General features: G+C 60.8%; 110 protein-coding genes (1 of these 110 only partly in view). 53 read left to right on the top strand and 57 right to left on the bottom strand.

All coding sequences use genetic code 11. From position 1 onward, the window contains the following. The 7 genes from Q1A89_RS14310 to mnhG form a co-directional block, all read left to right on the top strand. Positions 1–363 carry the 3' end of a metallophosphoesterase family protein gene (locus tag Q1A89_RS14310; protein ID WP_299729527.1) on the top strand. Its footprint begins 393 nt before the window's first position, so the window shows 363 of its 756 coding nt (coding positions 394–756); its start codon lies beyond the left edge, outside the window; its stop codon occupies positions 361–363. A 243-nt stretch (positions 364–606) separates the two neighbouring features. Continuing rightward, positions 607–3,468 (top strand): monovalent cation/H+ antiporter subunit A, encoded by a 2,862-nt coding sequence (locus tag Q1A89_RS14305; protein ID WP_299729524.1) that lies wholly within the window; start codon positions 607–609, stop codon positions 3,466–3,468. A gap of 1 nt (position 3,469) precedes the next feature. Beyond that, complete coding sequence (locus tag Q1A89_RS14300) at positions 3,470–3,808, top strand: Na+/H+ antiporter subunit C (RefSeq protein ID WP_299729521.1); 339 nt, start codon at positions 3,470–3,472, stop codon at positions 3,806–3,808. Next, complete coding sequence (locus Q1A89_RS14295) at positions 3,805–5,352, top strand: monovalent cation/H+ antiporter subunit D (RefSeq protein ID WP_299729518.1); 1,548 nt, start codon at positions 3,805–3,807, stop codon at positions 5,350–5,352. Before Q1A89_RS14300 ends, Q1A89_RS14295 begins: the two co-directional genes overlap by 4 nt. Position 5,353: 1 nt before the next feature. After that, positions 5,354–5,857 (top strand): Na+/H+ antiporter subunit E, encoded by a 504-nt coding sequence (locus tag Q1A89_RS14290; protein WP_299729515.1) that lies wholly within the window; start codon positions 5,354–5,356, stop codon positions 5,855–5,857. After that, entirely contained in the window at positions 5,854–6,141 is a 288-nt protein-coding gene (locus tag Q1A89_RS14285) for a K+/H+ antiporter subunit F (protein ID WP_299729512.1), read from the top strand. Before Q1A89_RS14290 ends, Q1A89_RS14285 begins: the two co-directional genes overlap by 4 nt. Continuing rightward, positions 6,138–6,548: a monovalent cation/H(+) antiporter subunit G gene (mnhG, locus tag Q1A89_RS14280; RefSeq protein WP_299729509.1), complete on the top strand. Its 411-nt coding sequence runs from the start codon at positions 6,138–6,140 to the stop codon at positions 6,546–6,548. The genes Q1A89_RS14285 and mnhG overlap by 4 nt, the downstream gene beginning before the upstream one ends. A 42-nt stretch (positions 6,549–6,590) precedes the next feature. Here the strand turns inward: mnhG and uxuA are convergent, their stop codons facing one another. The 3 genes from uxuA to uxaC form a co-directional block, all read right to left on the bottom strand. Next, positions 6,591–7,763, bottom strand: coding sequence for a mannonate dehydratase (gene uxuA, locus Q1A89_RS14275; protein WP_299729506.1), 1,173 nt, complete (start codon positions 7,761–7,763; stop codon positions 6,591–6,593). Then, the gene (locus tag Q1A89_RS14270) at positions 7,760–9,169 is read right to left on the bottom strand and encodes a mannitol dehydrogenase family protein (protein WP_299729503.1); all 1,410 of its coding nucleotides are present in this window, start codon (positions 9,167–9,169) and stop codon (positions 7,760–7,762) included. The genes uxuA and Q1A89_RS14270 overlap by 4 nt, the downstream gene beginning before the upstream one ends. 95 nt (positions 9,170–9,264) lie before the next feature. Next, on the bottom strand, positions 9,265–10,671 hold the full coding sequence (gene uxaC, locus Q1A89_RS14265) for a glucuronate isomerase (protein ID WP_299729500.1): 1,407 nt from the start codon (positions 10,669–10,671) through the stop codon (positions 9,265–9,267). A gap of 165 nt (positions 10,672–10,836) precedes the next feature. Between uxaC and Q1A89_RS14260 the strand changes: the two genes are divergently transcribed. The 3 genes from Q1A89_RS14260 (at position 10,837) to Q1A89_RS14250 (ending at position 13,632) form a co-directional block, all read left to right on the top strand. Next, entirely contained in the window at positions 10,837–11,841 is a 1,005-nt protein-coding gene (locus Q1A89_RS14260) for a serine hydrolase (RefSeq protein WP_299730550.1), read from the top strand. A 92-nt stretch (positions 11,842–11,933) separates the two neighbouring features. Then, the gene (locus Q1A89_RS14255) at positions 11,934–12,650 is read left to right on the top strand and encodes a DUF1194 domain-containing protein (protein WP_299729497.1); all 717 of its coding nucleotides are present in this window, start codon (positions 11,934–11,936) and stop codon (positions 12,648–12,650) included. 61 nt (positions 12,651–12,711) lie between these two features. Further along, complete coding sequence (locus Q1A89_RS14250; RefSeq protein WP_299729494.1) at positions 12,712–13,632, top strand: LysR family transcriptional regulator; 921 nt, start codon at positions 12,712–12,714, stop codon at positions 13,630–13,632. Here the strand turns inward: Q1A89_RS14250 and Q1A89_RS14245 are convergent. The 11 genes from Q1A89_RS14245 to Q1A89_RS14195 all read right to left on the bottom strand — a co-directional run bounded on the left by Q1A89_RS14245 (position 13,629) and on the right by Q1A89_RS14195 (position 25,529). Further along, positions 13,629–14,669 (bottom strand): glutathione S-transferase C-terminal domain-containing protein, encoded by a 1,041-nt coding sequence (locus tag Q1A89_RS14245; RefSeq protein WP_299729491.1) that lies wholly within the window; start codon positions 14,667–14,669, stop codon positions 13,629–13,631. The two genes, Q1A89_RS14250 and Q1A89_RS14245, sit on opposite strands and share 4 nt — an antisense overlap. Before the next feature lie 37 nt (positions 14,670–14,706). Further along, positions 14,707–16,038, bottom strand: a complete 1,332-nt coding sequence (locus Q1A89_RS14240) for an FAD-binding oxidoreductase (RefSeq protein ID WP_299729488.1) — start codon at positions 16,036–16,038, stop codon at positions 14,707–14,709. 1 nt (position 16,039) lies between these two features. Further along, positions 16,040–17,590: a trimethylamine methyltransferase family protein gene (locus tag Q1A89_RS14235; RefSeq protein WP_299729485.1), complete on the bottom strand. Its 1,551-nt coding sequence runs from the start codon at positions 17,588–17,590 to the stop codon at positions 16,040–16,042. Continuing rightward, positions 17,587–19,059: an aldehyde dehydrogenase gene (locus Q1A89_RS14230; protein ID WP_299729482.1), complete on the bottom strand. Its 1,473-nt coding sequence runs from the start codon at positions 19,057–19,059 to the stop codon at positions 17,587–17,589. The genes Q1A89_RS14235 and Q1A89_RS14230 overlap by 4 nt, the downstream gene beginning before the upstream one ends. Beyond that, positions 19,056–19,964: a dihydrodipicolinate synthase family protein gene (locus Q1A89_RS14225; protein WP_299729479.1), complete on the bottom strand. Its 909-nt coding sequence runs from the start codon at positions 19,962–19,964 to the stop codon at positions 19,056–19,058. Before Q1A89_RS14225 ends, Q1A89_RS14230 begins: the two co-directional genes overlap by 4 nt. Further along, positions 19,954–20,661: a GntR family transcriptional regulator gene (locus tag Q1A89_RS14220; protein WP_299729476.1), complete on the bottom strand. Its 708-nt coding sequence runs from the start codon at positions 20,659–20,661 to the stop codon at positions 19,954–19,956. Before Q1A89_RS14220 ends, Q1A89_RS14225 begins: the two co-directional genes overlap by 11 nt. A gap of 70 nt (positions 20,662–20,731) precedes the next feature. After that, a complete protein-coding gene (locus tag Q1A89_RS14215) occupies positions 20,732–22,210 on the bottom strand; it encodes an aldehyde dehydrogenase (protein ID WP_299729473.1) in 1,479 nt (492 codons plus the stop codon). Positions 22,211–22,220: 10 nt separating this feature from the next. Next, complete coding sequence (locus Q1A89_RS14210) at positions 22,221–23,255, bottom strand: LLM class flavin-dependent oxidoreductase (protein WP_299729470.1); 1,035 nt, start codon at positions 23,253–23,255, stop codon at positions 22,221–22,223. Between the two features lie 3 nt (positions 23,256–23,258). Next, on the bottom strand, positions 23,259–24,182 hold the full coding sequence (locus Q1A89_RS14205; RefSeq protein WP_299729467.1) for a flavin reductase family protein: 924 nt from the start codon (positions 24,180–24,182) through the stop codon (positions 23,259–23,261). Further along, a complete protein-coding gene (locus tag Q1A89_RS14200; RefSeq protein WP_299729464.1) occupies positions 24,179–24,958 on the bottom strand; it encodes an alpha/beta hydrolase in 780 nt (259 codons plus the stop codon). The genes Q1A89_RS14205 and Q1A89_RS14200 overlap by 4 nt, the downstream gene beginning before the upstream one ends. Next, the gene (locus Q1A89_RS14195) at positions 24,930–25,529 is read right to left on the bottom strand and encodes an amino acid synthesis family protein (RefSeq protein WP_299730547.1); all 600 of its coding nucleotides are present in this window, start codon (positions 25,527–25,529) and stop codon (positions 24,930–24,932) included. Before Q1A89_RS14195 ends, Q1A89_RS14200 begins: the two co-directional genes overlap by 29 nt. A gap of 109 nt (positions 25,530–25,638) precedes the next feature. Between Q1A89_RS14195 and Q1A89_RS14190 the strand changes: the two genes are divergently transcribed. The 3 genes from Q1A89_RS14190 (at position 25,639) to Q1A89_RS14180 (ending at position 28,913) form a co-directional block, all read left to right on the top strand. Continuing rightward, the gene (locus tag Q1A89_RS14190; protein ID WP_299729461.1) at positions 25,639–26,517 is read left to right on the top strand and encodes a LysR family transcriptional regulator; all 879 of its coding nucleotides are present in this window, start codon (positions 25,639–25,641) and stop codon (positions 26,515–26,517) included. A gap of 218 nt (positions 26,518–26,735) precedes the next feature. Then, on the top strand, positions 26,736–28,034 hold the full coding sequence (locus Q1A89_RS14185) for an ATP-binding protein (RefSeq protein WP_299729458.1): 1,299 nt from the start codon (positions 26,736–26,738) through the stop codon (positions 28,032–28,034). Positions 28,035–28,136: 102 nt separating this feature from the next. After that, positions 28,137–28,913, top strand: coding sequence for an MBL fold metallo-hydrolase (locus Q1A89_RS14180; RefSeq protein WP_299729455.1), 777 nt, complete (start codon positions 28,137–28,139; stop codon positions 28,911–28,913). Between the two features lie 20 nt (positions 28,914–28,933). Here the strand turns inward: Q1A89_RS14180 and Q1A89_RS14175 are convergent, their stop codons facing one another. Together Q1A89_RS14175 and Q1A89_RS14170 are read right to left on the bottom strand one after the other, a co-directional pair. Further along, a complete protein-coding gene (locus Q1A89_RS14175) occupies positions 28,934–29,383 on the bottom strand; it encodes a nucleoside deaminase (protein WP_299729452.1) in 450 nt (149 codons plus the stop codon). Positions 29,384–29,464: 81 nt separating this feature from the next. Next, complete coding sequence (locus tag Q1A89_RS14170; RefSeq protein ID WP_299729449.1) at positions 29,465–30,217, bottom strand: helix-turn-helix domain-containing protein; 753 nt, start codon at positions 30,215–30,217, stop codon at positions 29,465–29,467. Positions 30,218–30,320: 103 nt separating this feature from the next. On the opposite strand from Q1A89_RS14170, the gene Q1A89_RS14165 reads away from it, so the two are divergent. Both Q1A89_RS14165 and Q1A89_RS14160 read left to right on the top strand, forming a co-directional pair. After that, entirely contained in the window at positions 30,321–30,767 is a 447-nt protein-coding gene (locus tag Q1A89_RS14165) for a hypothetical protein (RefSeq protein ID WP_299729446.1), read from the top strand. Then, entirely contained in the window at positions 30,767–31,120 is a 354-nt protein-coding gene (locus tag Q1A89_RS14160; protein ID WP_299729443.1) for a hypothetical protein, read from the top strand. Before Q1A89_RS14165 ends, Q1A89_RS14160 begins: the two co-directional genes overlap by 1 nt. 48 nt (positions 31,121–31,168) lie before the next feature. Here Q1A89_RS14160 and Q1A89_RS14155 read toward each other — a convergent pair whose 3' ends face one another. Next, on the bottom strand, positions 31,169–31,603 hold the full coding sequence (locus Q1A89_RS14155; protein WP_299729440.1) for a MarR family transcriptional regulator: 435 nt from the start codon (positions 31,601–31,603) through the stop codon (positions 31,169–31,171). Positions 31,604–31,679: 76 nt separating this feature from the next. Here Q1A89_RS14155 and hmgA point away from each other — a divergent pair, with 76 nt between their 5' ends. From hmgA to Q1A89_RS14130, 5 genes are all read left to right on the top strand, one after another. Continuing rightward, on the top strand, positions 31,680–33,041 hold the full coding sequence (hmgA, locus tag Q1A89_RS14150) for a homogentisate 1,2-dioxygenase (RefSeq protein WP_299729437.1): 1,362 nt from the start codon (positions 31,680–31,682) through the stop codon (positions 33,039–33,041). A gap of 3 nt (positions 33,042–33,044) precedes the next feature. Beyond that, the gene (gene maiA, locus Q1A89_RS14145) at positions 33,045–33,671 is read left to right on the top strand and encodes a maleylacetoacetate isomerase (protein ID WP_299729434.1); all 627 of its coding nucleotides are present in this window, start codon (positions 33,045–33,047) and stop codon (positions 33,669–33,671) included. Between the two features lie 63 nt (positions 33,672–33,734). Further along, positions 33,735–34,685, top strand: coding sequence for an MBL fold metallo-hydrolase (locus Q1A89_RS14140; RefSeq protein WP_299729431.1), 951 nt, complete (start codon positions 33,735–33,737; stop codon positions 34,683–34,685). Between the two features lie 24 nt (positions 34,686–34,709). Then, on the top strand, positions 34,710–36,341 hold the full coding sequence (locus Q1A89_RS14135) for an FAD-dependent oxidoreductase (protein ID WP_299729428.1): 1,632 nt from the start codon (positions 34,710–34,712) through the stop codon (positions 36,339–36,341). Then, the gene (locus tag Q1A89_RS14130; protein WP_299729425.1) at positions 36,338–36,520 is read left to right on the top strand and encodes a DUF2783 domain-containing protein; all 183 of its coding nucleotides are present in this window, start codon (positions 36,338–36,340) and stop codon (positions 36,518–36,520) included. The genes Q1A89_RS14135 and Q1A89_RS14130 overlap by 4 nt, the downstream gene beginning before the upstream one ends. Before the next feature lie 55 nt (positions 36,521–36,575). On the opposite strand, the gene Q1A89_RS14125 is transcribed toward Q1A89_RS14130, so the two are convergent. The 6 genes from Q1A89_RS14125 to Q1A89_RS14100 all read right to left on the bottom strand — a co-directional run bounded on the left by Q1A89_RS14125 (position 36,576) and on the right by Q1A89_RS14100 (position 44,477). Continuing rightward, entirely contained in the window at positions 36,576–39,785 is a 3,210-nt protein-coding gene (locus Q1A89_RS14125; RefSeq protein ID WP_299729422.1) for a reductive dehalogenase domain-containing protein, read from the bottom strand. A gap of 134 nt (positions 39,786–39,919) precedes the next feature. Continuing rightward, positions 39,920–40,720, bottom strand: coding sequence for a 2-oxo-hept-4-ene-1,7-dioate hydratase (hpaH, locus tag Q1A89_RS14120; protein ID WP_299729419.1), 801 nt, complete (start codon positions 40,718–40,720; stop codon positions 39,920–39,922). Then, positions 40,717–41,571 (bottom strand): fumarylacetoacetate hydrolase family protein, encoded by an 855-nt coding sequence (locus Q1A89_RS14115; RefSeq protein WP_299730544.1) that lies wholly within the window; start codon positions 41,569–41,571, stop codon positions 40,717–40,719. The genes hpaH and Q1A89_RS14115 overlap by 4 nt, the downstream gene beginning before the upstream one ends. Before the next feature lie 26 nt (positions 41,572–41,597). Then, complete coding sequence (gene hpaD, locus Q1A89_RS14110; protein WP_299729416.1) at positions 41,598–42,581, bottom strand: 3,4-dihydroxyphenylacetate 2,3-dioxygenase; 984 nt, start codon at positions 42,579–42,581, stop codon at positions 41,598–41,600. Then, a complete protein-coding gene (gene hpaE / locus Q1A89_RS14105) occupies positions 42,581–44,092 on the bottom strand; it encodes a 5-carboxymethyl-2-hydroxymuconate semialdehyde dehydrogenase (RefSeq protein WP_299729413.1) in 1,512 nt (503 codons plus the stop codon). The genes hpaD and hpaE overlap by 1 nt, the downstream gene beginning before the upstream one ends. 1 nt (position 44,093) lies before the next feature. Then, the gene (locus Q1A89_RS14100; protein ID WP_299729410.1) at positions 44,094–44,477 is read right to left on the bottom strand and encodes a 5-carboxymethyl-2-hydroxymuconate Delta-isomerase; all 384 of its coding nucleotides are present in this window, start codon (positions 44,475–44,477) and stop codon (positions 44,094–44,096) included. A 73-nt stretch (positions 44,478–44,550) separates the two neighbouring features. On the opposite strand from Q1A89_RS14100, the gene hpaR reads away from it, so the two are divergent. Beyond that, complete coding sequence (hpaR, locus tag Q1A89_RS14095; protein WP_299729408.1) at positions 44,551–45,048, top strand: homoprotocatechuate degradation operon regulator HpaR; 498 nt, start codon at positions 44,551–44,553, stop codon at positions 45,046–45,048. A gap of 33 nt (positions 45,049–45,081) precedes the next feature. Here the strand turns inward: hpaR and Q1A89_RS14090 are convergent, their stop codons facing one another. Together Q1A89_RS14090 and Q1A89_RS14085 are read right to left on the bottom strand one after the other, a co-directional pair. Further along, the gene (locus tag Q1A89_RS14090; RefSeq protein ID WP_299729405.1) at positions 45,082–46,131 is read right to left on the bottom strand and encodes an NAD(P)-dependent alcohol dehydrogenase; all 1,050 of its coding nucleotides are present in this window, start codon (positions 46,129–46,131) and stop codon (positions 45,082–45,084) included. Between the two features lie 127 nt (positions 46,132–46,258). Continuing rightward, entirely contained in the window at positions 46,259–46,705 is a 447-nt protein-coding gene (locus Q1A89_RS14085) for a MarR family transcriptional regulator (RefSeq protein WP_299729402.1), read from the bottom strand. A gap of 90 nt (positions 46,706–46,795) precedes the next feature. Between Q1A89_RS14085 and Q1A89_RS14080 the strand changes: the two genes are divergently transcribed. Beyond that, positions 46,796–47,233: an ABA4-like family protein gene (locus Q1A89_RS14080; RefSeq protein WP_299729399.1), complete on the top strand. Its 438-nt coding sequence runs from the start codon at positions 46,796–46,798 to the stop codon at positions 47,231–47,233. Between the two features lie 6 nt (positions 47,234–47,239). On the opposite strand, the gene Q1A89_RS14075 is transcribed toward Q1A89_RS14080, so the two are convergent. Together Q1A89_RS14075 and Q1A89_RS14070 are read right to left on the bottom strand one after the other, a co-directional pair. Beyond that, complete coding sequence (locus Q1A89_RS14075; protein WP_299729396.1) at positions 47,240–48,265, bottom strand: alpha/beta hydrolase; 1,026 nt, start codon at positions 48,263–48,265, stop codon at positions 47,240–47,242. Further along, entirely contained in the window at positions 48,266–49,189 is a 924-nt protein-coding gene (locus Q1A89_RS14070; RefSeq protein ID WP_299729394.1) for a sterol desaturase family protein, read from the bottom strand. Positions 49,190–49,354: 165 nt separating this feature from the next. Here Q1A89_RS14070 and Q1A89_RS14065 point away from each other — a divergent pair, with 165 nt between their 5' ends. After that, the gene (locus tag Q1A89_RS14065) at positions 49,355–49,966 is read left to right on the top strand and encodes a TetR/AcrR family transcriptional regulator (RefSeq protein ID WP_299729391.1); all 612 of its coding nucleotides are present in this window, start codon (positions 49,355–49,357) and stop codon (positions 49,964–49,966) included. Positions 49,967–50,011: 45 nt separating this feature from the next. On the opposite strand, the gene Q1A89_RS14060 is transcribed toward Q1A89_RS14065, so the two are convergent. From Q1A89_RS14060 to Q1A89_RS14030, 7 genes are all read right to left on the bottom strand, one after another. Then, entirely contained in the window at positions 50,012–50,257 is a 246-nt protein-coding gene (locus tag Q1A89_RS14060; protein WP_299729388.1) for a MoaD/ThiS family protein, read from the bottom strand. Further along, a complete protein-coding gene (locus Q1A89_RS14055) occupies positions 50,250–52,508 on the bottom strand; it encodes a xanthine dehydrogenase family protein molybdopterin-binding subunit (protein ID WP_299729385.1) in 2,259 nt (752 codons plus the stop codon). The genes Q1A89_RS14060 and Q1A89_RS14055 overlap by 8 nt, the downstream gene beginning before the upstream one ends. Beyond that, the gene (locus Q1A89_RS14050; protein WP_299729382.1) at positions 52,505–52,987 is read right to left on the bottom strand and encodes a (2Fe-2S)-binding protein; all 483 of its coding nucleotides are present in this window, start codon (positions 52,985–52,987) and stop codon (positions 52,505–52,507) included. Before Q1A89_RS14050 ends, Q1A89_RS14055 begins: the two co-directional genes overlap by 4 nt. Continuing rightward, the gene (locus Q1A89_RS14045; RefSeq protein ID WP_299729380.1) at positions 52,987–53,847 is read right to left on the bottom strand and encodes a xanthine dehydrogenase family protein subunit M; all 861 of its coding nucleotides are present in this window, start codon (positions 53,845–53,847) and stop codon (positions 52,987–52,989) included. Before Q1A89_RS14045 ends, Q1A89_RS14050 begins: the two co-directional genes overlap by 1 nt. A gap of 131 nt (positions 53,848–53,978) precedes the next feature. Continuing rightward, positions 53,979–54,419 (bottom strand): glycosyltransferase, encoded by a 441-nt coding sequence (locus tag Q1A89_RS14040; RefSeq protein ID WP_299729377.1) that lies wholly within the window; start codon positions 54,417–54,419, stop codon positions 53,979–53,981. Positions 54,420–54,459: 40 nt separating this feature from the next. After that, positions 54,460–56,643 carry a serine/threonine-protein kinase gene (locus tag Q1A89_RS14035; protein ID WP_299729374.1) on the bottom strand — a complete coding sequence of 728 codons (2,184 nt, stop codon included), beginning with the start codon at positions 56,641–56,643 and terminating at the stop codon, positions 54,460–54,462. A 53-nt stretch (positions 56,644–56,696) separates the two neighbouring features. Further along, entirely contained in the window at positions 56,697–57,254 is a 558-nt protein-coding gene (locus Q1A89_RS14030; protein ID WP_299729372.1) for an OmpA family protein, read from the bottom strand. A 232-nt stretch (positions 57,255–57,486) separates the two neighbouring features. Here Q1A89_RS14030 and Q1A89_RS14025 point away from each other — a divergent pair, with 232 nt between their 5' ends. The 4 genes from Q1A89_RS14025 (at position 57,487) to Q1A89_RS14010 (ending at position 60,861) form a co-directional block, all read left to right on the top strand. Next, entirely contained in the window at positions 57,487–59,031 is a 1,545-nt protein-coding gene (locus tag Q1A89_RS14025; RefSeq protein ID WP_299729369.1) for a caspase family protein, read from the top strand. After that, positions 59,001–59,705, top strand: a complete 705-nt coding sequence (locus Q1A89_RS14020; RefSeq protein ID WP_299729366.1) for a hypothetical protein — start codon at positions 59,001–59,003, stop codon at positions 59,703–59,705. The genes Q1A89_RS14025 and Q1A89_RS14020 overlap by 31 nt, the downstream gene beginning before the upstream one ends. A 16-nt stretch (positions 59,706–59,721) precedes the next feature. Then, a complete protein-coding gene (locus Q1A89_RS14015) occupies positions 59,722–60,129 on the top strand; it encodes a hypothetical protein (protein WP_299729363.1) in 408 nt (135 codons plus the stop codon). A gap of 132 nt (positions 60,130–60,261) precedes the next feature. Continuing rightward, entirely contained in the window at positions 60,262–60,861 is a 600-nt protein-coding gene (locus tag Q1A89_RS14010; protein ID WP_299729360.1) for a DJ-1/PfpI family protein, read from the top strand. Between the two features lie 444 nt (positions 60,862–61,305). Here the strand turns inward: Q1A89_RS14010 and Q1A89_RS14005 are convergent, their stop codons facing one another. The 8 genes from Q1A89_RS14005 to Q1A89_RS13970 all read right to left on the bottom strand — a co-directional run bounded on the left by Q1A89_RS14005 (position 61,306) and on the right by Q1A89_RS13970 (position 69,556). Beyond that, a complete protein-coding gene (locus tag Q1A89_RS14005) occupies positions 61,306–61,587 on the bottom strand; it encodes a hypothetical protein (protein ID WP_299729357.1) in 282 nt (93 codons plus the stop codon). Between the two features lie 94 nt (positions 61,588–61,681). Further along, positions 61,682–61,873 carry a hypothetical protein gene (locus Q1A89_RS14000; RefSeq protein ID WP_299729354.1) on the bottom strand — a complete coding sequence of 64 codons (192 nt, stop codon included), beginning with the start codon at positions 61,871–61,873 and terminating at the stop codon, positions 61,682–61,684. A gap of 49 nt (positions 61,874–61,922) precedes the next feature. Then, positions 61,923–63,044 (bottom strand): alanine/ornithine racemase family PLP-dependent enzyme, encoded by a 1,122-nt coding sequence (locus tag Q1A89_RS13995; RefSeq protein ID WP_299729351.1) that lies wholly within the window; start codon positions 63,042–63,044, stop codon positions 61,923–61,925. Next, positions 63,041–64,240 (bottom strand): DUF1611 domain-containing protein, encoded by a 1,200-nt coding sequence (locus Q1A89_RS13990; protein WP_299729348.1) that lies wholly within the window; start codon positions 64,238–64,240, stop codon positions 63,041–63,043. The genes Q1A89_RS13995 and Q1A89_RS13990 overlap by 4 nt, the downstream gene beginning before the upstream one ends. 70 nt (positions 64,241–64,310) lie before the next feature. Continuing rightward, positions 64,311–65,138: a hypothetical protein gene (locus tag Q1A89_RS13985; RefSeq protein ID WP_299729345.1), complete on the bottom strand. Its 828-nt coding sequence runs from the start codon at positions 65,136–65,138 to the stop codon at positions 64,311–64,313. Then, positions 65,128–65,481 (bottom strand): hypothetical protein, encoded by a 354-nt coding sequence (locus Q1A89_RS13980; RefSeq protein ID WP_299729342.1) that lies wholly within the window; start codon positions 65,479–65,481, stop codon positions 65,128–65,130. The genes Q1A89_RS13985 and Q1A89_RS13980 overlap by 11 nt, the downstream gene beginning before the upstream one ends. 968 nt (positions 65,482–66,449) lie before the next feature. Then, positions 66,450–66,998, bottom strand: a complete 549-nt coding sequence (locus Q1A89_RS13975) for a biliverdin-producing heme oxygenase (protein ID WP_299729339.1) — start codon at positions 66,996–66,998, stop codon at positions 66,450–66,452. Positions 66,999–67,024: 26 nt separating this feature from the next. After that, entirely contained in the window at positions 67,025–69,556 is a 2,532-nt protein-coding gene (locus Q1A89_RS13970) for an HWE histidine kinase domain-containing protein (RefSeq protein ID WP_299729337.1), read from the bottom strand. A gap of 651 nt (positions 69,557–70,207) precedes the next feature. Between Q1A89_RS13970 and dusA the strand changes: the two genes are divergently transcribed. The 6 genes from dusA (at position 70,208) to Q1A89_RS13940 (ending at position 76,420) form a co-directional block, all read left to right on the top strand. Next, positions 70,208–71,218, top strand: coding sequence for a tRNA dihydrouridine(20/20a) synthase DusA (gene dusA, locus Q1A89_RS13965; RefSeq protein WP_299729335.1), 1,011 nt, complete (start codon positions 70,208–70,210; stop codon positions 71,216–71,218). Between the two features lie 31 nt (positions 71,219–71,249). Further along, positions 71,250–72,071 (top strand): sulfite exporter TauE/SafE family protein, encoded by an 822-nt coding sequence (locus tag Q1A89_RS13960; protein ID WP_299729332.1) that lies wholly within the window; start codon positions 71,250–71,252, stop codon positions 72,069–72,071. Further along, the gene (locus tag Q1A89_RS13955; RefSeq protein ID WP_299729329.1) at positions 72,068–72,805 is read left to right on the top strand and encodes a hypothetical protein; all 738 of its coding nucleotides are present in this window, start codon (positions 72,068–72,070) and stop codon (positions 72,803–72,805) included. Before Q1A89_RS13960 ends, Q1A89_RS13955 begins: the two co-directional genes overlap by 4 nt. Positions 72,806–72,880: 75 nt before the next feature. Continuing rightward, positions 72,881–74,104 (top strand): hypothetical protein, encoded by a 1,224-nt coding sequence (locus Q1A89_RS13950; protein WP_299729326.1) that lies wholly within the window; start codon positions 72,881–72,883, stop codon positions 74,102–74,104. Beyond that, complete coding sequence (locus Q1A89_RS13945; protein ID WP_299729324.1) at positions 74,101–75,447, top strand: cytochrome P450; 1,347 nt, start codon at positions 74,101–74,103, stop codon at positions 75,445–75,447. Before Q1A89_RS13950 ends, Q1A89_RS13945 begins: the two co-directional genes overlap by 4 nt. A 79-nt stretch (positions 75,448–75,526) precedes the next feature. Continuing rightward, complete coding sequence (locus Q1A89_RS13940) at positions 75,527–76,420, top strand: fructose bisphosphate aldolase (RefSeq protein WP_299729322.1); 894 nt, start codon at positions 75,527–75,529, stop codon at positions 76,418–76,420. An 82-nt stretch (positions 76,421–76,502) separates the two neighbouring features. On the opposite strand, the gene Q1A89_RS13935 is transcribed toward Q1A89_RS13940, so the two are convergent. From Q1A89_RS13935 to ccmI, 3 genes are read right to left on the bottom strand one after another with little or no spacing between them, the layout of a single operon-like run. Continuing rightward, positions 76,503–76,766 carry a DUF1289 domain-containing protein gene (locus Q1A89_RS13935; RefSeq protein ID WP_299729320.1) on the bottom strand — a complete coding sequence of 88 codons (264 nt, stop codon included), beginning with the start codon at positions 76,764–76,766 and terminating at the stop codon, positions 76,503–76,505. Then, positions 76,763–77,239, bottom strand: coding sequence for a Holliday junction resolvase RuvX (gene ruvX / locus Q1A89_RS13930; RefSeq protein WP_299729317.1), 477 nt, complete (start codon positions 77,237–77,239; stop codon positions 76,763–76,765). The genes Q1A89_RS13935 and ruvX overlap by 4 nt, the downstream gene beginning before the upstream one ends. Continuing rightward, the gene (gene ccmI / locus Q1A89_RS13925; RefSeq protein WP_299729314.1) at positions 77,236–78,453 is read right to left on the bottom strand and encodes a c-type cytochrome biogenesis protein CcmI; all 1,218 of its coding nucleotides are present in this window, start codon (positions 78,451–78,453) and stop codon (positions 77,236–77,238) included. Before ccmI ends, ruvX begins: the two co-directional genes overlap by 4 nt. 230 nt (positions 78,454–78,683) lie before the next feature. Here ccmI and Q1A89_RS13920 point away from each other — a divergent pair, with 230 nt between their 5' ends. Next, complete coding sequence (locus Q1A89_RS13920) at positions 78,684–79,928, top strand: sarcosine oxidase subunit beta family protein (RefSeq protein ID WP_299729310.1); 1,245 nt, start codon at positions 78,684–78,686, stop codon at positions 79,926–79,928. 149 nt (positions 79,929–80,077) lie between these two features. Here the strand turns inward: Q1A89_RS13920 and Q1A89_RS13915 are convergent, their stop codons facing one another. After that, complete coding sequence (locus Q1A89_RS13915) at positions 80,078–80,263, bottom strand: hypothetical protein (protein WP_299729307.1); 186 nt, start codon at positions 80,261–80,263, stop codon at positions 80,078–80,080. A gap of 131 nt (positions 80,264–80,394) precedes the next feature. Here Q1A89_RS13915 and Q1A89_RS13910 point away from each other — a divergent pair, with 131 nt between their 5' ends. The 8 genes from Q1A89_RS13910 (at position 80,395) to Q1A89_RS13875 (ending at position 87,110) form a co-directional block, all read left to right on the top strand. Further along, positions 80,395–80,592, top strand: coding sequence for a hypothetical protein (locus Q1A89_RS13910; protein WP_299729304.1), 198 nt, complete (start codon positions 80,395–80,397; stop codon positions 80,590–80,592). Positions 80,593–80,745: 153 nt separating this feature from the next. Continuing rightward, positions 80,746–80,970 (top strand): hypothetical protein, encoded by a 225-nt coding sequence (locus tag Q1A89_RS13905; protein WP_299729301.1) that lies wholly within the window; start codon positions 80,746–80,748, stop codon positions 80,968–80,970. An 87-nt stretch (positions 80,971–81,057) separates the two neighbouring features. Next, positions 81,058–81,387 carry a sarcosine oxidase subunit delta gene (locus Q1A89_RS13900; RefSeq protein ID WP_299729298.1) on the top strand — a complete coding sequence of 110 codons (330 nt, stop codon included), beginning with the start codon at positions 81,058–81,060 and terminating at the stop codon, positions 81,385–81,387. 67 nt (positions 81,388–81,454) lie between these two features. After that, positions 81,455–84,469 carry a sarcosine oxidase subunit alpha family protein gene (locus tag Q1A89_RS13895; protein ID WP_299729295.1) on the top strand — a complete coding sequence of 1,005 codons (3,015 nt, stop codon included), beginning with the start codon at positions 81,455–81,457 and terminating at the stop codon, positions 84,467–84,469. Then, positions 84,462–85,031: a sarcosine oxidase subunit gamma family protein gene (locus Q1A89_RS13890; RefSeq protein WP_299729292.1), complete on the top strand. Its 570-nt coding sequence runs from the start codon at positions 84,462–84,464 to the stop codon at positions 85,029–85,031. Before Q1A89_RS13895 ends, Q1A89_RS13890 begins: the two co-directional genes overlap by 8 nt. 77 nt (positions 85,032–85,108) lie before the next feature. After that, positions 85,109–85,510, top strand: a complete 402-nt coding sequence (locus Q1A89_RS13885) for a hypothetical protein (RefSeq protein WP_299729289.1) — start codon at positions 85,109–85,111, stop codon at positions 85,508–85,510. A gap of 108 nt (positions 85,511–85,618) precedes the next feature. Next, positions 85,619–86,218 (top strand): superoxide dismutase, encoded by a 600-nt coding sequence (locus tag Q1A89_RS13880; RefSeq protein ID WP_299729286.1) that lies wholly within the window; start codon positions 85,619–85,621, stop codon positions 86,216–86,218. Between the two features lie 16 nt (positions 86,219–86,234). Then, the gene (locus Q1A89_RS13875; RefSeq protein ID WP_299729283.1) at positions 86,235–87,110 is read left to right on the top strand and encodes a metallophosphoesterase; all 876 of its coding nucleotides are present in this window, start codon (positions 86,235–86,237) and stop codon (positions 87,108–87,110) included. On the opposite strand, the gene Q1A89_RS13870 is transcribed toward Q1A89_RS13875, so the two are convergent. Further along, a complete protein-coding gene (locus Q1A89_RS13870; RefSeq protein ID WP_299729280.1) occupies positions 87,088–87,642 on the bottom strand; it encodes a TIGR00730 family Rossman fold protein in 555 nt (184 codons plus the stop codon). The two genes, Q1A89_RS13875 and Q1A89_RS13870, sit on opposite strands and share 23 nt — an antisense overlap. A 126-nt stretch (positions 87,643–87,768) precedes the next feature. On the opposite strand from Q1A89_RS13870, the gene Q1A89_RS13865 reads away from it, so the two are divergent. Both Q1A89_RS13865 and Q1A89_RS13860 read left to right on the top strand, forming a co-directional pair. Beyond that, the gene (locus Q1A89_RS13865) at positions 87,769–89,277 is read left to right on the top strand and encodes a LysM peptidoglycan-binding domain-containing protein (protein ID WP_299729277.1); all 1,509 of its coding nucleotides are present in this window, start codon (positions 87,769–87,771) and stop codon (positions 89,275–89,277) included. Positions 89,278–89,348: 71 nt separating this feature from the next. Continuing rightward, the gene (locus Q1A89_RS13860; RefSeq protein ID WP_299729274.1) at positions 89,349–91,205 is read left to right on the top strand and encodes an ABC transporter ATP-binding protein/permease; all 1,857 of its coding nucleotides are present in this window, start codon (positions 89,349–89,351) and stop codon (positions 91,203–91,205) included. Positions 91,206–91,793: 588 nt separating this feature from the next. Here the strand turns inward: Q1A89_RS13860 and Q1A89_RS13855 are convergent. After that, positions 91,794–92,504 (bottom strand): GntR family transcriptional regulator, encoded by a 711-nt coding sequence (locus tag Q1A89_RS13855; protein WP_299729271.1) that lies wholly within the window; start codon positions 92,502–92,504, stop codon positions 91,794–91,796. 233 nt (positions 92,505–92,737) lie between these two features. On the opposite strand from Q1A89_RS13855, the gene Q1A89_RS13850 reads away from it, so the two are divergent. From Q1A89_RS13850 to Q1A89_RS13830, 5 genes are all read left to right on the top strand, one after another. Further along, on the top strand, positions 92,738–93,718 hold the full coding sequence (locus Q1A89_RS13850; RefSeq protein ID WP_299729268.1) for an ABC transporter ATP-binding protein: 981 nt from the start codon (positions 92,738–92,740) through the stop codon (positions 93,716–93,718). Positions 93,719–93,770: 52 nt separating this feature from the next. Beyond that, entirely contained in the window at positions 93,771–95,057 is a 1,287-nt protein-coding gene (locus Q1A89_RS13845) for an extracellular solute-binding protein (RefSeq protein ID WP_299729265.1), read from the top strand. Between the two features lie 61 nt (positions 95,058–95,118). Then, positions 95,119–95,979, top strand: coding sequence for an ABC transporter permease (locus Q1A89_RS13840; RefSeq protein WP_299730541.1), 861 nt, complete (start codon positions 95,119–95,121; stop codon positions 95,977–95,979). 3 nt (positions 95,980–95,982) lie between these two features. After that, positions 95,983–96,822: an ABC transporter permease gene (locus Q1A89_RS13835; protein WP_299729262.1), complete on the top strand. Its 840-nt coding sequence runs from the start codon at positions 95,983–95,985 to the stop codon at positions 96,820–96,822. Next, positions 96,819–97,451, top strand: a complete 633-nt coding sequence (locus Q1A89_RS13830) for an aspartate/glutamate racemase family protein (protein WP_299729260.1) — start codon at positions 96,819–96,821, stop codon at positions 97,449–97,451. The genes Q1A89_RS13835 and Q1A89_RS13830 overlap by 4 nt, the downstream gene beginning before the upstream one ends. 72 nt (positions 97,452–97,523) lie before the next feature. Here Q1A89_RS13830 and cynS read toward each other — a convergent pair whose 3' ends face one another. The 5 genes from cynS to Q1A89_RS13805 are packed head-to-tail and all read right to left on the bottom strand — an operon-like array spanning position 97,524 to position 101,604. Then, complete coding sequence (gene cynS / locus Q1A89_RS13825; protein WP_299729257.1) at positions 97,524–97,973, bottom strand: cyanase; 450 nt, start codon at positions 97,971–97,973, stop codon at positions 97,524–97,526. Positions 97,974–97,991: 18 nt separating this feature from the next. Next, positions 97,992–98,471, bottom strand: a complete 480-nt coding sequence (locus Q1A89_RS13820; protein WP_299729254.1) for a nuclear transport factor 2 family protein — start codon at positions 98,469–98,471, stop codon at positions 97,992–97,994. Next, positions 98,468–99,367 (bottom strand): ABC transporter ATP-binding protein, encoded by a 900-nt coding sequence (locus Q1A89_RS13815; protein WP_299729251.1) that lies wholly within the window; start codon positions 99,365–99,367, stop codon positions 98,468–98,470. The genes Q1A89_RS13820 and Q1A89_RS13815 overlap by 4 nt, the downstream gene beginning before the upstream one ends. Before the next feature lie 9 nt (positions 99,368–99,376). Next, positions 99,377–100,213 (bottom strand): nitrate ABC transporter permease, encoded by an 837-nt coding sequence (gene ntrB / locus Q1A89_RS13810; protein WP_299729246.1) that lies wholly within the window; start codon positions 100,211–100,213, stop codon positions 99,377–99,379. After that, positions 100,213–101,604: a CmpA/NrtA family ABC transporter substrate-binding protein gene (locus tag Q1A89_RS13805; protein WP_299729243.1), complete on the bottom strand. Its 1,392-nt coding sequence runs from the start codon at positions 101,602–101,604 to the stop codon at positions 100,213–100,215. The genes ntrB and Q1A89_RS13805 overlap by 1 nt, the downstream gene beginning before the upstream one ends. Before the next feature lie 191 nt (positions 101,605–101,795). Here Q1A89_RS13805 and Q1A89_RS13800 point away from each other — a divergent pair, with 191 nt between their 5' ends. Both Q1A89_RS13800 and Q1A89_RS13795 read left to right on the top strand, forming a co-directional pair. Beyond that, positions 101,796–103,637 (top strand): sigma 54-interacting transcriptional regulator, encoded by a 1,842-nt coding sequence (locus Q1A89_RS13800; protein WP_299729240.1) that lies wholly within the window; start codon positions 101,796–101,798, stop codon positions 103,635–103,637. A gap of 564 nt (positions 103,638–104,201) precedes the next feature. Beyond that, positions 104,202–105,329 carry a hypothetical protein gene (locus Q1A89_RS13795; protein ID WP_299729237.1) on the top strand — a complete coding sequence of 376 codons (1,128 nt, stop codon included), beginning with the start codon at positions 104,202–104,204 and terminating at the stop codon, positions 105,327–105,329. Between the two features lie 550 nt (positions 105,330–105,879). Here the strand turns inward: Q1A89_RS13795 and Q1A89_RS13790 are convergent. The 4 genes from Q1A89_RS13790 to Q1A89_RS13775 are packed head-to-tail and all read right to left on the bottom strand — an operon-like array spanning position 105,880 to position 108,127. Beyond that, complete coding sequence (locus Q1A89_RS13790; RefSeq protein WP_366524493.1) at positions 105,880–106,374, bottom strand: GNAT family N-acetyltransferase; 495 nt, start codon at positions 106,372–106,374, stop codon at positions 105,880–105,882. Then, on the bottom strand, positions 106,374–106,739 hold the full coding sequence (locus Q1A89_RS13785) for a VOC family protein (protein ID WP_299730538.1): 366 nt from the start codon (positions 106,737–106,739) through the stop codon (positions 106,374–106,376). Before Q1A89_RS13785 ends, Q1A89_RS13790 begins: the two co-directional genes overlap by 1 nt. Positions 106,740–106,757: 18 nt before the next feature. After that, on the bottom strand, positions 106,758–107,447 hold the full coding sequence (locus Q1A89_RS13780) for a DUF2306 domain-containing protein (RefSeq protein WP_299729231.1): 690 nt from the start codon (positions 107,445–107,447) through the stop codon (positions 106,758–106,760). Next, entirely contained in the window at positions 107,444–108,127 is a 684-nt protein-coding gene (locus Q1A89_RS13775; RefSeq protein ID WP_299729228.1) for a class I SAM-dependent methyltransferase, read from the bottom strand. The genes Q1A89_RS13780 and Q1A89_RS13775 overlap by 4 nt, the downstream gene beginning before the upstream one ends. Before the next feature lie 230 nt (positions 108,128–108,357). Here Q1A89_RS13775 and Q1A89_RS13770 point away from each other — a divergent pair, with 230 nt between their 5' ends. After that, on the top strand, positions 108,358–109,290 hold the full coding sequence (locus Q1A89_RS13770) for a LysR family transcriptional regulator (RefSeq protein WP_299729223.1): 933 nt from the start codon (positions 108,358–108,360) through the stop codon (positions 109,288–109,290). An 802-nt stretch (positions 109,291–110,092) separates the two neighbouring features. After that, positions 110,093–112,108, top strand: a complete 2,016-nt coding sequence (locus Q1A89_RS13765) for a toll/interleukin-1 receptor domain-containing protein (protein WP_299729221.1) — start codon at positions 110,093–110,095, stop codon at positions 112,106–112,108. Positions 112,109–112,623 lie beyond the last annotated feature (515 nt).

Here is a 112,623-nt window from a genome sequence, read left to right as displayed (position 1 = left end):
CTGCCTGACGGCACGGTGGCGCCCAACACATATGCGGCCATCGCCGCTGCGGCGGACGGGATCGACTGCCCGCTGATCCTGTGCGGGCACACCCATCTGGCGCGTGTGGTGCATCTGGAGGACGGGCGCATGATCGTCAATCCGGGCAGCGTCGGTCTGCCTGCCTATGATGACGACCAACCTGTCCCGCATGTGGTGGCCTCCGGTTCGCCATTCGCGCGCTTCGCGGTTGTGCAAAGACATGCGAGGCACTGGCGGGCGCGTTTTCACGCCGTTCCCTATGACACGGCCCGCATGACGGCGATGGCGCAAAAAGGCGACCGCCCGAACTGGGCGCGCGCGGTTTCGACGGGTTGGTTGTGACGGCCTGCCGAGCCTGCCGGATTCAGGATTGTCTTGCAGGCACATCGCCTTGACGCTGCCGCGCCAATCGGCAACTGTTTGGAACAAAGCGCGGGGACAGCACGTCACAGGGCATCGGTGTCTGAAATTCATCAGCGGCCGAAGAGGGTATCAACATTACTCGACAAAATCTGTCGATTATGTTTGATCTGCGCGAAATGCGGCCCATCTAAGGGCTGTTGAAACTGTCGGGCAGGGGGTCTCGTGTCACTTTTCTTTATCGTCGCACTCCCCTTCCTTGGTGCCCTGCTCCCCGGACTGATGAACGCGGCGGGCCGTGCGGCCACCGCCGGGGTGACCTTTACCGTCTCGCTTGCGGCATTTGTCGGCTTGCTGACCAATCTGCCTTCGGTTCTGGCGGGCGAGGTTGTGATGGCCCGCGTTGACTGGATGCCGGTGCTGGGGCTGAACTTTACCCTGATGCTGGACGGGCTTGGGTTCTTCTTTGCGCTGTTGATCCTCGGCATTGGCCTTTTGATCATCGCCTATGCGCGCCACTACCTCAGCCGCGATGACAATATGGGGCAGTTTTTCACCTATCTGCTGCTGTTTCAGGGCGCGATGGTTGGGATTGTTCTGTCCGATAACATCCTGCTTTTGCTCATTTTCTGGGAACTCACCTCACTCTCTTCTTTCTTGCTGATCGGCTATTGGAAACACCTGCCCGAAGGACGGCAAGGCGCGCGCATGGCGCTGACCGTGACCGGCATGGGGGGGCTTGCGATGATCGGGGGGATGCTGATCCTAGGCCAGATCGTGGGCAGCTATGATCTGTCCGTCATCCTGCAGAACCGCGACCTCATCCAGGCCGACCCGATGTATGTCCCGGCGCTCATCCTGATCCTCTTGGGCTGTTTTACCAAATCCGCGCAGTTCCCGTTCCACTTCTGGCTGCCGCACGCGATGGCCGCGCCCACGCCGGTCTCGGCCTACCTGCACTCGGCCACCATGGTGAAGGCAGGGATTTTCCTGATGGCGCGCATGTGGCCGGTCCTGTCGGGCACGCCGGAGTGGTTTGTGATCGTCACCACCGCAGGCCTTGTGACCATGTGTCTGGGCGCGGTGATTGCGCTGTTCAAACATGACCTCAAAGCGCTGCTCGCCTTTTCCACGGTCAGCCATCTGGGCCTGATCACCATGCTTTTGGGGACCGGCACCGCCTTTGGCGCGATGGCCGCGATGTTCCACATCCTCAACCACGCGACGTTCAAGGCGGCTCTCTTCATGTCCGCCGGGATCATCGATCACGAGGCCCACACCCGCGACATCCGCCGCCTTGGCGGATTGCGCACGCTGATGCCGGTGACCTTTGTGATCGCAACACTTGCGGCCCTGTCTATGGCCGGGATTCCGCTGCTGAACGGGTTCCTGTCCAAAGAGATGATGCTGGAAGAGGCCAACCACACGGTCCTCTTCAACATCCCCTGGCTGGTGCCTGCGCTTGCCACGTTCGGGTCGCTCTTTTCGGCGGCCTATTGTTTCCGCCTGATCGGGCACACCTTCTTTGGCCCGGTGCGCGACGACTACCCGGCCAAGCCGCATGATCCACCTGCGGGCCTGTGGTTGCCGCCGGCCTTCCTCGTGGTGCTGGTTGTGGTGATCGGTGTGGCCCCGTTCCTTGCCGAGCCCTTCGTCAAGCTGGTCACCGCCTCGGTGCTGGGCGAGGCGGCCGACGTGCCCAAGGCCTATTTCAAGATCTGGCACGGTCTGGTGCCTGCGCTGTTCATGTCCATGGCCGCCGTTGTGGGTGGCCTGATCATGCTGGCGCTGTTCAACCCCGCCCTGCGCGCCTGGGACGCGGCCCCACGCCCAGAGGCCAAGGAGATATTCGAAGGCATCGTCGAGACCGCCGCAGGCCTTGCGCAAAAGCTGATCCAGCCGCTGCACAATGGCGCGTTCTCGCGCTATGCCGCCATCGGGTCCGTTGCGATCATCGGTGCAGGGTTCCACGCCTGGAGTACGGGCAGCGTCGGCCCAGCCACGCGCGAGATGCAAGCCGCAGACCCCGTCGCCATCGCAGGCTGGGGCATGCTGGTGGCCGCCACCTGCGGCCTCGTCTTCCTGCACCGCAACCGCCTGTTGTCGCTGATCCTGATCGGGATTGCGGGCCTAATGGTCTCGATCGGCTTCGTCTTTTTCAGCGCGCCGGATCTGGCGATGACGCAGTTCACGGTCGAGGTGGTGACGATCATCCTGCTGCTGCTGGCCCTCAACTTCCTGCCCAAGCACACGCCGGTCGAAAGCTCGGTCCTGCGGCGCGTGCGTGACGGGGCAGTGGCCCTGGCAGGCGGCATCGCAACCTTTGCGCTGTCCTACCATTTCCTGCTGCGCGATGCGGTGGCCACGCCGATTTCTGAATTCCATCTGGCCAATTCCTATAAGGGCGGCGGGGGCACGAACGTGGTCAACGTGATCCTCGTGGATTTCCGGGGCTTTGACACCTATGGCGAGATCATCGTGCTGGGGATCGCGGCCCTGCTGATCTATGCGCTGACCCAGACCCTGCTGGGCGGGCCGGTGCGCGCACGGCTGCTGAACCGCAAACCCGATCAGGCGCGCGCGGGGGACATGCATCCGATGATGATGGTGGTGCTGACGAGGGTGATCATGCCTGTCGTGATGATGGTCGGGTTCTACATCTTCCTGCGCGGCCACAACGAGCCGGGCGGTGGCTTCATCGCAGGTCTTGTCGTGTCGATTGGCGTGGTGATGCAGTACATGGCATCCGGTTTCTCCTGGGCGTCAGCACGCCTCAAGTACCCTTATCATGGGGTGATCGGGGCAGGGGTGCTGGTGGCGGGTCTGACCGGCATCGGGTCGTGGTTTGTGGGCAAACCCTTCCTGACGTCGGATTTCACCTATGTGCGCATCCCGCCGTTTGAAAAGTTCGAGCTGGCCACGGCGGCGCTGTTCGATGTGGGCGTGTTCCTCGCCGTTGTGGGGGCGGTGATGCTGTCGCTGGAAAGCTTCTCGCGCCTCGCACGTCGCGCGCACGAGCCCGAGACGGAACATGCGATGGATATCGACCCCTCACGGGATCCCGACAATGCAAAGGGGGCCGTGTAACATGGAACTTCTCGTCGCCTCCGCCATTGGCATCATGACTGCTGCGGGCCTCTATCTCGTGCTGCGTCTGCGCACCTTTCCGGTGATCCTTGGCATATCGCTGCTGACTTACGCGGTGAACGTGTTCCTGTTTGCCTCGGGCCGCCTGACTGTCGGGGCTTCGCCGGTGCTGCGCGATGACGTGACCGTCTATACCGACCCGCTGCCGCAGGCGCTGGTGCTGACGGCCATCGTGATCTCGTTCGGGATGACAGCTGTTGTGGTGATGATCGGCCTTGGCGCCTTTCTGGGCAGCAACGATGATCACGTCGATGATCAACCCGAAGAGGGCAAGCCATGACCCACTGGTTGATTGCCCCCGTTGTACTGCCGGCGCTGCTGGCCCCGTTCATCGTGCTGGCCGCGCGCTATCACATCGGCATCCAGCGCGCGTTTTCCGTGGCCGGGGTGCTGGCGCTGATCGTAATCGCTGCTGGCCTCGCCTGGCAGGCCTCGGACGGGTCGGTTGCGATCTATCAGCTTGGGGACTGGGCCGCGCCCTTCGGGATCATCCTTGTGGGTGACAGCCTGTCGACGTTGATGGTGCTGCTGACGGCTGTGCTGGCGCTCTGTGTTTTGCTTTACGCCATCGGGTCCGGCTGGGACGACCGGGGGCGGCATTTCCACGCGCTGTTCCAGTTCCAGTTGATGGGGATCATGGGGGCCTTCCTGACCGGCGACCTCTTTAACCTCTTTGTGTTTTTCGAAGTGCTGCTGATCGCCTCTTATGGCCTCATGATCCATGCAGGGGGCACCGCGCGGCTGCAGGCGGGCGTGCAATATGTGCTGTTCAACCTGATCGGCTCGACCCTGTTCCTGTTTGCGCTCGGTTCGATCTATGCCGAGACGGGGACGCTGAACATGGCCGATTTGGCGGCGCGCGTGGCCCTGATCGATCCGGCAGAGACGGTGGGCATTCGCGTCGCATCGGTCCTTTTGCTTCTCGTCTTTGCGATTAAGGCCGCCGTTGTGCCGCTGCACTTCTGGCTGCCCTCCAGCTATGCCGAAGCGCCCGCACCTGTCGCGGCCCTCTTTGCGATCATGACCAAGGTCGGCGCCTATGCGATCATCCGTGTCTACACGCTTGTCTTCCCGCCAGAGGTCGAGGTGACGGCAGGCCTGCACGATCTGTGGCTGCTGCCTGCTGCACTGGTGTCGCTGGCCATCGGGATGATCGGCGTGCTTGCAGCCAAGAAACTCGACCGTCTGGTCGCCTTTTCGGTGATCGGGTCGATGGCAATGATCATGGTGTCGATCTCGCTCTTTACGCCGACCAGCATTGCGGCCGCACTTTACTATGTCGTGCATTCGACGCTGGCAGGGGCGGCGTTGTTCCTGATCTCAGACCTCGTGCGCACAGGCCGGGGCAATGTGGATCTGACCACGCAGGCGCCCGCTGCCGGGGCCGCACTCACTGCGGCGCTGTTCTTTTCCGGGGCCATAGCGATGGCGGGCCTGCCACCGCTCTCGGGTTTTCTTGGCAAGCTCCTGGTGCTCGATGCCGCCTACGGGACGGACAAGATGGTGTGGGTCTGGGTGATCGTGTTGTCCTCCAGCCTGATCAGCATCCTTGGCTTTGCCCGCGCGGGCAGCATCCTGTTCTGGAAATCGCATAGCGTCGAACATGGCGAGGACGAGTTGGTGATGCCGCGCCCGGCCAACCTGTCCTATGTTGCGGTCGGCGGGCTGATTGGCCTCTTGGCGCTGCACACCATCTTTGCCGGGCAGGTGCATGGCTACACGACGCGGATCGCCGCGAACCTGTTTGCGCCGACCGCGTATATGGAGGCCGTGCTGGACACGCCCGGCAAGCTCAGCAAACCCAAGACAGAGGAGGCCCACTGACATGGTTCGCCGCGCCTTTTACTGGCTGCTGCCGCACCCGTTCCTGACCCTGCTGCTGGCGGTGGTCTGGGTCCTGCTGCAAAACGAGTTTTCCGCCGGGATGGCTGTCTTTGGCCTGATCCTCGGCATCATCATTCCGTGGGGGACCTCAATCTGGTGGCCGGATCAGCCCAAGGGCTTTCATCTGGGCCGCATGTTCACCTATGCGCTGATGGTGATCTACGACATCATCAAGGCCAATATCGAGGTCGCATGGATCGTGATTTCGGTGCCCAATGCCAAGCTGAAACCGGCCTGGATCGTCATCCCGCTTGATCTGGTGCAGCCCGAGGCGATCACGGTTCTGGCAGGCACTATCACGCTGACGCCGGGCACCGTGTCGGCGGACCTCTCGAACGAGGGGCACAGCCTGCTGGTGCATGTGCTGCACACGGACGACCCGGACGGCGTGCGCGACGAGATCAAGACCCGCTACGAGGCCCGCCTCAAGGAGATTTTCATATGAGTTCTGCGACGAGCCTTCTGGATATCGCGCTGCTGATCACATTTGCAGCCCTTGCCATTGGCCAGATCCTGTCGATGGTCCGCCTTGTGCTGGGTCCCAGCTATGGCGACCGCATTCTGGCGCTCGATACCATGGTGATCAACGCGTTGGGTCTGGTGGTGGTGCTGGGTATCCATCAGGGCGTGCAGATTTACTTCGAAGTGACCCTGCTGATCGCCATGCTGGGTTTCGTGTCGACCGTCGCGCTGGCGCGGTTCCTGCTGCGGGGGGACATCATCGAATGAGCGGTCAGATCCTCGCCACCTATGCCTCGGCCCTCAGCCTGCTGATCGGGTCTGGCTTTATCACCGTGGGCGTCATTGGCCTGCTCAAGTTCAACGATCCGATGACGCGCCTGCATGCGCCGACCAAGGTTGGCACCATCGGCATCGGCATGTTGCTCTTGGCCTCGATGCTGCACTCCTTTGCGATCGGCTCATCCTCGATGCACGAGCTACTGATCATGTCGTTCCTGTTCGTGACAGCGCCCGTATCCGCAAATTTCATCGCCAAGGTGAACATCCACCGCCGCACCTGCGAGACGCCACCCGCGCCGCCCCGCGATGACACGTGGTCGACGCTGAACTCGCCCGAGGCAGAGATCACGCCCGCCCCCCTCGACCCGGTCAAAGAGCCACAGACCAACGTCTGAGCGCGCTGATGGCGCGCGGCCACCTGAAGAGGGCTTGCGCCACTATCCGTGCGACAGCGCGCTGATCACACCGCGCAACTCTGCCAGTCCGCGCAAGCGCCCGATCAACGGGTAACCGGGGATCAGATCGCGGTCGAGGTCGGACAGCATGTGGTGGCCGTGATCGGGTCGGAACGGGATCGCGTGGTCACTGCGCCCCGCGTCGCGCCGCCTTGCTTCCTCCTTCAGCAACACGCGGGTGAGGGCGACCATATCGGTGTCACCTTCCAGATGGGCCGCTTCCTCGAACGAGCCGTCCGGGTCCTTGGCCACGTTGCGCAGATGGGCGAAATGGATGCGCTCCGCCACGCGCGCGGCGATGGCAGGCACATCGTTGATCGGGTTGGCCCCAAGCGAGCCGGAGCACAGCGTGATACCGTTGGCCTCGCTGTCATATGCGCCGAGAACCCAGTCGAGGTCATCGCCGTTGGACACGATCCGCGGTAGGCCGAGAATGTCGCGCGGCGGGTCATCGGGATGGACGCACAGGCGCATGCCCAGCTCTTCTGCGGTGGGTACCACCTCGTCCAGAAAGCGTTGGTAGTTGCCGCGCAATACGTCCCGGTCAATGCCTGAATACGCTTCAAGGGCGCTACGCAACCCTTTGATATCATATCGATCAAAAGCCCCCGGCATACCGGCCATGATCGAGGCCAACAGTGCTTCACGGTCTGCCTCGCTCGCCTGCTGGAACCATGCGGCGGCCTTGGCCAGCACCTCGGGTGGATAGTCATCCTCGGCCGCCTGCCGCCCCAGCATGTGCACCTCGAAAGCGGCCATGCGCACCGCCTCGAACCGCAGACAGGTCGCCCCGCCCGGTACAGGAGCGGTCAGGTCCGTGCGGGTCCAGTCGAGCAGCGGCATGAAGTTGTAGCAGATCGTGTGTACCCCATTCGCGGCCAGATTGGCCATCGACTGGCGGTAGTTGGCAAACAGGCCCGTCAGATCGCCGGTACCGCGTTTGATATGTTCGTGCACGGGCAGACTTTCGACCACGACCCAGTCGAACCCGGCCTCGTTAATACGCGCCTTGCGCGCCGCAATTGTGTCGCTGGGCCAGACCTCTCCGTAGGGGATTTCGTGCAAGGCGGTGACGATGCCGCGCGCGCCGGTTTGGGCGATTTCGGACAGGGTGATGGGGTCAAGATCGCCGTACCAGCGCCAGCTTTCGATCATTGGTGATCCTCCGTGACTGCGGCGCGCGCGCCTTTGCTCCACAGGCGGAGCGCTGCTTTGGTGAGCGGGGGGCGCAGCCGCTCGGCCAAGTCAGCGGGAAAGACCTCGCGGACACCCAGTAAAGCCGCCACCGTGTCTTCGGGGCCGTCGCAAGCCGCTGAAATCTCGGCCAAACCCTCGGCCAGCGGGTCGCGCACATCAATCGACGCCCCGGCCTCGTCCACTCCGCCGACATAGCGCATCCACGCCGCCACGGCTAGGCAGAGCGCCTCCACCGACCGCCCCGCATCGAGATTGGCATCGATTGTGCCCAAGAGGCGTTGCGGCAGTTTCTGACTGCCATCCATGGCAATCTGCCAGGTGCGGTGCTGGATCGCGGGATTGGCATAACGGTCAAACAGGGCTTCGGCGTAGGCGCGAAGATCAACGCCATCGGGCGGCGTGACGGCAGGCATGATCTCGCCCCAGAGTCGGCGGACATAGGCGGCAAAAACCGGATCCGCCACCGTGGCGGCGATGGTCTGATGTCCGGCCAGATAGCCCGTGTAGGCCAGCGCGGAATGGGTGCCGTTGAGCATGCACAGCTTCATCTGTTCATGGGCGCTGACATCGCTCACCATTTCGGCCCCGGCGGCGGCGAAATCTGGGCGGGCGCCATCGACAAACACGTCATCGATGGCCCACTGCGAAAAGGGTTCGTGCATCACCGGTGCGCCGCCCGCGCGCCCAGTCAGGGCCGCGATGCGCGCAACATCCTCGGGCGTGGTGGCAGGCGTGATTCGGTCCACCATGCAGGAGGGAAACGCGCCCTTCGCCGCGATCCAGCCGGCCAGTTCCGGGTCGATCCGGTGCGCCAGATCCAGCACCACGCCGCGCACCAGCTTGCCGTTGTCGGGCAGGTTGTCACAGCTGAGGACGGTGAACGGCGCGTGCCCCGCCGCGCGCCGCATTTGCAGGGCGCGCACCAGATAGCCGGCGGCGGAGGCGGGCAGCGGATTTGCCAGATCGGCCTGGATATCGGGGTGATCGGGGTTCAGCGCGCCCGTGGCCGGATTGTGGCAATAGCCCTTTTCCGTGACGGTCAGGGTGACGATACGCACGCCCGGATCGGCCATGGCGTTCAATACGGCTGCGGGATCTTCAGGCGCGACAAGAACGTCATTCAACACGCTGATATCCCGAATGTTCTCACCTTCAGGCGCAAGCGACACCGAAGCGTAAGACCACCCGTGCGGGCGCAGTGCGTCGCGCGTGGACGGGCTGCGCAGCGACACGCCGACAATGCCCCAGTCACCGCCGGAGGCTGCCATGGCATCGGCGACATAAACGCAGCCAAATGCGCGGAAAAATGCGCCGAGGCCGAGATGGACGATACCCGTGGCCGGGCGCTTGGGATCAGTGGGCATGTGGGGAACCTTTGATGTCATTTGGTCTTGACTTAATCATCTGATGGGACATCAGGAAAGACGTGTATTTCATTGAACTGAAACAATTCTCTTCCTCACAGCTTGTACGCCGTCTTGGCCAGTCGATAGGTCAGATCATGGGCGACCTCGACGGCCTCGTCCTGTTCCAGCCGCCCGGTCTGCACCAGGCCGGCCAAAAAGGAACAGTCCACGCGGCGTGCCACGTCATGGCGCGCGGGGATCGAGCAAAAGGCACGGGTGTCGTCGTTAAAGCCGACAGTGTTGTAGAACCCGGCCGTCTCCGTCGCCATCTCGCGAAACCGCAGCATCCCCTCATAGCTGTCGTGGAACCACCAGGGCGGGCCCAGTTTCAGCGCGGGATAGACCCCGGCCAAGGGCGCGAGTTCGCGGGCATAGGCGCTTTCATCGAGCGTAAAGACGATGATCGTCAGATCGCGCCGCCCCCCCACCGCATTCAAGAGCGGTTGCAGGGCGGAAACGTAGTCCGTGCGCGTCGGAATATCATATCCCTTGTCCCGCCCGAAGCGGGCAAGGATGTCGCCCGAATGATTGCGCGCCGAACCGGGGTGAATTTGCAAAACCAGCCCGTCCTCAAGGCTCATTCGCGCCATCTCGGTCAGCATATGGCCGCGAAAGCGGTCGGCCTCGTCTGCGCTGCATCTGCCTTGCAAGGCCTTGTCAAAAAGCGCCGCCGCCTCGGCCTCAGGCAAATCCTCGGTCCGGGCGGTGGCATGGCCATGATCGCTGGCCGTTGCGCCGTGGTCCTTGAAGAACGCGCGCCGGGTGCGATGGGCGGTGAGGTAGCCGGTCCACGTGGTCGCATCCTCGCCCGTCAACTCCCCCAACCGCGCGACATTGTCGGCAAAGCCGTCAAATTCCGGGTCCACCACCGCATCCGGGCGATAGGTGGTGATCACGCGGCCCGTCCAGTCGCTGTCGCGGATCATCTTGTGCCAGCGCAGGTCGTCCAGTGCACTTTCGGTGGTCGACAGCGCCTCGATATAGAACTGCTTGAACAGGGCGCGGGGGCGAAACGCGGCCTCGCTCAGTTGCGCGTTGATCTGGTCATAGATCGCATCGGCATTGTGCTCGGCCAGCCGTTCTGTCACGCCAAACACCTCCTGAAAGGCGTGATCGATCCACATCCGCGACGGGGTCGCGCGAAACAGGTGGTAGTGCTTGGCAAAGAGCCGCCAGACTTTGCGCGGATCACTCTCGACAGCGCCGCCATCGGCCCGGGGCACGCCAAGGTCCTCAAGCGCGATGCCTTGCGAATGCAGCATGCGGAACACGTAGTGATCCGGCGTCACGAACAGTTCGGCCGGGTTGGCAAAGGGTTGGTTTTCGGCAAACCAGCGCGGGTCGGTGTGACCATGCGGGCTGATAATCGGCAGGTGTCTGATCTGTGCATAAAGGTCGCGGGCGATGCTGCGTGTGGCTGGATCAGGCGGAAACAGCCGGTCTTCGTTCAACAATGCCATGTGTCCCCCGTTTGGTCGTGCGTCCGCTTTGAGCGGTTGCGGCGAAGGTGACAGGGAGTGGGGCGGCGCACAAGATGCACATCGGCGTGGCGGTGGTCACGAGAACCTGACTGGCCGCGCGGGAGAGGTCGCCTATGGTGCATCGCAAGGAGTTCGAGACGCGTGATGTTCACCCGCCGCCAGTTTGCCGCAAGTGCTGCCGCCATTGTCGCCACCCGTGCGCGCGGGCAGGTGCAGTCTTGGGATGGGGTCGTGGCCCGCGCAAATGCCATGGAGCAGTGTCATGCCATCGGGGTGCATCATAACGGTGTGGCGGTCGTCTCACAGCGCTTTCGCGGGCCAGCACTTGGGGCATTTGTTCCGATCAAATCCGTGTCCAAGACCATCGTTGCCGCCCTGACCGGCGCGGCGCTGGACCGCGGTGAAATTCCGTCGCTGCAGGCCACTTTGGGCGAGATCGCCCCGCGCCTCATCCCGCGCGGTGCCGATCCGCGCGTTGCGGCAATCACGGTTGAGAATCTGATCACCATGCAGGCGGGCTTGGAGCGGACTTCGGGGCCCAACTATGGTGGGTGGGTCAGCAGCAGCAACTGGGTGGCAAATGCGCTTTCGCGCCCCTTTGTGGCGGAACCGGGCGCCCGCATGCTCTATTCCACCGGCTCGTTTCACGTGCTGGGTGCAGTGTTGGCCGAGGTTTCTGGTGACAGCTTGCTGAGCCTTGCCCGCACCCGTCTGGGCCGCCCCCTTGGCATCGAGGTGCCCGCATGGACCCGCGATCCGCAAGGGCGCTATCTGGGGGGCAATGAAATGGCGCTGAGCCTGCCTGCCATGGTCCGCTTTGGCGAGATGTACCGGCAGGGTGGGATGTGGAACGGGCAGCGGGTGCTGAGTGCGGCCTGGGTCGCTGCGTCACAGCGCGCGGTGACACGCTCGCCCTTTTCGGGGCTGGCCTATGGCTATGGATGGTTTCTGGGCCGCGCGGGCGGGACGGATTACGCACTGGCGCGGGGCTATGGCGGGCAGGTGATCTGCATCGCGCCTGACCTTGGGCTGACGGTCGCCATAACGTCTGATCCCACACGACCTGCGCGCAGTGGCGGGTATTTCGGCGATCTGATGGGGTTGATCGAGGATGCGATTCTGCCCGTCGCGCGGCAAGAGCGGAGCTGAGCGTGCTTGAGGATTAGACGATGCGTCCCTTGATGTGGCGCTATGCCGTCCAAACTCTTGCGCGACAGGTCCATCCCTCACAAACTGATGCGATGATCCTGCGCCTTCTTCTCTGCCTTGCCCTCGCCACGCCCCTTGCCGCGCAAAATCAGCGCGAGGCCGGGTTGGAGCTGGTGCTGCTGGCCGATGCCTCCGGCTCCATCGATGCGGACGAGCTGGCATTTCAGCGTGCGGGTTATGCGCAGGCGATGACCGACCCGGCGGTGATCTCGGCCATCCAGAATTCGATTTATGGCAATGTGGCGGTCACTTACGTGGAATGGGCCACCAACACAGGCGTCGTGGTGCCGTGGATGATCGTCGATGGGCCGGACACGGCCGAGGGTTTTGCGAACGCCCTGTCCGGCCCGCCCCGGCAGGCCTTTGGCAGCAACGCGATTGGTGCCGCCTTGCTCGACGCCAAGCGGCTGATCGAGGGCAATGACATCTTTGCACCCCGCGCCGTGATCGACTTTTCCGGCGACAGCATCCGCAACTCCTCCGGCCCCGCGATCGCCGACGCGCGCGCCGAAGTGCTGGCGGCAGGCATCACGATCAACGCGCTGCCGATCCTGCGCCCCGAAGACGGGCGGCGGGCCGGGGCCAACCTTGAGGCGGAATACGAACAGCGCATCATCGGCGGCCCCGGTGCGTTCATGGTGACGGCCGAAGGGCGCGACAGCTTTGCCGAGACGGTGCGGCGCAAGCTGGTGCTGGAGATTTCGGGGATCACGCCCGAGGCCTACGACACGGCCCTCGCGTCCCGCTAGGATCATTGCGCTTGCAACAATAGTCTTGCCTTCATTGTTGCACACGCGGCAATGAGGACCCATGCAGGACATCAAATCCATCCGCGTCTTTCTCAAGGTGGCTGAGCTGCGCAGCTTTGCCGAAGCGGCGCGTGCGCTTGCCCTCACGCCCGCGTCGGTGACGCGGATCGTGGCGCGGCTGGAACAAGATCTGGGCCAGCAACTTTTTGTGCGCACCACGCGGCAGGTGGCGCTGACCAGTGCCGGGGCGCTGGTGGCGGCACGCTTTATGCCGGTGGTGCAGGACTTTGATCGGGTGGCAGAAGAGGTCGGGCAGGCAGTGCGCCCCGATCACGGACGGCTCAGGCTCAACGCGCCGCTGTCGCTGGGGGTGCGGCTGTTGCCGGACCTCGTCAGTGGTTTTCGTCTGGCTTATCCCAACATTGCGCTTGATATCAGCCTGACGGATGCGTTTGTCGACATCGTGGATGCGCCTTGTGATATCGCGATCCGCATTTCTGGTCCGCCCAGTGACAAATCCACGATCTGGCGCAAGATCTGCAAGGTGCCGCGCCGTCTGGTCGCCGCACCGGCCCTTTTTGCACGCACGCCACGGCCGGCGGACCCGAGCGATCTGGAACCCGCGATGTGCCTGTCCTACGCGTCTGACGGCACGCCCGAGACCTGGGTGCTGCAGCACGACAGCGGAGCCAAACGCACAGTGCGGGCCGGTGCGCAGGTGATCTCGAACAACGGCGATTTCCTTTATGCGTTGGCCAAGGCGGGCGACGGGATTGCGCTGTTGCCCGACTTCATCGTCAAGGACGGCCTTGCGCGCCGCGAGGTCGAAGAGGTCCTGCCGGGCTGGGCCCCGCCGCAAATCTGGCTGACCCTGTTTTATCCGCCCTACGAGGCGTTGCCGCCGCTGGTCGCGACATTCTCGGACTTTTTCGAGGCCTACATGCGCGAGGTTGCGGGACTGGACTTTGGCGGCGTTGCCTAGTCGCCCTCGGCCAGTTCAGGGTGATCATACGCCTTCGGATATGGCATTGGGCGGATCGGCCCCTTGGGCACCACGTTGTTCCATGAGCGCCCGAAATAGCCCTGGCGGCAGTGCAGCAACGACCCGCTCTCGGCAACTCCCGGCAAGGCATGCACCCGGCACAGCCAGCGCCACAGGTTGGGATAGTCGAGGATGCGCGCGCCGTTCAACTTCATCCTGACGTAGTAGATCGGATCATGGCGATAAAGCGTTGGAAACAAGCGTAAATCCACCTCGGTGAAGATCGCACCGGTCAGGAATTTCCGCCCGTCGCTCAGCCGGGTTTCCAACTGTTCGAGCATGTCGAAATAAGCCGTGAACGCGCTGTCATAGACCGCCTGATCGATGGAGAATCCGGCCTTGTAAGAGCCGTTGTTGATGGCGACATAGATCGCGTCGTTCAACGTGTCGATCTCGGCACGCAAGGCGGCGTGCTCTAGCCCATCCGGGTAGAGCGCGGGCAGGTCCGCATCGCTTAGGGTGCTTCCAAGGGCACGCGCCTCGCGCCCCAGCATCCGCACAATCTCGGCGCTTTCATTGGACACGATGGTCTGGCTTTGCTTGTCAAACAGCACAGGGACCGAGCGTTCGGCGGACCCTTCGGCGGCGTATAGATCGCGTACCAAGCGCACACCTTGCGCGGTCGCCGTCTCAGTCGTGCACTCGGGCAGCGGCGCACCTGTGGCTGTTGCAATGCGGTTGGGTGCGAATTCCCATGGGTTCGGTCCTTCGGGGTCGTCAGGGCCGGTGCGGTTGGGAAAGGCGATGTCCATTGTGATCGCGTCTTGCAGGCCCAGCACGTTGCGCGCCAGCGTCACCCGATGACACCACGGACAGTTCAGCGCCACATGCAGATGATAGCGCCCGGGTTCAGCCGGATAGGCTGCAGATTGCCCGATCACATCGCGAAACCCGCTGACGCCCCGCACAAATTCACCCGCGTCACGGCGCCTGGCGGCGTCGCGCTGGTCTTCTTCCTTAGAGGTGTCGATGGGCATACTGTCTTCCCGCTGTGTTACGCAAGGATGGCGCAGATCACAGCTCTCTCCCAGCCCGTAATTCCGCAAGGCGGATGTGCAGATTGGCACCGAGGCGCGTGATGGGGTCGGGGGGCAGGCGGGTCGGGGCTTCGGCAGCAAGGGCGCGCTCCAGCGCGGGCGATGACAGCCCCATGGACATATCCGCCGCAAGCCCGCCGGCCAGCGTGCCCTTGGCCGTGCCCAGCCCGTTCTGGCAACAGGCCGAATAAAGGCCCTGATCAAGCTCGCCGACCACCTGCACGTTGTTGCGCGACAGGCACAGCCGTCCACCCCAGCGGTACTCCATCTCGATCCCTGCAAGCTGTGGAAAGCGGCGCGCAAAGGCACGGTCATGGTCGCGCCCTACGCGGGCAATACGGGCGGCGTTCACCTCCATTTTGGGGTCAAAAGTAAAGCGGTTGCGGATCACGATCCGGTCCCCGCCCATGCCCGAAATCCGGCGCACGGTCGTGCCCATCGGGTCAGCCGGGGTCAGGCCCCAAATAGGCCTTCCACCCTGAGACGCGACTTCTTCAGGGCTCAGCGCGCGCGTCATCGAGGCATAGGTGAACACATGCATCAGCCGCCCCTGCATGTGGCCAAAGCTGTTGAGATGCCCGTTCACGGCAAGGATCACGCGGGGCGCGGTGACCTGTCCCTTGGGCGTGCGCGCGATCCAGTCGCCCTGCCGCTCCAGCGCAATCACGGGGCTGTTTTCATAGAGATGCACGCGGTTTGAGCGCAACCCCCGCGCCACGCCGCGTACAAACAGGGCAGGCTGGATCATTGCCGAGCCGGGGGTGAACAGACCGCTTTCGTAATACTCGGTCCCCGTCAGGTCGCGCATCTGCGTCGCATCCAGCATCTCGTGCGGTTCGCTCATCGCCTCAAGGTGGCGGGCAAAGGTGTGATTGTGGGCGGTGCCTTTCGCGCTTGCCGCCCCGTTGATCTTGCCAGACATCGAAAACGCCTCGGGGCTCAGTCCGTATTCCTCGGCCATGGCGGCGGCGTGGACGATCCCGGTCCGGTTGTCTTGCGTTTGTGCGATGTCGGCATCGAGCGCGCCGCCATAATCATGCGATGTCAAATCGTGGGGCAGGTCGATCATGAAACCGGAATTCCGCCCCGCAGGCCCGTCCCCGACGCGCAGGGCATCCAGCACCACGATGCGCGCGCCCTCCACCTTTTGCGACAGACGATGCGCGGCGGCCAACCCGGCAAAGCCTGCGCCGATCACCAGCCAATCGGCGGTGATCTTGTCCTCAAGCCGCAGAGCGGGGTCCGGGTCCGGCAACAGCCGGTTCCAGCCCGCAGGGCCGGGATCACGGGGCAGGCGGGTGACGCGCATTTCAGAGGTCCTGATTGAGCGCGTCGGCGGGCGGGATTTCGCGTTCGCGCCGCGCGATATAGTCGAGCAGTTCCTCGTTCACGCCCGCGTCCAGTTTCGGTTCTTCGTACTCGTTCAACATATCGCGTGCGCGGATCAGGGCGCGTTCGGTGATCTCGACTGATCCTTCGGCCTGCCACTGCTCGATTGAGTTATTGTCAAACATTTCAGGCATGAAGAAGGCGTTTTGAAAGTGCTCGAGCGTGTGCGGATGGCCCAGATAGTGCCCGCCGGGGCCGACATCGGGCACAGTTGCGATGGCGGCGTCAAAGTCGTCCCAGTTGATCCCTTCGGCCATGCGATAGCCCATGGCACACATTTCGGCATCGACGATGAATTTGGCCATGGAACAATGCATGCCTGCCTCGTTCCAGCCCGCCGAATGCCAGATATAGTTCGCCCCGGCCATCAGCACCGCGTTGAGGGTCATCGCCGATTCATAACCCGCCTGTGCATCAAACGTCTTGGCCCCGCCCAGCGTGTTCGAGGTGCGCCATGGCACGCCGTAGAACCGCGCCATCTGGCCGATCATGAAGTTCATGAGACTGATCTCGGGCGTGCCTGCAATCGGCGCGCCGGACTTCATCGACACGGTCGACAGGTAGTGGCCATAGATCGCAGGACAGCCCTTGCGGATCACTTGGGTATAGGCCAGTGCGCTCAGCGCTTCAGCGTTGAGCTGCGCCACGGTGGCGGCGGTCGAGGCGGGCGTGTTCGCCCCGCCCAAAACGAAGGGCGAGCACAGCACCGGCTGGTTGCGCCGACAAAATGCGCGCATGGCCCCCAGCATCGTTTCGTCCCAGACCAGCGGCGAGTTTCCGTTGCAATTGCCGGTCACCACCGGATGGCTGTCCATGAATTCTGCGCCGAACAGGATCGCGGCCATGTCGAGCACATCCTCGGCGTTTTTCGGCGAAGTCGTCATGCCCATGAACGTCTTGTCGGAGTGTTTCATGGAACTGTATGTGATGCGCAGATGCCGTTGGCTGATCGGGTGATCATAGGGTTCCACGATGTGATGCGCGGAGGAGTGCATCGCGGGCAGCATGTGGCTGAGCTTGTGGAAATTCGCCAGATCGTCGAGCGTCGGATTGCGCCGCACGTCATCGAGGTCGCGCAGATAGGGCGCACCGGTCATGGGAACGAAAATCGCGTGATCGGACCCAAAGGGCAGGTTATTGGCCGGGTTGCGCGCGTGATAGGTGAAGGTTTCGGGAATGGTTGCGATCAACGCGCGCACAAGGCCACGGTCCAGATAGACCCGTTCGCCAGCGACCTTGGCCCCGGCGCGCGACCAGTCAGCCAGTGCAATGGGGTCACGAAAGACCACTCCCACATTTTCTAGGATATCCATTGAGGCGGCGTCGATCTTTTCCACCTGTTCGCCGCTCATCGGCTCGGTCAGGGGCAGGCGACGCTTGAGGGCGGGCAGCATTGCGATGTCGCGCGTCTGGCGGATCGCCTTGCGCGCGCCACGCCCGCGCCGGACGGTGCCGACGGCGTCCACGCTCATGTGACGTTGTTCCCGTCGGCAAGGTCGGTGAGGTCGACCCAGATGGTCTTGACCTCGGTGTATTGGTCATGGGCGTGCAGCCCGTTGTCGCGCCCGCCAAAGCCGGATTGTTTGTAGCCGCCAAAGGGGGTGGCGATGTTGCCCTCGCCATAGCAGTTGACCGTCACGGTGCCTGCCCGGATGTCGCGTGCGGCGCGGATGGCGGCGCGGCCATTGGCGGAAAAGACGGATGCCGCAAGCCCATAGGCGCTGTCGTTGGCCACCTCGACCGCTTCGGCGTTGCTGGCGACCTCGATCACCGACAGGACGGGGCCAAAGATCTCTTCACGCGCCTTTGGGTCATTGCGAGATACCTCAAGGATGGCGGGTGCGATGTATGGCCCGTCGCCTTTGTCATCGAGATATCCGCGGACCTTGGCACAATGGCCCGCATCGATCAGTGTGCCGATATGGGTGGCCGGATCAAGCGGGTCGCCCACCTTCCAGTCGCGCAGGCGGGCCTCTATCCGCTCCATCAGGGCCGGTTTCACCGCGCGGTGCACGATCAGGCGCGAGGCGGCTGAGCAGTTCTGCCCCGCATTCCAGAAGGCCGCATTCACCACATGTTCAGCCACTGAATCGAGGTTTTCGGCTTCGTCAAAGACGACCGCCGGGTTCTTGCCGCCGCATTCCAGCACCACCTTTTTGAGGTTGCTGTCGGCGGCATAATGCAAAAACCGCCGCCCCGTCTCGGTCGAGCCGGTAAAGCTGACCATGTCCACATCCATATGCCGCCCAAGTGGCTCGCCCACGCTTGGCCCGTCGCCGGGCAGCACCTGCAACACGCCGCGCGGGACGCCAGCCTCATGGGCCAGCTCAGCGACGCGCAGGGCGGTGAGGCTTGTTTGTTCGGCAGGCTTGACGATGACCGAACAGCCCGCCGCAAGGGCCGGGCCGATCTTCCAGGCCAGCATCATCAAGGGAAAGTTCCAGGGCAACACGGCGGCCACAACGCCGACCGGTTCGCGCAGGATCATCGCCAGAGCCCGGTCGCCTGTGGGGGCGGTCTGGTCATAGATCTTGTCCACCGCCTCGGCGTGCCATTTGAGACAATGGATCGTTTCGGGCAGGTCGATCTGCACGCAATCACGGATTGGTTTGCCGGATTCCACGCTCTCCATCACCGCCAGTTCGCGGATGTTGCGCGTCATCAGCTTGCACAACCGGATCAGCACGTCCTTGCGTGCCTCGGGGTCCAGTTTTGACCAGCGGCCCTGATCAAATGCCTCGCGTGCCTTTGTGACGGCCAGATCGACATCCGCCGCATCCGCCGTCGAAATCTGCGTGATTTCGGCCCCAGTTGCCGGGTTGGTTGTGGGCATCATCGGTCCGTTGCCACGCTGGTATTTGCCGTCGATGAATGGGCTGCGGGGTGGGTCCAGCGCGTCGGCCAAAGCTTGATATTCGCCATGGGTCAAAAGGTCGGTCATGGGTGTGCCCCCGTGATGCTGCGGATTGTTGTGTTCATGGTGGCAATCACCTCAGCAAGCGCGCGCTTGTCGTCTTTGTTGAGCGGTTGCAGGGGCCTACGGGGCGGTCCTGCATCAATACCGCGCAGGGTCAGCCCGTATTTGATGCATTGCACGAACTTGCCGCCCTGTTCGAGCACCCGCATCAACGGCAGCATCGCGGACATGATGGCGCGCCCCTTGGTAAAGTCGCCTTCGACCGCGCAGGCCTGATAGAGGGCGATGTGGGATTCGGGGGCAAAATTCGATCCCGCACAGACCCAACTGCGCGCGCCCCATGCAAAGAATTCGAGGGCCTGGTCGTCCATCCCGCAACTGAGCGCGATATGCGGATAATCCCGCGCCAGCATGTGCAGGCGGTTGATATCGCCCGAACTTTCCTTGATGGCGCAGAAGTTGGGCGAACGGCCGACGCGGTCCAGCGTCTCTTCATCCATGTCGACCGACATGCGCCCCGGATAGTTGTAGAGCATCACGGGCAGGTTGGCGGCGCGGTCGATGGCGAGCGCATGCAGGGCAATCTCGCGCCCCGTCGGGTAGGCGTAAGGCGGCGTGGCGACCAGCAAGGCATCCGCGCCTGCGGCCTTGGCGGCTTTGGCAAACATCACCGAATCCTCGGTGCGGATCGCGCCGGTGCCGACGATCATTGGCACACGACCTGCAATCAGGCCCGCGGCGCGGGTCATCATCTCAAGCCGTTCTTCGGGCGTCTGGGCATAATATTCGCCGGTGGAGCCTGCCACGACGATGCCGTTCACGCCTGCCGCAATCAGCAACTCCACCGTTTCGGCCAGCGCCGCCTCATTAAGCGAAAAATCGTCGTGATAGGGGGTCACGATCGGAGTGTAGATGCCTTCAAACTGCATGTTCGCGGTCCTCGCGCGGGATCAGATCGACGGGCAGCGGGGTGGGGCGCACAAACCGCTCCATCCGGTCGCGACTGAGGTCCCAGTGCTGAATTGTGAGGTCGATGGCCAGCGCGCCTTCGCCCCCTTCGATAGCGGCGATCATCGCATCGTGCTGCTCGGCGGCCTTGACCACCAGCGCGGATTCAGCCGGTGATGCGGGGCGATAGAAGGTCTGGCTGAGCCGCGTGTGATCGATCAAGAGACGGTCCAGCGAGGCCACCAGATAGGCATTGTGCGCCATGTGACCGATGGTGGCGTGAAAGCGGTGATTGGCGAGGGCGGCCTCGTCCGGTCGGTCCGCGCTGGTCGCTGTTTTGAAGGTGCGTTGGGCATCCTTGAGGGTCTCAAGTTGCCCTGCTGTCCGGTTCTCGCAGGCCAGCCGCGCGATGTGGGCATAGACCATGGGCGCGGTCTGAAAGAAGGTCCGCAACACCGCGATATCCATTGCCGCCACTTTGGCGCCGCGGTTTTGCGACATCATCACGTAGCCTTCGCCCTGCAGCCGTTGCAACACTTCGCGCAGCGGCGTGCGCGACATGCCGTAGTGTTGCGCAAGGCCCACCTCGTCCAGATCCTGACCCGGGGACAGGTCCGTCGACAGGATGCGGCGACGCAGATCGGCCAGGCAATCGTCTTTGGAGAATCGTGTCATCATGCCCTCATGGATTGCATACATAAAGTATACAAAATCACGAAGGCGCAAGAAAATAGTGCTGTGGCCGCGCTCAGCGCATCACAAACGGGTTCGCCATCGGGCTGTCAGAGGTGTTGATCCACGTGGTTTTCGTGCGTGTGTAGTCGTGGATCGCATCGAGCCCCGCCTCGCGCCCATAGCCCGACTGCCCATAGCCCCCGAACGGCGCGATGGGTGAAATAGCACGGTAGGTGTTCACCCAGCAAATCCCCGCCTTCAACCGGGCCGAAACGCGATGGGCGCGTGCAAGGTTCTGGGTGAAGACGCCCGAGCCGAGCCCAAAGGGCGTGTCATTGGCGAGCGCGATGGCTTCTTCTTCGGTGTCGAAAGGGATCAGGGACATGACGGGGCCAAACATCTCGACATGCAGGGTCGCGGTGTCGGGCGAAGCGCATTCGACGAGGGTGGGGGCCATGTAGTTGCCGGGCCGATCAACGGGCGCGCCACCCATGTGGAGGGTCGCGTCTTGCTCTTGCGCCCTCGCAAGCGTGTCCTCGATCCGCGCGATTTGCGCAGGCGTGCAGAGCGGGCCGACATGGGTGGCCGCCTCCAGCGGGTCACCGACCACGATGCCCTTGGCCTTGTCGCGGATGCGGGCAATCAGGTCGTCCATAATCGGGCGATGCACCAACCCGCGCGAGCCGGCCACACAGCTTTGCCCCGAAGCGCCGAAATTGCCCGCGATCAGCCCGTTGGCGGCCCCGTCAAGGTCGGCATCGTCAAAGACGAGGATCGGGGATTTGCCACCGAGTTCCAGCGAGATCACTGCAAAGTTTTCGGCCGAATTGCGCACCACGTGCCGCGCCGTCTCCGGCCCACCGGTAAAGGCGATGCGGTCGACATCTGCGTGCCGCGTGAGGGGGATGGCGCAGTTTTCCGCATCCCCGGTGATCACCGACACGACGCCGGGCGGAAAGCCTGCCGCTTCGATCAGCCGTGCGAATTCCAGCATCGGGGCCGGTGCGATTTCAGAGGCTTTGAGAACCACGCTGCACCCGGCGGCCAACGCGGGCCCCAGCTTGGTTGCGGTCAGGAACATCTGCGCATTCCACGGCACGATGGCCACCACCACGCCGATGGGTTCGCGGCGGGTGAACACGTGCATGTCGGGTTTGTCGATGGGCAGCACGGCCCCTTCGATCTTGTCGGCCAACCCCGCATAGTAGCGATAGTAGTCTCCCACATAGGCCGTCTGGGCGGAGGTTTCGGCCAGCAACTTGCCGCTGTCCGTAGTCTCCAACTCCCCCAGTTTTTTTGCATTTTCCTCGATCAGATCGGCCAGACGGTAGAGCAACTTCCCCCGCGCCGTTTGCGTCATGTCGCGCCAGGCCGGATCGTTCAGTGCACGGCGGGCGGCGCGCACCGCCCGGTCGACATCCGAAGCATCCGCGCAGGCAAATGTCGCCCAATCCGCGCCCGTGGCGGGGTTTTGCGAGGCCATGACCTGCCCACTCGCGCCCGCGCACCACGCGCCGTCGATGAACAGTTGGAAATGGGGCAGATCGTTCATTTGGGCCTCCTCAGGCAAAGGCGGGCATCACGTCGTCGATGAACCGGGCAAGGGAGGCGCGTTTGCGCTCAAAGTCCATACCTGAGTCGATCCAGAACGAATATTCGTCATAGCCAAGGTCCTCGTAGCGCTTGATCTGGTCAATGACCTCTTGCGCGGTGCCGATGGTCAGATCGCGATGCATATTGGCGGGGGACATCATTTTGTTTGCGGCCAGTTCCTCCTCGCTTAACGTTTCGATCAGCCCTTGGGACACGGGCCGCTTGTTCTGAAACCACGCGCCGAAATAGCAGTAAAACCGCGACAATTGTTGTGCGGCAAGGCTCACATCATCGCTGTCCGACCCGACATAGGTGTGATGCAGCAGCATGATCTTGGGGCGCGGACCTGCATAGGCCGCACAGGCGTCATTGAACTTGGCCATGAGGTTTTCGATCTCTTCAATGCCCTGCCAAAGCGGGGTCACCTGAATGTTGAACCCGTTCTCGACCCCAAAGGAATGGCTGTTGGGATCGCGCGCAGCGATCCAGATGGGCGGGCCATCAGCTTGTGCGGGCTTGGGGGCCGTGGTCGTGGCCGGAAACGCATAGAATTCCCCTTCATGGGCGCAATCCCCGGTCCAGAGCTGGCGCAGCAGCGGAGTGGTTTCACGCATGCGCTGCCCGGCCTCCCACGCGTCCATGCCGGGCATGAGGCGCTCGTATTCGTATGAGTACGCACCGCGCGCGATGCCCAGTTCGATCCGTCCATCGGTGATCAGATCGGCCGCCGCCGCTTCGCCCGCCAGCTTGATCGGATGCCAGAAAGGAGCGACGATGGTGCCGGTGCCAAGGCGCACGTTCTTGGTGTGATGGGCCAGATCCACAAGGCTCAGGAAAGGGTTGGGGGTAATGGTGAATTCCATCCCGTGATGCTCGCCTGTCCAGACCGCACGCATGCCACCGTCATCGGCCATCTTGGCCAGATCGATCAGCTCGCGCCGCAGATCCTTGTGGTCCTGACCGGGGGTCAGCCGTTCCATATGAGCAAAAAGCGAGAATTCCATGGCTTACATCCTCTGTATCGGGGCGTGCACGGCGCCGTGTTCGGTATCGCCGAAGTAAAGACCAAAACTGCGCGCGCTGGCCTCGCGGGCAAAGCGGTGCATCATGGTGCGGATCGCGGGGCTGGCATAGCTGTGCGTGGGCAAGTCAATGATTGGCAGCGCTACAACATCCGGGTGCGGATGGCTCTGCACGCCTGTGGCCAGAAAATAGCTGTGATGGGTGCGTGCGCCCGTGTCGTCAAACACCGAATAGGCCTGCCCGAGCGTGGCCTGCACGCCCATCGCGCGCAGCCCGTCGCGCAAATGATCCAACAGCGCGCCGCGATCGGCATGGGCACAATGCAGCGGCGCAAGCCCGGCGGGGGTTTGTTGCAACAACACGTGGTCGCCATCCTGCACGATGGCCCCGGCGATGGTGGTACCTGCGCCGTGATCCAGCGCCGCCCGCTCGGTCCCGAGGCTGAAGAACCGCCCCGAGACGTAGCCGAGCCCCGGCGCACCGCTTTGTTCGAGCGCGACGATCCGGCCCAGCAACACGCAATGATCGCCTGCCTCGACAACCTGATGGGTCGTGCAGGAAAACTGGGCGATGGCCCCGTCAATCACCGGCACGCCATGCAGGTCGTCGTGGTGTGCGGTTTCGGCGAAGCGGTCGGATTTGGAGCGGGCAAAGACGGATGCGATGTCCTCTTGCCCTTCGGCCAGAACGCTGACCGCGAAATGGGTGCAGGTGGCAAAGGTCTGATAACTCGACAGGAATTTACCCGGACAGACCAAGAGCAGCGGCGGGTCAAGCGAGACGGAGGAAAAGGAATTGGCGGTAAAGCCAACGGGCGTGCCGTCAACCTGCCGCGCAGTCACCACCGTCACGCCCGTCATGAACGCGCCGAAAGCGCTGCGCAAAATGCTGGGGTCGGGGATGGTCATGGCAAACACTCCCGTATGAAGCTGGCAAGTTGTGCATTGACCTGTTCGGCATGGGTCATGGGCATCATGTGGGCGGCGCCGGGGATGACGACAGCCCGACCATTCGGCGCCAGCGCAGCCATGGCACGGGACATCTCGGGGGTCGAGTTCGGCTCCGCCGCCCCGGTCATGAAGAGCGCCGGGCAGGGCAGGGACCGCAGGGCCGTATCCGCTGGCCCGTCCTCTTGCGCAAAGACGGAATAGGCGGCCTTGTAGCCTGCCGGATCGACATTCAGCAGCCAGTTCTCGCAGGCGGCACGTTCGGGGCTGGGATCAGGCCCGAACCAGCGATCCAGCGGCGCGGTCGGGTCCGCGATGGTGACACCATCGAGGCTGCGCGCCCGTGCCATCACGGCGGTGCGTGCGTCCGGGGGGCGCCGGTAGATGGCGTTGAGGGCTGCGACCCCTGCGACGTGATCGGTGTGCGACATGGCCAGATCGAGGGCGATCATCGCGCCAAAGGAATGGCCGATCACGACAGTCGGTCCGGTCAGGCACTTGGCGATGGTCTCGGTATAAGCGGAGAGGTCGGGCGCGACGCGCAGGCCTGCGCTTGACCCGTGGCCGGGCACGTCCACCGCAACGACATGATCGGACGATCCGAGCGCATCGATCTGCGCGCCCCACGCCTCGGCCCGCAGCCCGACCCCGTGGATCAGAAGGATCGTCGGCCCGTCGCCCGCGGTGATCGCGGCGAGGGGGCCGACGTCAGACCGCGGCCGGGTTGTCCACATCATGGCCCAGATCCTTGAGGTCCTGATAGCGATCGCCGATGCGGTGATGGGGTCGCCCGCCAGTGGCGGCCCCGAGCACCACGACAATCTCGTCATCGCGTGGCGCGTCGGGAATGGAGAATTGGATGGTCAGGTAATGCGAACGCCGCCCCGCATCGTTCTTGTCCATCAGCGGCACCATGATCGGTGCATTGGCCCCGCCGCGCGTGTTGGTGAAAGCGAGGTAGGATTTCGCACCCACGGCCTCGCGGTAATGATTGCCAAAGCGCAGCGTGTGAATAAGACCCGAGGCATGCTCGATCTCTCCGTCCAGGCCGACCACGGCGGCCTTGCCATAGGCCTCGATGGCCTCGCCCGACCCGGCAAGGGCGATCATGCGTGCGGTCATCATCTCGCCCAGGATCGGCCCATAGGCCTGAATTTCGGGTTTGAGATCAACAACGTAGCGCCCGGCCCATGGGTTGCGCACCACAGCCGCCAGAGCGAACATCCGCCAGGGGCGGTCGGCAGGGCGAAACCCTTCGATCAGCACCTCTTCGTCATAGGTGACCAGTTTTCGGATTTCGGGCTGCATGGCTGTCCTCGTCTGCACGTGTCTGCTGACTATCCGCGCGGACGGCCCCGTTTGACAAACGAAGGATTCGCAGGTCAAGGTATTAGCTGAACTAATGGCTACGTTGTGCATGGCAAAATCCCTCCCTCCCCTGACATGGTTCCGCGCCTTTGAGGCGGCGGCGCGCTGTCTCAGTTTCACTGCCGCCGCGCAGGAGATCGGGATGACGCAATCGGCCGTCAGCCAGCACGTCAAGGCGCTGGAATTGCGGTTGGGGGTAAGCCTGTTTGTGCGTCGCGCGCGGGGGCTGTCGCTGACGGATGAGGGGCGCAAACTGCTACCGCAGGTGGGCACAGCACTTGAGACATTGGCACAGGCCACGCGCCGCTACGAGACAGGGCAGGGCGACAACCTGCTGACCATCGCCTGTTCGGTCAGCGTCGCCCAATGGGTCATCGCCCCGCATCTGGCCAGCTTTCGCGACCGCGCACCGGATGTGCGCCTGCGCTTTGTCGGCACCATCTGGCCGGATGAGTTTCACGCCCTGCGCGCGGATGTGGAAATCCCCTTTGGCTCGGAAAAGCAGGTGGGGCAGGAGGGCGTGTTGCTGGAACCGAGCGCATTGATTCCGCTCAGGGCCCCGACGCTGGAAGGGCCGTTGGACAACTTGCCGCTGATCGAGGCCGTGGGCACCTCGGACGGTTGGGCCAAGTGGCAAAAACAGGTGAGCAAGGTGGGCCAGCCCGATCTGTTTGTGGACTCTTACGGGGCCGCGCTGCACATGGCCGTGCATGGCAATGGGGTCGCCCTGGTGTCGGCGTTGCTGGCACAGACGGCGCTGCAATCGGGCCAGTTGGTGCCCGCCCACCCGGCCAGCCTGCCTGCCACCGAAGGGTACTATCTGCGCACCAACCCCCATGTTCCGGCAGCAGAACAGTTTCGCGACTGGCTGTTTGATCATCTGGGACACGTGAGCGATTTCCCCCGCTTAAGCGGTACCGCCCCCTAACTTTTGCAGGCTGCCATCTTCGCTGCCGAGGCCGCAATCCGACCGCCAACGCACATGCGCATGCGTGTGTTGCCACGAAGACCCGGAGCGCGACATTCAGGTGCATTGCCATCTGGAACATCTCCGCATGTACAACTAGAAGTGGGGCGGTAAGTGAATTATTCTGTATTTATAGAGGTTTAGTTTCTACCTATGCGTGTCTGATCGCTGGAGACAATATGCGGCTTCCCAATCTATCTGCAGCGGATTGCGACCACGAGTTCAAGCAGTTTCAAATTGGCGATGCGGGCCATGGCCTCCAGCTGTGGGGGCGTCCGATCATCGTTATGTGCGTCAGCGTCGCGCTGTGGCTCGCCACCGATTTGCTGATCACGTTGGTTTGGGGGATCGGTTATGTGATCGCACGGGCGGCCTATGTGACCTACCTGCGGCGGCAGAGCTTTCCGGTCCGGCCCGTGCACATTGTCCTCGCCAGTGCGGCGAGCGTCTTTCTGGGGGCGTGGTATGGGGCGATGGTGATCTATATCGCGACGCTGGGGGAGGGAGAGTACATCCTTTTGTCCTGTTGCGGTGCTATGGGCCTGGGGCTGCATTGCCTGTCGCGATATGACGAGTTGAGCTATGCCGCGCTGATCGATTTTTGCACCACGCTTGCCACGGCCCTTGGTGTGCTGGTCGCCGCGGCCCAGCGGATCGAGCCGATGTGGACTTCGTTGGCCACATTGGTTGGGGGCATCTGTGTGCTGATCTATTTCGGCATCAGTTTTCGCGATATCGTCACCGAACGCCAAAAGATGAAACGCAGCATGCTGGCGGAATCCCAGGACGAAAAGATGCGCGCCCTTGGGCAGTTCACCAGCGGAGTCGCACACGATTTCAATAACTTGTTGACCGTTGTTAATGGCAATATCGAGCTGGCCAAGATCGATCCTGAAGGGATCGAGGCGCACAAGTATCTCGAAGAGGCGCATGCCGCTGGATTGAAGGGTGCAGTGCTGATCCAGCAACTCTTGGCCTTTGCCCGCAAGTCCAAGATCGTGGTGAGCGACGTCAATCTGACCGACATGTTCAGCCGTCTTTTGGGTCTGTTGCAGCGGGTTCTTCCGGCCCATATCAAGCTGACCCTTGATGCCTGCGGCAACGATATTTTTGTACGGGCGGATCCGGCGATGCTGGAAAGTGCCCTGATCAACCTTGTGATCAATGCCCGCGACGCTATGGGTGAGACGCCCGGCGAGATTGTCATTTCCATCGATCCGTTCGGGGCGGGGGATGTGGAAATCGCCGTGCGCGATACCGGGCCGGGCATGGATGACGAAACGCTGGCCCGTGCGACCGAGCCGTTCTTCACCACCAAAGCGGTGGGCGAAGGCTCAGGTCTGGGGCTGTCGATGGTGACAGGTGTGGTCGAGCAATGCGGCGGCAGGTTCGAGTTGTCAAACCGGGGCCGTGGGGGGCTGAGCGCGCGCATCTATCTGCCGCTGGTCGATCTCGGGACCTGTCAGGAAAGCGCCTGAGGGCTGAGCCTCCTTTGGTCGGCCGCCTAGAAAGGCGTTGCCACCGCGTGGCTGTGGGCCATAGGTTCGAACAACGCCACACATCCCAAGGACATGCCGTTTATGGACGTTGATCCACACTGGTTTCGCACGCAGCAGCTTGACCCGCGTCTTTGGCTGATCACCGAACCAAGGGTGCATCCAATCTTTTGCGCCAACATGCATCTGGTGCTGGGGCGCGATGCGGATTTGCTGATTGATTCAGGCATGGGCGTGGCCCCTCTGCGCCCCGTTGTGGATGGGCTGCGACCGGACCCGGCACGCCCGTTGATCTGTCTTTCGACCCACACCCATGTGGATCATATCGGGTCGGCCCACGAGTTCGAGACGCGCCTCGTCCATCCGGTCGAGGCGGATGAATTGGCCGCACCCACCCCATATTCTCTACGCACTGACGGGATATCAGAGGCCTTCCGTACGCTGTTTCTGGACGCAGGCTATCCCCCGCTTTGGCCGTTGCTGATCGATGCGCTGCCAAGCGCGGGTTACGATGTGGACGCTTATCAACTGCGCCCGGCACCCGCGACCGGGATGGTGCAAGAGGGCGATGTGATCGATCTGGGCGACTGGCAGGGCGAAGTGCTGCATCTGCCGGGCCATTCGCCCGGTCAGGTGGGGCTGTTCCACGCCGAGACGGGGACGCTGTTCGGGGCGGATGCGATTTATGACGGACCGCTGCTGCATGACGGCGAAGCGGACAGCATTGCGGAATATGCCGCCACGCTGCGCCGCCTGCGTGATTTGCCAATACGCCGCGTGCATGGCGGGCATGACCCCAGCTTTGACAAGGCCCGTATGGACGAGATCATCGAAGGGTATTTGCGGGCCTGGGGCGTTTAGCCTGCGCGAGTCAGGTTGCGTCAGTCCTCGGCAATATCCTCAGCCCACAGCTCCGGTTTTTCCTGGATGAAACGGGTCATCAGCGCGATGCAATCCGCATCATCGGCCACGATCACCTCGACACCGCGCTCTGTCAGGAAGGCTTCGTTGCCGCCAAATGTGGTATTTTCCGCGATGACGACACGCGGTATGGCGAATTGCACGATGGTGCCCGCGCACATCATGCAGGGGCTGAGCGACGTGTAGAGGGTCGTGTCGCGATAGGTCTTTTGCCGCCCCGCCTTGCGCAAGGCGTCCATCTCGCCATGGGCGATGGGATCACCGCGCTGCACCCGTTGATTGCGGCCCTGACTGACCAGCACGTCACCGCGCGCAAGCACCGAGCCGATGGGGCAGCCCCCTTCGTTGAACCCTGCTAGCGCCTCGTCATAGGCGATGCGCAGGAATTTGCGGTCGGTGTCTGTCAGCATGTCTGGCCTCTTCGCACATCATCGCTTTGGTGGGATATGTATTGTCCGCTTTCTGGAGCCACTCAAGCCAGTCCGCACCCCTCACGCGCCCGCCATGGTCTCAAGTGCGATCGCTGTCACCTCGTCCATCGGGAAAAAGAGCTCGATCCTGAGGTCATCCAGCGTCACATCCTCGGGCGTGCCGAATTGGGCAAGGGTGGAAAACATCGACAGGCGCAAATCGCCTTGGCGGAAAATGGTCGGGATGACCGGGTTCGATCCTCGCTCGGTATAGCCATCGACCTTAGAGAGATAAGCGATGGCGCGATCCAGCTCGGGCACGCCGCCTTGTGCGAGGCTTTCGACGCGCAGCCGTTTGGCGGTGTGATGTGCGACCTCCGGCCAGTTTTCGACAACCGCTTCGAGTGTGCCTGACATCGTCAGATCGATCAGGCTGTCGCCCACACCGACCCCCAGCATGCCAAACAACGCAAGTGCCGCCGCATTTGCCTCGCGGATGCACCACAGCCGGTCTACGGCGATGCCGGGATAGGGCATGTGACTGCTCAGCATCCGCTCGACTGCGCTGCGGATGGGGGCCATATCCGCATCGGTCCAGTTCCGCCCCGCGTAGCGCGCGGCAAAGCCCGCATGGGTCAGCAACTGGTTGCGGGCATCCAGCGGCAATTGCAGCGCATCACCAAGCCGCGTCACCATCTCGCGGCTGGGCCGGGATCGCCCGGTTTCCAGAAATGACAGGTGGCGACCGGATATGTCGGCCTCAAGGGCGAGGTCCAACTGGCTGTAGCGGCGCACCGCGCGCCATGTTTTGAGGGTCTGTGCAAAATCACTCATGCCCCCGGTCTATCACGTTTTTTGCCCTTTTCACTTACCTGCGACGTAATTGTCAGCCCGCTTTGTCGCGCGCTAAGCCCTGCGCAAAAGCAAGGAGAGGACAATGGCGACACAAGCGACCCACAAGATGTGGCTCAAGGTCTCTGCCGTTTTGATTGCGGGCTTTGGTCCGTTGTTGACGCTGGCCACGATGCCCGCCTTGAACGAACCGGCGCGCTGGACGCTGGATCTGCTGACGTGGCCGCTGGACGGGTTTCCATCCTACGCGGCCCCGGAAATCTGGTTTCTGTCGGCGCTGACCGGTGGGTTTCTGGTGGGGTGGGGCGTGATGGTCTGGTGCCTGTCAATCTGGGTTCACGACCACGCGCCCGAGCAGGTGCGCAAGGCACTGGTGGTCAGTGCGCTGTGCTGGTTTGTCTTGGACAGCTTTGGGTCGATCACCTCGGGGAACTGGCCCAATGCGGTGTGCAATATCGTTGTTCTGCTGCTGGTCATCGGCCCGATGTGGTGGCCTACGGACCCAGAAACCCTTGCACAAGGAGACGCCTGATGACCCTGTTTCGCACCGTTCTGATCGCCATGACCGCGATCCTTGCCCTGATCACCGTGGCGGCGATTGCCAAAGAGGGGCTGGATTTGCTGACCCCCTATTTCAGCGCCATTTTCGCGCTGACCTGGCAGGGGCAGTTCAACACGGATTTCGCATTTTATCTTGTTCTCTCTGGCATCTGGATGGCATGGCGCGCTGGGTTCTCGCGGGGTGGCATTGCACTAGGGGTTCTGGCGCCCCCGCTGGGCATGCTGTTTTTCGCGCCCTATCTGATCTACCTCATCGCACAAACGTCCGGAGATGTGCGCAAGCTTATGATGGGTGTTCACGCCGAGGACGCGCGGCGCGGATAGTTCCATGCGAACGGATTGCTGCCCATGGGCGTTGTTCCAGACCGTTGATCAGAGTTGCGCAATCTGAATGAGGACCTTGCGGATTTGCGCGGCGTCACCGTCGCTGAATTGCGACATGACCTCTTTGTCATAGGTACGCGCTTCTTTGAGCAGATCCTCGAACACACGCTGCCCGGTTGGGGTCAGGGACAGGCTTTCATGGCGGCGGTCATTGACCTGCTGCTCACGCCTGAGGAACCGCTTGGTTTCCAGCGCACGTACCGCGCGGCTGACCTTGGTCTTGTGAATGCGGGCCCGGTCGCAAATATCCTTGGCCGTCATCGCGCCGTATCGCCCAAGGTGAAACACCACCCGCCATTCGGTGCGCAGCATGCCGTAGCGGCTGCGATAGATCACCTCAAAGTCGCGGCTCATCACCTCTGCCGCCTGGTTGAGCAGGTAGGGCATAAAGTCCTTGAGATCGAAGTCGTTCTTTTTTGTCATGGGCTCCGAATTATCCCTTGTTAGTTACAAAAGCAACTACTACCCACCAAGAATGATTTTCGAGGGGAGCCATCAAATGAACAAAGTGACCGCCAGCACCACATTGCGCAGCGCGCCCACACCGGCCGGGACGCATCCCGGTTACATGCCCGGGTTTGGCAATGATTTCGAAACCGAAGCACTGCCCGGTGCGCTGCCGCAGGGCATGAACTCGCCCCAAAAGGTGAACTATGGCCTTTATGGCGAACAGCTGAGCGGCACCGCCTTTACCGCGCCGTCCCACCAGAACGAGCGCACGTGGTGTTACCGCATCCGCCCCTCGGTCAAGCACACGCACCGCTTTGAGAAAATCGATCTGCCCTATTGGAAATCCGCGCCCCATGTCGATCCGGACGTGATCAGCCTTGGCCAATACCGCTGGGATCCGGTGCCCCATGGTGAAGCAAACCTGACATGGCTGACCGGCATGCGCACCATGACCACGGCTGGCGACGTGAATACGCAAGTGGGCATGGCCAGCCATATCTATCTGGTGACCGAGAGCATGGTGGATTCCTACTTCTTTTCGGCTGATTCCGAGTTGCTGGTGGTGCCCCAAGAGGGCCGCCTGCGCTTTGCCACCGAGCTTGGGGTGATCGACATCGAGCCGCAGGAGATCGCGGTGATCCCCCGTGGTCTGGTCTACCGCGTCGAGGTGCTTGAGGGCCCATGCCGCGGCTTTGTCTGCGAGAATTATGGCCAGAAGTTCGAACTGCCGGGCAGGGGGCCCATTGGCGCCAACTGCATGGCGAACCGGCGCGATTTCAAAACACCTGTTGCGGCCTTCGAGGACCGCGATGCGCCCTCGACCGTGACGGTCAAATGGGCCGGGCAGTTTCACGAGACCAGGATCGGGCATTCGCCGCTGGATGTGGTAGCATGGCATGGCAACTACGCGCCCTGCAAATACGATCTGCGCACCTATTGCCCGGTGGGCGCGATCCTGTTTGACCACCCCGATCCGTCGATCTTTACGGTGCTCACGGCCCCAAGCGGGGTCGAAGGGACGGCCAATATCGACTTTGTCCTGTTCCGCGACCGCTGGATGGTGGCCGAGGACACGTTCCGCCCGCCCTGGTACCACAAGAACGTCATGTCCGAACTGATGGGCAACATCCACGGCATCTATGACGCCAAGCCCGAAGGGTTCATTCCCGGGGGCATGTCTCTGCACAACATGATGCTGCCCCACGGGCCGGACAAGACGGCGTTCGAGGGGGCCAGCAATGTCGATCTGGAACCCGAGTTCCTCGCCAACACGATGTCCTTCATGTTCGAAACCCGCTTTCCCCAGCACCTGACCGGCTTTGCCGCCAATGAGGCACCGCTGCAGGACGACTACATCGACTGCTGGGCCGATCTGGAGAAGAAGTTCGACGGCACCCCGGGCAAGAAATAGCCCATGGACCTTTACAGCTTTTCCCAGTCGAGCACCGCGTATCGGGTGCGCATCGCGCTGAACATCAAGCGGGTGGCGCACCGGATCATCCCTGTGGACCTCACGCAGGGTGCGCAGCTTGATCCGGCCTTTGCCGCCGTAAACCCGGCGCGCGCGGTGCCAGCGCTGGTCACGGATGCAGGCGATACACTGACCCAGTCCATGGCGATCCTAGCATGGATTGAGGCCACCTATCCCAACCCGCCGATCCTGCCTGCCGACCCGCTGGAGCGCGCGCGGGTAGAGGCCGCAGCGCAGGTGATGGCTTGCGACGTGCACCCGGTCAACAACCTGCGCATCCGCAAGCGGCTGGCGGCGATGGGCCATGAACAAGAGGCGGTGGTGGACTGGATGATCCACTGGATGCAGGACGGGTTCGCGGCCTTTCAGACGATGATCCGGCCCGATACGCCCTTTGCATTTGGCGACGCACCCTCGCTTGCGGATATCTGCCTCGTGCCGCAATTGTTCAACGCGCGCCGCTGGCAGATGGACCTTGCCCCGTTCGCCCGTCTGAGCGAGATTGAGGCGCGCTGTCTGGCCCTTCCGGCCTTTGACGCGGCGCGGCCTGAAAACCAGAAAGGCGCATGACGACGGCGGCGTTTTGAACCTCCAAGCGACCCCCGCAACTCCCGCAAGACAAGGACCAGACCGATGGCAAAAGCATTCGCCTCACAGGGTGACCTGACCGAAAAGACGATCACCTTTGACGAGGTCGGCCGCGATCTCTGGGCCTTTACCGCCGAGGGGGATCCGAATTCGGGCATCATTATCGGCGACGACAGCGTCATGGTGGTCGAGGCGCAAGCCACCCCGCGTCTGGCCGAAAAGGTGATTGAGCGGGTGCGCAGCGTCACCGACAAACCGATCAGCCATCTGGTGCTGACCCACTACCACGCCGTGCGCGTGCTGGGGGCCAGCGCCTACGGCGTTGATCAGATCATCATGTCCGAGGCAGCGCGTGGCATGGTCGCCGAGCGCGGGCAAGAGGATTGGGACAGCGAAGTCCAACGCTTTCCCCGCCTCTTCGAGGGGCACGAGAGCATTCCGGGCCTGACATGGCCCACCACCACCTTCAGTGACAGCATGACCGTCTATCTTGGCCAGCGCCGCGTCGACATCAAACATATCGGGCGTGCCCACACGGCAGGGGATGCGGTGGTGCATGTGCGGGATGAAAACGTCATGTTCACGGGCGACATCGTCGAAGATCACTCGGCCTGCTATTGCGGAGATGGCTATTTCGGCGATTGGGGTGGCACGCTTGATGCGATCAATGCCTATGACGTGGACGCTATCGCGCCGGGCCGGGGGGGTGCGTTGATCGGCAAGGACGCGGTCGAGCGTGCGATTGAAAGCACCCGCGATTTCGTCGACAGCACCTATCGCCCTGCGGCGCGGGTCGCCGCGCGCGGTGGTTCGCTGAAAGAGGCATGGGACGCCGTACGCGACAGCTGCGATCCGAAATTCAAGGACTACGCCATCTACGAACACTGCCTGCCCTTCAACGTTGCGCGCGCCTATGATGAGGCGCGCGGCATCGCCCATCCCCGCATCTGGACCGCCGCCCGCGATCTGGAAATGTGGGAGGCGCTGCAAGGCTAGCAGGCCGAATGGGGAGGACAGATCATGGTTGCCACGCGCTATCAGACGGCATTTGAGCTTTACCCCTACGTCCGCGTGCCCGCGCAGGATGCCGCCCCCGTGCGCCATCCGGTGGTGATCGTGGGCGGTGGGCCCGTGGGCCTTGCCTTGGCACTTGATCTGGGGCGACGGGGCACGCCTGCACTGGTGCTGGATGATCACGAGGGGGCGGGGCTAGGCTCCAAGGCGATCTGTTTTGCCAAACGCACGCTCGACATCGCGCATCGCCTTGGTGCGGGTACGCAGATGCTGGACAAGGGCGTGGTCTGGAACGTCGGCAAGGTCTTTCATCGGGACGGGATGCTGTTTGATTTCAACCTGTTGCCGGAAGACGGGCATCGCAACCCGGCCTTCATCAACCTCCAGCAGCCCTATTTCGAAAAGTTCCTGTTCGAGGCCATTCAGGCCGCCCAACAGGAGGGCGCCCCGATCGAAATACGCGGACGCAATCGGGTGGCCTCGGTCCGTCTGGGCATGGAGTTTGTGAGTGTCGATATCGACACGCCGGATGGTCGCTACACGCTTGAGGCCGACTGGCTCATCGCCTGTGACGGTGCGCGTTCGCCCACCCGTGACATGATGGGCCTCAGCTTTGACGGGCGGGTGTTTGAGGACAATTTCCTGATTGCCGATGTGCGGATGAAGGCCGATTTTCCGACCGAACGCTGGTTCTGGTTTGATCCGCCTTTTGAGGGGGCCGGGCAGTCGGCTTTGCTGCACAAACAGCCCGACGACATCTGGCGTATCGATTTCCAACTGGGCTGGGACATCGACCGTGATCTGGAACTGGACCCCGACCGCATCCGCACGCGGGTGGACGCGATGCTATCAAGCCAAACGGGCGACGTGCCCGATTATGAGCTGGAGTGGACGTCAATTTATACGTTCCAGTGCCGTCGGATGGAAAAGTTCCGCCATGGTCGCGTATTCTTTGCCGGGGACAGCGCGCATCAGGTGTCGCCATTTGGTGCGCGCGGGGCCAATTCGGGGGTGCAGGATGCTGAAAATCTCGCCTGGAAGCTGGACCTTGTCTTGAAGGGCGCGGCGGGTGCGGCGTTGCTCGACACCTACGCGACCGAGCGGGAACACGCAGCAGATGAAAACATCCTCAACTCATCCCGAGCGACGGATTTCATGACGCCGAAAAGCGCCAACAGCATGCTGTTTCGCAATGCGGTGCTGGAGCTGGCGGGGCGTCATGCCTTTGCGCGGCCTTTCGTCAATTCAGGGCGCTTGTCGGTTCCCTGTTCCTACGACGGCTTTGCGCTGTTCGGGCCGGATGCCCTGGACGGTGGGCCGCAGGTCAGCCGACCCGGCGCGACCTGTCCCGACGCGCCTTTGGGCTCAGGCTTCTTGCTGGATGCGCTGGGGGATGGGTTTGTCTTGATGGCCATCGGGTGCGACGCGCCAGAGCCCGTGCAGGAGGGGGATGTGACGGCGAACGTGCTGCATATCGAGGCCCCTTCGCCCTTGCTGGCGGAGCGTTACCTGGGCAGTTCGCCATCGGCGCTGTACCTGATCCGCCCTGATCAACACGTGGTCGCGCGCTGGGCGGAGCATGACGCGAAGGCTGTCTCGCAAGCCCTTGAGAACGCGATAGGAAAGAAGATGTCATGAACCTGATCCTGACCCCAAATATCCCAGACCCGGACGGATTCTATGACGAGTTGTTGCGCGCCCATGAAGGGTTGAGTGATGAAGAAAGTGCAGCGCTCAATGCCCGACTGATCCTGACATTGGCCAACCAGATCGGAGACCGCGAGGTGTTACGTGCGGCGCTTGCGGTATCTAAGTGAGGTATGCCGTGTAACTCATTGGCTTAGCTAGTTTTAGAGACGTCATCGCGCTGCCTTAAAGATCAACCTCAATCACCCCGTCCGCCTCGGCGGCGCGCGATTGGCACAGGATCACGGTTGTGTCCCGCTGCGCCTTGGACAGGACGAAATCCCGGTGTTCGACGTCGCCTGAGACCAGCCCGCATTGGCACACGCCACACAACCCGTCGCTGCATTTCACATCAATGCTGATCCCGTTCTCTTGCAGCACATCCGTCGCCGAACGGTCGGCAGGCACATGCAATTCCTTGCCCGAACGCGCCAGTTTCAGCGTGAAGGCGTGGTTCACATAGTCGGGTTGCTCGGGCACAGAGAAGTATTCGAGGTGCCGCGCCTCTTCGGGAAAGCCCGCCTTTTCAGCGGCTTCCAGAACGCTTTGCATGTAGCGCTCTGCCCCGCACGTATAGACATGCCAGCCCGGTTGGTAGCCCGCAAGGATCGCATCCAGATCGGCGCGCGTGCCTTTGTCGCTCACATGCAGATGCATACGGTCGGCCCAGTCAAAGCCCTGAATGTCCTTGAGCAGCCCCATGCTGTCCTCGGATCGGCCCGAATAGTGCATCACGAAATCGCGCCCTTCAGCATACAACGTATGCGCCATGGCAATGAGCGGCGTGATGCCGATACCGCCGCCCATCAGGATCGTGCGGGCTGCGTCAGGTGCCAGCGGAAAATGATTGATCGGGCGCGAGATAAAGATGCGCCGCCCTTTGGTAAAAATGCGATGCATCAGCGCCGACCCGCCGCGCCCCGCATCCTCGCGCAACACGGCGATCTGGTATTTGGAGCGGTCCGCCGGATCGCCAGACATGGAATACTGGCGCAGGAATTCCGGTGCCACGACGATGTCGAGATGCGCACCAGCCGTCCATGGGGGCAGATCGCCGACCGAAACGGGGCGAAACTCGTATTTCATCACGCCTTGCGCAGTTTCTTCGGCGCAGGTGATCTCGACCTGCATGACCGGGCTTTCGCCGTCAGCAGTGTATAGGTGCAACGCGCTGTCGTCGTCCCGGGCAAGGCGGGCCTTGTACTCATCGGCCGTAATCATCGCCTGATAGGCCTCGATCCCCGCCTCGCGGTCCATCGCGAAAGGATAGGGGGCGGGATGCGGGGCCAGAGGGGCGGGATAGACGGCGAGCGTCTGATCCTCGTATTTCAGATCAAGGTCCTTTTGCAGCGCACGGGCGTTCACCGGCGCCGGCGTCGGGCGGTACCCGCCGTCCTCGTCGATCTCCAGATCCCACCACCACTTTTTGACCGGGTTCAGCGTGCCATTGTCGACCACGTCATCGAGCCGCGCGAGGGCAGGTGCCAGTTTGGGCACGTTCATCGCCGCCCAGCGGAACGGTTTTTCCTTAAAAATCCCTTCGAGGTTCCACGGGCACGTCTTCATGCAGCGCCCGCACATGGCCCCGCCGGGGGTCGTGACCCGGTAAGTAACGCATTTCTGGCTGTCGGATTTCCAGATTTCATAGCCGTTGAACATCAGCTTCGGCCCTGCGGTGATGGCCCCTGACGGGCATTCGCGCGCGCATTTGTTGCAGGACTCGCAAAACGTTTGCAGGCCGAAATCGATGGGCTTGTCATGGGCCATGGGCAGGTCGGTGGTGACCGCCCCGGATTTGAGGCGCGGGCCAAGATAGGGGTTCAGGATCACCTCACCGATGCGGCTGACCTCGCCCAGTCCCGAGAGCAGCAGCAGGGGTGGTTGCAAGACCTCGCCGTCCATCACCGTATGGGCCTTGGCCGAATAGCCCAAGTTGCGGATTTGCCGCGCGATGACCCCGCCCAGCAGGGAAAAGCGCAGATAGGCGCGCATGGATTGGGCCACCGCGATCCAGTCATCGCCAGAGGAGCCCTCCATAGTCTCATACCCCTGATCGATGATCATGCTGATCGCCTGATCGTGGGGCGGATCGATCACCTCGCCGCGTGCATCGTGGCTGTACCACGTCCAGTCCGGGCAACGCGAAATGCCCACCGCATCAACGCCCAGCCAATAGCTGGTCGCCTTGACGAGGTCAGCAGCCTCCTGCGGGTCAAGCTGTGTCTTTTCGGCGTCCGGTTCACCGTCCTGCAGCAGCACAAAGGCAGCCAGTGCGCGCCGCTGCGCCATCGAAGGGGCCGCCTTGCGCACGTAGTGTCCGCCCTTGGAGGCCTCTTGCATCTTTTTGCCCATGTCGCCGAACTGCGCGCGCGCGAACATGTCGGCGCGTTTGGGCACGCGGGCGACGTGGGGCTCGTCGATATAGGTTGTGGGGGTGTCCACACGTTTGAGCCGCTCAAACGGATGCGCGCCATCGACAAAGCGTCGCTTGGCGTAAGGCACTGCGTTCATGGCATTCTTGCGCGTTCCGGTGCCGAATTTCCACGCCACCCCAAAGGCGGATTTCGGCTGCTCGGCCATGGCAGCAAGAGGCTGGTCGGGCGCGAGCTCAAAACTGGTCGTGACGGCGGCGAGCCCAAAGCGCGTGCCGACATAAGGATGGGACAGCACGCCGTTTTCGACCCGGGCGAGCCCCGCGGCGACCGCCAGACGGCCCAGATCGACATCCGAACTCGACACCGTGTGCGCGCGCGCGTCATAGCCCAGAAGGCGCAGGTAATTGGAAAGAACAACGGCCGTTTCTGCGGCCAGCAGCCCGGCGCGGTGATCTTGGGCGTCGCGAATCCAGCCGCTTCCCGGCTCCCCGGGCCGCACCTCTCGGGGGTTTTCATAAAGAAAGACCAGCGCATGGGTGTGGGGGTCGATGCTGGTGGGCGGGGCCTCCATCGACTCCTTGAGATCGGCCATGATCGTGTCGATGCCCGAGGCAAGTGTCTTGGTCTGGCGTGTCTTGAGGTCCTCTGCGAGGCGGGCGATGTCCGGGTTCTCGAACGGCTGGTCCAAAAGGGCGGCTTTGGGCAGCGCGCACACTCCGACGATGGCTGCATCGGCGAAATACCCAAACGCTTTCAGATGGTTGGCGCGCTCTTGCGGGTCGGTGGGGGCCTCGGCCATAGCCTTGTTGATCAACCCGCCGCGGATCGCATCCAGCATCGCCTGATGCTCGCGCATCGCATTCACGATGGAGCGGGGATCATCGGGGCGGTCAAATGCCAACTGCGTCATGGGTGGCACATCGCCAAGATCGGGCAGGGTGGTCAGCCGCGCCAGCCGCTCGGTCGGGTAAGGCCCCATGTGCACAGGCCGGTCCTTGTCAGAAAATAAGCGCACGTTCATGGGGGCCTCAAAGTGATCCATCGGTCGGGCAAGGGCTCCGCACGGGATGCGGTTCCTCGATGTGGCTCACAGTCACGCCGACGGGCGCAGAGTTCAAGCCCAACGAGGGCTGCGCACCGGTACTGTGCGCTGCGTCAGGCGAATTGGATGTCGACCGATCCGAAATCAGCAAAATTCGCGTGGATCACGCTGCCGGGCGGGCATTCGACGGGACGGATAAAGCTGCCGGACAGGATGATCTGACCCGGCGCGATGCTTTGCCCGTATTGCGCCATGCGCCGGGCGAGCCAGACGACGCTCTCGACCGGGTCGTTCAGCACGCCGGCGCCAAGGCCGGTTTCCTCGACCTCGCCGTTGCGTGTTGTGATTGCGCCGACCCAGCGCAGATCAAACGCGTCGGGTGCGTGACGCTGCGCGCCCAAAACCAGCCCCGCATTGGCGGCATTGTCCGCGATGGTGTCAAAGACGCTGCGGGTTTGGCCGCTCCGCGCGTCCTTGCGCACGATCCGGGTGTCGAGGATTTCGAGGGAGGGGGCGACATAATCCGTGGCCGCCAGTACGTCGGCGCGGGTGATGTCTGCTCCGCTCAAGGGCGCTTTCATCACGAATGCAATCTCGGCCTCGATCCGGGGCTGGATAAAGCGCCCCTGTGGCACTGTGCTGCCGGTCTGAAACGCCATGTCATCAAACAGGATGCCGCTGTCGGGGATGTCGATGTTGAGCGCATATTGCATCGCTTTCGAGGTCAGCCCGATCTTCCAACCGATCACGTGGCGCCCCTGATCCAGCTTTTGGGCGTAGATCGCGTTCTGGATGGCATAGGCGTCATCCATCCCCATGTCGGGAAAGCGCTGCGACAGCAGGCCGATCTGCTGCCCACGGGCCTCGGCGGCCAGCAGGTCAGCGGCGGCCTGTGCGTGCTCGTCGGGGGTCATGTCACCTCGTCCTCGACCGTGTTGCGCAGGGTGCCGATGCCGTTGACCTCGACCTCGACCACGTCGCCGGGTTTGAGGAATTGCGGCGGATCCAGCCGCGCACCGGACCCTGTGGGCGTGCCGGTCACAATGATGTCGCCGGGCTGAAGGGCCATGAAGGTCGAGATATAGGCGATCTCGCGCCGGATCGGGTGCATCATGCGGCTCAGCGTGTCGTCCTGGCGCAGCTCGCCATTGACCCGTGTGAGAATGCGCGCCTCGTCCAGTTGGCGGGCGTCGGAGAAAGGCACGAGCCACGGCCCCATGGACGCCGACCTGTCCCAGTTCTTGCCCTGGGTGACATTGAATTTGGCATGGCGCACCCAATCGCGGATCGTCCCCTCGTTGCACAAGGTGAGGGCGGCGATGTGGTCATAGGCGTCAGCCTCGGCAATACGCCGCCCGACCTTGCCAATCACGATGGCCACTTCGCCCTCATAGTCCAGCATATGGCTTTCCGGGGGCCGGATCAGGGGTTGGTCGTGGCCTGTGAACCCGCTGGCAAAGCGTGGGAACAGAGACATGTATTTCGGCTGTTCGCTGCCGTCTTTGTATTCCGCATTCCTGTCCGGGAAATTGACGCCGACGCAGAGGATGCGGCGGGCATTTGGCAGGACCATCTCATAGGTAACATCGGTGTGGGTGACGCTGCGGGTTTGCGCCGTTGCTTCGAGGGCGCTGAGCCCACCGTTGATCACAACATCAAACAGGGTTGGCCACCGCGGAAAAACGTCGTTGAGCGCGATCATGCCTGCCTCGGTGGCGGCGCCATAAAACGTCTCGCCCGCATGCGAGTAGGTTGCAAAGCGCATGGTCGTGCCTTTTGCCGTTGGGGCACTCATGGCGCGATGATCGGGCTGGCGGCAATGGTGGAGTCTTGCGTCTCCACCCCGACAAAATGCGATCCGTTCTTGAACCAGCTTTCCGGCGCAGGTGCCCCCCACAGCGTTTGGCGCTGAGGGTCCTGCAAGTCCCATTTGATCGGCTCCAGATCAGGATCGACAGTTTGATAGTCCGAGCAATAAATCTCGATCCGGTGCCCGTCGGGGTCCAGCACATAAAGGAAAAAGGCATTGGAAATTCCGTGCCGACCGGGGCCACGTTCGATATGGCTGACATAACCGGTCGTCGCCATCAGATCGAGCAGGTCGATGATGTTGAGAGGGGTCGGCACCCAGAATGCCACGTGATGCAGGCGTGGTCCGGTGCCGTTGGTAAAGGCCATGTCATGCACGCCGCCCTTGCGGTGCATCCACGCCGCCCACAGACGCTTGCTATCGTCATCTTCGGTATATTCGGTTACGCGAAAGCCGAAGCCAGAGTAGAATTCCACTGATGCATCAACGTCATGGGAGAAACAGTTAAAGTGATCGATGCGTAACGGCTTGACCCCGCGATAGAGGTCATATTTCTGATGGACCGACGGCAGACGGTCCATCCTGTGATAAAATTCCAGCGGTATCCCAAGGTTGTCCGAGGTCAGCAACGTGCGGCCTTGATAGGGGCGTTCGACCCAAACTGCCGGGCGGCCCTTGCCCTCAAACCAGCTCTTGGCCCGGTCCAGATCATCCTCGTCAAAGGTTTTGAAGCCCAGTACCTCGACCGTGCCCGGTTGGTCGGATTTTTGCAGGATCAGGCAGTGATGCCCGCGTTCCTCCATCGCGCGCAGGTAGATATGGGTGTCACTCTCATCCGTGACCTGCAGACCCAGCGTATCGACATAGAAGGCCCGCGAGGCGGCCAGATCAGCGACGTTCAGGCAAGCATGGGACAGGCGAAGGGTGTTGAAATCGGGATAGAGATTTGGCGCGGGCACGGGCATCAGAGAGCCCCCAATTGGGTGATCTTGTGCTGACCGGTGGCAAAGCCGATGTGCTTTTGTTCCATGTAGAACTCAAACGACCAATCGCCGCCATCCCGCCCGATGCCGCTGGCCTTGACCCCACCAAAGGGGGTGGGCAAGTGGCGCACGTTTTCGGAATTCACCCAGATCATCCCCGCCTCAAGCCGGTCGGTAAAGCGCAGCGCGCGGGTGAGGTCATTGGTCCAGACATAGCCCGTCAGACCGTAGGGCGTGTCATTGGCGATTTCCAGCGCCTCCTCCTCGCTCGCGAAGGGGATTGAGGTCAGCACGGGGCCAAAGATTTCTTCCTGCGCGATACGCATGGCGGTGTTGGCGCCGGTGAACAGGGTGGGGCGGATGAAATAGCCCTTATTCCCGACCGTCTCGCCCCCGGCGGCGATGGTGGCACCGTCTGCCTTTGCGATGTCGAAATAGGAAGTCACCTTGTCAAAGTGATCGCGGCTGATCAACGGGCCGATTTCGGTCGCAGGGTCAAGCGGATGGCCGACCTTGATCGCATTGATGCGTGCCACAAGCCGTTCCTCGAATTCGGCGCGGATCGTGTCCTGTACTAGCAGGCGACTGGACGAAGTACACCGCTCGCCATTGATCGAAAAGATCATGAAGATCACAGCATCGAGCGCACGGTCCAGATCGGCATCGTCAAAGACGATGACCGGGTTCTTGCCGCCCAGTTCCAGGTGCATGCGTTTCAGTGTGTCGGCACCCTGTTTCGTGATGATCGACCCCGTGCGGCTTTCGCCGACAAAGGCGATTGCGCGGATCAGCGGGTGTTCGGTCAGCCGCTTGCCCGCCTCTTCGCCGTAGCCGTTCACGGTGTTGAGCACGGCGGGCGGCAGGCCCGCCTCTTCGCAGATTTCGACCAGCAGGCGGGCGGTCAGCGGTGAATCTTCGGCCGGTTTGTGCACCACAGTACAGCCCGCAGCCAGCGCCGGTGCGATTTTCCATGTCGACAGCATAAAGGGCGTGTTCCAAGGCGTGATCACCCCCACGGGGCCGATTGGATTGCGCGTCGTGATATTCATCAGCGTCGGCGATTTCAGGTGTTGCCCGTCGCGCGCCTGCACCACCTGATCGGCGAAATAGCGAAAGTTCTCGGCCCCGCGCAAGGCGGCCTTCGACATGAACTTGATCGTCTGCCCCGTGTCCCAACATTCGCACAGGGCGATTTCCTCGGCCCGCGCCTCGATGGCGTCGGCGATGTTCAAAAGGATGCGGCGGCGCTGCGTGGCGGGCATGTCGCGCCATGCGGGAAAGGAGTCTGATGCGGCCTGTGCCGCGCTGTCCACGTCCGCATCCGTACTGCGCGCCACATCGCAGATGACCGAGGCATCAACCGGAGAGACGCTCTGGAATACGCCGCCCGATCCGGCCACGTCTTGCCCGGCAATACGGTTCGCGATGCCCTGTTCGCGAAAGCGGGTCAGAAAGCCGGTCAGTTTCTCGATGTTTTGATCTACTGTGCCCATGTCACCCCTCCAGATGGTCGCGAATGGTGCCCGCCTTGGGCGACAGGTCCGCGTCGATTTCCCGCATTTCAAGAGAGAGCGCGATGGATCGGGTCTCCATCACCGGGGCGAGGTGGTCGCGCGCCGCCTCGAAAAGGCGCGCAGTGGCGTCGCGTTTTACATCCTGCGGACGTCCAGCGCGCAGCCGGACCGAGATGTCGATGAACCCATGTTTGGAATTGCCGTCTGCGATGGCATAGTGATCGACCCGCACCGCCCGAACGCGGATCCCGGCCATGGGAAAGGTGTCGATTTGGGCTGCGACGCTGCGGATGTGTTCGCACAGGTCGCCCATGTCCACGACGCCGTCAAGATTGGCGGAATAGTCGATCTGAAAATGCGGCATGTGACCTCGCGTGCGGGCTATTGCTTGCTATGTTAAGTAGTTGATCCTTGCTCGGTCAAGGATATTTGTTAACATGTCAAGTAAATCCCTGTGCGGGCAATCCAACAAGGATATTGCATTGAACTCGTCGCTTCCTCCGACCCGCCGTTCGCTGCCCATCGCGCTGATCCGGGCGCGCGAACAGGCGATGCAGCCGATCCGTGAAATGCTGGCCGCGACGGGCCTGACCGAACAGCAATGGCGGGTGTTGCGGGTGCTGGCCGAGGCGGGGCCGATTGATGCCACCAAACTGTCTGACCGGGCGGGGCTGTTGTTGCCCAGCCTGACGCGGATTGCCCGCAGCATGTCCCAAAAGGGGTTGATCACACGCCAGTCCGACCCGAAGGACCGCCGCCGCCAGGTGCTGGCGATCACCCCGGTGGGCCAACGGATCATCGCCGACAACCATGTGCACGCGCTGCGGATTGTCGACGGATTCAAGGACCGTATCGGTGCAGAGAAATACGAACAATTGCTGGACTTGCTCGAGGCGTTTTCCGCGGCGTCTGATCGGGATAATACCGACAGTTGAATGTTGGATATAGAGGGGAGAAACCCTTTCCGCCTATTGCGGCAGTTCAATCTGCATTTTCACATCTGCGGGTGGCGCGGTGGCGGCAAGTTCAAAGGCCTCGATGGACTGATCAAAGGCAAAGGTGCGGGTGATCAGTGGTTTCACGTCGATGCTGCCCGATGCCAGCATCGCGACACAGCGCGGGAACACATGGGCGTAGCGAAAGATGTTTTCGACCCGCGCCTCGCGCACCATGGCCGCACCTGCATCGTACAAGATGGGCTCGGACTGGCCGCCGATCATCACCACACACCCGCCCGGGCACAGCGGTTCAAAGATGCCCTGCGCGGCGCGCGGCGATCCCGTGGCCTCAAACACCACGTTTGCACCCCAGCCATCGGTATCCCTGGCGATCCGTTTTGCGATGCTCTCTTGAGCAACATTCACGCTTGTGATGGACGGGTGCAGGCCCTGTGCGATCTCCAGTTTGCGCCCGACGATGTCGGTCACGTAGACCCGCGCGCAGCCCGCCGCGATGGCAGAAAGGGCGGTGACCAGCCCGATGGGGCCTGCTCCAAGCACCACGGCAATATCGCCAGGGCTGATCCGCGCCTTGGTTGCCGCATGCACGCCCACGGCCAGCGGTTCGACCATCGCCGCTTCGGCAAAGCTGACCGTGTCGGGCAGTTTAAAGGTGAATGCCTCGGGGTGTACGCAAGCGGCGCGCAGGATGCCGTGCACGGGCGGCGTGGCCCAGAATTTGACAGCCGGATCAACGTTGTACATCCCCAACCGAGTCGCTTTGGAGTGCGGGTCGGGAATGCCCGGTTCCATGCAGACCCGGTCGCCAATCGCCAGCGTGGACACGTCTGCACCTGTTTCGATCACCGTCCCCGAGGCCTCGTGCCCAAGGATCATGGGCGCGTTCACGACAAACGGCCCGATGCGGCCATGGGTGTAGTAATGTACGTCCGATCCGCAAATCCCGACCGTGTGCAATTTGATGCGCACATCTCGGGGGCCAAGGACCTCTTCGCATTTTTCAATCGGGACGTCGCGCAGCGACAGTGCGCCTACCTTTTCAAGAACCAGCGATTTCATGTTTTGGGCCTTTCATCTGCGCCTCCGAAAGAGGCCTCGACAGGATCACTATAGCCAATGCGAACCGCAGGGCGAGCCGCATTGAATGCCGTATGCGTTCGGGCAGGGCGCAGTTCGTGCTCAGGCCTCAGGTCAGACTCCCGGGCATGTCCGCCACAAGCCGCCCGAGCAGATCGGACAACATCGCGACCTCGTCCTCCGTCCAGCGGTCACGAAAGACGTATGATGCCTGTTTGGCAAAGGTCGCGCGCGCCTCTTCGACCTTGGTGCGCCCGGCATCCGTCAGGACCACAAAGGACAGCCGCGCGTCCCGCTCATCCGCCTGACGTGACACCAGCCCGATCTTTTCCATCGGGGCGGTCATGCGCGTGACGGTCGATGCGCTCATGTGCAGCCTGCGCGCCAATTCGACTCGCGACAAGCGATGGAGTGAGGCGCGTTCCAACTGCATCAGCAGGAACATCTCGTTGACCGACAGGCCGTGCACGGCGGAAAACTCGCCCGCTAGCCGGGCTTTGATGGCGTCGCCAGATTGCAGGAGGCGGAGGACGGGGGGGGTGAAGATATCTGTCATGGCGGATTAATAGTTCAATATACTTGCATATGCAAGCGAATCGGAAGCATATAGGCTGCAATTTTATCCCCTCATGCAAGGATACGCCCAATGACACCTGACACGATCTTTTCGCTGGCTTCGGTCCTCGCCATGGTTGGCTGGGTGGCGCTGTTGCTGTCGCCGCTCGCCCCGGTTTGGTCAGACCGCATTGCCGGTCTTGCCATCCCTGTCTTCCTGTCTGTCGGCTATTCTGCCCTATTGCTGGTCTGGGGCATGGGCGAGGGAAGCTATGGCGATTTGGCCGGAGTGTTGCAGCTGTTCAGCCGTCCCGAAGGGGTGCTCTTGGGCTGGATACACTTTCTCGCCTTCGATCTGTGGATCGGCGCGTGGATGTGCCGCACGGCGCGGGCAGAGGGCCTGCGGTTCTGGGGTGTCATTCCCTGCCTTGCGGTGACGTTCATGTTTGGCCCGGCGGGGTATCTCGCGTTTACGGTTGTCCGGGCGCTGCAGCGCAGGCGTGTCGTGCCGCATGGACCATCTGTGTGAGTCGGCTCACGGCCGAACCATCGCCTCGATCCAATCGCGAATCAGGTCCATGGAGTTGTCGGCATAGGCGCGCCGTCCGAGGACTGCGAACAGCAGCTTACGGTGCCATGGCCACTGGGACGTCAGTTGATAGTTGAAGAGGTCCGCGCGCAACAGCCCATGGCTGGCATCAGGCACCAGCGCGACGCGCCTCTGCTCCGAGAGCGGCGCCAGTTGCGCCCGATAGGTGGCTGCATCGGCGAGGGCATCAACATTCAGGTCCGCCGCACCCCAGATGGCAAGGATCGGGCCCGTCATTCCTGCCAAAAGGCCAGTCGAGTCCTCAAAATAGGACGCCGTGACAAAACGAAACCGGTCCGCATCCATGCCCACATCCACCGGGCGCACGTCCGGCGTGCCAAAGACGGCATCGTTGTGCTGGGTTTGTGCCGCAAGTTTAGCGGCGATCTGGGCCGTGCTGGACCCTTCAGCCGCCATCCGCATGCGCGCAAAATAATGGCCCTGATCACGCCATGAGACCGCTGCCCCAACCAGCACCGTGAATGCAGGCGTCATCCGGTTGGCCACGCGGGGCAAGACCCAACCGGCTTGGGAAAAGCCGAGGAACCCGACGCCTCGCGGATCCACATCCCGCATCCGGGACACGGCATTATGGGCCGCGATGGCAACATCTGCGCGGTCATCCATGCTCTGATGCAGCCATTGGCCCGTGCTTTTCCCGACCCCCGCCTTGTCCCATGAAAACACGCCGATGCCCGCGTCCAGCAGGGTGTTGATCTGCGGCAAGTAGCTGTCACCGGCAAACCGATCCTGCGGACCGTCGCCGTGCACAATGATCGCAACGGGGTAGGGCGCATCGCTCGCGGGGGCAATCAGACTGCCCGAAAGCACGGTGTCGCCGACCTCAAAGGACACCTCGTGCACAACGTGGCCCGATAGATCAAAATCGGACAGGCCGCGCCACGCCCAAGCCCCCGTGACGATCAGGACCACAACGAGGATGGCCACAGCGGGCCTGATCAGACGTGCCATCTACTGCCCCTGTTTCGTCGATGACCCTTGCAGCTTGGGCTTGGCCGGTGTCGCTTCGCCGTCGGAGAAATAGGCGGGGCGCCAAGATAGACCGCCAAATATAATCCGCATCCGATCCGAGAAGGTCCGGCACTTTTTCAAATCCGCCCAGATATGCGCGAACTCGACAAAGGTGATGGTGACCGGATTGTTGCTGCGGATATTGCGCGTCAGCCCATAGACAACCTTGTCCTCTTCGCGCGCAAATGTGCCAAACAGCTTGTCCCAGATCATCAGAATACCGCCATAGTTCTTGTCGAGATATTGCGCGTTTGAACCGTGATGGACCCGGTGCACCGAGGGCGTGTTAAAGATTTCGTCCAGCCAGCCCAGTTTGCCCACCCGTTCGGTGTGTATCCAGTGCTGGTATTGCGCCACAAGGATCAGGCCGACAATGGCTTGAAACGGGTTGAAACCCAGCAGAATCATCGGGATGAGAAAGGCCCATTCGTAAAACCCCTCAATCACGCTCAGCCGGAAACCCACGGTCAGGTTATAATCTTGCGAGCTGTGATGGACGCTGTGGCTGGCCCAGAGGATTCGGTGTTCATGTTCAAGCCGATGCATCCAGTAATAGGTGAAATCGGCCGCGAGAATGGCGAGCACCCAGGTCCACGCGGTCATCGGAATGGAGAGCGGCGTGAGGTAGTATAACGGCAGCAGCGCGACAAAGCCCAAAGACGCAATGGCGGTCCGCTCGATCACCTGATGGGCGATGAAAATGGCGCAATTTGCCAATGTGTCCTTCCAGCGCCGTTCCTTTTTGGTGGTCAGGTCGAGGATGACCTCAAACCCGGTGAGGCTGATGTTGATCAGGAAAAGACCGGCGACAACCAGCATCATCTGGTGCAGGTCAAAAAGGGAAACGAGGTGGTCGAGTGACATGGTCATACTCCGGTTTGTCTGGTGCGGGCCGGGTGGGGCGTATGTGCGAGGCATTGGGCATCCCGCAAGCATCTTGGATGGCGTGCCGATAGGAGAGTGGCCATAATTTCTCTTTCCATGTGATGAGTTAACGGATATGAACGAACGATCGTTCATTATTTAGGAATGAAAAACAGGAGCGTCAACCCAGTGTCGGACACCGAACAGCCTATCCATCCGCGCAAGCTTGAAATCGTGGAGGCCGCCGTGGCCTGTTTTCTGGAGAACGGATACCACCAGACCGGGGTACGCGACATCGCCGCCAAGGCCGGAGTGAGCCTTGGCAACCTCTACAATCACTTCAAAGGCAAGGAGGGGGTCCTCGCCTTTATCGCGCAGATCGAAGGGGCGGAGCTGGCCGGATTTATCGCGGCGCTGTCAGACCCTGCCGACCCGCGCGCAGCCATAGAGCAGTTTATCGAGGGCTATGCGGCCTACGTGTCACTGCCCGAAAACGCCTTGCTAGGGGTCGAGATCCTGACCGAAGCCACACGCAATCCGGCGATTGCTAATGTGTTTGCCGAGAACCGTGACCGGTTGATCGACGCGCTAGCCCATTGCCTTGAGGTGGGTGCACGGTCAGGCGCGTTTGCTTCATTCAATGACACGCGGGCGGTGGCTTGCGTGTTCCTTGATGCTCTGGAGGGCCATGGGTTGCGCAGTCTGTCGCTCAAGAATGAAGATCATACGACATCAAAAGCGCTGAAATCATTTTTGATCAATGGGTTGAGGTGCTGACCTCAAGTAATTTCTGAACGGGTTTCGCCACGCCCGTACATTGCTTCATCCCCCCGCCAATCGCCGCATCAGAAACACTTCGGCCCCTTCGGGAATGGTTGCTGACCAGTCGTCGCGATAGATCACACCGTCCACAACCACCGCGATCTGATTTCGGATCGGACCGGCCAGCGCGGGGTACTGCGCCTCCAGCTTGCGCAGCAGCTCGCGGATGGTCGTGGCCTCGATCCTCAGCGTCTTTTGATCGTCCGCAAGGGGCCGTAGCCCGGCCCAAAGCGTGACATCAACCATTCCCGTCCAGTGCCGCCAGAATGCGGGGCGGCGAGATCGGGATATGAGACATGCGCACGCCCACCGCGTTTGATACCGCATTGGCGATGGCGGCCAAGGGCGGCACAATCGACGTCTCGCCCACACCGCGCACGCCGTAAGGGTGGTTGGGGTTGGGGATTTCGAGGATCTGCGTGTCGATCATCGGCAAATCCGAACACACGGGAATGCGGTAGTCGAGGAAGCCGGGGTTTTGCAGACGCCCATCCGCGCCATAGACATATTCCTCGTTCAACGCCCAGCCGATGCCTTGCGCGGCCCCGCCCTGATACTGCCCTTCGACATACGAGGGATGCACCGCCTTGCCCGCATCCTGAATGACAGTGTAGCGCACAACGCGGCTTGAGCCGGTCTCGGGATCGACCTCGATATCGCAGATATGGGTGGCAAAGGACACGCCCGCGCCATCCGCGACCAGCTCGCTGTGGCCGGCGATGGGGCCGCCCGTGTTGCCCGCCTCGGCGGCCAATTCCTTGACCGACAAGGGCGCGCGGTTGCCGTGCTTGGTGCCTGCCGCGTGGGCATGGCCGTCCTCCCAATAGACATCTTCCAGCGGGATGTCCCAGGTGAGCGCGGCACGCTTGCACATCACCTTGATCGCATTGCGGGCCGCCGAAATCGTCGCCATCGAGGACGAAAACGTGCCGCGGCTGCCATCAGTCATGTCGTTGTAGCCAAGGGTGGCGGTGTCGGCGACGACCGCCTTGACGTCATCATAAGCGATGCCCAGTTCCTCGGCCGCGATCAGCGACAAAGAGGCGCGCGAGCCGCCCACATCCACCGTGCCCACGGCCAGCGTGACCGTGCCATCGGCGTTGATGTTGAGATCGGTGCAGGTCTGCCCACCAAAGTTGAACCAGAACCCGCAGGCCATGCCGCGTCCCTGATTCTTGCCCAAGGGCGCGCTCATATGGGGGTGCGATTTCGCCGCCTGCAGGGTGGGGCCGATGCCGATGGGGCCATAGACCGGCCCATAGGACGATTTCGTGCCTTCCTTGGCGGCGTTCTTGACGCGCAGATCGACCGCATCAATGCCGAGTGTGTGGGCCAGTTCGTCAACAGCGCTTTCCACCGCAAAGGCTGCCATGGGGGCCGAAGGTGCGCGGTAGGCGGCGACTTTGGGACGGTTCACCAGCACCTCGAAACCCACGGTCTGCACATTGTCGAGGTCATAGCAGGCGAATGAGGTCATCGCGCCCAGCTCGGCCCACATGCCCGGGTAGGGGCCGCTGGAATAGCGCAACGTGGCGCTGGCGGCGGTGATGCGGCCATCCTTTCGGGCGCCGATTTTCACGTCGATCGAGGTGGCACTGGTGGGGCCTGAGGCGCGGAACACCTCTTCGCGCGACATGATCAGCTTGACCGGGCGGCCTGCCTTGCGTGACAGCGCCAGCGCAACTGGTTCGGCCCAGACGTGGGTCTTGCCGCCAAAGCCGCCACCGATTTCGGATGAGGTCACCCGCAATTTGGATACCTCAAGCCCCAGCAGATCGGCGCAGTTCTGACGATAGACAAAATGCCCTTGTGTGCAGACCCAAAGATCGGCAGTGCCGTCCGTGTTGCAATTGGCGACGCAAGCATGGGGTTCGATATAGCCCTGATGGGTCTGCTCGGTCTTGTAGCTGCGTTCGACAATTACGTCGGCTTTGGCAAAGCCTGCATCTACGTCGCCGTGGCCAAATTCGGCCCGGTTGGTGACGTTGGACGGGCTTGTGGGCGCCGGTTCGATCCCGGTGGTGAAGACAGTTTCGTTCAGCACAGGCGCGTCCGTCTGCATGGCCGCATCGACATCCACCACGTGGGGCAGCACCTCATAGTCGACTTCGATCAGCTTCAGCGCCTGTTTGGCCGCCTTTTCATCAATGGCAGCCACGGCAGCGACGGCATGGCCGTCATACATCGCCTTGTCGCGCGCCATGCAGTTGTCGAGGATCGCGAACAGGTCCGCGTTGCCATTGGTGAGATCGGGAAGGTCCGCGGCAGTGACGATGGCCTTAACGCCCTTGACCGCTTCGGCCTTGGAGGTGTCGATGCCCCTGATCCGGGCATGGGCATGGGGACTGCGCAATACCCGCGCAACCAGTTGGCCCGGCATGTTGAAATCCGCGCCATAGCGGGCGCGGCCGGTGACTTTGTCTACCCCGTCGGGGCGCAAGGGCCGCGTGCCCACGGAGTTGAAGGTCTTGGACTGATAGGCGGCATCAAAGCTCATGCGGTTTCCCCCCTCATTTCACGTGCGGCGTCCTGAACGGCGCGCACGATCTTGTCGTATCCGGTGCAGCGGCACAGGTTTCCGGCAAGCCAAAAGCGGATTTCAGTCTCGCTCGGGTCCGGGTTCACTTCCAAAAGCGCCTTTGCCGCGATCAGAAAGCCCGGTGTGCAGATACCGCATTGCAGGGCGGCATGTTCGATGAACTTGCGCTGGAGCGGGTGCAGTTCACCTCCGTCCGCCATGCCTTCGATGGTCTCGATGGTGCGCCCTTGCGCCTCGGCACCGAGCACAAGGCAAGAGCAAACCACACGCCCGTCCATGATCGCACTGCAGGCCCCGCAATCGCCGGTGCCGCAGCCTTCCTTGGCGCCCATCAGGCCCAAACGGTTGCGTAGGACATCCAGCAGTGTCTCGTCCGGCTGGCACAGGAATTCCACATCATCGTCGTTGATCGTCGTGCTGACTGCTATCGAGGCCATCATTTCCCTCCTGCGCGTGTATATGCGGTCTGTGCGGCGCGGCGTGCGAGCACGCCTGCGACCTTGGTGCGGAATGCGACCGTGCCGCGTTTGTCGTCAATTGGTGTGCTGGCCGCTGAACAGGCGGCGGCCAGTGCATCAAGGGCTGCGTCATCAAGGCTGGTGCCGATGATCGCCTCTGCCGCGGCGTCAACCAACATCACGGTCGGCCCGACGGCCCCAAGGGCGACGCGCGCCGATGTGACGGTGCCACCCGCATCCAGCGTCAGGTTCACGCTGACGCCGACGACGGCGATGTCCATTTCGGTGCGCGGGATAAAACGCAAGTAAGCATCGCCCGCCTGCGCCGCGCGCTTGGGCAGTAGGACCGCTTCGATGATTTCTCCCTTGGCGAGTGAGGTTTTGCCCGGTCCCGTGGGGATGTCGATCACTGCCGCCTCGCGGGTGCCGTTTGGCCCCGCAATCCGCACCCGCGCATCGGCGGCCACAAGCGCTGGCACGCTGTCAGCGGCAGGCGAGGCATTACAGAGGTTGCCCGCAACCGTGCAGCGCCCCTGTATCTGGGTTGAGCCGATCAGGTTTGCCGCCTCGACCACGCCAGGCCACGCGGCGACGAGGGCTGCATCCTCGGACAGGGCCGCGCAGGGCACGGCGGCCCCGATGACAAAGCCCGCATCGCTTTGCACGATGTCACCCATGCCCGCGATGGACTTGATGTCGACAATCAGGTCCGCTTCGAAATTGTCGTTCTGCATCCTGACCAGCAGGTCGGTGCCACCTGCCAGCACAAAGGCGGGCGCATCTGCAGCGGCCAGCAGGGCGGCAGCATCCTCGAGTGTCTGGGGTCTTTCATAGCGCACGGGGCCGGTCCCTTCTCGTCATCGGTATGTGTCCTTGTCCTTCCAAGCATCCGCCAGAGTGGGGCATCTTCGCAAGTACAAACAGCGCCGCTGATCGGTTCCAGCGCGGCGCGGGCGCTAGGTGCGCCCGTTCAAACCGGCTCGGGTGCGGGGGCAGGCTCGGCCTCTTCCACATCGCGCGCGGCGATCATCGGCAGACGTGCGATGGAGGACGTGGCCAGATCGCCAACCAGCGCTGCAATCTCGGCAGCCCCGTTCTGGCCCATGTTCTGCGCGGCGAAACGCGCCCCGGCAGCGGCCATGGCCCCACGCGCATCCCGATCCAGAAGTGTGGACAGGGCATGGGCCACATCAAAGGGTGCCGTGCGGCGCACCATCAGCCCGCATCCCCGTTGCACTGCATAGCGTGCACGGTCAATCTGGCGGTCCATCTGTTCATTCTCATTGGGCACCCACAGCGTCGGCAAGCCCGCCGCCATATGTTCGCAAAACGTGTTGTAGCCCGGCGCGGCCACGGCCACGTCAAAAGCGGGCAGATACTGCGCAAAAGGATAGCCGGTCAGGCGGGCCACCGATTGTGGCAGATCAAGGCGGTACTGGGCAATCTGCCCTTCACCGATTGACCGTTGTCAGGATGCGGCTGTCCAGTGAATTGATCGCGCCCAGGCGCTGGGCCAGCGCATTCGCATAGCCGCCTGCGGATTCCGTGGTCGGGCGCAGGCCTTCGAAAATCTGCTGATCCGAATGGATGGCGATGATCTTGGTTTTGCCCAGCGAAGTATCATCCACCACAAAGGCCAATTTGCCACCGTCCCGCCCGTCGGCAATACTGTGGGCCACGCGGATCCGTATGTCTCCGTCACGGCCATCGCGCAGCGTTTCAAGGTCATTGTCCGCAAACAGCAGGTTGGGCAGCAGGTGGAACACGTTGCCCGACACATCCAGCGCCGACACATAGAGATAGCCTTCGGTCATCTCAGGCGGGATCACCACCTCGATGATCGGGTTTTCCCCGACAAGGAAAGTACCGGCATGGTTGGCGGTCGGGTTGCTGCCCTCTCTGAAATCGAGGCGCACACCCGCCTCGGGCACGTTGGGCAGGACGCCGTCGATCAGGCACAGGGTCGGGTTCAGCACCTGAATATCAAGGCGCAGGGTGCGGTCGCCGATCGTATCAATCAGCCGGTTGGCCAGCGCATCGCGGGTCGCTGTGCTGTCGACGCGGCCCACAACACTCACCTGCGCGCCATTCGGATAGCCGGTCGGCGGGGCGTCCAGAACGTTTAGATCGCCGCAGGTCTGATAGGTGGCAAGGATTGGCGTCAACGCCTGCGCACTCAGAATGCGCGGGCCCAGATCAATCGCCGCACTCACCTCGAACGCGCCCCGCATGTCAGGGAGGTCGAATGCGGAGATCAGCCTGTCCCGCTCGGCCCGGTCATAGGTCAGGCCTGTGATCCGAGCGGTGGTTTCATCGGCGCGCACCTCCCATTCGGGCAGATGGCGCACGGCCTCGATCAGGCGCAGGACGTCAGGGCCCCAACTGTCGGGTATTGCGCCGCTGGCAAGGGTCAGGTCGGGTGTGCCGCCCGTTTCGGTGATCAGTGCGCCAAGTGTGTCGTGCACGGACTCCGAGGGCACGTGACCCTGTGCCACGGGTTGTTCGTTTTCGTCGCGGGACACCAGCAGGGTATAGGGTTCGACTACCGGATAGCGGGGCCCGAGCAAACCGTCGATGGCGCCTGAAAAATACGCAACCAATCCGGTGGCGGTGACCACAAGCACTGCAAGCACCAGCATCATCGGCCCGCGTGACTTGCGCGGTTCCGGGTCGTCTGGCGGTGCGGGTGTGGGCGTCGGGGCGGGGGATTGCGGCTCAACAATGGTGGCCACCTCGGACAAGGCCGGTTCGTCCCGTTTCGAACGCGGCATAACCACGGTGCGGTCGTCATCAGTGGCCTCGGGCGCGGGATTGCGCCCGTCAATCTCGTCCAGCACCTCCTGGGCCGCTTGCAGGCGGTGATCGCGATCGGGCCGGGTCATGCGATCAATCAGGGTCTTGAGCGGTTCGGGCACGCCCTCGGTGTCCAGCGGCAGGGACTTGATGTTGACGACATTCATCAGGTTGCTGCCGATATTGGGACGCTTGCCTCGAAAGGTAGACAACAACAGCGCGCCAAGCGCGTAGATATCTGCGCGCTCGTCTGTCTGCCCGCTCAGCTGTTCAGGCGCGGCATAGGCGTATTTGCCTGCAAATTCGTTGCCGACAATGGTTTCGGCGCCCGGATTAGTGTCTTTTGCGATGCCGAAGTCGATGATTACTGCATCATTGGGGTCGCCATTTCGCAGGATGATATTGTCAGGGGACAGATCGCGGTGGACGATGTTCTTGGCATGGGCGGCGCGCAGCCCCTCTGCCACCCGGCGACAAATGGTGATCACATCTTCGGCGGACATGCCGCCATCCTTGATCTTTTGATCAAGACCGGGCCCATCGACATAGTCCATAACCAGATAGACATGCCCGTCATCGGTGCGCTGGTTGTCGTAATAGCGCACAATGGCGTCATGGCGGATCTCGCGCATGGCCTCCTCGCGCGTCATCAGCGCAAGGAAATCCTCGTTGCGGGAAAACTCGGCTCGCAGCGCCTTGACCGCGACCACACGACCGGAAATCTCGCTGACCGCGCGGTAGACTTCGGAGGTGCCGCCAAGGCCAAGAACCTTGTCGATCCGGTAGGTGTTGTTCAACACATCCCCGATTTGGAAGATGCCGGGGTTGTCGCCTGCAGTCACGTGTGGTCCTCGCCCCGTTTGGGATCAGTAATGTTGCGCCGTACGGGGGCGGGCTAGCTCAGCGCCTGGAACTCGACGCGCCGGTTGACATCCGCGCGAGGGTTTTCGGCGTCATAGGGGAATTCCTCGCCCACGCCCAGGGCCTCCATCCGGTCATCCGGATAGCCGCAGTCAGAGACGAGAAACCGTTTGACCTCTTCGGCGCGCAGTTTGGACAGACGCTTGTTGTAGTCGGCTGAGCCCGACGAATCCGTGTGGCCCAGAATGCGCACCATCTGAACATCGGCGGATTTCAGCGCATTGCACAGCGCGACCAGCTTGGGCTTTTCATCCTCGCGCAGGGCAGCGGAGTCAAAGTCAAAGGAGACGCTGATATTCACCTGCTCGTCCTTGGGAATGATCGTGGCGACATCTTCGGGAACAGTCGCAGGTTGGGCCGCGGCAGACTCTGTGGCGGGCTTGGAAAGCACGAGCCCCCGGGTCTTCTGCTTTTTGAAATTTTCCGCCATTTCTTCGACGGAGGGCGTTGAATCGTCCTGCGCCATGGCCGGAACAGCGAAACTGATCGTTGCAGCTGCAAGCGTGGCCAGCAGTGTATTGAAACGTGTCATCGTGGCAGTTCCTTCACAAAAAAAATATGCGGGTAATGCCTCAAAACCCTATCGCAACCCTGTAATGATGCCAACCTTTTCGCGGCGCGCCAAAGGTTCAGGCATGGTTTTGCCGGACTGATCAAACGCGGTATGCGCGCCTCGACCGGCGTTCCCGTGTGGGTGGTGGAAAATCGCGGTACTGGCGTCAAAGCCCTTCGCCGACATCGAAAAACAGTGTTAGAGTTGGCGCATGATCTACAGAACGCTCCATGTGCTTGTCGTTGCATGCCTGTTGTTGGGGACGGCCCCCGCGGCATGGGCCGAACGGGTTGCCCTCTTGATCGGGAACTCGGGCTATTCCGTGCCTGACATGGAATTGCGCAACCCGGTCAACGATGTGTCCGCCCTTGGCGAAGCACTGCGTGATTTGTCCTTTGAGGTGATCGAGGTGGCGGACACGGATGCGGCGGGAATGAAACAGGCCTTGCAGGACTTTCAGGTCGCCGCGACAGGCGCCGAGATGGCGGTGTTTTTCTATGCCGGCCACGGCGTGCAGATCGGAGGTGAAAACTATCTGGTTGGCACCGATTTTGCGGGGGGAGAACTGGGCGCGATGCGCCGCACCTCGCTGTCGATGAGTGACGTGCGCCAGACCATGACCATCGCCGCCCCCGCCATCGGCATCGTCATCCTTGATGCCTGCCGCAACAACCCGTTCTCGACCAACGGTCTTGTGCGCCCGGGTCTTGTGCGCGACAGCGGCGGGGCAGGGCTGTTGATCGCCTATGCCACCGATCCGGGCAACGTGGCCTATGACGGGCTGGGCGAGAATTCGGTCTATACCTCGGCGCTTCTGAAACATCTCGACACCCCGGCGCTTGATGCGCGCCTGATGCTGGGTCGGGTGCGCCAAGAGGTGGTGCTGGAAACGGGTGGGCGCCAGATTCCATGGGTCGAAGAGGCGGTGCTGGGCGAGCACAGTTTCAACCCCGCCACGTCCTCGCCCGTGATTGCCGACGCGCAGGTGGATGAGCTGAGCCGCTGGCGGCAAATCTCGGCCAGCCTCGATGTCGAGGCCTTTGAGCGCTACCTCGCGGACTATCCGAACGGTCTGTTTGAACGCTTTGCGCAGGACCGCATCGTCGCGCTTAAATCCTCTGCCCGCCTTGCCCAGGCAGACACGCCCGAGGTCCTGATCGCCTCTGCCGACACGAACAAGCTGACGGCGGCGTTGAGCATCCTTGGCCTTGAAACCGGTGAAAACCTCAGCCGGGGATTGCGCATCTATCAACAGCGCCTGCCTGATCCGTCCGCCATGAGCGCCGAACAGGTCTATGCAGATGCCGCACGTATGTCGATCTTTCTGGCCGCTACCACCTTGCAGCAACTGCGCACCGATCTGGTGGCCCTGCGCGGCATCAGACGCACTCTGAAAATCTCGCAGGACGCGCTGGCCCAGATGGAGGAGATCGCCAAGACCAACGCAGACGCCCTGCCACTGGTCGATCAGGCGCGCCGTGACATCAACGACATCCTGCGGGCCCAAGGCGTCGTGCTGCGGCGGCTGGATGAGACGCGGACCTATTACGACGACATTCTGGACGCCTCATCGGCCTTTTTCCCGGATGATGCGACCCTGTCCCTGCTGGGCAGCGCGGATCGCAGCCGCGATCTGGGGGCCACGGGGCAACGGCTGAACGAAAACGCCTCGATTTTTCTGCGCCATCTTGCGCAAACAGACGAAGACACAAAAGGAAGCTACAAATGGCTGGCAGATCTCATTTCTCAAGGATAACGGCCGCTTTGCTGATCGGCAGCATGGCGCTGGCTGCCTGTGACAGCGGCACGGCAACCGAACAGGTCAGCGCCACCGTGGCCCAGGGTGACACGCCGCAGGAAGTGGAATTGCGCCGTGCGGCCAAGGCCATGCAAAGGACCATTCTGGAAGGCGCCGCCGCGGGCGGTGCTGCGGGCGGTCTGGCCGGTCTGACACTTGGGGGGAGCGACGACATCGGGATCGGTATCAGCATTGGTGCCGGGGCAGGGGCTGCGGCGGGCACCTATGTCGCCTTTGTGCAGCGCAAGTTCACCCGGCGTGCGCGTCGCCTGAAACAGGTGCAGACCGATCTGGACCGGCACGCGCAGGAAATGGAGGCAACCCTTGCGGCCATGAATGCGGCCCTTGCCGTGCAGAAACAGGAATTGACCGCCGTGCGCCTGAAAGCCACCCAAGGGGCCGCAACCCCGGCTGAGCTTGCCCGTGAAACCGCCGAGGCCAACAACAACCTGTCCCAGATGATGCTGGCCATTGATGGCGCCACCAAGCGGCAAGAGGAATTCACCGCCGCCCGTGATCTGACCAAACGCCGCAACGACGAGGTCGCCCCGATTGATCCGCAACTGCAGGCCATGGCCAACAGCATCGCCGAAATGAAGGCCGTCGCCAACGATCTGGCAGGCTCACTGTGAGGGGCGTGACATGGGCATGAAGTGGACAGTCCTCGTGGCGTTTGGCGGGCTGTCCGCCTGCATGACCACCAGCACGGACCCGGCGGATGGCGGATTCTTCAACGGGGTGTCGGGGATCACAACCGGCACTTACCAGTCCCAGATCGACGCCGATGAGGCGCAGATCGAAGCCTCGCGCGTGCGCAACGCCAATCTGGCCGCGCAAATCCAAAGCTCGGAATCCGAACTGGCCCGTCTGAAGGTGCAGATCGTGAACCAACGCAATGCGCTGGGCCGCACGGACACGGCGACCTCCAATCGCATCAATGCGGTGCTGGTCGCTCAACCGACGGGCAACACGGATGCGGCGCGTCTGGCCGCACTGCAGCAAAGCATCGCAGACGCGCGCGCCCTGTCTCAGGATCTGGCCAAGCTGTCAGTCTGAGGAGGAGGGCGATGCCCCTTTGGCCGGTTCATTGCGACCGCCACTCCAAAACCTCTCGCACTGATCGTGCGCCGCCCTAAGTGCAGGGAACGGTTGATATGGCCACCAAAACTGGAGCAGATGATGAGGAAAATGGCGGCACTGGTCTTTCCCGGATTTCAGACACTCGATTTCTTTGGCCCCATCGAGCTGCTGGGCGGGTTTCGCAACGATATCGAGGTCATCACCGTCGCCAAAAGCCCCGAGCCCGTCGAAAGCCGTCATCGCCAGCACATCGTCGTGGATCGCGTCCTGTCCGACAGCACTGACTACGACCTGCTGTTCGTCCCGGGCGGAGATTCCGCGCTAGAGGCCGCGAAAGACGAGGAATTGATGACATGGGTGCGCGACACGGGCGCCAAGGCCGAGCGGGTGTTGGCGGTCTGCACAGGCACGATCCTGTTGGGCATGACCGGGTTGCTAGACGGCAAGCGGGCCACGACGAACAAGCTGGATTTCACGGCAACCGTCCCCCTCGCGCCCAATGTCACCTGGGTCAAGCAGGCCCGCTGGGTGAGGGATGGAAAGTTCTATACCTCTTCGGGCGTGTCTGCGGGGATGGACATGGCGCTCGCAGTTGGGGCGGATCTGTTTGGCCTGGAAAAGGCACAGGAGATGGCGGACGAATCTGAATATGAATGGCATGACGATCCAAACTGGGATCCGTTTGCGAAAATGGCGGGACTGGTCTAATCGGTCGTTTGAAAGATCAAGGCCGGACCCGCCCAGATGAAACATCACGCCAGAACGCATATGGAGGTCGAACGCAGCGCGCGGTTGAGTGTGGCGCAGAGTTTGTTGGGTTGAAGCGCGTTCGAACCGGAGTAAACTAAGGCTTTCGCCAACCCGGCAACGGGACGTAGTCATTTCCCCCGCGACACGCTGCCTCAAAACCCAGTGAGTTGAACGTTGGTTAGGGGGCAATGGTGGCCACTTCTCATTGGTATCAGAGGGCGTTTTGACCAGAGACTGATCAGGCAACCAGTAGAAGCCAACCTTCGCTGCGCTAAAGGCCAATGTCATAGATGCGGACAAAGTGATCTTTCGCTGCGGGTGCGCCAAGGCCGCTTTTCTAGTAAACTCGGCCCACTGTCGTGGCGCAGTTTTGCGGGCGGATTCTTAGCCAATTGCCGAGCTCTAAAAATCATCAGTTTCCGGGACATTTCCTAGCCTGACGAGGAAGCTAGGTGATCCGACTTCGCCACTGTCCGGGTCCTCACTGATCATATAGGCATCAGCTCCGGCGCAATCCTCGGACTGGGCTTCCCGTTCTGCCCTGTTCTGCGCTTCTGCTGCGGTTGAATATTGAAATTGCTTGCCAATCTTGAGGTGTGCTTGCCCGTCACGCCCGGGCTTCTGTTCCACGTATGTCTGGCAGATATAGTGAACTTTTGTTGTGCTCTCGCCTTCGCGTGTCATGGGGTATTCCTTGAGCTGTGTCCTGTCGCCCCTGCAGATTGAAACACATGGGCGAAGATTGTGTTGTCGCTAGGTGGCGGGCTTGGCTTATGCACTAGCGCGAGGACTTTTTCGGAGTTTTGGCTTCTCGTTCGAGGCGCGCGTTGCGGAGACGGTCGTTCTTGGCTTGCCGTTGCTCGGCCTCTTCTTCGACCATCTTTCGAACGATGCGGGTTGTCTTGTCCAACGGTGTCTCCGACTTGGGGCCTTGCGCCTTGAAGACGCTTGTTTTTGTCAGTTTTGCCAAGTGGCAGTCTCCTCTTTGAATTCATTCAGGCGTGTCTGAACAAGGCTGTTCAAACCAATGCCAGGTGTTTGCTCGGGCCATCCGCATCACGTGTGTTTGGCACGGGTCGGTCATTGCGTAGATTTGTCTGAATGTCCGGGGCGGCCATGGCGCGCATCAAAGCGCTATAGTTCATCTGAAACCGCATTTCCGATCCAACGCAAAGCGACGCATCATTCGTTCCAATGACAAGATGATCGCTTGTTGCACCGATCAGCGTATGTCCAGACGGCATCGAAAGCCCCGCCGCATCTGTATCTTGGTTCCCAATGCCAAGAACGACTCGCGTGGATCCTGAGGTGTCAGGGACAAGCCAGATCTTGGCCAAAGTACCGTCCGCACGGCTTACGTGTGGGCGTACAGATTTGGCGCCCGTCTCGATCACTTCGGCGACCAGCGTAAAGGCATCTCTAAACAGACCACCAATCTGCTCACCCGTGATCGGATCGACGCCAAGCAGTATGGCCTCGCCAAGGCGCAGATCGTTGATCCGGCCAGTCGTGCGCACGCCAAACGCCCATGGCAGGTTTGCAGAATTGCCACCAGATACCGTTTGCAGGAACGAGCCACATTGACCCTCGACGTTATCCGCAAGTGCAGACAATGCCCGCATCTTCGCTGATGTGGGGGCAATCCCGCTGAGACAAGCGAAGTTGGCTCCTATGCCCTTCAGCGCCACACCGGGCATGTCGATGACCCGCTGTGCCATGTCACCAAGGTCGTGTGGCATGATCCCCTCGCGCAGATCACCCATTTCGACCATCAGGATAATGCCGTGCACCTTGTTTTGCCGGACGGCAGCAGCGGCCAAGGCCGCAACCACGGTTATCTCGGTGTTATAGCTTGCCTCACAGAGTTGAACGACGTCATCAACTTGGCTCAGCATTGGTGTTCGGATCAATGTGACCGGACAAGTTACTCCTGCTTGACGTAGCCGCTTCACATTGCTCAAACGGGTTTCGGCCAGACCCTCAGCGCCACCATCGAGCATCGCGCGCGCGATGGCCGGATGCCCACAAACAGCTTTGGTGACTGTGGTTACGTGGATGCCACGTCCCCTCAATCGCGCGACAATGGTCCGCGTGTTGTGGCGTATCTTGCTCAGATCAACATCTATCCGCGGGAAACTCACATTGCGACTCCGACAGTTTCTTGCTGTAGGCCGGGATAGGCCGCAACAACCATCGCCAATAAATGCGCTTCTGGTCGGCCAAGCGCGTCGGTCACAGGCAGACCGAGTTTCTTGGTTTGTCCAATGATCGTGTTTGTGATCTCGGTTTCGGACATCCCCTCGTGATTGAGCGTGACTCCGATGACCTTGGTGTCAGAAAACGCCTCGATCAATGCAATCTCGCTCGCTGGTGTGGGCATCGGCATGTTGGGAAAATCACAGCGGTGGGCCCGTTTAGGTGCGTGCTGAAGGATGACGGCGTTCGGCTGGCTGCCGCGCAGGATAAAGGCCGATGTACAGAACGCAGGATGGCTAAGCGCGCCCTGGCCTTCGATCAAAATGACATCCGGTCGCTCCGCCTCAGAGGCCGCAACAATCGCTCCCTCAAGTTCGCCACAGCAGAATTGGGGCGGAACAGCGTCCATGGCCACACCATATTTTGCGCCCTGCATCAGACCCGTCTGGCCTGTGCCAACCAGCACGGTCTTGATGCCCTTGGCATTCAAGGCACGGGCCAACACCGTCGCGGTCGTCCGCTTTCCGATGGCGCAATCGGTCCCGAGAACGGCGATACGCAGTGCATCAACACGCGCGACACTGCCGTCGAATAGGCGCATGTCTTTGCTCAGCTTTGGTTTGCGGATATCGCGGATGGTGACCTGTCTGGCCAATGCGGCTTGCGCAATTTCCATGTCATCGCTCAGATATTCATGCAGGCCACTGACGATGTTCATCCCGCGCGCGATCGCATCCAGTACGACGCCGCGATCAGTTGTCGAAAGGCGCCCGGTTGAGGGGGCCATTCCATAGATGAAAGTATCGGGGACGATGGTTTCGTGAGCGACAGCGGCATCCAGGTCTTTGTGAATTGGTATGCCGTTGGTCACGTCGTCAAGGACCTGCCCGGCGTTCCCGCCGCTGTGGATACTGTCGATGACCGATACGATCCTGTACGCCTCTGAATGACGCACAAGGCCATTGGCTGTCTTGCCATCAATTCTGGCAAAGTTGCCTTCGCAATAGACAACCGCTGTCGGCTGTGCGGCGACTTTGGTGAGCGCATATGAGCGTGTCGGTGTGATTTCGATCACCGGGGGCGCCTGAGCGCCTCTGACGGGGCGGCGAACGGTATCTACCGTCTGGATATCGGTTTTCATCGTATTTTCCTTTTGATGGCAAGGCGTTCACCGGACGGGATATTGAAGTGTGCGTCCCCGTGCGATGCGCTCAATTATTGAAAACGCACTGCCCCTTGGACTTCTGGAAATTCCGGTTGCATTTCCAACGGTTCCCTGACCTGTCGAGATGGGCGTTCGCGGGGATATCGATCGCTTCGCAACCTGCACCGGAGGCTTTATATCCCCTCTGGCATTTCCATCCCTCTCCGTAAGATGCATCGTCGAAATATGCGAATTCCGGGATGACGACGGTCGCGCACAGACCGTCCTGCTCAACGAACCCACGTTCGCAGGTCCAGGGCTGTCCGTACCCAGATCCATTCAGATATCCGTTGATCGGAACCACAATTGCGGTGCAACTGTCATCCACCTGCTCAAACCCGCGTCTGCATTCCCACGCAGATCCATAGGACGCTTCCACCAGATAGCCGTTCTCAGGCACGACGACCTCTTGGCAGGTATCGTCAACCTTGAGAAATCCGCGCAGGCAGTGCCAACGTTCGCCCGAAGGGGCCAGAAACCCGCCATCGGGGACCAACACAGCAACACAGGCCGTTTCATTGACCTTGCGAAACCCGTGATGACATTCCCATCCGGAACCGTAGGTGCGGTTGGTTTCATATGCATTTTCCGGCGCCACGACCGCTGCACAGTTATCAGCTGTCAGCCGATATCCGACATTGCATCCCCAACCGTCACCATAGCTCCTTGCGCTTGCATTTTCCGGCATGGTTTGGGCCAGCACGGGGATTGCCAACAGAAGCAGAGCAAGGACTGGCCCCATAAAAAAGACCCAAAATATTCGGGCGTCCGCCAACAAGGGTGTCCTGCAATCTGCTTGTGACGATTGCAGCGTCGCTTTTGGATTATGACCCATCCAGCTCAAGCCCCGCGAGGCAGGCATCTGCAAGGTCACGGTCCGGTGCATCTGAGCCAGGGCGGATTGCCCAACCTGTTTCCATCATTGCATTGCGACGGCCAAATCCCGAGAGATCCTGAAGAATTGAGAGCTTCTCTGTGCGTTCTGGATCAGCTGTCGAAATGTTGAGACACACCGGCACCATCGCCAAAGTCACTTCGTCAGATGCCAAGTCCTGTGCCATGGTTTGAGCGGTGCCATTGGTCGTCCAGCCACCCCACGAAAAACCGATGATAGTAACTGCAATCGCGCCACCCAAAGCACCGTAAATGCAGGGTTTCGTCCATTCAGGAAAAGTCATTATTTGATCCTTGTGACGGAGAAAGCGCCGCCTCACTGTTTTTTCGCTGACAAGTCATTGTGTCAGGGCCGTTTCTTAGGTGCATCGGTCGACATGGCGCAGCACATGCCCGGTCGCCGTTCATGGGCGTTTTGGCCGCCAAAACAGATGAACCTGACGCAAGGGCGACGCGGTCATGCGCGATAACATCGGCGACCTTCCCAAGCATCAGATGCCTGCCAGGGCACGTGACAATTGAATTTTGATGATAGAAGACCGTAGTCCGCTCAGGCAGGCGATGCGCCTCTGCCGAAAAAGACCACAGCTTTGTGCCCCTTAGGTAGTCGCTTGGCACCTGAATTACAATGCTGGCAGACCTATGCTTGTTTCTAACGCCGCTCATGGTCGTAAAGCGGGGGGAACGAACCATCGATCTTGCCTGCCGCAGCTCGCCCGCAAAATGAGGTGCCTGCGTAGGATGCTGTTAGAAGCGGATAGTCACACGGAACGCAGCATTGGGGAATTGGGGTTCGCAACTGACATGAGAGGCGGGCTCAATGTAGACAATCGGGCTTGATCAAGGACGGCCCCAAGCTGCCGTTTGCCGACGAACCTTAAGGTTGCAGTGTGGCCTGCAACAGGAGACAATCTCTGCGTTTCGCACCATTGGCCGATTTGGGAAATCGAGCCGTTCACTGCACAGCGTATGAACTCACGCAACGCGGGACTAACCGGACAAAACGCTTGCCTGGCAAAACCTGACGCTAAAAATCAGCTAGCGCAGCTGTTTCCTCAGAGCCAACGTTTTATCCGTCCGCTCGGTACTGTTCCAAAACCACTTCTTTCCTGTTAAGCGGATTGACCAGAACGACGCGGGAGGATGCCGCCGTTTGATGTTCTTGGATCGTTCACGCAGCATTCGCGGGCGGCGGCGTTTATTTTTGCCCTGCGGCCACGTTCGCCAAAACGCACAGCCGGTTGCCAAATGTTCAGGATAACGCGCTGACACCGTCAAGCTGTTTGAGTTTGCTCACACGCGCAATAAACGAGAAAGCCGTGTTGGCCCCGCAAATGATGCGCTGGCGGGTCAACACATCTGTGCCGGTCCTTTCTAGGTTCTCTTTCAGGCTGCGCCAGCGGTTCGACTGCGTCGGGAGGTTCAGAAAATGGTGGGGCAATTCCGGGAGCTGAGAAGCGACATTGGCCCGCATGCTGTTGCGTCCGAAGGCGGCGCCGTGAGCGACATACAGGGCGCCCAACAGCTCTTCGCGTCCCCGAACATCAAATTGAGATGCCTGACCACTCCGCGGCCCAACGTCGCGAGACAAGGCGTTGCATTCCGATGTCAGGCTCAACTCCTGAAAATGGGATTGTGAGTCGCGCGCGCACTCTATTGCGCCATAAAACTCAGCAAAAACAGACAATGCGCGGGCGTATTGATGCGCCGTCAACTGCGGGTCCATCAGGCACGCAAACACGGGGTCGCTGTGCAGTGCATAGTGGATGTCCTGCGTGGCGCGCATCAGCTCAGTGCGCATCGTTTCGAGATCTGTTCGAAGTATCGTCACAGGTCGTCCAAAACCTCGCTCAAAGCCGGTTTTCGCAGGGGTTTCTTGAGCACGCGCGCCTCTGAAAACGGACCATCCTGAACGCCGTCAACGCCATATCCCGTCACAAAAATGAACGGCACGCCCAGATCCTTCAACCGTTCGGCCACCGAAAAAGACGTATCCCCGCCAGACAGGTTAACGTCCAGCACGGCAAATTCAGGGACGTTATGCGTGATGGCCTGCAGCGCATCCCGGCTGGAGCTCGCGGTTTGCACATTCTCAAATCCCAAGCTCGTCAGGACATCCATCGTATCCATGGACACAACGAAGTTGTCTTCAACCAGCAGACATACCCCGTGGGCCCGATCCAAACGAGTAGAGGTCGACGACAAGTTATTGGGGTCAGACTCCTGTGGTGTTTCAGATGGGCTGGGGACGACGCTGATCAACGCGTTTGGCAGTTCCAGAACGCACCGCAACCCGTCTTCGGCAAAGTCACGTGCAATGGTCCCGCGCAAATCCTTCGGAACCGCATTGTCCAACAAGGTCGTGCCAAACCCTTCGTGCTCGGGGGCCGTGACTTTCGGCCCGCCACTCTCCGTCCATTGCAGTTTCAAACCGCTACCCTGCATCTCTATCTTGATTTCGACCACACCGTCAGGACCGGACAAGGCGCCATATTTGGCCGCGTTCGTCATAAGTTCATGAATAACCAAGGCAAAGATCGGGGTCACTTCAGAGTGCAGTCCAATCTCTGGCCCAGAAATCCGGACACGGTTCCGTTCACTGTTATGGGCTTCCGCTTCTTGGCGCAAAATACTCTGAACACTGACAATCGCCTGGGGTTGCTCGACCGCCATGGAATGCGCATTCGCCACAGCTTCGATCCGCGCTTCGAGCGTATCGACGTAGTGATCGATCGAACTGGACGTAACCCGCGATTGTCTCGACAAGGACCGGATCAGTGCCAGAAGGTTTCGCACGCGGTGGTTCAGCTCGCCGATGAGCATTTTCTGCTGGCGCGAGGTCTTTTCGATCAGCGCTTTGTGCTCCGAATTGATCAGGATCGCCCAGACATCACTGGCAAATTCGTCTTGTTCCTGCGTCCACGGGTTGGACGTGCCGCGCACAGTCTCTTTATATGCGGCAAACGATCCCCGGGGGCGCAACCGAGCGTCAGAACCCGTTCCGGTTATCGTCTTTTGAGGTGCCCCAGCCCACGTCGTCATCTGTTCCCTGTCGCGCCGGAAAAAGGCGACCATATTGTCGTCTCGAATTGGGGTCAGATGCATGCCCGCAATGTTTTTCCCAAGTGCCGAGGCCAGGTCTGGATAGTCCGTGCGCAGTGTCGAGGTTTTGACGGGCGCGTCTTGCGTGTTGGCAAACTCAATCAACGCGCTCGCTGCATGTTTCGGGACAACGCCGCAGGCTTGTACAAACCCGTCTTTGGCAAGCAGCGCGCCATCGGCCTGCATTGCGTCTGTGAGCTGTTCCAGCAACCGCGTGCTGAACCGAATATCGGCATCGCCAGAGGCCGCGACCTCCGTCATTTCTGTGCGCAGCGTATTTGCCCGCCGCAGATGGTTCAGCCGGTCCTTTTGCAGCATTGTGGCGAGCTTCAGCCCAAAAAACCGAACGAAATTCCGGCAAAACTCACGTATGGATGGATCAGGGACGCCAGGTTGCGGGTGATGTAACGAAATCATGCCCCACAACCGGTCGTCCACAACCACATTCAACGTCAACGACGACTGAGTTCCCATGTTTCTGAGGTATTCCAGATGCACTTCGGACACGCCGCGAAGATGGGACTGCGTCATATCCAATGGCGGTATGTCCGTATCTGCAGCCAACACCGGCACGTTGGCCGCGTTCACATCGCCGATATAGCGAAACGGAGTGCGTTTCATAATGGCCCGGGCCTGCGGGGGAATGTCCCAAGCCGGGAAACTCAGCCCCAGAAAGGGTTCCGCATTGCCAGAAAGCGCCTCCGCCCGGACGGTACCGTTGTCTTCAGCGTCGAACTCATAGACCATCACGCGCTGATACCCGGTGAGCACTTGCATCAGTTGAACGGTCAGCTTGAACAGCGCCTCACAGCTTTCAACGGACTGAAGGCGCTGTGTCGAAAACGCGAGTTGTTTGATAATGTCGCTGGTCATCGATGCCCGATCTTTGGCCTGTTCGAACTCAAAAATCGTTGCAGCACCTGCGGCCGACGCAGTGGCGCGCAACACCTTCTGGTTCAACTCGACAGGGTCAAGCATCCGGGTGTCTTGCTTCAAAAAGCTTGGAAGCAAATTGTTGACCATATCGTGCCGCACACCGGTCGGGAAAACATCATTGATGTTCTCACCCAGAACCTTGTCCACCGCAAAGCCGGTCACAGCTTCAAGATTGGTGCTCGCATGTGTCAAGCGCATGCTTTCATTGTCAAACGCAAGCAAGGCGCCGTGACCTTGGATTGAGCCTGGAATGTGAACCGGCTCGGACGCACAATGGTCCAACGCACGTTCCATGTCTCCGGTCGCCTTGATTGGTCCCATGTCGGTTGTCCCCATTCCAGGCAATTGGTGTCAAATGGTACTTAGTAATAGTGCACGAATGCTTAAATTCCCGCAGGACCGCAGTGTCAATTCGCCTCCAGGCTGTGCAAACGCGCTGGTTTTTGCCCACTTACGCATCACCTTTTCATTCTGACGTTGTGGATCGTCGCGTTGAACCGCGCCGGGTTTGCCGGAGGCTCCAACTCGTGAGTAGGATGGAGCATCATGACGAAGACAACGAACAAGTATTCACCAGAAGTGCGCGAGCGCGCCGTGCGGATGGTTTTGGACGGCGCAGTTCACCAGAAGCGTCTAACGTTGTTTGCAATAGGCAGATCACGACCTCCAGGCAGTTTAGCCGGCATAGTCGGGGCTCGATCGATGGAGGAGTGGAACGAATCTAACCTATGACAAATATGTTAGAGGGAGTGTGCACGTAATTCGTACACAGGATTGTTCAGGATTCTAGGGGCGGTGAAAGCTGATGCTTGTACCAGAAACGATCAGAGCAATCTGTCCTTTATTCAAATCTACCCAATCACCGCCGTACGCCTGTCTTCACCTTCGGGGGACTAGACTGCCCTGTTTCCTGTGCAGTATGTGGGCAACATGTCCCCGAAAACCGGATCGTGGACCGCAGGAGAACCAAGAATGCCCAACATTGCCGTCAATCAGGCCGCGCGATTATCCGTCGCGCCTATGATGGATTGGACCGACCGGCATTGCCGTTTTCTGCACCGTCAATTGAGTCGCGGGGCGTTGCTTTACACCGAAATGGTGACGGCGCCTGCGCTGGTGCGGGGTGGGGCGCTGCATCTGCTCGATCACGACCCGAGCGAGCATCCCGTAGCGCTGCAACTCGGTGGCTCGGACCCGCGCGAGTTGGCGCTGGCCGCACGGCTTGGGGCGCAGGCGGGCTATGATGAGATCAACCTCAATTGCGGTTGCCCATCGGATCGGGTCCAATCGGGTACGTTCGGCGCAGTGCTGATGCGCGATGCTGCACTGGTGGCGGCGTGTGTGGCCGAAATGCGGGCGGCCGCTGACGTGCCTGTCACCGTCAAATGTCGCATCGGTGTGGATGAACAGGACCCCGAGACCGTGCTGCCCGAATTTCTCGCGCGCATCGTCGCGGCGGGCTGCGAGCGGGTCGCGATCCATGCGCGCAAAGCCTGGCTGCAGGGCCTCAGCCCCAAGGAAAACCGTGATATCCCGCCGCTCGATTATGATCTGGTGATGCGGATGAAAGGGCTGTTTCCCAACCTGCATATCTCGATCAATGGCGGCATCGACAGCCTCGATCAGGCGCTTGATCTGCTGGATCGCGGGCTGGATGGCGTGATGATCGGGCGCGCGGCCTACCACCAGCCCGCGGACATTCTGGCGCAGGCCGACAGGCGTGTCTTCGGTCGTGGCCTCGACAGCAGCGCCGAAGCTGCCGTGGCGGCCATGCTGCCTTATATTGAAGCGCATCTGAGCGCAGGCGGGCGCCTGCACCAGATCAGCCGCCACATGCTGGGCCTGTTTGCGGGACGCCCCGGGGCGCGGGCGTGGCGCCGCACCTTGAGCGAAGGGGCGACGCAGCCCGGCGCAGGGCCGGAACTGGTCGAGGCGGCGCTGACCCTTGTGCCCCCTCTGGTCCCGCAGGCCAAAGCGGTGTAGCAGGCGCGCACCGCGTCCAAGAGTAGTGCCCATGCCCGAACTGTCCCTCGTCCTTCAGATGCTGGCCCTGCTGGCGGTGATCGGTGCCTTTGCCGGGGTCCTTGCGGGCCTTCTGGGTGTGGGCGGCGGAATCGTGCTGGTGCCTGCGTTTTTCTATGCGTTTCAAACCCTTGGCTATGACGGACCGGACCTGATGCAGATGTGTCTGGCGACGTCTCTGGCAACGATCATCGTTACTTCGGTCCGGTCTGTGATGAGCCATAACAAGAAGGGTGCGGTCGATTGGGACATCCTGCGCACATGGGCGCCCGGCATTGTGATCGGCGCGGTGTTGGGGATGCTGGTGGTGGCGCAACTGCGCTCGACCACCTTGCAGGCGATTTTCGGTATTCTGGCGCTGATCGTGGGCCTTTACATGGGGTTCGGGCGCAAGGACTGGCGGCTGGGGCAGACGATGCCGACCGGCGCGGGCCGCGCCGCATTGTCGCCTGCGATGGGGTTCCTCTCGGTCCTGATGGGCATTGGCGGGGGCAGCTTTGGCGTGCCGTTGATGAGCCTTTTTGGTGTGCCCATTCACCGGGCCGTAGCCACCGCTGCTGGCTTTGGTGTGCTGATCGCGGTGCCTGCAGTGATCGGGTTTCTGCTGGTCTCCGTCTCGGACCCGGTGCCGCCATTCACCATTGGTGCGGTCAACCTGATCGCCTTTGTGGTGATCATCGCCATGACCCTGATCACAGCCCCTTGGGGGGTCAAGCTGGCCCATGCGATGGACCCCGGCCCGCTCAAACGGGTGTTCGCGGTGTTTCTGGTCCTGGTGGCGCTCAACATGCTGCGCAAGGCCGTGCTGGGGTGAGCCTGTCGCGGGATGGATTTGTCGTCTTTGACAGCGACCCTCGCGTTGCAGCGTGGGCGCGGGCAGCGCACAGGGCCGCCAGTCGGGTTGCCAACGATCCGGTGGTCCGCGCGCAAAACCTGCGCCACGGGCAGACATGGTTTGTGGGCGTCGACGTCCTGTCCAACGACCCGGACGGTGCCGTGGACGGGGTGCCACTGGCCGGGCCGTGGCAGGATCAAGTGCCGGATGTGCCAATGCACAAGGGGCAGGTGTCGATCATCTACCCCGGCTATCCCCAGCGTGACCCGGACCAGAGCGCGGCCAATCACCGATACCGCATCACCCGTGCTGCGGCCCATGTGGACGGATTGCTGCCCGAGGGGCCAGAGCGGCACCGCTATGCGCGCGAGTTTCACGCTTATGTTCTGGGTCTGCCGCTGAATGCGGTCGGTGCGGCACCCACCGTTGTCTGGCCGGGCAGTCAAAAGATCATGCAAAGCGCGATTGCAGAGGCAATCGGCAAGAATCCCGTCGAAGATGTAGACCTGACCGAGGCCTATCACGCCGCTCGCCGCACCGTCTTTGACAGTTGCGATCCGGTGCCCGTGCACGCAACCCCCGGTCAGTCCTTCCTCATCCACCGCTTTGCGCTGCATGGCACGGCACCCTGGCAGGGGGCGGTGGGTCCGGGGCGCATGATCGCGTTTTTTCGCCCCGAATTCCCTGACCCGCTGGACTGGCTGCAAGGCTGATCCGGGTGCCGCGCACCTGCGCCTTACTTTGGCCCAAGAATGGCGCTAGACTGCGCCCAACCAGAGGTGCAGCACATGAGCAGATCGCATCCAAACGCCGTCAGCCGACGCCGGGTGTTCTACATCCCCGGCTATGACCCGATTCATCCCCGCCGCTATCGAGAGCTCTACCGCAAGGAAAGCACCGCCCAGGCGGCCATCTCCGGCTATGACATCACGCTGTCGCCGGGACCAAGCAAGCCGCATTACGGCTGGCAGGTCGATGCGCGCATCGACGCGGCGGATGTGCATGCCGATATCGATGTGCTGGTCTGGTCCGACATTGTGCGCGACAGCATGGCGTCTTCGATTCCGGCGACCTATGCGCAACTGGTGCGCACGGCGTGGACCTACATCACCTCCGGTGCTCTGCGCCGGTTGATGCGTCTGCGCAAGGGGCCGGTGATTGCAGCCCTTTATCCGGTGGGCATGTTGCTGGTGCAACTGCTGCTGGCGACTGTCCTGTGGTACGCGCTGTGGCGCATCGGGGCAGGGGTACTGGGTGTGATCGGCGGGTTGCTTGGGTCGGCCATTGGGGCGGTTGGATTCGTTGCCCTGCTGCGCTGGTTCAAGGCCAAGGACGGCAAGTTCTTTGCTTATTATCTCATGCATGACTACGCCTATTCGGCCGCATCCAACGGGGCCAATCCCGCCCCGCTTGAGGCGCGGATGGCCGAATTTCGCGCCAGTATCGCGGGTGCCTTGCAAGGGGATGTGGACGAGGTTCTCGTGGTTGGCCATTCCTCGGGCGCGCATTTGGCGGTGTCGATCCTCGCCGATCTGATCCGCGCAGGCCAAGTGCCTGATGATGGGCCCGCGCTGTCCTTTCTGTCGCTGGGGCAGGTGGTGCCGATGGTATCTTTTTTGCCAGATGCGCACCGGCTGCGCGCCGATCTGCGCTACCTCTCAAACCGCGAAGAGATCACGTGGGTCGATGTGACGGCACCTGGAGATGGCTGCGCCTTTGCGCTGTGCGATCCGGTTGCGGTGTCGGGCGTCGCTCCAGAACCCAAACGCTGGCCGCTGGTCTTTTCCGCGCAATTCACCAAAAGCTTGTCGCCTGAACGCTGGGCCGAGCTGCGCTGGCGGTTTTTCCGCCTGCATTTTCAATACCTTTGCGCCTTTGATCGCCCGCTGGACTATGACTATTTCCAGATCACTGCAGGGCCGGTGAGCCTAGGTGACCGTTATGCCGACCGCCCGCCGTCGAAATCGCGCATTGATGTGCCGGTGTCCAAATACACCTCGATCGCCGCATGATCCCACCCAAACCCCCAAGCCGCCCGGATCGGGTGTCGCTGTGGCGCTACATGAAGCTGTTTCGCAGCGATATCCTGTCGGCCCAGCCTGCGCGCCTTTATCGCGCCTGGATGGCCGAGTTTCGCACGCCGTTTTTTCGCAGTTTCCTGATGAACCAGCCTGAACTGGTCAAAACCGTATTGAAAGAGCGGCCCGACGACTTCCCCAAATCCGACCGGATTGGCGAGGGGCTGCGCCCGCTGCTCGGCAATTCTGTGTTCCTGACCAATGGCGAGACGTGGAAACGCCAGCGCCGCATCATCGATCCCGCCTTCGAGGGTGGACGTCTGCGCGAGACGTTTCCGGCCATGTGGGACGCCTCCGAGGCCGCGACGGGCCGTCTGGTTGAAGGGGTCAGCGAAATCGAGGCCCAGACCAGCCATGCGGCGGCGGATGTGATCTTTCGCACGCTGTTCTCGATCCCGATTGAAAACGAACTGGCCGCCGCCGTGTTCGAGGAATTCCGCACCTATCAGCGCAGCCAGCCGATCCTGAACATTGCCGCCTTTGTGCCGCTGCCACGCTGGATGCCGCGCCTGTTTCGCGCCGACACCCGCGCCAGTGCCGCGCGCATCCGCGACCTGATCGGGCAGTTGGTCGCCAATCGGGCCCGAGAGATCACCGCAGGCACCGCCCCCGACGATCTCGCAACCAAGATCATGACCACTATCGACCCGGTCACGGGCGAGACGTTTTCACCCGAAGAGATGGTGGATCAGGTGGCGATTTTCTTCCTTGCGGGCCACGAAACCAGTGCTTCTGCGCTGGCCTGGGCGCTGTACCTGATGGCGCTCTACCCGGACTGGCAGGACAAAGTCGCTGCTGAGGCGCAGGCGCTTGAGACCTGCGATTTCTCGGTCATCTCGAAACTTTCCACCACCCGCGATGTGTTTCGCGAAACGCTGCGCCTGTACCCGCCCGTGCCGATGATGGTGCGCGAGGCCACGACGGACGAGACTTTTCGCGACCGCACGGCGCCGCGGGGCAGCCAGTTGGTCATCAGCCCCTGGCACCTGCACCGCCATGAACGGCTGTGGGAGCGTCCCGACGAATTTGACCCGGCCCGTTGGCACACGGAAAACGGCAAATCCTGCCAGCGCGATGCGTTCATCCCGTTTTCGACCGGCGCGCGCGTGTGTACAGGGGCCGGTTTTGCCATGGTGGAGGGGGTTCTGATTCTGGCGCGCCTGCTGCGCGATTTCGAGGTTGAAACCGTCCCGGGCCGCGATCCGGTGCCCGTGGCACACCTCACAGTGCGGGCGCGCGACGGGATATGGCTGAATTTGCGCAAACGGCAGCGCTAACATAGCCCAAACAGGATTAACCGATGCACCAGTATGGGTTAGGGGTGGGCCCAATTGAATTTTGATCCCGGAGAGACAGATGCCCGATTTTGCCAAGATGCGCGACCAGATGGAACACGGGGCGGGATTTATCGCAGCCCTTGACCAGTCGGGCGGGTCGACCCCCAAGGCGCTGGCGCTTTATGGGGTGGATGCCAACGACTACGACGGCGAAGAGGCGATGTTTGCCGAGATCCAAAAGATGCGCGCGCGGATCATGTCGGCCCCGGATTTCACTAGCGCCAAGGTGATCGGCGCGATCCTGTTTGAAAAGACTCTGGGCGAGCACGTGGGCGGGCAATCGGTGCCCTCCTACCTCTGGGACAAACGCGGCGTGGTGCCCTTTCTCAAGATCGACAAAGGCTTGCAGGACGAGGCGGATGACGTCCAATTGCTGAAACCCATTCCGGGTCTTGCGGCCACGCTGGCCGAGGCCAAGGATATGGGGGTCTATGGCACCAAGGAACGCTCGGTGGTGAATGCAGCCAATGACGCCGGAATCAAGGCCATTGTCGCCAACCAGATGGAGGTCGCCCACGAGGTCATCGCCGCAGGCATGGTCCCGATCATCGAGCCTGAGGTGAATATCCATTCCGCCACCAAGGCCGAAGCCGAAGCGATGCTGGCTGACGCGCTGATGGCGCAGGTCGAAACCCTTGCCGACGGGCAGGACATCATGCTGAAACTGACCCTGCCGGAGCAGCCGGGGCTTTATGATGCGCTTGCCGATCATCCGCGCGTGGTGCGAGTTGTGGCGCTGTCTGGGGGCTATTCGACGGTCGATGCCTCTGCGCGGCTGGCCAAGAACCACAAGATGATCGCAAGCTTTTCCCGCGCCCTGACCGAAGGGTTGCAGCGCGGTATGACGGACGCGGAATTCGAGGCGTCACTCGGGCGCAATATCGCGATGATCCACGAGGCCTCTGTCAGCTAACCGGTCTTTGACGCAAAGACAGGGGCGGACATCGACGCGATGTCCACGCCCCTGTGCGACGTTCTCCGCGTTGGTTTCTGCCTTAGCGCTTTAGCCGCGCGGCGCGCCCGCCGCGGCGGGTTGTCGGGGCGGCCTGACGGGTCGGCAGTTCGGCCATGATCGCGCTGCGGACCTCGGCGCTCATCCGGCTCCACGCGCCGATCTCGTCGATGGACCGCGCACAGCCTGTACACAGCCGCGTTTCAGGATGGATCACGCAGATCTGCACGCAGGGGCTTTCGATCTCGTTGCGTGCCCATACGGGGATGTCGCGCGCCGTAGGCGCGCCTTGATCGTCGATGCTCATGCCTGCCTCTTTATCACGGCCAACCGGTCCAACAGCCCTTGCAGGATATAGCCTGCCGCCACGTGATCAATGACCTCGGCGCGACGTTTGCGTGTCGTATCCGCCTCAAGCAGCGCCTTTTCTGCGGCCACAGTGCTCAGCCGTTCGTCCCAGAAGGTGACAGGCCCATCCCAAAGCTGCGCGAAGTTGCGGGCAAAAGCACGGGTGGACTGACACCGCGGCCCTTCGGAGCCATCCATGTTGCGCGGCAGGCCCAGCACCAGACCGCCCACATTGCGTTCGGCCAGCAACTCCAGCAGGCGCGCGGCATCCACCCCGAACTTCTTGCGTCGCACCGTCTCAAGCGGCGTAGCGACGGACCCGAACGTGTCTGACACCGCCACACCGATGGTTTTGTCGCCCAGATCAAGGCCCATCAACGCGCGCATCGGCGGCAGCGCGGCGACAAAGTCGTGGATGTCGTCGGTGATCATTGCAGACCCACCCGGTCCGCCACGCGGTTCAGCATATCGACGGCTGTAGGGTCGCTGCCAAAGACCTGCATCGCGTTTTCAAAGATCGCTGCGGCGCGGTCCCGCTCGCCCAGAACCCCGAGGGCCGAGATCAGCTGCGCCCAGTCTTCGACCGGGCCGCCATCGGTGGCCAGCCGGTCGCTGAGGCCTGCCACCATGCCGCGGATCATCCCCATCTGCTCGGCCGGACTCATCTCGGCTGCGGCCTCGATCTGTTCCTGTGAGGGGCCGCGCCCGGTGCCGATGGCAGGGCGGGCATAATCCACACCCGCGCGCATCGCGACGTCTTCCATCTGCGCGTCGATGGGCACGATCCATGGCGCATCCGCGGGACCCTCGCGCAGCAACTGATCCCAGATGCGCAGGGCCGTGTCCGGACGCCCGGTCTGGGCCATCATCAGCCCGAAATAATAGCGCGCCGCCCCGTCACGCGGATCCATGGCCAGTGTCCGCTCCAGAACCTGTTCGGCCTCGGGCGACACATAGCCCCCGGCGGCAAGCACCAGCATATCGGCATATTCCGAGAAATCCTGCGCGGTGGCCGCGTCCCCTTTCAACTCAATAAGCCGCGCTTTGGCTACATGAGCCGCCGCGAAATTGCCAAGGCGCGCCTCGGACTGGCTGAGCAGGGTAAGGCCTTGCAGATCGTCGGGGCGAGACTGCACGGCCTGGCGCAGCCGCTCGACCAACGCCACATAATCCGGAGCCTCATCCACAGGCGGGCTGGCTGGCACGCTGGCCTCGGCGGTCTGCTGGTCGGGGCGTTCGGCGCGTAGGATCTGGGCGGCTTCGATCCGGTCCGACAACGCGAGATCGCCATAACCGGGCGCGCCAAGCTGCAGGTAAATCGCAAATGTCCCGCCGATCAGAACCATGGCCGTAAGGGCGGCGATGATGGGCCCGCTGCGCCCACCGGTTGTACTGGCCTGGGCACGTTGCAGGGCGGCATCGGCGGCCAGAATGCGGCGCGACACTTCGGTCACCGTCCGTTCGGCATCGGCGGGTGAGACGACACCGCGCTCCAGATCACGCTCGACCTCTTTCAACTGGTCGCGGTACACATCCAGATCATAGGCTGCGGCCGGGCGCGCTTCTTGGCCGCCACGCACCAGTGCAAGCACCAGTGTCGCCACCACCACAAGGGTCAAACCGCCAGTAATGATCCAGAACAGCATAATGCCCTTTCCCCGCGCAATCCCGGCCCATGTAACCACTGGCCCGCCCAAGCAAAAGAGGCAAAGCAGCGCGGCGACATCCCCGCGCAACACAGTTGCGGCATCGCGACGTGCGCCGGTGTCGTAAAACTGCCAAAAAGTGCCGCGGCCACAATCCTTTTCCTTTCACCAAGCGGTCAAAACAAGTCCACTGTCCCCTCATCGATTCCAGCGCCGGAGCGTGCCACCCCATGAAACGATATTCCGCCTTTGCCATCGCGCGCGAAGCTGCACGGTATCACACAGGCTGGGAGCGGGCATGGCGCGCGCCGGAACCCAAGGCCAAATACGATGTGATCATCATCGGGGCAGGGGGGCATGGTCTGGCCACCGCCTATCACCTTGGCAAAAACCACGGCATCACCAACGTGGCTATCCTTGAAAAGGGCTGGCTCGGCGGCGGCAATACGGGGCGCAACACCACGATCATCCGCTCGAACTATCTGCAGGACCCGTCGGCGGCGATCTACGAAAAGGCGCGTAGCCTTTACGAGACGATGTCTCAGGATCTGAACTATAACGTCATGTTCTCCCCCCGCGGCGTAATCATGCTGGCCCAGACCCAGCACGAAATCCGCGGCTATCAGCGCACGGCCCATGCCAATGCGCTGCAAGGCGTGACAACCGAATTCATAGGCCCCGAAAAGGTCAAGGAGCTGGTGCCGATCATCAATATCCACGGCCCCCGCTATCCGGTTCTGGGTGGGCTCTGGCAGGCGCGCGGCGGCACAGCACGGCACGATGCGGTGGCCTGGGGCTATGCGCGGGCGTGTTCGGACATGGGCATGGACGTGATCCAGAAATGCGAAGTCACCGCGATCCGCCGCGAGGGTGACAAGGTCGTCGGCGTTGACACCTCCAAAGGGCCCATCGACTGCGCCAAGCTGGGCATCGTGGTGGCGGGCCATTCGGGCGATGTGGCGGGCATGGCCGGTTTCCGGCTGCCCATCGAGTCCGTGGCGCTGCAGGCGCTTGTGTCCGAGCCGATCAAGCCCTGCATGGACGTGGTGGTGATGGCCAACACTGTGCACGGCTATATGTCGCAATCCGACAAGGGCGAGATGGTCATCGGCGGCGGCACGGACGGCTACAACAACTATACCCAGCGCGGGTCGTTCCACCATGTCGAGGAAACCGTGCGGGCGCTGGTCGAGACCTTCCCGATGATCTCGCGGCTCAAGATGCTGCGCCAATGGGGCGGGATCGTGGATGTGACGGGTGACCGTTCGCCCATCCTGTCCAAGACCCCGGTCGAGGGGGTGTTCATTAACTGCGGTTGGGGGACAGGCGGGTTCAAGGCGATCCCGGGCTCTGGCTGGGCCATGGCCGAGTTGATGGCCAAGGGGCGTTCACCGCTGACGGACGAATTCTCGCTCGACCGGTTCCAGGCGGGGAAATTCATCGACGAAAGCGTTGCGGCAGGGGTGGCACACTAGTGGCAGATGGGACCAAAGCTTCGATCGACCGTTGCGTCACGGACCCGGATCGCATTGCGGTCCGCTTCGGTCTGGAGTACAGCTATGCGGCGCTCGCGGATGGCCAACGCTGGCATGGCCGCAACGAGACCACCCAACGACGCCAGCGGCTAGTCGTGCGTCTTCTTCCCCTCACCTGCGGCACTGCCAAAGGCGATCAGGTTGCTGACGTCGATCTCGCGCCCGCCACGGGCGGCCTTGCGGCGCGCCACACCGCGCTGTTCCAGAACAAACATGATGATGGCGCCCACGATGATCGCTCCAAAGACCAGAATGGCCCCCACTTCCTTGCTCATGATCCGCTCCTGTCAACTTTGACTGACACAAGCCTAGCGCACCCGCAGCCCATCTGCCAAGGGCGCGGGTGGAACCAAAGGGCGGGCAACTGTGTTCATTCTCCACACGACACAAAAAACGGAGAAGACACATGGCTGACCAAAACAATACACACACCTCGTCCGGCAACACGGGCCTTGGCTTTATCGTCGGTGCACTTGTGGTTGTTGTCGGCGTCATCGCCTACGCCGTTTTCACCGATGGATCAGGGTCGCAAGACCTCACCATTTCCATCGAAGGCGCGGATTCGGCCGTGGAACAAGCCGCCGAAACCCTCAGCGGCAGCTGATCGGTGCTGCACAAACCCTGATCCGGCGGGACGCAGCCGGGTCGCAGATGCCGTTTCGGCCAATCGTGGCCGGAACGGCTTTGTTTTGGGGGCATGCGTTGTGCCGGGGTGCAAACCTGTTGTGATGGAGGCCCACAGACAGGAGTCACCATCATGTCAGACCACACAAACTCGAACATTCACCGCGGCGACGCCGCCAGCGGAAAGGGCCTGCTTATCGCGTTTGCGCTTATCGTGGCGGTTGTCGTCATCCTTGCGCTGGTCGGATCCTTTGCGGGCGGCGGGGACGGCACGGCGGGCGACAGCGCGATCACGCCTGCGGGCGAAGGCATCGTCGCACCCGCGCTTGAACAACCCGCACCGGTGCCAACCGAATAAGGCACCCCAAATACCTCGAACCGCTTCTGGCGGGCGTCTCTTGGCGCCCGCCTTTTTTGCGTTGTCCCCCTGTAAAGGAGCGCACAAATGCTGATCCTGACATGTCCCTGCTGCGGCCAGACCGGCGAAGAGACCGAGTTTCACGCCGGTGGCGAGGCGCATCTGAAACGCTATGGTCCCGGATCAAGCGATATCGAATTCGAAGGCTACATGTTCATGCGCGAAAACCCCAAGGGCGTGCATTTTGAGCGCTGGCGGCATGTCTATGGCTGCGGCAAGTGGTTCCATGCGGCGCGCTGCACGATGACGCTCGAAGTGTTCGGCACATACCCCGCCCAGACCCTGAGCCCACCGCAAGAGCTCCGTGACAAGATCAGCGAAAAGCGCCCCGGCTGGTCGTGGAGGGATTTCGCATGATGTTTCTTCTGACCAAAAATACCACCGCCGGAGGCTCCCACGCCTCTCGCAGCGTCGAGGCCCGCGCATGAGCACGAGACTGGCCACAGGCGGACGCCTGCTGAACACCGATATTCCGGTGAGTTTCACCTTCAACGGCAAGACCCTCAAGGGCTACGCAGGCGACACACTCGCCTCGGCCCTCCTGGCCAATGACCAGATGCTGGTCGGGCGCTCGTTCAAATACCACCGCCCGCGCGGGATTGTGGCCAGCGGCGTCGAAGAACCCAATGCGCTGGTCAACCTTGGTACCGAGGGCACGTTCGAGCCCAACCAGCGCGCCACCACAACCGAGCTGTTCGATGGGCTGCGCGCCACCAGCCAGAACCATTGGCCGAGCCTCGAATTCGATGTGGGCGCGATCAATGCCAAGCTGTCGCGTTTCATGCCCGCAGGCTTTTACTACAAGATGTTCATCCATCCGCGCCCGCTGTGGAAGCACGTCTATGAACCCTTCATCCGGCAGGCCGCCGGTCTTGGGCAGGCGCCCAAGGCGCGCGATGCGGACAGGTACGAGCACTTTTATGCGTTCTGCGACGTGCTGGTTGTGGGCGGCGGCATCGCCGGTCTGACGGCCGCCAAGGCCGCGGCCGCCAGCGGTGCCGAGGTGATCCTGCTGGAACAAACCGCCCATTGGGGTGGGCGCGCGCCGGTTGACGGGGGCCATGTGGATGGCGCGCCTGTGGATAAGGTGGTGGATGAACTGGTGTCAGAGCTTTCTGACATGTCCAACGTGACATTGCGCCTGCGCACCATGGGGGCGGGGGTTTATGACCACGGTTACGTGCTGGGATACGAGCGTTTGCGCGATCACGCACCCGCCCAGGATGGTCCGCGCCACCGCTTGTGGCGCATTCGCGCCCGCCACACGATCACCGCCACAGGCGCGCTTGAACGCCCTCTCAGCTTTGCGGGCAATGACATTCCTGGCGTCATGCTGGCCTCTGCGGTGCGCGATTACGTGGTGGATTACGGCGTCAGCGTCGGGGATCGCACGGTTGTGGTGACCAACAATGACGACGCCTACCGCAGCGCATTGGCCTTGAAACAAGCCGGTTTGGACGTGCCTGTGATCCTTGATGCACGTGTGCCGGCCTTTGACAGCCCGCTGATCGAGCAGGCCAAAGCCGCTGGCATTCGCATCCTGATGGGCCACGGCGTGGCCAAGGTATTGGGTGGCAAGCGGGTCACCGGCGTTGCGGTCTGTGCCCAAGCAGGCGAGGGCGCGGTACTCGAAGAGATCGCATGTGATGCGGTGGCCATGTCGGGTGGCTGGTCGCCGGTCGTGCACCTCTGGTCCCATTGCGGCGGCAAACTGCATTGGGACAACGATTTTGCCATGTTCCGCCCGGATGTGGATAAAGCGCCGACGGGCGCGGATGGCAGTCCCTTTGTCAGCCCCGCAGGATCGGCCAATGGCCACTTTGGTCTGGCCGAAATCATCGGTGATGCCCATGCCAAGGGGCGTTCTGCTGCGCAAGCTGCCGGGTTTGCATCATCCAAGCGCAACGCGCCGGATGGCGAAAGCGTTACCGAAGCGCCAATGGCCCCGGTCTGGCTGATGCCTCAGGGTGCGGGTATTGCCCTGCGCTCCAAGGCGTGGCTGGACTATCAGAACGACGTCAAGGTTTCGGACGTACAACTGGCCGCGCAAGAGGGGTTCGAAAGCGTCGAGCACGCCAAGCGCTACACAACGTTGGGCATGGCAACCGATCAGGGAAAGTTGAGCAATATCAACGGCCTTGCGATCCTTTCTGATGCGCTGGATCAACCCATTCCGCAGACCGGCACCACCACGTTCCGCCCGCCCTATACCCCCATCTCCATGGGCGCGATTGCAGGCGAGGCAAGTCGCGAATTGTTCCAACCGATCCGGCGCACGCCGCTGCACGACTGGCACACAGCAAACGGCGCTGATTTCGAACCCGTCGGCCAGTGGCAGCGTCCGTACGCATATGTCCGCAGTGGAGAGAGCGTGCATGACGCGGTGATGCGCGAAACAAAGAATGTGCGCGACAACCTCGGCCTGCTTGATGCCTCGACCCTGGGCAAGATCGTGGTCAAAGGCCCGGATGCGGGCCGTTTCCTCGACATGCTTTACACCAACATGATGAGCACGCTGAAACCGGGGAAATGCCGATATGGGCTGATGTGCGGCGAAAACGGGTTTCTGATTGATGACGGCGTTGTGGCGCGCATCGATGAAGATACGTTCCTGTGCCACACCACCACCGGCGGGGCCGAAAACATCCATGGGCACATGGAGGAATGGCTGCAGACCGAATGGTGGGACTGGAAGGTCTACGTGGCCAACGTGACCGAGCAATATGCCCAGATCGCCGTGGTCGGCCCAAATGCCCGCGCCGCCCTCGAGGCGCTGGGGGGCATGGATGTCTCGAAAGAGGCGCTTGGGTTCATGGAATGGGCGGACGGCACCCTTGGCGGGTTCGATGCCCGTGTCTATCGCATCTCTTTCTCGGGCGAGTTGAGTTATGAGATCGCGGTGAAGGCCTCTGAAGGGCAGGCATTCTGGGATGCGTTACTGGTGGTGGGCGAGACGCTTGGCGTGATGCCCTACGGCACCGAGGCACTGCATATTCTGCGCGCCGAAAAAGGCTTTATCATGATCGGGGACGAGACCGATGGCACGGTGATCCCGCAGGATCTGGGCCTGCACTGGGCCCTGTCGAAAAAGAAAGAGGACTATCTGGGCAAGCGCGCCCACCTGCGCAGCCACATGGCCGACCCGACCCGCTGGCAGCTGGTGGGGCTTGAGACAACGGACGGTTCGACCCTGCCTGACGGGGCCTATGCCGTCGCCGAGGGGCACAACGACAATGGGCAACGCAATGTGCAGGGGCGGGTAACCTCGACCTATCACTCGCCCAACCTGAACAAGGGGATTGCCATGGGTCTGGTGCTGAACGGCCCGGACCGGATGGGCGAGATGCTCGAGTTCCCGGGCACCGATGGCAAGATCTATGCCGCGCGCATCGTGAACCCGGTGTTCTACGATCCTGAGGGGGACAAGCAGAATGTCTAAAGCAGTGAGCGCCCTTGGCGGGGTGACATGGACGGACGGCATTGCCACTGTGCACGAGGCCCCCTTGCAAGGCATGATCACCGTGCGCGGCGATCTGACCTCCAAAGGGGTGATCAAGGCGGCAACCGGGGCCACGGGCATGCAGATGCCCGCGCAAGGCACGGCCAATTGTAACGGCACAAAAGGCCTGTGCTGGATGTCGCCGGACGAGTTGCTGGTGCTGTGTGCGTACGGTGATGTGGCGCAGGTGCTCGATGGCATGCGCGCAGCCCTTGGCGATCAGCACGGGCTGGCGGTGGATGTCTCGGACGCGCGGGCATTGTTCCGGGTGGCAGGCAAAGGCGCACTCGAGGTGATGGCCAAGCTCGCACCCGTCGATTTTCGCCCCTCGGCCTTTGGGCACGGCATGTTCAGACGCTCGCGGCTGGCTCAGGTGCCCGCCGCGTTCTGGATGCAAGAGGACGACGCCTTTCACGTGGTCTGTTTCCGCTCGCAGGCGCAATACGTGTTTGATCTGCTGAAAGCGGCTGGCCAAAAAGGCAGCGAAGTCTCAATTTTTTGACGAAATGCATCGGGGTGATCTTGGGTTTCGGGCCTTTGATGCTAAATAGAGTCACGTGCGCTCACCAAGGGGACCCCATGAAAAAGACGACTGTAACGCTGGCGGCATTGGCTGGACTGGCAACCCCTGCGGTCGCACTCGACTATGTCTGTCAGGTGCGGGACACCGGCAACGGCTTCATTTCGCCCGTGCTGGCCTTGCAGTTTGAACCCGGTGCCGCGACAGGTGCTGTCTACGACGTCTACATCGACGTCGTTCACGGAGCACCGATACAGGCCAAGATAAAGGATCGCGGCAATGGCAAGTACCGGTTTACCTACCGCGTCAACAACATCCCCGCGCGCCCCAGCCCCGCGCGGATCGGCTACCGGGTTGAACTGGACACCAAGAGAAATACGGTGATCGTGCGGGGCTCGATGCCGGGGGTGACCAATTCGTTCAACGGCAAGGGAACCTGTCAGGAAGGCATCCTGCCGTAAGGATAGCCGTATCTGGGCTGCGTTCCGCGCAGTTCGTGCTTGATCTTGCCGTGAACCGCACAATCTGTCAGTCACACGCATGTAATACGAACCGAAGGAGGCCCACACATGGCTTTTGAACTTCCCGACCTTCCTTATGCGCATGACGCGCTGGCGTCCAAAGGCATGTCTGCCGAGACGCTGGAATTCCACCACGACCTGCACCACAACGCCTATGTCACTAACGGCAACAAGGCGATCGAGGGCACCGAATGGGCGGGCAAGTCGCTCGAAGAGATCATCACCGGCACCTATGACGCGAACGCGGTGGCGCAGAACGGAATCTTCAACAACATCAGCCAGTTGTGGAACCACAACCAGTTCTGGGAAATGATGGGTCCGGGCGACAGCGCAATGCCGGGCGAGCTGGAAAGGGCGATAACCGAAAGCTTTGGCTCGGTTGATGAATTCAAGTCGCAGTTCTCCGCTGCCGGTGCCGGTCAGTTCGGCTCGGGCTGGTGCTGGCTGGTCAAGGACAGCGATGGCAGCCTCAAGGTCACCAAGACCGAAAACGGGGTGAACCCGCTGTGCTTTGGCCAGACCGCACTCTTGGGCTGCGATGTGTGGGAACATTCCTACTACATCGATTTCCGCAACAAGCGGCCTGTCTACCTCACCAATTTCCTCGACAATCTGGTGAACTGGGAAAACGTCGCGTCCCGCATGTAAGCGGACAAACGACTTGATGACCCGTCGCGGTTTTCTGAACGGCCTGCTGGGATTTGTCCTCGCAGGCCTTTTTGCATCTCTCTATGCGTTCTTTATCGAACCCGCGCTGCGGTTGCGGATCAAGACATGGAGGCTGCAGCCGCAGGGCTGGCCGCGGGGCAAGGTTCTGAAAATCGTCGCGATTTCGGACCTTCATGTGGGGGAACCCCATGTGGGCCTGCGCCGTGTGCGGCAGATCGTGCGCCGCGCCAATGCGGTGGGTGCAGATATGATCGTGCTGCTTGGGGATTACGCCGCCGGGCACCGTTTCATCACCGCCCCCGTCAAAATCGCCGATGTCGCCCCCATTCTGGCCGAGCTTGACGCGCCGCAAGGGGTGTTTGCCATTCTCGGCAACCATGACTGGTGGGACGACCTGGCCGCGCAACGCCGTGGGGGCGGGCCAAACCTTTATGCTACAGCGCTCAAGGCCGAAGGGATCACGGTTCTGTCCAACGAGGCGCTCCGCCGTGACGGGTTCTGGATCGCGGGTCTTGAAGATCAGATTGCCGTACGGGGGCCGTCAGGTGGATGGGTGGGCCTCGATGATCTGCCCGGCACGCTCGATCAGATCGACGATGAGGCCCCGGTGGTGCTGCTCGCGCACGAGCCGGACATCTTTCCCGATGTGCCGGGCAGGGTGATGCTGACGCTGTCGGGGCACACACATGGCGGTCAGATCAGGCTGTTTGGTTGGTCGCCGGTTGTGCCGTCGCGCTATGGCAACCGTTTCGCCTATGGCCATGTTCAGGAAAACGGGCGCCATCTTGTTGTCTCGGGTGGGATCGGATGTTCAATCCTGCCCGTGCGCTTTGGCGTGACGCCGGAAATCACCGTGATTGAACTGAGCTGAGAGCGGCGCATGCCGCATCGGCATCAGGCACAACCGTGAAATAATCCTGAATGCTCGCATCGGCAAAGCCCTGATCCACCACATGGGCAATCAGCGCGATCAGCGGGTCCCAATACCCGTTCGTATTGACCAGAACGACCGGCTTTTCGTGCAGACCCAACTGGCGCCAAGTCAGCACCTCGAACATCTCGTCCAGCGATCCGGCGCCGCCGGGCAGCACCACGACCCCATCGCAATTCATGAACATCACCTTCTTGCGTTCATGCATGGTTTCGGTGACGACATAGCGGGTGAGGTCCGTCTTGCCGACTTCCCAGTCGACGAGGTGTTTGGGGATCACGCCAAACGTGTCGCCCCCGCCGCTTTGGGCCGCGCGTGCCACGGCTCCCATCAATCCGACATCCCCCGCGCCATAGACCAGACGCCACCCCTTGGCGGCGATGCCGGCGCCCAGCCGCGTGGCGTCATCGGCATAGGCGGGATCAACGCCGTCGCGCGATCCGCAAAAGACGCAAACAGACAGTGGGGCCATGGCAACAGTTCCTGCAATGAATCGTGAAAGTGATCAGATGTCTCAGCTGTGTTTTGACCGTTCTAATCCGCGCTGGTATGCAGGCGCAACGAAACTGGCCCGCTGCGGGCGCAGGAGTGCGAAAAAATGTCGAAACTCTCGGGCTTTGCCGGGACAAATGGCGCGATGGTCGGCGCTGCCGGGGTTGTGGCTGTTGCAGCCGTTGGGGCTGCGTTTTGGATAAACGCGCGCAATGCGCCGGATGCGGCGGCCCCTGAACCCTCCGAAATCGTCGAGGCGGCGGTCACGCCCGAGGCGGCAGCGGCCCCCACACCGGACGCCCCCGCAGCGAAGCCCGAAAAGCAAGAGATCGCGCCGCCCTCGATCGACGAGGTCCGTCTGGAGCCGGATGGGTTGACCATCATCGCGGGGCGCGCCGCGCCAGGCAGCGAGGTTTCGGTTCTGCTGGACGGCACCAAAAGCGCGTCGGTCACGACTGACCCCGGTGGCAGCTTTGCCGCGATCACGATGCTGCCCCCGAGCCAAAAGGCACAGGTTCTGACCGTCGTGCAGCGATTGGGCGAAGATGAGATTTCGTCGGTGGATGAAGTAATCGTCGCACCCGCTGCGCCAACAGCCGTCGCCGACACCGAAGACGCCACTGAGGCCGAAGAGGTTGCGACAGCACAGACGCAAACCGGACAGCCCGCGCCAGAGGTGGCGTCGACACCCGAAGTGCCGACGGCACCCGAAGCGCCCTCGGCACCCGAAGTGCCCGCAGCGCCGGAAGTGGCTGCGGCACCCGAGGTGTCCACCGCCCCGGAAGCCATTGCGACGGCTGAGCCAAAAACCCCCACTCCGGAAGACGAGGCAGTTGCAGAAACGCCCACGCCAACGGAAGAGACCGAAACCCCCGCACCCGTTGTGGCCGCCGTCACCGAGACCCCGGCACAGGAACCACCCGCCGCTGTGCCCGAGGATGACGCGCCCGCCCAAATCGCCGCCTTGCCAGAGGCTGATCCGCAGCCCGCACCAGCCGCCGCGCCCGCGCAAACCGCTGAAACAACGCCTGAGCCAAAGGCACCTGAGACCAGCGATGTCGCCTCTGCTGATGTGGCGCCCGCCGCCCCGGTCACCGTGCTCAAATCCACGCCCGAAGGTGTCGAAGTGCTTAGCAACGTGCCGCCCGAGGCGCTTGAAAATATCGAACTCGACACGATCAGCTATTCGCAATCCGGCGACGTCCAACTGACCGGGCGCGCGCAAAGCGAGGCGGAAGTGGTCCGTGTCTATGTCAACAATCGCCCCATCACTGATCTGGACGTGGACGAAAACGGCGACTGGAGCGGCGCGCTGCCCCAGATCGACACCGGTGTGTATACGCTGCGGGTGGACGAGCTGAACGAGGCAGGCACCGTCACCAGCCGTATCGAAACGCCGTTCCGGCGCGAGGATCCGGCTGTGCTTGCCCAAAGCGACGATGTTGAATCGCCCGCCACCCAGATCACCGTGCAGGCTGGCAACTCGTTGTGGGCCATTGCGCGGGATCGCTACGGCGAGGGGCGGCTTTATGTGCAGCTGTTCGAGGCCAACCGGGACCGCATCCGCAACCCCGATCTGATCTTTCCCGGGCAGGTTTTTGAACTGCCAAAATAGGGCGGGGCACTGGCACATCCCCGATGGCTGGATTAGGTAAGAGCGTCTGAGACACCAAGGACGCGCACCCCATGCCATCTGACACCACCACCACGCCAAACACGGCGCGCCCGGCATCGCCCCAGCCGGACCCCGGTACACGGGTCGAAGAGGCCGAGCGCGCCTCTGGCTGGCGCACGATCCGCAAGGTGGCCCCGTATCTGTGGCCCGCGGATATGCCTTGGGTCAAAAAGCGGGTTGTGCTGGCGATGCTGGCACTGATCCTGTCCAAGGTCGTGTCGGTCTACACCCCCATCATCTACCGCGACGCGGTCGATGCACTGGCCGGTGAGGGCGTGTCGACGCTGGCGCTGGGGGCCATCGGCCTCACCATCGCCTACGGTGTGGCCCGGCTGATGAATGTGGGATTTCAGCAGCTTAGGGATGCGATCTTTGCCCGTGTGGCGCAGCGCGCGCTGCGCATGCTGGCGCTGCAGACCTTTGAACATATCCACCGGCTGTCGATGCGCTATCACATCACCCGCAAGACCGGGGGGCTGTCCCGTATCATCGAACGTGGGGTCAAGGGGGTCGAATTCCTCTTGCGCTTTTTGCTCTTTTCCATCGGGCCGCTGGTGCTCGAGCTCTTGATGATCGGGGTGGTGCTGACCATCCTCTTTGATGCCTGGTACCTGCTGATTGTGGCCGTCACCATCGGCCTTTATGTCTGGTTTACCTTTGCGGTGACCGAATGGCGGGTGAAGCTGCGCAAGGTGATGAACGATCAGGATACGGACGCCAATCAAAAGGCGATCGACAGCCTGCTCAACTATGAAACGGTCAAATATTTCGGCGCCGAACGGCGCGAGGCGGATCGCTATGACAGCGCCATGGCGGGCTATGAGGTTGCCGCGCTCAAGACCAGCTATTCGCTCGCCTTTCTCAACTTTGGCCAATCGGTGATCATCACCGCAGGGCTTGTGGGCGTGATGGTGATGGCGGCCGTCGGTGTGCAAAGTGGCGACCTCACCGTGGGCGATTTCGTGATGGTCAACGCCTACATGATCCAGATCACCATGCCGCTGAACTTCCTTGGCACGGTCTACCGTGAAATCCGGCAGGCGCTGGTCGACATGGGCGAGATGTTTGACCTGCTCGAACAACCGGCCGAGGTGCGTGATGCACCGGACGCCAAGCCGCTGGTGGTCACGGGTGGGTGTGTGGAACTGGACGATGTGCAGTTCGGCTATGACCCGGCGCGCGCGATCCTCAAGGGGGTGTCGCTGGTGGCTGAACCGGGGCAACAAGTTGCCATTGTCGGCTCGACCGGGTCGGGCAAATCCACCATCGGGCGGCTGCTCTTTCGGTTCTATGATGTGGGGGGCGGTGCCTTGCGCATCGACGGTCAGGACGTGCGCGACGTGACCCAGGACAGCCTGCATGCGGCCATTGGGGTGGTGCCGCAGGATACGGTGCTGTTCAATGACACGATCCACTACAACATCGCCTATGGGCGCGACAATGCGAGCGAAGAGGATATCGTCGAAGCCGCCAAGGCCGCACAGATCCATGACTTTATCCAGCGCCTTCCGGACGGCTACGAGACCACCGTGGGCGAGCGGGGGCTGAAGCTGTCAGGCGGCGAGAAGCAGCGGGTCGGGATTGCCCGCACCCTGCTCAAAAACCCACCGATCCTGCTGCTGGACGAGGCGACCAGCGCGCTCGATACCGAGACCGAGCAGGAGATCAAGGACGCGCTCAACGCCGCCGGGGAAGGGCGCACCGTGCTGACCATCGCGCACCGGCTCTCGACCGTGGCCGAGGCCGATCGGATCGTGGTGCTGGAGGACGGCGAGGTGGTCGAGACGGGCACCCATGAAGCGTTACTGGCGGCTCAGGGGCGCTATGCCCAACTGTGGCAGCGCCAGCAGGCGGATGAAGAGGCCTGAGGGATGTCCCAGGCTGGGACATCGCGTGGGGTCAGGAATTTCAATGGGTTACAGGGGCGGTTTAACCCTTTGTTCATTGTGTTGCTACGTGATCGAGGTGTGTTTTTCTGCGATCTGAAGGGCGTCGGTCGCACTTGAGTTCAAAATGCGGGCCCTATCAATGGCCGCAGAAAATCCAGAGTGACGATGCCGCGCCGATCCATTTCAAGTCCGCGGGATGGCGACGTGTCGCTGTTTCCCGGGCGGTTTATGGAGGAAGGATATCGCCTCGCTGCCCAGCCGCGCCAAGCTGAGCCATATCGCCAGCTCGGTCAGGCGGACTGCCGATTGTTCGGTTCTTTCAGTTTGTTTCGATCTGGATGTCTGGTTGTAAGGCAGCAAAAGGTAGCATTGAGCCCATACTACCGAATTTCCGCATTGCAGCCAAAGTCCGGCTTCGGGAAGCAGGCAAAATGGCGGCTAAAATCACGGCCCAAATTAGTCATTTGGCATGCCTTTGCCATGCTTCAGTTTTAGCCCGCATTGCCGATGTTCACGACAAACCGGCAAAGGGAAAAATTTGGCTGGATCAGAATTCGAAAACTGGATTCAACGCCCTTGATTGCCCAAAAGCATGGTTCTTAGATCCTGTTCCACCGCTGGCAATTCTTTGAGGTTTAGCGCGGAATGCAGATCGACAAGATGGCTTTGCATTAACTCTTCCGCACGCGCCGCATCATTGTCTCCGATTGCGTTGATCAAAGCATGGTGCGCTTGGCTTTCGCATATGGCGCTTTCGCGTCGCCAGTAAAGCGCAATGATCAGCGAAGAGCGCGCAACCAAGACGTTGATCATATCTGCGATGGTTTGGTGTTGCGCAATCCGCGCGATTTCGACGTGGAATTTGCCGGACAGATATAAGGCACGCCCACGATCGCCGGCATCGATAGCAGTGTGTTCTTGCGTGATGTGATCTTGGAGCAGCGCGACATCGTTCGCGGTGGCCTTCTGTGCAGCACTACGGGCTGTGCGCGGCTCTAACAATTCACGGACTTCAAAGACTTCTTGCGCTTCAGTCAGACTGGGTTGAGCCACAAAAGCCCCTCGGTTGCGCTTGATCTCTATGATATGCTGATGCGCAAGCGACTGGAGCGCCGTGCGCACGATGGTACGCGACACCCCGTAAATATCCGACAATTCATCCTCGCCCAATTTGGTGCCGGGGGCCAAACGATGTTGGTGTATGGCTTGCGATACGGCACTGGACACTGTGTCGGCAGTGACAGGGGCCGAAGAGGAATGAGAAGTGGTCAGCGTCATGGCGGTCTCCTGCTCAGTGAAATGCCAGAGCCAAGTTTGAGACACAACCCAATCAGGGCGCCGACAATGTGGGCAAGCATTGTATACAATAATGTGCGCAGTATTTCACCACTTTGGGTCGATTACGCCTAAATACAGGGCTGTCGCTTTGAATCGGCTGCCACCGAGACTCAAAATCATTGTGATAATTGCGCTTGGCCGCGCTGCTTGCCCCATCTTTGAGTGGGGGCGATGTGAGCAATCAGGATCTCGAATTGGTATCAGTCACCAAGCGCTACGGCGAGACAGTTGCTGTGGACGCCATCAACTACCGTTTCAAATCTGACAGCTACACCTGCCTTCTGGGCCCATCCGGCTGCGGGAAATCCTCGACCCTGCGCATGATCGCTGGCCATGAAAGTGTCAGCGACGGGTCAATTGTTCTGGATGGCCGCGATATTTCGGTTTTGCCGCCCGCGCAGCGCGGCACAGCGATGATGTTTCAGAATTACGCCTTGTTCCCCCATCTGAGTGTCCTCGACAACGTCGCCTTCAGCCTGAAAATGAAGGGCGTCGACACGGCCAAACGTCACGGTGAAGCGCGCGACATGCTGGCCCTGGTTGACCTCACAGACTTTGCGGATCGTTTGCCGGATCAACTCTCGGGCGGGCAACAGCAGCGTGTTGCCCTTGCCCGCGCCTTGATCACCCGGCCGCAGGTTTTGCTGCTGGACGAACCTCTGTCCGCCCTTGATCCGTTTTTGCGCATCCGCATGCGGGGGGAACTGCGCAAGCTGCAAAAAGAGCTGGGGATAAGCTTTATCCACGTCACGCATGGCCAAGACGAGGCGCTCGCCTTGGCGGACGACATTATCGTGATGAACAACGCGGTGATTGAACAGGCAGGACCAGCCCGCGATGTGTTCAACGCGCCGCAAACGAAATTCGTCGCGCAGTTCATGGGCGGCCACAACGTCATCGCACTGCCGGACGGACATTTCGCAATCCGCGCCGACGCCGTTGCGGTAACCGCCCCCACCAAGGGCGCGGTCGAGGGCAATGTGACGGCTGTCGAATATCAGGGCACGCATGTGTCTGTGTCGGCGCGGATTACGGGCGACCAAGACGTTCTCGCCCTGATCCCCGACACCACATTCTTTGCCAATCCGCATAACCCCGGCGATCGCATCGGTCTGCACTGGGACGCCTCTAATCAACACAAACTGATCGCATGAACTGCGGCGCATTCATTTCAAACCAAGACACGACCGACAAGGAGACTGAATAATGACGAAATTCACCGAACGAAACGGCCTTAGCCGCCGGACCTTGCTGAAAGGCGCAGCGTCGGCCGCCATCGCCGCGGGCTCTACGACGCTTGGCGCGCCAATGCTCTGGGCGCAAAACATCAAGGATGTGACACTGCGCCAGTTCGGCACAGGGGTGTCCAACCTCAATGACGTGGCCAACAAGGTTAAAGAAGACCTTGGCTTTACGCTGGAAATGACCGCGCTGGATACCGACAGCGTCACACAGCGCGCCGCGACCCAACCCAACAGCTTTGACATTGCCGACATCGAATACTTCATCGCCAAAAAGGTCTGGGGCGCAGGCAACCTGCAGGCGATGGACACCACGAAAATTGCCAATTACGACAAGATTGCCGGCACTTTTCGGAGTGGTCTCTTGACCCCTGAAAGCACCATCGCACAGGGTACCGCACCGCACACAGTTGGCTTTACCTCCGGTCCAAACGGCACGGATTTTGTGCAGGAAGAATCCGGGTGGATGACCCTGATCCCAACCATCTACAACGCCGACACGCTGGGCATTCGTCCTGACCTGATCGGGCGTCCGATTTCCAACTGGTCCGAACTGTTGAACCCTGAATTCAAAGGCAAAGCCTCGATCCTCGATATTTCATCCATCGGGATCATGGACATGGCGATGGTCGTGGAGTCCATGGGTGAATACACCTACCCCGACAAAGGCAATATGACCCGCGAAGAGATCGATCTAACCATCGGCATCTTTACAGAGGCTAAGAAAAACGGCCAGTTCCGCGCCTTCTGGAAGTCGTTTGATGAAAGCGTGAACCTGATGACCTCGGGCGAGGTTGTGATCCAGTCCATGTGGTCGCCTGCCATTACGGCGGTCAAATCCCAAGGCATTCCATGTGTCTACCAGCCGCTGGAAGAAGGCTATCGGTCTTGGGGTGGCGGGCTTGGTATCTCGGCGGCACTTTCGGGGATCGAGTTGGAAGCCGCCTATGAATACATCAACTGGTATCTGTCCGGTTGGGTCGGCGGTTATCTGATGCGTCAGGGCTATTACTCTGCGGTGCCTGAGACGTCCAAAGAGTTCATGTCCGCAGACGAATGGGGCTTCTGGTACGAAGGCAAAGCCGCCGAGGGCGATATCCTGTCCCCAACCGGCGACAAGCTGGCAGGCGCAGGCGAAGTCCGCGATGGCGGGTCCTTCCTTGATCGGATGGGGTCTGTTGTGTGCTGGAACTCTGTCATGGACGAGAACCAATACATGGTTCGCAAGTGGAACGAATTTATCGCCGCTTAAGCCAATATGGGGTGCGCCGCCCATGTGGCGCACCCATCCCAATATTCAAGAAGTTCCCCGAATGAAGCTGCGCAATAATCCAGCCATATCCAGCCTGCTGATGGTATCGCCATTGGCCGCCATATTGCTGATTTTTCTGGTGCTTCCCATTGTCCTGATTGTGATCGTCAGCTTTTGGCGGGCCACGGAATTTTCGATCGTCCCCGCGTTTGAATTCGACAATTATGAATTCCTGTTCGGGTCTTCGGTGACCTACACCGTCTTCTTCAATACCTTCAAATACGCGCTGATCACCTGGGCCTGTACATTGCTGATCGGCTTCACCGTCGCTTATTATCTGGCGTTCCATATCCGCACCCTGACATGGCAGATCGCGCTGTTCCTGCTGTGCACGATCCCGTTTTGGACCAGCAATATCATCCGCATGATCTCATGGATCCCGTTTCTGGGGCGCAAAGGGATCGCCAATTCGACATTGATGTCTTGGGGCGCGATTGATGTGCCGATTGAATGGCTGCTGTTCTCAGACTTCGCGGTCATTCTGGCCTTCGTCCACCTCTATACGCTGTTCATGGTCGTCCCGATCTTCAACACGATGATGCGCATCGACAAATCCCTGATCGAGGCCGCCCGTGACGCTGGTGCCAATGGGGCGCAAATTCTCTGGAACGTGATTATCCCCCTGACCAAGCCAGGCATCATGATTGGGACGATCTTTGTCGTCACGCTGGTGATGGGTGATTTCATCACCGTGCGGTTCATGTCTGGGTCGCAGTCAGCCAATGTCGGGCGCCTGATTTCGAATGATATCGCCTTGCTGCAATATCCAAGCGCCTCGGCCACCGCGATTGTGCTGCTCCTGACGGTGCTGATCACTATCGGTACCCTGCTGCGCTTCGTCGACATCCGAAAGGAGCTTTGAGGCATGGAACCGCGCCCCAGATCCTTCTACATTCTCAGCGCCTTTTTCGCGTTGTTCATCCTGTTCCTTTACGGGCCGACCATCACCATCGGCATCCTGTCGTTTCAAGGCGAAGGCGGAGGCCTGACTTTCCCGATGCGGGGCGTGTCTTTGTATTGGTTTTATGACCTGTTTGAACAACAGGCCGTGGGCGATATCTGGGGCAGTTTCCGGCGCAGCTTTGTGCTTGGGCTGATGGTCATGGTGGTGACTGTTGTGGTGTCGGTGATGGGCGGGCTGGCGTTTCGGCGCAAGTTCCCGGGATCAAACATCCTGTTTTATCTGATCATCACATCGCTGGTGATCCCGTCGATCCTGATCTCGCTTGGCGTCGGATTGCTGTTTTCCCAATCGGGGTTGAACGTGCATTGGTCCACCTCTGGCTTTGGGGCGCAACTGACATGGACGCTGCCCTTTGGTCTGTTGATCATGTTCGCCGTCTTCAACCGCTTCGACAAAAGCTATGAAGAGGCCGCACGCGATCTGGGCGCGACCCCGTGGCAAACCCTGCGCCATGTGGTGCTGCCAATCATCGCGCCCTCGCTAATTGGCGTGGCGCTTTTCGGCTTCACGCTCAGCTATGACGAATTCGCGCGTACCCTTTTGACGGCGGGCAGCTACAACACGCTGCCGCTTGAAATCTACGGGATGACGACGAATGTGACGTCGCCCGTTCTTTACGCCTTGGGGACGCTGACGACGGTCTTCTCTCTCTTCATTATCGGCATCTTCTTATGCATCGCATTGACCACCAACCGACGCCGTGCGCGACAAGACTCCGACGCCGGAAAAGGCGAGGTATGATCGTCATTATTAATCCCAATTCAACGGTTTCGATGACGGACGCGATGGTAGACACGGCGCACAAAGTGGTGCGCGGCGTTAACGTCGTCGGCTGGACCTCCACAAAGGGACCCGCCGCTATTCAAGGGGAGAAAGACGGGGAGGCCGCAATTCCTCCGCTGTTAGACCTCATAAAAAAAGCCGATGAGGCCGGAGCGAAAGCGATCATTATCGGGTGCTTTGATGACACGGGGCTTACCGCCGCGCGTGAATTGGCGTCTTGCCCCGTTATCGGCATTGGGCAAGCCGCCTACCACCTCGCATCGCTCTATGGGGCGCGGTTTTCGGTTGTCACCACGCTGGACGTGTCCGTGCCCATTCTGGCCGCGAATATCGAAAGCTACGGGTTGGCGCAGAACCTAAGCCGCGTCAGGGCAAGCGGTGTGCCGGTTCTGGCCCTTGAAGAGGATCGCGAAATTGCGACGCGGCAGGTTAAGGCTGAAATCCGCGCCGCGCTACGGGATGATAACGTCGACAGTGTTGTTTTGGGCTGCGCCGGTATGGGGTACATCATCGGCGACAATGATGACGTGCCGATTAAACTGATCGACGGTGTTCATGCCGCTGTGCATTTGGCAGCCATGTTTTGAAGCCTGTCTGTCCAACGGGTGATCAAAACCTGAGCTGCTAGGGCCGCCAGTGACGGCGGCCCCGCCAAAACTCTACCAGCTATTATAGCCCAAAAACTTGCCTGACATTTCAACTTTCACACGGTCCCCTTTGGGATGTTCGACCCGCGTCACCGACATGTCGAAATCAATCGCCGACATGATGCCATCGCCGAATTTTTCCTGGATGATGGCCTTAAGCGTCGGGCCATAGACGCCAACGATCTCATAGAAACGATAGATGCACGGATCGGTTGGCACCGCCTGTTCCCAAATCTTGGTGGGGCTTTCTGCCAGCACGCTTTCGGCCTCTTGCGGCAGGCCCATGACCTTGACCATCAACGCGGCTTTGTCGGCGGGAAAGGCGTTCATGCCCATGGCCGCCGAATGGGTCCAGATCGGGGACATGTCGATCTTTTCCGCAATCTCTTCCCACGTCAGACCGGCCTGTTTCTTGGCCGACAGGATCATTGCGGTGACGTCTTCTTTGGTCATCTCAGTCATTGGGATTGGTCCTTCTATTCACAGTCCTAGTTCAGTTAGTCCGGGGTGATCGTCGGGGCGGGGCGTGCCCTCGGCCCAATGAAGCAGGCGTTCGGCTTCGGTGATGGGCACATCGTTGATTGAGGCGTGGCGCTGCGCCATGTAACCAAGCGCATCAAATGCCCAGTTTTCATTGCCATGGGCGCGATACCACTGGCCGTCGGCTTCGTGGTATTCATAACAAAAGCGCACGGCGATTTTGTCATCGCTATGGGCCCAGATTTCCTTGATCAGGCGATAGCCATCCTCGGTCGCCCATTTGCGGGTCAGAAAGGCCTCAACCTCAGCCCGTCCGCTCAGAAACTCGGATCGGTTGCGCCATTTGGTGTCAGGCGTATATGCCAGCGCGACTTTGGCAGGGTCACGCCCGTTCCACGCGTTCTCGGCCATCCGCACCTTCTGAACAGCGTCATCGTAGCTGAAAGGGGGAACGGGCGCGCGCGGCTGTCGTTCGGTCACGTCTTGACCGCCTGCAACAAGGGCTGCTCGTCTGCCGCGCCTCGCGTTTTGTCGATGCGAACAGTTTGCGGCGAATGGGTCTCGCCTTCCGCACTGACTTGACCGGCCAGTTCCGCCGAGCGCTTTCCAAGGAACTGCACCAGATGATTGCGGATGGCGTAGTAATTGGGATGTTCCACAATATCAGTGCGCACACGAGGGCGCGGGATCGTGATCTCGACGCTTTCGGCGACACGGGCCAGCGGTCCGTTTGTCATCAACAAGATGCGATCCGCGAGCAGGATCGCCTCGTCGATGTCATGGGTGATCATAAAGACTGTTTGGTCGGTCCCGCTCCAGACTTTCAGCAGCTCTTCCTGGATCGTGCCGCGGGTCAGCGCGTCCAGCGCGCCAAACGGTTCATCCAGCAACAACAGCTTGGGTTCATTCGCGAACGCGCGGGCGATGGACACACGCTGACGCATGCCGCCAGACAACTGGCTGGGCTTACGGTGGATCGCGTCGCCCGACAATCCGACCTTGTCCAGGAAGGCGATCGAACGATCTTCGACCTGCTGCTTGGTCCAATCGGGGAAGCGCGCGGCCACACCGAACGTCACGTTCTTCAGGGCCGTCAGCCATGGCAGCAGCGAATAGTTCTGAAACACCACGCCACGATCAAGGCTGGGGCCAGAGACGGCAAACCCGTCCATCTTCACAACGCCTTTGGTCGGCTCTGAAAGGCCTGCAAGGATGTTCATGATTGTAGATTTGCCGCAGCCCGAATGGCCCAAGATACAAACAAACTCGCCCTTTTCGATGCCAAAGCTGGCGTTCTCGAAAACCGTGAATTCGCCACCTTTGCCGTCGGGATAGCGCTGGGTCAGCTTTTCGATGCTTAGAAATGAATTGGCCATGGGTCTACCTTATTCGACGTAGGCGACGCGCCGCTGGAGTAGGCCAAAGGCCGCGTCCAGCAACATGCCGACAACGCCGATCATGAGAATTGAGAAGATGACGGAGGTCAGGTCGAGGTTGTTCCACTCGTTCCAGACATAATACCCAATCCCGGTTCCCCCGACGAGCATCTCAGCCGCGACGATCACCAGCCACGCGATCCCGATGGATATCCGCATACCCGTTACGATGGTGGGGGCTGCGGCGGGCAAGACGACCGTGAAGGCTGTTTTGAACGCGCCGAGTTCATGGGTGCGTGCCACATTCACCCAATCTTCGCGCACGCCCGCCACACCAAAGGCGGTGTTGAGCAACATCGGCCAGATCGAGCAGATGAAGATGACGAAAATGGCCGAAGCCTCGGAATCTTGGATGATGAACAGCGCCAGCGGCATCCACGCAAGGGGCGAAATTGGGCGCAGAACCTGAATGAACGGGTTGAGCGCCTTGTAGGCCACCGACGACATGCCGATCAGGAACCCAAGCGGGATCGCGATGATCGCAGCCAGAAAATAGCCCGTCAGGACGCGGTAGATCGAATAGCCGATCTGGATGCCGATGCCCTTGTCGTTGGGCCCTGCATCATAGAACGGGTTGGACAGTTCCTGCCACGCCTTGACCGCAACTTCGCTGGGGGGCGGCACGCCTGCTTTTGCTGTGTCCGCCCCTGTCAGCAATTCGTATTCCGTCAGCTCGCCTGTGTTGATCGCTTGTGCGGAGATCGACATTTCCCACACAAGCAACCCAACAATCAGCAGTGCAATCGACCAGATCGCCGCGCGCTTGTTTTCCGACAATAGGTCCATCAGTCACCTGCTTTGATCGCAAAGCTGTCGACATAGGCCTCTGGCTGATCCGGGTCGAAGGTCTTGCCCATGATCGTGTGTGAGCGGTAGTTTTCCGCAGGCGCATCGTAGCCCAGATCGGTCATGACCTTGCGCGCGTCGGCCGCAAGATAGACCTGCTCTGCGATGCCTTTGTAATCCACTTCGCCTTCGACATAGCCCCAGCGCTTCATCTGCGTCAGGATCCACACGCCCATGGATTGCCACGGGAAGGGGTCGAAATCGATCCGGTCCGGCACCCGTTGTACCGCCCCCAGACCATCGGCATAGGTGCCGGTCAGCACCTGTTCGATGACGGTGACCGGTTGGTTGAGGTAGTTTGTCGGCGCGATGGCTTCTGAAATCTCAGACCTGTTGTCGGGGTTTGACGCGTATTGCGTGGCGTCGATGATCGACTTGAGCAATGCGCCATAGGTGTTGGGCAGTTCCGTCGCAAAGGACTGGGGGGCCGCGAAGGCACAGCATGGATGGCCTTCCCAGATTTCCTTGGTGAGGATGTGAATAAAGCCGATGCCTTCGTAGACCGCGCGCTGGTTGAACGGATCGGGTGACAGGTAACCATCAAGGTTCCCGGCCCGCAGGTTGGCGACCATCTCTGGCGGGGGCACGACGCGGATCTGGATATCGACGTCAGGGTCCAGACCAAACTCGGCCACGTAGTAGCGCAGCAGGAAGTTGTGCATGGAATATTCGAACGGCACACCAAAGGTGAAGCCCTTCCACTGGCTCGGGTCACGTTTGTCGAGGTGTTCGTTGGACAGCACAATCGCCTGCCCGTTGATGTTTTCCACGGCGGGCATAATGTAGGGTTCAGCCACAGATCCAGCGCCCATTGTCATCGCCAAAGGCATCGGCGTCAGCATGTGGGAGGCATCATATTCACCCGAAAGCGACTTGTCGCGGGCCACGGCCCAGCCTGCCGTCTTGATGACCTGCGCGTTCAAACCGTAGCGTTCGTAAAAGCCCAAGGGCTGCGCCATGATGATCGGTGTGGCGCAGGTAATCGGAACGAAGCCGATGTTCAAATCCGTCTTTTCCGGTGGTCCAAGGTCATCCAAAATGTTCGCCACCGCCTGTTTAACAGGAAAGACAGAGGCAAGGGCCGCCGCAAAGGTCGTGCCGCCCAGCATCCCCATGAAGGAGCGCCGCGCGATGTCGTTCTGACCAAACATTGATCGCACCACAGCGCTTTCAACAGCGCGTTCCATCATCTGCTCCGATGACATTGCCGCGGGTTCTGCGTGGTCATGATCGTGCCCGTGGCCCGTCAGGCAGGTGTCACACCCGCAATCAGCGCCATGTCTCAGGTCGGTCTTGTCGGAATATGGATTTCCAAGGCTCTTGATCGTCATGTCCGTCTCCTGTCGTTGGTTGAGGACATGGTTCCACGGCATGCCGCAGTGCAGAAGACATTCCGCCAGATGCCTTCAAAGTGACTTTCGATTGAATTTATTGGTTAATTTCTGGGCGGGCATTACGAATTTTCGTAAGTTACGGGATTTCGTAATTTGCGAAGCCCCTTCGGACCCCCATCCTAAGCCCCATGCTTGACGAAACCGAATCCGCACATCTGATCGCCCATCACCCTATGCCAACGATCATGGTCGACACCCGTGCCGACAGCGTTATTGCGGCCAATGATGCGGGCCGTGCCATGCTGGGGGAGGCGACGCTGTCTGCGCCACTTTCAAAAGCCATGAAAAATGATGTCGCCGCTGCTGCGGTTTTTTTCGATGCGGTTGCACATTTTGGAACCTACGTGGACCGCAGCCTTTCGCTTATGGGCGCGAAGGGTGCTGCTTTGCGGCTTCAGACCTATGGGGCGCAACTCAAGCCCGGCTTGGTTCTGCTGAGCTTTCTCGACCTCGACGAACACGACCGCCGCAATCAACAAGCGGAACGGGAGGCACACCAGAATGCGGGCCTGTCCCAATGGCAAAACATCTATGGCTTCTTTCGAGAGGTCGAGGCCCAGAACCACCTGATCCTTGAGGCCGCGGGCGAAGGCATCTATGGCATCAACGCCAAAGGACAGGCCACGTTTGTGAACCGCGCTGCACAAGAGATGCTGGGCTGGTCCTCTGACGATCTGATCGGGCGTGAGCTTCATTCGATCATTCATCATAAACACATCAACGGCGAACACTTCCCCGCCCACGAATGCCCGATCTACAAATCCTTTCGTCGGGACGAGACCATGCGCGTGGAGGATGACGTGTTCTGGCGCAAGGACTGCAAGCCGATCTTGGTGGAATATGTCTCAACCCCGATTTACGATCACGACGTTCTGGCAGGGGCCGTGGTAATCTTTCGCGACGTGACCGAGCGCAAGGAAAACGAACGCAAGCTGCGCGATGCTTTGGCACAGGTCGAAGACCTGAAGGTGAAGTTGCAACAGGAAAACGAATATCTTCTGACCGAAATCCGGTCGGCGCGGTCCCACACGGGTGTGGTCGGTGTGTCACCGGCCATCAAATCGCTGAACGCCAAGATTGACCTCGCCGCGCGCAGCGGTGCCCATGTTCTGGTGTCTGGCCCGTCCGGATCAGGCAAGAGCATGACAGCCTCAGCGATCCACGAAGCAAGTGAGCGTCACCACCGTCCCCTGGTACGCATCAACTGCGATCAGAAGAAGGCCGCGGATCTGGAGGCCGAGCTGTTTGGCTATCGCCGCGGCGCCTTTGCGGGCGCGGCGCGGGATGTGACGGGTAAACTGCTCATGGCACACAACGGCACCCTGCACCTGGACGAGGTCGCGACCCTACCGGCCAAGGTGCAAGCCAGCCTGCACGACGTTCTGCAAGCGGGCCACTTCCGGCGTCTGGGCGACAGCGTCGATATTCCCGTGGCGGCCAAGGTCATCGCCACAACAAGCTATGACTTGCTGGGCGAGGTGCGCGCCGGACGGTTCCGACAAGACCTCTATTTTGCCCTGAACGTGCTGCCGATCATGACCGAACCCGTCAAGAACCGGCCCGATGACATCCCCTACCTTGCGCGGCATTTCCTCGACCGCACGATGCGGCGTCTGCGCCTGCCAAAGATGACGCTGACCAAAGCCAATATCGAAACGCTGCAATCCTATGACTGGCCGGGAAATGTGCGGGAAATGGAAAATGTGATCGAACGCACCGCGATACTGGCGCAGGGCGGCCGCCTGCAGTTCGACATCCAAAGCGGTCAGTCAGATGTCCCAACCGAAACAAACCTAGTCCTGACCCAAAGAGAACTGCGCCAGTTTGAAATCAAGAATTTTGAGGCCGCGCTGCGCCGCGCCAAGGGCAAGATTTCAGGAAAATCCGGCGCGGCAGCGATCCTCGGGCTTGCCCCCACGACCGCCTATTCAAAAGCAAAGTCGCTTGGCATCCAGATGGACCAATTCTAACTGGGCGGATTCGAAGGGCTGATAATTGTGCGAAGGCCTATTCGCCCGACATCGAATGACGGCGTTTCAACTGCGTCCCCACAACATTGCCCCACGGCGCCTGACTGTGTCCGGTTTTCGTACCTTTCGCTGCTCGTGTAATATTTGAAAAGCGATCTTTGGCGACACGAACGGCAATGTCGGGAAAGTCCCGACTGCAGTCTTCCAAAGTGATGAAGTGCTGCGCTCATAGCTCATTGTCCGCTATGCGGGCTGCAGCTGCAGCATCAAGCCGTAGTGTCGGATGTCCGCTACATAGGGGCCGGCGGTTCCTCGGTCGAGACGTTGTGCTGCCTCCAAAGCCCACTCTGAGCTTCCTGCGGACGTATTGGAAGCCCATTGCATACGCTCGCACGGCACCGACCTGTGGCACGGCAGAAAAACCTTCGATTTTTCGGGAAAGACACGACAATACTGAAACTGTGAGATCACCCATATCGGCCGACAGTGCTCAGCCGACCCTCATATTCGCAAAATCGGTCGATTTGTGGTAATATAGTGCATTCGAACATAGGGATGTGCAAAATGGCCCGTAGATTCACAAACACTTCTTCGTTTCGCAAATTTTCAATACCTCTCATCGCAGGCGCGGGTTTTTTCGCGGCAACGTCAACCCTGGCGGCGACGCTGGATCCCAACCAATTCTCTTCGTTGGGCTTTTTGGGCGGCGCGTCGATTGCGCTAAATTCATCGTCACTGACCTTCAACGGAGGCTCAGGCGGTGTTCTTGTGTCGCAAGGCGTCGGGCTTCCTGACATCGCAGTGTTCACTTTCGACGGTGGATCGACGCTTGGTGATGTGAGTATTTCCGGCTCCAATCCGGTGGCCATTCTCTTTCGGGGATCGGCGTCGATAACCGGTCAGATCGATATCAGTGCAAGCGGCAGAATTGGGGTCGCCGGAGGCGGTAACGGCGGGCTTGGTGGTCAATCAGCGGCAGATGGCGAAGGTCCTGGTGCCGGACTTGGCGGGAGCTCAAGCGGAAGCGTGTCCGGTATCGGCTCGGGTTCCGGCGGAGGGTTTGGCAGCGCTGGCGAGTCCGGTGGGGCAGGACCGACGTTCCGCTCAGGCGGTATTGCCTACGGAGATCCGCTCAGCGATGCACTTCAGGCCGGAAGCGGCGGCGGCGGCGGCGGATTTGGCCCCTTTCGTAGCGGTGGAAGTGGTGGTGCGGGTGGCGGAGCTTTGGAAATTGGCGCGCTCAACGCTCTCCTTCTTGATGGAGCTTCGATTGTCGCAAATGGCGGAACCGGTGCAACCAGCTTTGCCGGTGGTGGTGGTGGCAGCGGCGGCGGGCTGTTTTTTCACGCCTTTGATATCAGCATTGCCGGGAATTCGAGTGTCACGGCAAATGGCGGCAATGGTGGCAGTTTCGGCGCCATTGGCAATCAAGGTGGGTGTGGTGGCGCGGGCCGCATTCAAATGCTGTACAACACAGCCGGCTCGTTTTCCAACCTTGGCACGGTTCAGGCGACATCCGGGACGGGCAGTGCTTTTTGCGATCAAACCGCGAATGGCTTTACCGTTGTAACATCCAACAATGTGGGTGTGCCTGCTGTGCCATCGGTACCCCTTCCAGCGTCGCTTGCATTGTTCGGGAGCCTGATTGGATTTCTTGGAGTTTTCGCGTGGTGCAGTAGCCGGGCAGTGTAAATTGAACTACTTGAAATAGCTTTCAGGTGGTGATGTTTGGTACATGCCAACCAGCTTCGGCATGTACCAGGGCTTGTCGCAGGTATTGAGTTCTGAAAGCGCTGTTCTTTCTTCCGGACAGACTTTTTAGCGCCCAGCGACAGCGCCGCCGAGCGCGATGTGATGGTTCTCCGCATTGCGCACGCGGTGGAAACTCTTGGTTACCTAATATCAGAGTTACCAAAGGTATCCGTTCAGAAACGGGCTAAAATCATTCTGAGTAAGGCACATCAACTTAGATCATGCTGGTCCGTTTTGCCCTGTATCCGTGTTGTCATTCTCTTCCAAACTTCGCGCCTGCAGTGTATGTCCAGAAAGCGAACAGCGCCTGCAGATTCTTGACAGCAGCGCGAAAGCCCGGGACGGGGCCCCCTCGGCTAAACGGGGCGGGCATTCCGGAGTGGTCCTGCAGTTGCCCGATATCAGTTGGAGCTCTTTTTTGCAGTAATTCTTACACAACGGCCAAAGTCAGCCGGGGCTTCTGCACAGAGTACTTAACCGAACTGGGTCGTCACTTCGTTTCAAGTTCATACCTCTTAAAAATTTCACCTTCTTGTTCGGTATTGCCAACAAATTCGGCTCCAACACGAGACATCACGCCCAAACTCTTGCGAGAAAGAGGTAGTAGAAAAGTGATGAAATCGATGCGCTTGTCTGCCCTCGCGAACTCAATCGCCTTTCGAAATATTCGCATCCCTAAACCAAAATTGCCCGGCTTTAGAACGAGGCCAAAATCCCAATCCTCGCCTTCTTTCTGGAAACCTCCCCAGCCGACATAAACTCCATCAATTAGGATGGCCCAATGCCCCAGACCGTCGCGTCGCCAGGTTCCTTCTTTCTTAGTCACGAAGTCTTTGGCGTCTTCGTGTGTCCATTTTGACGTGAGGAGCGGCATGTGTTTCGCAACACGGGGATCATTCATGTGCGAGACAATGTCTTCTAGTGAGACATCGGTTAACCGAACAAAATCGATTGCAGATCGTTCTTTCAATTCAAAGTCGCTCATCATGGTTGATCCGATGCAGGGACGTAGGCGTTCAACTTGTTCCCGTCCAGATCACGAAAGTAGCCGGCGTAGACGCCGTGTTCGCCGCGTGGTCCCGGGTCGCCTTCGCTCTTGCCACCAAGTGCGATGCCTTTTGTATGAATTGCATCGACCTGCTTGGCGCTGTCGACCTTGAGTGCGACCATGACACCGCTTCCGGTGCCCGCATTAAGCCCGTCAAAGGCGCGCGCCAGGCATAGGGCGGTTTCGGCCCGCGACGGCCCGCACGCTGCCATGTCTCCGCGGTGCCAAAGCCTCTGCATTCCTATCGATGCCAAGACAGCGTCATAGAAGGCGATCGCGTGGTCCAAGTCATTGGTGTCAATTGTTGTGTAACCATCATTCTAATGTTCTACTCTGAGTGGATTCTTTTGAATGGCGCGTGCCGCCGATCGGCGCCTCGGTGCCAGAACTGTCCAAATCAAAGCCTCGGCGATGAGCAAATTGATTGCCCAGGAAGACACCATTAGCACGTCCCGCAATGGCCCTGTCGCCTCCGTTCCGACTAGGATCATCCAACCAATGCCAATGAACGCCTGCGTTGATGCTCCCTGGCCGATCGCATAGGCGCGCAACATCAAAGCGCTGTGCTGAAAGGCATTGCGTGAGCGGATGGCAAGAACAGCCCAAACGATGAAACCAATCATAAGCAGGCCAAGGGTGATCCGCACCCAATACAGCAAGCTCCCCTGAAGGCTGATCGGAAAGCTGTAGACATGCGTCATCCACAAACCACTTCCCGCTGAAAGACAACCTGCCGCCGCAACAACGCGGCCCAGTGTTCGGTGGGCTGCGGGACGCCTTTGCCTGATGCTTGGCGGGAATTGGAGTGCGCCGAGGATAAGGAACAGAAAACTGCTGAGGATGTGCAGGACGATTGGGACGGGCATGGCTGACGCCCGCGGGTTTGTGGGCATGATGGCGGGTCCGCCCGCCATTTCGAGCACGCGGAACAGGGCACCAAAGGTGGGTAAGAATGAAAAAGCGATGATGAAGATAAGGATCGCCCACTCAGATTTTCGCAGAATTCTCAAGGGTCGATCCCCCGGGTTTTTGTAGCAGCGTCGATCTCAGGAATGTGCGTTGATTCCCCGGGGCGTCGCGCCCAGAAGGCGGTGCTGGCTTGGCCCGCGAAAGCTCCTAGGTTGACAGGCTGGAACCCGATATCGTCCAGATGACATTCTCGTAGCCAAGCAATGCCCTGCGATTCTGAGATGGCCCAGGTCTGCCACCGCATCTGTATCAATACGCCAAAGGCGGATCGCCGCACGGTGCAAAGAAGGAGCATGCCGCCCGGCTTCAGCACGCGGACCATCTCTTTTAGCGCAAGCTGAGGGTCGGGCAGGTGTTCAATCACGTGAGCGGCCATCACCACATCAAAGGAGGCGTCGGCAAACGGCATCGAGAGAATATCGGCCTGCCGCAGATCCGGCATCAGACCGGTCAGTTGCATCTCAGAAGCTGCGCGGGCCAGCATCTTGGATGACAGGTCGATGCCATGGATGTTTGGGGTGTCGGCAATAATGCTGTTCAGAGCAATTGAAAGCGCTCCGCTTCCGATCCCGCAATCCAAGACCTCCGACTGCGGTCCCACTTCTTCAAGAGCGGCAGCGACGCCGGATGCGATCAGCGACTTACGGTATGCTGCGGCAAGCCCGTACCGTCGTGTAATGTGGTGCCACTTGCGAGACGCTGCATCGTAGCGTCTGGCCAAGTCCTCTTTGGCCCGAGGCCGTCGACTGATGGCAACCTGCCACGAGCCAAACCGATAGTCGGTCATCGGAATTGTGTGCTGACCGGATGGATCAATCGATGCGTCGACTGATCGCCTGCGGATAAACATGGGACGAACTTCCTTGAGCTGAGCGTCTTTCTCGCACCCGTCTAAGTGGCACCGAGGCATAACAAAATTGCATATATTTGTAGTTCTGGTATGCGCATATCATGGAGTGGCAGCGATCAGCCTTTGACTGGAACCAGGCTCGGGCATTCCTTGCCACCGCCGAAGAAGGTTCGCTGTCTGCGGCCGCGCGGGCACTTGGGCTTACGCAACCCACACTCAGCCGACAGGTCGCTGCGCTGGAAGACAAGTTGGGTGTAACGTTGTTCGAACGGACATCACGTGCGCTGCTGCTGACCCAATCGGGTACACAGCTGCTTGAGCATTTTCGAAGCATGGGCGAGGCCGCAAACCGCGTCGCAATTGCAGCGACGGGCCAGTCCGAGGCGGTGACGGGGCATGTGGTTGTCGCCTGCACGAATGGAATGGCCACATTTTATCTTCCGGAGATTCTCAAGAAGCTTCGGACTAAAGCACCGGACCTTCAGATCGAGGTCATCGCGTCAAACGAGATCAGCGACCTCCGACGGCGAGAGGCGGACATCGCAATCCGGCATGCCCGCCCAAAAGACGAAAACCTTTTCGCCAAACGCCTGAGGGACGCAACCGCACATCTTTTTGCGTCGTCGGAATACCTCGATGCAGTAGGTCGTCCTTCCGATCAGGCTGATTTTTCAAAGCTGCATTTTGTGGGGGCCGAATACCCCGAGCGCATGCTGGGGATGATGGCCACGCGAGGTCTCAATCTGACCGTAGCCAATTTCAACTACTCTACCGCAAGTGTGACCATGGCTCTGGAGCTGATGCGAGCAGGGCTTGGGATTGGAATTTTGCCGATCGACGTGGGCAAAGCCTATCCTGAACTTGAGGATCCTTATCCAGAGTTCGAACCAATAGAGATCGAAACCTGGATCGTCGCGCATCGAGAGCTAAAGACCAATCTCAGAATACGATTGGTGTTTGACCTCATAGCGGAGTGTCTGAGCACAAATCAGGAAGCGGGAATGGGTTCTCATTTAAGAGGCAGTCTTGCCTAGGACGTGAACGTTCAACGCCAAAGACTCAAGGATAGCAATTTCCAAAGTCCAGCCTCCAACACTCCACAGATCGAGCTCGCGCGTGAATGGCTGCAATGCGGGCTGCCACTGCAGCATTCAATAACTATGCTGAAGGTCCTGAGAGGGCCGCTTCATTGGTATTGGTCGCGCTCGACACTGGGATGACGCGCAAGCTGCACGGTCAGTTGAGAACGCATTTCAAAGAATGCTGCGAAGGCTTTAGACGATCGCTGGGGTAACACATTGCGGTTAACCGCAGGATCAGGATCTATCGATCGAAGCAACTCCACTATTTGATCAAACTAGATCATCGAGGAGTGACCAGACGCGCACAGCCAATGTTGGGTTTCAAAGCCGTCGCATCAGTAAAAAGCGATTTTGGACGAGATCGAGACGGCACATAAGATCAGGAAGGGGCAACTGGGCAGCGGTTGCTCTTTCGCGATCTACGCTAGCTTTGCAGATTGAATGTCGATCAAGGTAGTCTCTTTTTGGCCGAGAGCGAACTTTGCGACGGAACCAGTTGGTCATGCGCGTTTCGATGGCTGAAGTTCTTGCCCGGGGCGGCAACGGTTAAGAACGCATCTTCTAAACTGTCCCGTAAGAGACTGCGACTTGCCGGAGCTCAGCCAACAGGCAAATTCTTGGTTCCGCGCATCCTGACGTGACCGGTTTTCCGGGCTTGCGATGCTAACGACACGCAGCGAAAGCTATCTCGCGCAACTTGTGCTCGCCTCATCCGCTGGTGTCCGCTACCTTTTTTGTCAGGAGGTATGGGAGCATGTTCCGATCCATCTTGAAGGCCGTAGGACTTGGTTCGGACAAGTCGGCCAGGCGCCCTTCCGAGGCACCGCTCCAGGAACAGGTTGGCAGTTGGGATGTCTTTATTTCCCACGCGTCGGAGGACAAGGAAGAGATCGTCCGTCCGCTTGCGTCGGCGTTGAACGCCTTCGGGCTTCGCGTGTGGTATGACGAATTCACACTGACCCCGGGTGTTAGTTTGATCGACACGATTGACGACGGGCTGGCGCGTACGGGTCTCGGGGTGATCGTTTTGTCCGAGAGTTTCCTTGACAAAAGATGGACGGAGTATGAGCTGAACGCCCTGTCAGAAAGGCATATCAACTGCGGCGCTCCTCTACTGACGGTCTTGCACAAGATGGGCCGGAGGCAGATGCGGCGACACGCACCGGCCTTGGCAAGCTTGCCGCATTTCGACGCGCAGGGCTACTCATCGGTGCAACTTGCTTCGTTGATCATCGAGCATTCCCGCCCGGATATGGTCGAAAACATCGTCATGCGGATGTCCCAACTCGATGCAGTAGACCATGCCGAAACCAAGGAAACAGCGGCGAAGGACGTGCTTCCGGCGCCAATCCGGCATACCGAACTCCCAGCCACGCTCACAGGGCAGATTCGGCTTGTCCGGGCGTTGCTTCTCGGTGTGTACACACAAACCTACGCCTTTTGGCTGGACGGGTTCCAGAGGGATGCAAATCCTTCGAAGAATGTCCGCGAATGGCTCATGATGGCCGCTGTATTTCGTGAAACGAATGTTTATATGGGAATACTCGACGCGGAACAGATCGAAGCCATTACGAAAATCTTACTCGGACTCGGCACCATTCCGATCGAAGAACTCCAAGAAATCGAAAAAGCTCTACCGCGAAAAGATGGCGCAATGTTGGTTGCGACAGGTTTGCAGGCGAACGAACCGGCTATCGACATTGAAACGCGGTTTCCGGTGGCACAGGACGTGACAGAAGGGCTCCGCTTTCCGAACTTCCCTTGTGCTGCCGAACCTGGTGCATGGGATCGCGTCTCTATCATCGCTGCGGAGGAAGACGATCGCAAGGTACTTGTTGGCCTGCGCGATACGCTTGAAACCTACGACCTCGAGGTCAGTATTGTTCCGATTTCAGAGATAATAAGCGAAAAAGACCTCGCTGATACTATCAGTCAAAGTCATACGTTGGTCATTCTGTCGCCGGAGCTTTTACTGAACCCGGTCGCGCGGAAGCATTTCAAGGCGATGCAAGGTCGCTCGGGCTCAAGCCACCTGCTGCTGCCGGTCTGGCACGGAATTGCTCCGGACGAAGCCGAAGCCTTTTCGCCAGTGCTGTTCAATCTCATGGCCTATGACAGCACCGGGCTGGATCCCGCCAAACTGGCAGACAAGATCGTGGCAGAGCACTTGCCACACAAATCGGAAGGCGTGTTACGACGCCTTTTGATGTGTCACTCTGATTTCGATGATGAAGCTTTGGCCTACCGCATGCCGATACGGCAGACGAGATTCACCGAACAGCAACTTGCGCGGATACGCGCCATCCGTGCCGGGCTTTTCATTGCCTTTCCGGTGTCGCATGACTTTGCCTTGGAGGCCTTCAGGCGTGAGCTTGATGTCGAAGGCGAGCTCTACTTTTGGGAAAAGACCGTTGCCGTGCTGCACGAGTTGACGACGTATTTCCAAATCGCGCCCTCAGACCTTACTCAAAACCTCGTGCGTTACAGCATCGCCCTTTCCACCCAATTGAAAAGGGCTGTCAAACAACTTGAGGACGAAGCTATCCCCGAGGACCTGCTGCTCTGGCTAAAGGCGTCCCTCGTATCATCCGAGCCCAAGATTGAGGTCGATGGACCGAAACACATTCTTGACGAGAAGGACGGCATGGCGCCGGATTTGACCGATGCAAATACCGGGTCTGACGTTGCCCAGCTTTTCAGGTCGGTGGACAAGGAGCGCTTTCCCATTGACCTTCCGGAAAATCTCGTTCGCGAGTTGATGGCAACCTGATCGCTTTTCAGTTGGGACTCGACGTCCCAAAGGGCATTGCCAACTTGTTTGGTACTGCTTGAAATAGGGCAGGCCGCAATTCTCAGACGGTCGTTTCAAGCATTTGTGTTTTTCAATGGTCCGCGTCCAGCATTTTGATTCTCGAGGCGCACTCCTCCTCCTTTGGCTCTGGTTAAACGACCACTCGCAATCCCAAACTAGCCGATTAGCTCGCGAGACAGCGCAAAAGGCGGAAAATACAACAGTTAAGTAGTTGTTGGCAGTCGCGAGCCACTTTAGATGACTGGCTGACCAGGCAGTAGCCGTTTGCGCATCTACCGCAAAATAGTGCCTGTGTTCCGCAAACCGTGCATTTGCAGTTCACTGAATTTTGCGCGCGGGGCGAATGTCGGCAAAATGGGCTGCAGGCGCAGCGTTTTGGTGAAGTATCGGACGGCATCTGTGGGTGGCTCCTGCATTGCAAGAGTTTTTTAGCGATTTTCGCGGTCGTTTCGTCAGTACTGTCGTCTGTCCGG

Source organism: uncultured Tateyamaria sp. (assembly GCF_947503045.1).
GTDB lineage: Bacteria > Pseudomonadota > Alphaproteobacteria > Rhodobacterales > Rhodobacteraceae > Tateyamaria.
The sequence above is the reverse complement of the archived record's forward strand: the minus strand, read 5'-3'. Positions and strand labels throughout refer to the sequence as shown.

What these genes read in the sequence shown, in the direction of transcription:
- Q1A89_RS14020 (WP_299729366.1), top strand. Translation starts at nt 59,001, where the DNA reads ATGGCTGGCAGATCTCATTTCTCAAGGATAACGGCCGCTTTGCTGATC.
- Q1A89_RS13845 (WP_299729265.1), top strand. Translation starts at nt 93,771, where the DNA reads ATGACGAAATTCACCGAACGAAACGGCCTTAGCCGCCGGACCTTGCTG.
- ccmI (WP_299729314.1), bottom strand. Translation starts at nt 78,453, where the DNA reads ATGCTGTTCTGGATCATTACTGGCGGTTTGACCCTTGTGGTGGTGGCG.
- Q1A89_RS13815 (WP_299729251.1), bottom strand. Translation starts at nt 99,367, where the DNA reads ATGGCCAATTCATTTCTAAGCATCGAAAAGCTGACCCAGCGCTATCCC.
- Q1A89_RS13890 (WP_299729292.1), top strand. Translation starts at nt 84,462, where the DNA reads ATGTCTAAAGCAGTGAGCGCCCTTGGCGGGGTGACATGGACGGACGGC.
- Q1A89_RS14285 (WP_299729512.1), top strand. Translation starts at nt 5,854, where the DNA reads ATGAGTTCTGCGACGAGCCTTCTGGATATCGCGCTGCTGATCACATTT.
- hpaR (WP_299729408.1), top strand. Translation starts at nt 44,551, where the DNA reads ATGTCAAGTAAATCCCTGTGCGGGCAATCCAACAAGGATATTGCATTG.
- Q1A89_RS14080 (WP_299729399.1), top strand. Translation starts at nt 46,796, where the DNA reads ATGACACCTGACACGATCTTTTCGCTGGCTTCGGTCCTCGCCATGGTT.
- Q1A89_RS13895 (WP_299729295.1), top strand. Translation starts at nt 81,455, where the DNA reads ATGAGCACGAGACTGGCCACAGGCGGACGCCTGCTGAACACCGATATT.
- Q1A89_RS13940 (WP_299729322.1), top strand. Translation starts at nt 75,527, where the DNA reads ATGCCCGATTTTGCCAAGATGCGCGACCAGATGGAACACGGGGCGGGA.
- Q1A89_RS14155 (WP_299729440.1), bottom strand. Translation starts at nt 31,603, where the DNA reads ATGACAAAAAAGAACGACTTCGATCTCAAGGACTTTATGCCCTACCTG.
- Q1A89_RS14185 (WP_299729458.1), top strand. Translation starts at nt 26,736, where the DNA reads ATGCGGCTTCCCAATCTATCTGCAGCGGATTGCGACCACGAGTTCAAG.
- mnhG (WP_299729509.1), top strand. Translation starts at nt 6,138, where the DNA reads ATGAGCGGTCAGATCCTCGCCACCTATGCCTCGGCCCTCAGCCTGCTG.
- Q1A89_RS14190 (WP_299729461.1), top strand. Translation starts at nt 25,639, where the DNA reads ATGGCAAAATCCCTCCCTCCCCTGACATGGTTCCGCGCCTTTGAGGCG.
- Q1A89_RS14010 (WP_299729360.1), top strand. Translation starts at nt 60,262, where the DNA reads ATGGCGGCACTGGTCTTTCCCGGATTTCAGACACTCGATTTCTTTGGC.
- Q1A89_RS14125 (WP_299729422.1), bottom strand. Translation starts at nt 39,785, where the DNA reads ATGAACGTGCGCTTATTTTCTGACAAGGACCGGCCTGTGCACATGGGG.
- Q1A89_RS14295 (WP_299729518.1), top strand. Translation starts at nt 3,805, where the DNA reads ATGACCCACTGGTTGATTGCCCCCGTTGTACTGCCGGCGCTGCTGGCC.
- dusA (WP_299729335.1), top strand. Translation starts at nt 70,208, where the DNA reads ATGCCCAACATTGCCGTCAATCAGGCCGCGCGATTATCCGTCGCGCCT.
- Q1A89_RS14210 (WP_299729470.1), bottom strand. Translation starts at nt 23,255, where the DNA reads ATGGAATTCTCGCTTTTTGCTCATATGGAACGGCTGACCCCCGGTCAG.
- Q1A89_RS13985 (WP_299729345.1), bottom strand. Translation starts at nt 65,138, where the DNA reads ATGGGTCATAATCCAAAAGCGACGCTGCAATCGTCACAAGCAGATTGC.
- Q1A89_RS14075 (WP_299729396.1), bottom strand. Translation starts at nt 48,265, where the DNA reads ATGGCACGTCTGATCAGGCCCGCTGTGGCCATCCTCGTTGTGGTCCTG.
- Q1A89_RS13885 (WP_299729289.1), top strand. Translation starts at nt 85,109, where the DNA reads ATGAAAAAGACGACTGTAACGCTGGCGGCATTGGCTGGACTGGCAACC.
- Q1A89_RS14250 (WP_299729494.1), top strand. Translation starts at nt 12,712, where the DNA reads ATGCAGGACATCAAATCCATCCGCGTCTTTCTCAAGGTGGCTGAGCTG.
- Q1A89_RS14090 (WP_299729405.1), bottom strand. Translation starts at nt 46,131, where the DNA reads ATGAAATCGCTGGTTCTTGAAAAGGTAGGCGCACTGTCGCTGCGCGAC.
- Q1A89_RS13770 (WP_299729223.1), top strand. Translation starts at nt 108,358, where the DNA reads ATGGAGTGGCAGCGATCAGCCTTTGACTGGAACCAGGCTCGGGCATTC.
- cynS (WP_299729257.1), bottom strand. Translation starts at nt 97,973, where the DNA reads ATGACTGAGATGACCAAAGAAGACGTCACCGCAATGATCCTGTCGGCC.
- uxuA (WP_299729506.1), bottom strand. Translation starts at nt 7,763, where the DNA reads ATGATCGAAAGCTGGCGCTGGTACGGCGATCTTGACCCCATCACCCTG.
- Q1A89_RS13870 (WP_299729280.1), bottom strand. Translation starts at nt 87,642, where the DNA reads ATGGCCCCACTGTCTGTTTGCGTCTTTTGCGGATCGCGCGACGGCGTT.
- Q1A89_RS14205 (WP_299729467.1), bottom strand. Translation starts at nt 24,182, where the DNA reads ATGACCATCCCCGACCCCAGCATTTTGCGCAGCGCTTTCGGCGCGTTC.
- Q1A89_RS13915 (WP_299729307.1), bottom strand. Translation starts at nt 80,263, where the DNA reads ATGAGCAAGGAAGTGGGGGCCATTCTGGTCTTTGGAGCGATCATCGTG.
- Q1A89_RS13900 (WP_299729298.1), top strand. Translation starts at nt 81,058, where the DNA reads ATGCTGATCCTGACATGTCCCTGCTGCGGCCAGACCGGCGAAGAGACC.
- Q1A89_RS13800 (WP_299729240.1), top strand. Translation starts at nt 101,796, where the DNA reads ATGCTTGACGAAACCGAATCCGCACATCTGATCGCCCATCACCCTATG.
- Q1A89_RS14290 (WP_299729515.1), top strand. Translation starts at nt 5,354, where the DNA reads ATGGTTCGCCGCGCCTTTTACTGGCTGCTGCCGCACCCGTTCCTGACC.
- Q1A89_RS13835 (WP_299729262.1), top strand. Translation starts at nt 95,983, where the DNA reads ATGGAACCGCGCCCCAGATCCTTCTACATTCTCAGCGCCTTTTTCGCG.
- Q1A89_RS13790 (WP_366524493.1), bottom strand. Translation starts at nt 106,374, where the DNA reads ATGAGCGACTTTGAATTGAAAGAACGATCTGCAATCGATTTTGTTCGG.
- Q1A89_RS14200 (WP_299729464.1), bottom strand. Translation starts at nt 24,958, where the DNA reads ATGATGTGGACAACCCGGCCGCGGTCTGACGTCGGCCCCCTCGCCGCG.
- Q1A89_RS13920 (WP_299729310.1), top strand. Translation starts at nt 78,684, where the DNA reads ATGAAACGATATTCCGCCTTTGCCATCGCGCGCGAAGCTGCACGGTAT.
- Q1A89_RS13960 (WP_299729332.1), top strand. Translation starts at nt 71,250, where the DNA reads ATGCCCGAACTGTCCCTCGTCCTTCAGATGCTGGCCCTGCTGGCGGTG.
- Q1A89_RS13880 (WP_299729286.1), top strand. Translation starts at nt 85,619, where the DNA reads ATGGCTTTTGAACTTCCCGACCTTCCTTATGCGCATGACGCGCTGGCG.
- Q1A89_RS13860 (WP_299729274.1), top strand. Translation starts at nt 89,349, where the DNA reads ATGCCATCTGACACCACCACCACGCCAAACACGGCGCGCCCGGCATCG.
- Q1A89_RS14115 (WP_299730544.1), bottom strand. Translation starts at nt 41,571, where the DNA reads ATGCGCTTTGCAACCTACTCGCATGCGGGCGAGACGTTTTATGGCGCC.
- Q1A89_RS13855 (WP_299729271.1), bottom strand. Translation starts at nt 92,504, where the DNA reads ATGACGCTGACCACTTCTCATTCCTCTTCGGCCCCTGTCACTGCCGAC.
- Q1A89_RS13975 (WP_299729339.1), bottom strand. Translation starts at nt 66,998, where the DNA reads ATGCGCACTGAGCTGATGCGCGCCACGCAGGACATCCACTATGCACTG.
- Q1A89_RS14070 (WP_299729394.1), bottom strand. Translation starts at nt 49,189, where the DNA reads ATGTCACTCGACCACCTCGTTTCCCTTTTTGACCTGCACCAGATGATG.
- Q1A89_RS14005 (WP_299729357.1), bottom strand. Translation starts at nt 61,587, where the DNA reads ATGACACGCGAAGGCGAGAGCACAACAAAAGTTCACTATATCTGCCAG.
- Q1A89_RS14260 (WP_299730550.1), top strand. Translation starts at nt 10,837, where the DNA reads ATGTTCACCCGCCGCCAGTTTGCCGCAAGTGCTGCCGCCATTGTCGCC.
- maiA (WP_299729434.1), top strand. Translation starts at nt 33,045, where the DNA reads ATGGACCTTTACAGCTTTTCCCAGTCGAGCACCGCGTATCGGGTGCGC.
- Q1A89_RS14170 (WP_299729449.1), bottom strand. Translation starts at nt 30,217, where the DNA reads ATGAGTGATTTTGCACAGACCCTCAAAACATGGCGCGCGGTGCGCCGC.
- Q1A89_RS14180 (WP_299729455.1), top strand. Translation starts at nt 28,137, where the DNA reads ATGGACGTTGATCCACACTGGTTTCGCACGCAGCAGCTTGACCCGCGT.
- ruvX (WP_299729317.1), bottom strand. Translation starts at nt 77,239, where the DNA reads ATGATCACCGACGACATCCACGACTTTGTCGCCGCGCTGCCGCCGATG.
- hmgA (WP_299729437.1), top strand. Translation starts at nt 31,680, where the DNA reads ATGAACAAAGTGACCGCCAGCACCACATTGCGCAGCGCGCCCACACCG.
- Q1A89_RS13840 (WP_299730541.1), top strand. Translation starts at nt 95,119, where the DNA reads ATGAAGCTGCGCAATAATCCAGCCATATCCAGCCTGCTGATGGTATCG.
- Q1A89_RS14030 (WP_299729372.1), bottom strand. Translation starts at nt 57,254, where the DNA reads ATGACACGTTTCAATACACTGCTGGCCACGCTTGCAGCTGCAACGATC.
- Q1A89_RS13765 (WP_299729221.1), top strand. Translation starts at nt 110,093, where the DNA reads ATGTTCCGATCCATCTTGAAGGCCGTAGGACTTGGTTCGGACAAGTCG.
- hpaE (WP_299729413.1), bottom strand. Translation starts at nt 44,092, where the DNA reads ATGGGCACAGTAGATCAAAACATCGAGAAACTGACCGGCTTTCTGACC.
- Q1A89_RS14220 (WP_299729476.1), bottom strand. Translation starts at nt 20,661, where the DNA reads ATGATGACACGATTCTCCAAAGACGATTGCCTGGCCGATCTGCGTCGC.
- Q1A89_RS13875 (WP_299729283.1), top strand. Translation starts at nt 86,235, where the DNA reads ATGACCCGTCGCGGTTTTCTGAACGGCCTGCTGGGATTTGTCCTCGCA.
- Q1A89_RS14015 (WP_299729363.1), top strand. Translation starts at nt 59,722, where the DNA reads ATGAAGTGGACAGTCCTCGTGGCGTTTGGCGGGCTGTCCGCCTGCATG.
- Q1A89_RS13805 (WP_299729243.1), bottom strand. Translation starts at nt 101,604, where the DNA reads ATGACGATCAAGAGCCTTGGAAATCCATATTCCGACAAGACCGACCTG.
- uxaC (WP_299729500.1), bottom strand. Translation starts at nt 10,671, where the DNA reads ATGGCATTGTTGAACGAAGACCGGCTGTTTCCGCCTGATCCAGCCACA.
- Q1A89_RS14240 (WP_299729488.1), bottom strand. Translation starts at nt 16,038, where the DNA reads ATGCGCGTCACCCGCCTGCCCCGTGATCCCGGCCCTGCGGGCTGGAAC.
- Q1A89_RS14175 (WP_299729452.1), bottom strand. Translation starts at nt 29,383, where the DNA reads ATGCTGACAGACACCGACCGCAAATTCCTGCGCATCGCCTATGACGAG.
- Q1A89_RS14225 (WP_299729479.1), bottom strand. Translation starts at nt 19,964, where the DNA reads ATGCAGTTTGAAGGCATCTACACTCCGATCGTGACCCCCTATCACGAC.
- Q1A89_RS13950 (WP_299729326.1), top strand. Translation starts at nt 72,881, where the DNA reads ATGAGCAGATCGCATCCAAACGCCGTCAGCCGACGCCGGGTGTTCTAC.
- Q1A89_RS14165 (WP_299729446.1), top strand. Translation starts at nt 30,321, where the DNA reads ATGGCGACACAAGCGACCCACAAGATGTGGCTCAAGGTCTCTGCCGTT.
- hpaH (WP_299729419.1), bottom strand. Translation starts at nt 40,720, where the DNA reads ATGACCCCCGACGAGCACGCACAGGCCGCCGCTGACCTGCTGGCCGCC.
- Q1A89_RS14235 (WP_299729485.1), bottom strand. Translation starts at nt 17,590, where the DNA reads ATGAGCGTGGACGCCGTCGGCACCGTCCGGCGCGGGCGTGGCGCGCGC.
- Q1A89_RS14050 (WP_299729382.1), bottom strand. Translation starts at nt 52,987, where the DNA reads ATGGCCTCGATAGCAGTCAGCACGACGATCAACGACGATGATGTGGAA.
- Q1A89_RS14060 (WP_299729388.1), bottom strand. Translation starts at nt 50,257, where the DNA reads ATGGTTGATGTCACGCTTTGGGCCGGGCTACGGCCCCTTGCGGACGAT.
- Q1A89_RS14245 (WP_299729491.1), bottom strand. Translation starts at nt 14,669, where the DNA reads ATGCCCATCGACACCTCTAAGGAAGAAGACCAGCGCGACGCCGCCAGG.
- Q1A89_RS14195 (WP_299730547.1), bottom strand. Translation starts at nt 25,529, where the DNA reads ATGCAGCCCGAAATCCGAAAACTGGTCACCTATGACGAAGAGGTGCTG.
- Q1A89_RS13980 (WP_299729342.1), bottom strand. Translation starts at nt 65,481, where the DNA reads ATGACTTTTCCTGAATGGACGAAACCCTGCATTTACGGTGCTTTGGGT.
- Q1A89_RS13795 (WP_299729237.1), top strand. Translation starts at nt 104,202, where the DNA reads ATGGCCCGTAGATTCACAAACACTTCTTCGTTTCGCAAATTTTCAATA.
- Q1A89_RS14160 (WP_299729443.1), top strand. Translation starts at nt 30,767, where the DNA reads ATGACCCTGTTTCGCACCGTTCTGATCGCCATGACCGCGATCCTTGCC.
- Q1A89_RS13990 (WP_299729348.1), bottom strand. Translation starts at nt 64,240, where the DNA reads ATGAAAACCGATATCCAGACGGTAGATACCGTTCGCCGCCCCGTCAGA.
- Q1A89_RS13945 (WP_299729324.1), top strand. Translation starts at nt 74,101, where the DNA reads ATGATCCCACCCAAACCCCCAAGCCGCCCGGATCGGGTGTCGCTGTGG.
- Q1A89_RS14055 (WP_299729385.1), bottom strand. Translation starts at nt 52,508, where the DNA reads ATGAGCTTTGATGCCGCCTATCAGTCCAAGACCTTCAACTCCGTGGGC.
- ntrB (WP_299729246.1), bottom strand. Translation starts at nt 100,213, where the DNA reads ATGGACCTATTGTCGGAAAACAAGCGCGCGGCGATCTGGTCGATTGCA.
- Q1A89_RS13910 (WP_299729304.1), top strand. Translation starts at nt 80,395, where the DNA reads ATGGCTGACCAAAACAATACACACACCTCGTCCGGCAACACGGGCCTT.
- Q1A89_RS14135 (WP_299729428.1), top strand. Translation starts at nt 34,710, where the DNA reads ATGGTTGCCACGCGCTATCAGACGGCATTTGAGCTTTACCCCTACGTC.
- Q1A89_RS13905 (WP_299729301.1), top strand. Translation starts at nt 80,746, where the DNA reads ATGTCAGACCACACAAACTCGAACATTCACCGCGGCGACGCCGCCAGC.
- Q1A89_RS14140 (WP_299729431.1), top strand. Translation starts at nt 33,735, where the DNA reads ATGGCAAAAGCATTCGCCTCACAGGGTGACCTGACCGAAAAGACGATC.
- Q1A89_RS14065 (WP_299729391.1), top strand. Translation starts at nt 49,355, where the DNA reads ATGAAAAACAGGAGCGTCAACCCAGTGTCGGACACCGAACAGCCTATC.
- Q1A89_RS13970 (WP_299729337.1), bottom strand. Translation starts at nt 69,556, where the DNA reads ATGGGACCAATCAAGGCGACCGGAGACATGGAACGTGCGTTGGACCAT.
- Q1A89_RS14215 (WP_299729473.1), bottom strand. Translation starts at nt 22,210, where the DNA reads ATGAACGATCTGCCCCATTTCCAACTGTTCATCGACGGCGCGTGGTGC.
- Q1A89_RS14300 (WP_299729521.1), top strand. Translation starts at nt 3,470, where the DNA reads ATGGAACTTCTCGTCGCCTCCGCCATTGGCATCATGACTGCTGCGGGC.
- hpaD (WP_299729416.1), bottom strand. Translation starts at nt 42,581, where the DNA reads ATGCCCGTGCCCGCGCCAAATCTCTATCCCGATTTCAACACCCTTCGC.
- Q1A89_RS14025 (WP_299729369.1), top strand. Translation starts at nt 57,487, where the DNA reads ATGATCTACAGAACGCTCCATGTGCTTGTCGTTGCATGCCTGTTGTTG.
- Q1A89_RS14100 (WP_299729410.1), bottom strand. Translation starts at nt 44,477, where the DNA reads ATGCCGCATTTTCAGATCGACTATTCCGCCAATCTTGACGGCGTCGTG.
- Q1A89_RS14085 (WP_299729402.1), bottom strand. Translation starts at nt 46,705, where the DNA reads ATGACAGATATCTTCACCCCCCCCGTCCTCCGCCTCCTGCAATCTGGC.
- Q1A89_RS14255 (WP_299729497.1), top strand. Translation starts at nt 11,934, where the DNA reads ATGATCCTGCGCCTTCTTCTCTGCCTTGCCCTCGCCACGCCCCTTGCC.
- Q1A89_RS13935 (WP_299729320.1), bottom strand. Translation starts at nt 76,766, where the DNA reads ATGAGCATCGACGATCAAGGCGCGCCTACGGCGCGCGACATCCCCGTA.
- Q1A89_RS14270 (WP_299729503.1), bottom strand. Translation starts at nt 9,169, where the DNA reads ATGCCCACTGATCCCAAGCGCCCGGCCACGGGTATCGTCCATCTCGGC.
- Q1A89_RS13830 (WP_299729260.1), top strand. Translation starts at nt 96,819, where the DNA reads ATGATCGTCATTATTAATCCCAATTCAACGGTTTCGATGACGGACGCG.
- Q1A89_RS13865 (WP_299729277.1), top strand. Translation starts at nt 87,769, where the DNA reads ATGTCGAAACTCTCGGGCTTTGCCGGGACAAATGGCGCGATGGTCGGC.
- Q1A89_RS14130 (WP_299729425.1), top strand. Translation starts at nt 36,338, where the DNA reads ATGAACCTGATCCTGACCCCAAATATCCCAGACCCGGACGGATTCTAT.
- Q1A89_RS14230 (WP_299729482.1), bottom strand. Translation starts at nt 19,059, where the DNA reads ATGACCGACCTTTTGACCCATGGCGAATATCAAGCTTTGGCCGACGCG.